This is a genomic window from Aerococcus sp. UMB7834, assembly GCF_030215145.1.
GTDB lineage: Bacteria > Bacillota > Bacilli > Lactobacillales > Aerococcaceae > Aerococcus.
The window spans coordinates 57,672-173,014 of the sequence record NZ_JASOLI010000006.1; the positions used below are offsets into that span (position 1 = coordinate 57,672).

The 115,343-nt window shown below is 44.9% G+C and carries 106 protein-coding genes and 2 tRNA genes (2 of these 108 cut by a window edge); 80 read left to right on the forward strand and 28 right to left on the reverse strand.

All coding sequences use genetic code 11. The annotated features are described in order from the left end of the window. On the reverse strand, positions 1–259 hold the start of the coding sequence (locus tag QP339_RS06015; protein ID WP_284910803.1) for a transglycosylase domain-containing protein. Its footprint begins 2,237 nt before the window's first position; 259 of the gene's 2,496 nt are visible here — the first part of the coding sequence; its start codon is at positions 257–259; its stop codon lies off the left edge, out of view. Between the two features lie 115 nt (positions 260–374). Between QP339_RS06015 and QP339_RS06020 the strand changes: the two genes are divergently transcribed. From QP339_RS06020 to QP339_RS06035, 4 genes are all read left to right on the forward strand, one after another. Further along, positions 375–1,271, forward strand: a complete 897-nt coding sequence (locus tag QP339_RS06020) for a diacylglycerol/lipid kinase family protein (RefSeq protein WP_284910804.1) — start codon at positions 375–377, stop codon at positions 1,269–1,271. A gap of 74 nt (positions 1,272–1,345) precedes the next feature. Next, positions 1,346–2,080 (forward strand): YebC/PmpR family DNA-binding transcriptional regulator, encoded by a 735-nt coding sequence (locus QP339_RS06025; protein ID WP_067975883.1) that lies wholly within the window; start codon positions 1,346–1,348, stop codon positions 2,078–2,080. Between the two features lie 127 nt (positions 2,081–2,207). Then, positions 2,208–3,941, forward strand: a complete 1,734-nt coding sequence (locus tag QP339_RS06030) for an ABC transporter ATP-binding protein (protein WP_284910805.1) — start codon at positions 2,208–2,210, stop codon at positions 3,939–3,941. Beyond that, entirely contained in the window at positions 3,934–5,673 is a 1,740-nt protein-coding gene (locus QP339_RS06035; RefSeq protein WP_284910806.1) for an ABC transporter ATP-binding protein, read from the forward strand. Before QP339_RS06030 ends, QP339_RS06035 begins: the two co-directional genes overlap by 8 nt. A 79-nt stretch (positions 5,674–5,752) precedes the next feature. Here the strand turns inward: QP339_RS06035 and gpmA are convergent, their stop codons facing one another. Further along, on the reverse strand, positions 5,753–6,430 hold the full coding sequence (gpmA, locus tag QP339_RS06040; protein ID WP_067976620.1) for a 2,3-diphosphoglycerate-dependent phosphoglycerate mutase: 678 nt from the start codon (positions 6,428–6,430) through the stop codon (positions 5,753–5,755). A 265-nt stretch (positions 6,431–6,695) separates the two neighbouring features. Here gpmA and pflB point away from each other — a divergent pair, with 265 nt between their 5' ends. The 3 genes from pflB to QP339_RS06055 all read left to right on the forward strand — a co-directional run bounded on the left by pflB (position 6,696) and on the right by QP339_RS06055 (position 11,201). Next, on the forward strand, positions 6,696–8,933 hold the full coding sequence (pflB, locus tag QP339_RS06045) for a formate C-acetyltransferase (protein ID WP_284878559.1): 2,238 nt from the start codon (positions 6,696–6,698) through the stop codon (positions 8,931–8,933). A gap of 32 nt (positions 8,934–8,965) precedes the next feature. Next, on the forward strand, positions 8,966–9,730 hold the full coding sequence (gene pflA / locus QP339_RS06050) for a pyruvate formate-lyase-activating protein (protein ID WP_284910807.1): 765 nt from the start codon (positions 8,966–8,968) through the stop codon (positions 9,728–9,730). Positions 9,731–9,956: 226 nt separating this feature from the next. Continuing rightward, positions 9,957–11,201: an MFS transporter gene (locus QP339_RS06055; RefSeq protein ID WP_284910808.1), complete on the forward strand. Its 1,245-nt coding sequence runs from the start codon at positions 9,957–9,959 to the stop codon at positions 11,199–11,201. A 131-nt stretch (positions 11,202–11,332) separates the two neighbouring features. Here QP339_RS06055 and QP339_RS06060 read toward each other — a convergent pair whose 3' ends face one another. The 16 genes from QP339_RS06060 to comGA all read right to left on the reverse strand — a co-directional run bounded on the left by QP339_RS06060 (position 11,333) and on the right by comGA (position 24,444). Then, positions 11,333–11,965, reverse strand: coding sequence for a V-type ATP synthase subunit D (locus QP339_RS06060; RefSeq protein WP_067975904.1), 633 nt, complete (start codon positions 11,963–11,965; stop codon positions 11,333–11,335). After that, positions 11,965–13,377, reverse strand: coding sequence for a V-type ATP synthase subunit B (locus tag QP339_RS06065; protein WP_070616963.1), 1,413 nt, complete (start codon positions 13,375–13,377; stop codon positions 11,965–11,967). The genes QP339_RS06060 and QP339_RS06065 overlap by 1 nt, the downstream gene beginning before the upstream one ends. Positions 13,378–13,389: 12 nt before the next feature. Further along, positions 13,390–15,150: a V-type ATP synthase subunit A gene (locus QP339_RS06070; protein WP_070616964.1), complete on the reverse strand. Its 1,761-nt coding sequence runs from the start codon at positions 15,148–15,150 to the stop codon at positions 13,390–13,392. Then, complete coding sequence (locus tag QP339_RS06075) at positions 15,150–15,731, reverse strand: hypothetical protein (RefSeq protein ID WP_070616965.1); 582 nt, start codon at positions 15,729–15,731, stop codon at positions 15,150–15,152. Before QP339_RS06075 ends, QP339_RS06070 begins: the two co-directional genes overlap by 1 nt. 15 nt (positions 15,732–15,746) lie before the next feature. Then, positions 15,747–16,055, reverse strand: a complete 309-nt coding sequence (locus QP339_RS06080) for a V-type ATP synthase subunit F (protein ID WP_070616966.1) — start codon at positions 16,053–16,055, stop codon at positions 15,747–15,749. A gap of 16 nt (positions 16,056–16,071) precedes the next feature. Continuing rightward, on the reverse strand, positions 16,072–16,512 hold the full coding sequence (locus QP339_RS06085) for an ATP synthase subunit C (RefSeq protein WP_083272349.1): 441 nt from the start codon (positions 16,510–16,512) through the stop codon (positions 16,072–16,074). A 17-nt stretch (positions 16,513–16,529) separates the two neighbouring features. Continuing rightward, on the reverse strand, positions 16,530–18,485 hold the full coding sequence (locus QP339_RS06090; RefSeq protein ID WP_284910809.1) for a V-type ATP synthase subunit I: 1,956 nt from the start codon (positions 18,483–18,485) through the stop codon (positions 16,530–16,532). Between the two features lie 17 nt (positions 18,486–18,502). Further along, positions 18,503–19,516 carry a V-type ATPase subunit gene (locus QP339_RS06095; protein ID WP_284910810.1) on the reverse strand — a complete coding sequence of 338 codons (1,014 nt, stop codon included), beginning with the start codon at positions 19,514–19,516 and terminating at the stop codon, positions 18,503–18,505. Then, complete coding sequence (locus tag QP339_RS06100; protein ID WP_070616969.1) at positions 19,516–19,839, reverse strand: hypothetical protein; 324 nt, start codon at positions 19,837–19,839, stop codon at positions 19,516–19,518. Before QP339_RS06100 ends, QP339_RS06095 begins: the two co-directional genes overlap by 1 nt. Before the next feature lie 323 nt (positions 19,840–20,162). Continuing rightward, positions 20,163–20,957, reverse strand: a complete 795-nt coding sequence (locus QP339_RS06105; protein WP_284910811.1) for a hypothetical protein — start codon at positions 20,955–20,957, stop codon at positions 20,163–20,165. Further along, entirely contained in the window at positions 20,938–21,441 is a 504-nt protein-coding gene (locus QP339_RS06110; RefSeq protein WP_284910812.1) for a ComGF family competence protein, read from the reverse strand. Before QP339_RS06110 ends, QP339_RS06105 begins: the two co-directional genes overlap by 20 nt. Further along, a complete protein-coding gene (locus QP339_RS06115) occupies positions 21,395–21,694 on the reverse strand; it encodes a hypothetical protein (protein ID WP_284910813.1) in 300 nt (99 codons plus the stop codon). The genes QP339_RS06110 and QP339_RS06115 overlap by 47 nt, the downstream gene beginning before the upstream one ends. After that, on the reverse strand, positions 21,672–22,106 hold the full coding sequence (locus tag QP339_RS06120) for a pilus assembly FimT family protein (RefSeq protein ID WP_284910814.1): 435 nt from the start codon (positions 22,104–22,106) through the stop codon (positions 21,672–21,674). Before QP339_RS06120 ends, QP339_RS06115 begins: the two co-directional genes overlap by 23 nt. Further along, positions 22,090–22,398, reverse strand: a complete 309-nt coding sequence (gene comGC, locus QP339_RS06125; protein ID WP_070616975.1) for a competence type IV pilus major pilin ComGC — start codon at positions 22,396–22,398, stop codon at positions 22,090–22,092. Before comGC ends, QP339_RS06120 begins: the two co-directional genes overlap by 17 nt. Further along, the gene (comGB, locus tag QP339_RS06130; protein WP_284910815.1) at positions 22,395–23,477 is read right to left on the reverse strand and encodes a competence type IV pilus assembly protein ComGB; all 1,083 of its coding nucleotides are present in this window, start codon (positions 23,475–23,477) and stop codon (positions 22,395–22,397) included. The genes comGC and comGB overlap by 4 nt, the downstream gene beginning before the upstream one ends. Next, the gene (gene comGA / locus QP339_RS06135) at positions 23,383–24,444 is read right to left on the reverse strand and encodes a competence type IV pilus ATPase ComGA (protein WP_284910816.1); all 1,062 of its coding nucleotides are present in this window, start codon (positions 24,442–24,444) and stop codon (positions 23,383–23,385) included. The genes comGB and comGA overlap by 95 nt, the downstream gene beginning before the upstream one ends. A gap of 162 nt (positions 24,445–24,606) precedes the next feature. On the opposite strand from comGA, the gene QP339_RS06140 reads away from it, so the two are divergent. From QP339_RS06140 to QP339_RS06245, 23 genes are all read left to right on the forward strand, one after another. Next, the gene (locus QP339_RS06140; protein WP_284910817.1) at positions 24,607–25,686 is read left to right on the forward strand and encodes a M24 family metallopeptidase; all 1,080 of its coding nucleotides are present in this window, start codon (positions 24,607–24,609) and stop codon (positions 25,684–25,686) included. Positions 25,687–25,771: 85 nt separating this feature from the next. After that, positions 25,772–26,329, forward strand: a complete 558-nt coding sequence (efp, locus tag QP339_RS06145) for an elongation factor P (protein WP_067975967.1) — start codon at positions 25,772–25,774, stop codon at positions 26,327–26,329. Positions 26,330–26,361: 32 nt separating this feature from the next. Continuing rightward, the gene (locus QP339_RS06150) at positions 26,362–26,721 is read left to right on the forward strand and encodes an Asp23/Gls24 family envelope stress response protein (RefSeq protein WP_067975972.1); all 360 of its coding nucleotides are present in this window, start codon (positions 26,362–26,364) and stop codon (positions 26,719–26,721) included. 22 nt (positions 26,722–26,743) lie between these two features. Then, entirely contained in the window at positions 26,744–27,304 is a 561-nt protein-coding gene (gene nusB, locus QP339_RS06155; protein ID WP_284910818.1) for a transcription antitermination factor NusB, read from the forward strand. A gap of 76 nt (positions 27,305–27,380) precedes the next feature. Beyond that, positions 27,381–28,226, forward strand: coding sequence for a bifunctional 5,10-methylenetetrahydrofolate dehydrogenase/5,10-methenyltetrahydrofolate cyclohydrolase (locus tag QP339_RS06160; protein WP_284910819.1), 846 nt, complete (start codon positions 27,381–27,383; stop codon positions 28,224–28,226). Further along, positions 28,226–29,602 (forward strand): exodeoxyribonuclease VII large subunit, encoded by a 1,377-nt coding sequence (xseA, locus tag QP339_RS06165; RefSeq protein ID WP_284910820.1) that lies wholly within the window; start codon positions 28,226–28,228, stop codon positions 29,600–29,602. The genes QP339_RS06160 and xseA overlap by 1 nt, the downstream gene beginning before the upstream one ends. A gap of 1 nt (position 29,603) precedes the next feature. After that, positions 29,604–29,834, forward strand: a complete 231-nt coding sequence (locus QP339_RS06170; protein WP_067975983.1) for an exodeoxyribonuclease VII small subunit — start codon at positions 29,604–29,606, stop codon at positions 29,832–29,834. Positions 29,835–29,841: 7 nt separating this feature from the next. After that, positions 29,842–30,714: a polyprenyl synthetase family protein gene (locus QP339_RS06175; protein WP_284910821.1), complete on the forward strand. Its 873-nt coding sequence runs from the start codon at positions 29,842–29,844 to the stop codon at positions 30,712–30,714. A gap of 21 nt (positions 30,715–30,735) precedes the next feature. Continuing rightward, the gene (locus tag QP339_RS06180; RefSeq protein WP_284910822.1) at positions 30,736–31,554 is read left to right on the forward strand and encodes a TlyA family RNA methyltransferase; all 819 of its coding nucleotides are present in this window, start codon (positions 30,736–30,738) and stop codon (positions 31,552–31,554) included. A gap of 32 nt (positions 31,555–31,586) precedes the next feature. Then, positions 31,587–33,302 carry a DNA repair protein RecN gene (gene recN / locus QP339_RS06185; RefSeq protein WP_070616984.1) on the forward strand — a complete coding sequence of 572 codons (1,716 nt, stop codon included), beginning with the start codon at positions 31,587–31,589 and terminating at the stop codon, positions 33,300–33,302. Then, on the forward strand, positions 33,299–34,243 hold the full coding sequence (miaA, locus tag QP339_RS06190; RefSeq protein WP_284910823.1) for a tRNA (adenosine(37)-N6)-dimethylallyltransferase MiaA: 945 nt from the start codon (positions 33,299–33,301) through the stop codon (positions 34,241–34,243). Before recN ends, miaA begins: the two co-directional genes overlap by 4 nt. A 24-nt stretch (positions 34,244–34,267) precedes the next feature. Then, positions 34,268–35,488 (forward strand): GTPase HflX, encoded by a 1,221-nt coding sequence (gene hflX / locus QP339_RS06195; RefSeq protein ID WP_284910824.1) that lies wholly within the window; start codon positions 34,268–34,270, stop codon positions 35,486–35,488. 140 nt (positions 35,489–35,628) lie between these two features. Then, positions 35,629–36,297, forward strand: coding sequence for a uroporphyrinogen decarboxylase/cobalamine-independent methonine synthase family protein (locus tag QP339_RS09685; RefSeq protein WP_070616986.1), 669 nt, complete (start codon positions 35,629–35,631; stop codon positions 36,295–36,297). 102 nt (positions 36,298–36,399) lie between these two features. Next, positions 36,400–36,816, forward strand: coding sequence for a hypothetical protein (locus tag QP339_RS09690; protein ID WP_502869657.1), 417 nt, complete (start codon positions 36,400–36,402; stop codon positions 36,814–36,816). 98 nt (positions 36,817–36,914) lie between these two features. Further along, entirely contained in the window at positions 36,915–38,060 is a 1,146-nt protein-coding gene (locus QP339_RS06205; RefSeq protein WP_284910826.1) for an aminotransferase class V-fold PLP-dependent enzyme, read from the forward strand. 12 nt (positions 38,061–38,072) lie between these two features. Next, entirely contained in the window at positions 38,073–38,693 is a 621-nt protein-coding gene (locus QP339_RS06210; RefSeq protein WP_070616989.1) for a DUF3841 domain-containing protein, read from the forward strand. Between the two features lie 8 nt (positions 38,694–38,701). Further along, positions 38,702–39,316, forward strand: coding sequence for a DUF3841 domain-containing protein (locus tag QP339_RS06215; RefSeq protein WP_070616990.1), 615 nt, complete (start codon positions 38,702–38,704; stop codon positions 39,314–39,316). 207 nt (positions 39,317–39,523) lie between these two features. Continuing rightward, positions 39,524–40,267: an isochorismatase family protein gene (locus tag QP339_RS06220; protein ID WP_070431744.1), complete on the forward strand. Its 744-nt coding sequence runs from the start codon at positions 39,524–39,526 to the stop codon at positions 40,265–40,267. Positions 40,268–40,385: 118 nt separating this feature from the next. Then, positions 40,386–41,786, forward strand: coding sequence for a dihydropyrimidinase (gene hydA / locus QP339_RS06225; RefSeq protein WP_284910827.1), 1,401 nt, complete (start codon positions 40,386–40,388; stop codon positions 41,784–41,786). A gap of 20 nt (positions 41,787–41,806) precedes the next feature. After that, positions 41,807–42,154, forward strand: coding sequence for a GrdX family protein (locus QP339_RS06230; protein ID WP_284910828.1), 348 nt, complete (start codon positions 41,807–41,809; stop codon positions 42,152–42,154). 28 nt (positions 42,155–42,182) lie between these two features. Further along, positions 42,183–43,466: a glycine/sarcosine/betaine reductase component B subunit gene (locus QP339_RS06235; protein ID WP_070616993.1), complete on the forward strand. Its 1,284-nt coding sequence runs from the start codon at positions 42,183–42,185 to the stop codon at positions 43,464–43,466. A 14-nt stretch (positions 43,467–43,480) separates the two neighbouring features. Beyond that, on the forward strand, positions 43,481–44,770 hold the full coding sequence (locus tag QP339_RS06240) for a glycine/betaine/sarcosine/D-proline family reductase selenoprotein B (protein WP_284910829.1): 1,290 nt from the start codon (positions 43,481–43,483) through the stop codon (positions 44,768–44,770). A gap of 144 nt (positions 44,771–44,914) precedes the next feature. Next, positions 44,915–45,583, forward strand: a complete 669-nt coding sequence (locus QP339_RS06245; RefSeq protein WP_284910830.1) for a Crp/Fnr family transcriptional regulator — start codon at positions 44,915–44,917, stop codon at positions 45,581–45,583. 86 nt (positions 45,584–45,669) lie between these two features. Here the strand turns inward: QP339_RS06245 and grdB are convergent, their stop codons facing one another. From grdB to QP339_RS06260, 3 genes are read right to left on the reverse strand one after another with little or no spacing between them, the layout of a single operon-like run. Continuing rightward, complete coding sequence (gene grdB, locus QP339_RS06250; RefSeq protein ID WP_083294292.1) at positions 45,670–46,962, reverse strand: glycine reductase complex selenoprotein B; 1,293 nt, start codon at positions 46,960–46,962, stop codon at positions 45,670–45,672. Positions 46,963–46,991: 29 nt separating this feature from the next. After that, entirely contained in the window at positions 46,992–48,278 is a 1,287-nt protein-coding gene (locus QP339_RS06255) for a glycine/sarcosine/betaine reductase component B subunit (protein ID WP_284910831.1), read from the reverse strand. A 27-nt stretch (positions 48,279–48,305) separates the two neighbouring features. Next, the gene (locus QP339_RS06260; RefSeq protein ID WP_284910832.1) at positions 48,306–48,704 is read right to left on the reverse strand and encodes a GrdX family protein; all 399 of its coding nucleotides are present in this window, start codon (positions 48,702–48,704) and stop codon (positions 48,306–48,308) included. 532 nt (positions 48,705–49,236) lie between these two features. Here QP339_RS06260 and selD point away from each other — a divergent pair. The 8 genes from selD (at position 49,237) to grdD (ending at position 57,702) form a co-directional block, all read left to right on the forward strand. Continuing rightward, positions 49,237–50,211, forward strand: a complete 975-nt coding sequence (gene selD / locus QP339_RS06265) for a selenide, water dikinase SelD (RefSeq protein WP_284910885.1) — start codon at positions 49,237–49,239, stop codon at positions 50,209–50,211. Between the two features lie 31 nt (positions 50,212–50,242). After that, positions 50,243–50,584, forward strand: a complete 342-nt coding sequence (yedF, locus tag QP339_RS06270) for a sulfurtransferase-like selenium metabolism protein YedF (protein WP_284910833.1) — start codon at positions 50,243–50,245, stop codon at positions 50,582–50,584. 8 nt (positions 50,585–50,592) lie between these two features. After that, on the forward strand, positions 50,593–50,856 hold the full coding sequence (locus QP339_RS06275; protein WP_070617001.1) for a putative Se/S carrier protein: 264 nt from the start codon (positions 50,593–50,595) through the stop codon (positions 50,854–50,856). An 11-nt stretch (positions 50,857–50,867) separates the two neighbouring features. Beyond that, a complete protein-coding gene (gene selB / locus QP339_RS06280) occupies positions 50,868–52,742 on the forward strand; it encodes a selenocysteine-specific translation elongation factor (RefSeq protein ID WP_284910834.1) in 1,875 nt (624 codons plus the stop codon). A 12-nt stretch (positions 52,743–52,754) separates the two neighbouring features. After that, complete coding sequence (gene selA / locus QP339_RS06285; RefSeq protein ID WP_284910835.1) at positions 52,755–54,143, forward strand: L-seryl-tRNA(Sec) selenium transferase; 1,389 nt, start codon at positions 52,755–52,757, stop codon at positions 54,141–54,143. Positions 54,144–54,314: 171 nt separating this feature from the next. Then, entirely contained in the window at positions 54,315–54,788 is a 474-nt protein-coding gene (grdA, locus tag QP339_RS06290; RefSeq protein ID WP_083294294.1) for a glycine/sarcosine/betaine reductase complex selenoprotein A, read from the forward strand. A gap of 209 nt (positions 54,789–54,997) precedes the next feature. Continuing rightward, complete coding sequence (gene grdC / locus QP339_RS06295) at positions 54,998–56,533, forward strand: glycine/sarcosine/betaine reductase complex component C subunit beta (protein WP_284910836.1); 1,536 nt, start codon at positions 54,998–55,000, stop codon at positions 56,531–56,533. A gap of 11 nt (positions 56,534–56,544) precedes the next feature. Beyond that, entirely contained in the window at positions 56,545–57,702 is a 1,158-nt protein-coding gene (grdD, locus tag QP339_RS06300) for a glycine/sarcosine/betaine reductase complex component C subunit alpha (RefSeq protein WP_284910837.1), read from the forward strand. Between the two features lie 133 nt (positions 57,703–57,835). Here the strand turns inward: grdD and QP339_RS06305 are convergent, their stop codons facing one another. Both QP339_RS06305 and QP339_RS06310 read right to left on the reverse strand, forming a co-directional pair. Continuing rightward, entirely contained in the window at positions 57,836–58,387 is a 552-nt protein-coding gene (locus QP339_RS06305; RefSeq protein ID WP_284910838.1) for a biotin transporter BioY, read from the reverse strand. Between the two features lie 511 nt (positions 58,388–58,898). Then, positions 58,899–58,971 (reverse strand) — tRNA-Thr (locus QP339_RS06310). A 226-nt stretch (positions 58,972–59,197) separates the two neighbouring features. On the opposite strand from QP339_RS06310, the gene QP339_RS06315 reads away from it, so the two are divergent. The 29 genes from QP339_RS06315 (at position 59,198) to rbfA (ending at position 94,788) form a co-directional block, all read left to right on the forward strand. Beyond that, positions 59,198–59,920, forward strand: a complete 723-nt coding sequence (locus QP339_RS06315) for a tRNA (adenine(22)-N(1))-methyltransferase (RefSeq protein WP_284910839.1) — start codon at positions 59,198–59,200, stop codon at positions 59,918–59,920. After that, positions 59,913–61,037: a Nif3-like dinuclear metal center hexameric protein gene (locus QP339_RS06320; protein ID WP_284910840.1), complete on the forward strand. Its 1,125-nt coding sequence runs from the start codon at positions 59,913–59,915 to the stop codon at positions 61,035–61,037. Before QP339_RS06315 ends, QP339_RS06320 begins: the two co-directional genes overlap by 8 nt. Positions 61,038–61,061: 24 nt before the next feature. Further along, positions 61,062–62,318, forward strand: a complete 1,257-nt coding sequence (gene pepT, locus QP339_RS06325; protein ID WP_284910886.1) for a peptidase T — start codon at positions 61,062–61,064, stop codon at positions 62,316–62,318. A 1-nt stretch (position 62,319) separates the two neighbouring features. After that, on the forward strand, positions 62,320–65,940 hold the full coding sequence (locus QP339_RS06330; RefSeq protein WP_284910841.1) for a PD-(D/E)XK nuclease family protein: 3,621 nt from the start codon (positions 62,320–62,322) through the stop codon (positions 65,938–65,940). Beyond that, complete coding sequence (addA, locus tag QP339_RS06335; protein WP_284910842.1) at positions 65,924–69,664, forward strand: helicase-exonuclease AddAB subunit AddA; 3,741 nt, start codon at positions 65,924–65,926, stop codon at positions 69,662–69,664. Before QP339_RS06330 ends, addA begins: the two co-directional genes overlap by 17 nt. Positions 69,665–69,721: 57 nt before the next feature. Next, positions 69,722–69,792, forward strand: a tRNA-Gly gene (locus QP339_RS06340). Between the two features lie 61 nt (positions 69,793–69,853). Continuing rightward, positions 69,854–70,447 (forward strand): ribonuclease H1 domain-containing protein, encoded by a 594-nt coding sequence (locus QP339_RS06345; protein ID WP_284910843.1) that lies wholly within the window; start codon positions 69,854–69,856, stop codon positions 70,445–70,447. A gap of 13 nt (positions 70,448–70,460) precedes the next feature. Continuing rightward, positions 70,461–70,925 carry a signal peptidase II gene (gene lspA, locus QP339_RS06350; RefSeq protein WP_284910844.1) on the forward strand — a complete coding sequence of 155 codons (465 nt, stop codon included), beginning with the start codon at positions 70,461–70,463 and terminating at the stop codon, positions 70,923–70,925. Further along, positions 70,909–71,820 (forward strand): RluA family pseudouridine synthase, encoded by a 912-nt coding sequence (locus QP339_RS06355; RefSeq protein WP_350225029.1) that lies wholly within the window; start codon positions 70,909–70,911, stop codon positions 71,818–71,820. The genes lspA and QP339_RS06355 overlap by 17 nt, the downstream gene beginning before the upstream one ends. 79 nt (positions 71,821–71,899) lie before the next feature. Next, positions 71,900–72,121, forward strand: a complete 222-nt coding sequence (locus QP339_RS06360; protein ID WP_067976039.1) for a YneF family protein — start codon at positions 71,900–71,902, stop codon at positions 72,119–72,121. A gap of 93 nt (positions 72,122–72,214) precedes the next feature. After that, positions 72,215–72,868 carry a lysophospholipid acyltransferase family protein gene (locus QP339_RS06365; RefSeq protein WP_284910846.1) on the forward strand — a complete coding sequence of 218 codons (654 nt, stop codon included), beginning with the start codon at positions 72,215–72,217 and terminating at the stop codon, positions 72,866–72,868. A gap of 123 nt (positions 72,869–72,991) precedes the next feature. Further along, a complete protein-coding gene (locus QP339_RS06370; protein WP_284910847.1) occupies positions 72,992–76,168 on the forward strand; it encodes a DEAD/DEAH box helicase in 3,177 nt (1,058 codons plus the stop codon). 157 nt (positions 76,169–76,325) lie between these two features. Next, positions 76,326–77,108, forward strand: coding sequence for a 30S ribosomal protein S2 (gene rpsB, locus QP339_RS06375; RefSeq protein WP_070617016.1), 783 nt, complete (start codon positions 76,326–76,328; stop codon positions 77,106–77,108). A 165-nt stretch (positions 77,109–77,273) separates the two neighbouring features. Next, a complete protein-coding gene (gene tsf / locus QP339_RS06380) occupies positions 77,274–78,152 on the forward strand; it encodes a translation elongation factor Ts (RefSeq protein WP_284910848.1) in 879 nt (292 codons plus the stop codon). Between the two features lie 84 nt (positions 78,153–78,236). Beyond that, positions 78,237–78,956 carry a UMP kinase gene (gene pyrH, locus QP339_RS06385; protein ID WP_284910849.1) on the forward strand — a complete coding sequence of 240 codons (720 nt, stop codon included), beginning with the start codon at positions 78,237–78,239 and terminating at the stop codon, positions 78,954–78,956. 5 nt (positions 78,957–78,961) lie between these two features. After that, positions 78,962–79,522, forward strand: coding sequence for a ribosome recycling factor (gene frr, locus QP339_RS06390; RefSeq protein WP_284910850.1), 561 nt, complete (start codon positions 78,962–78,964; stop codon positions 79,520–79,522). A gap of 170 nt (positions 79,523–79,692) precedes the next feature. After that, positions 79,693–80,430, forward strand: coding sequence for an undecaprenyl pyrophosphate synthase (uppS, locus tag QP339_RS06395; RefSeq protein ID WP_284910851.1), 738 nt, complete (start codon positions 79,693–79,695; stop codon positions 80,428–80,430). 17 nt (positions 80,431–80,447) lie between these two features. Continuing rightward, the gene (locus tag QP339_RS06400; protein ID WP_284910852.1) at positions 80,448–81,239 is read left to right on the forward strand and encodes a phosphatidate cytidylyltransferase; all 792 of its coding nucleotides are present in this window, start codon (positions 80,448–80,450) and stop codon (positions 81,237–81,239) included. A 25-nt stretch (positions 81,240–81,264) separates the two neighbouring features. Next, positions 81,265–82,524, forward strand: coding sequence for an RIP metalloprotease RseP (gene rseP, locus QP339_RS06405; protein WP_284910853.1), 1,260 nt, complete (start codon positions 81,265–81,267; stop codon positions 82,522–82,524). 149 nt (positions 82,525–82,673) lie between these two features. Next, a complete protein-coding gene (locus tag QP339_RS06410; RefSeq protein ID WP_284910854.1) occupies positions 82,674–86,972 on the forward strand; it encodes a PolC-type DNA polymerase III in 4,299 nt (1,432 codons plus the stop codon). Positions 86,973–87,101: 129 nt separating this feature from the next. Further along, a complete protein-coding gene (locus tag QP339_RS06415; RefSeq protein WP_083294297.1) occupies positions 87,102–87,416 on the forward strand; it encodes a P-II family nitrogen regulator in 315 nt (104 codons plus the stop codon). 37 nt (positions 87,417–87,453) lie between these two features. After that, a complete protein-coding gene (locus QP339_RS06420; protein ID WP_070617022.1) occupies positions 87,454–88,923 on the forward strand; it encodes a DUF1538 domain-containing protein in 1,470 nt (489 codons plus the stop codon). A gap of 22 nt (positions 88,924–88,945) precedes the next feature. Beyond that, complete coding sequence (locus QP339_RS06425; protein WP_284910855.1) at positions 88,946–89,614, forward strand: P-II family nitrogen regulator; 669 nt, start codon at positions 88,946–88,948, stop codon at positions 89,612–89,614. A gap of 123 nt (positions 89,615–89,737) precedes the next feature. Further along, positions 89,738–90,211: a ribosome maturation factor RimP gene (gene rimP / locus QP339_RS06430; protein WP_067976083.1), complete on the forward strand. Its 474-nt coding sequence runs from the start codon at positions 89,738–89,740 to the stop codon at positions 90,209–90,211. Between the two features lie 20 nt (positions 90,212–90,231). Next, the gene (gene nusA, locus QP339_RS06435; protein WP_284910856.1) at positions 90,232–91,569 is read left to right on the forward strand and encodes a transcription termination factor NusA; all 1,338 of its coding nucleotides are present in this window, start codon (positions 90,232–90,234) and stop codon (positions 91,567–91,569) included. A gap of 31 nt (positions 91,570–91,600) precedes the next feature. Beyond that, positions 91,601–91,903, forward strand: a complete 303-nt coding sequence (gene rnpM / locus QP339_RS06440) for an RNase P modulator RnpM (RefSeq protein ID WP_070617025.1) — start codon at positions 91,601–91,603, stop codon at positions 91,901–91,903. Further along, positions 91,890–92,177 (forward strand): L7Ae/L30e/S12e/Gadd45 family ribosomal protein, encoded by a 288-nt coding sequence (locus QP339_RS06445; RefSeq protein WP_070617026.1) that lies wholly within the window; start codon positions 91,890–91,892, stop codon positions 92,175–92,177. Before rnpM ends, QP339_RS06445 begins: the two co-directional genes overlap by 14 nt. 63 nt (positions 92,178–92,240) lie before the next feature. Then, a complete protein-coding gene (infB, locus tag QP339_RS06450; RefSeq protein ID WP_284910857.1) occupies positions 92,241–94,421 on the forward strand; it encodes a translation initiation factor IF-2 in 2,181 nt (726 codons plus the stop codon). Between the two features lie 13 nt (positions 94,422–94,434). Then, a complete protein-coding gene (gene rbfA / locus QP339_RS06455; protein ID WP_067976099.1) occupies positions 94,435–94,788 on the forward strand; it encodes a 30S ribosome-binding factor RbfA in 354 nt (117 codons plus the stop codon). An 85-nt stretch (positions 94,789–94,873) separates the two neighbouring features. Here the strand turns inward: rbfA and QP339_RS06460 are convergent, their stop codons facing one another. Next, positions 94,874–95,881 (reverse strand): MsnO8 family LLM class oxidoreductase, encoded by a 1,008-nt coding sequence (locus QP339_RS06460; RefSeq protein WP_284910858.1) that lies wholly within the window; start codon positions 95,879–95,881, stop codon positions 94,874–94,876. A gap of 139 nt (positions 95,882–96,020) precedes the next feature. Between QP339_RS06460 and truB the strand changes: the two genes are divergently transcribed. Genes truB through hemW form a run of 3 tightly spaced genes read left to right on the forward strand, consistent with a single transcriptional unit; the run spans position 96,021 to position 99,057 of the window. Then, positions 96,021–96,929: a tRNA pseudouridine(55) synthase TruB gene (gene truB, locus QP339_RS06465; RefSeq protein ID WP_284910859.1), complete on the forward strand. Its 909-nt coding sequence runs from the start codon at positions 96,021–96,023 to the stop codon at positions 96,927–96,929. Between the two features lie 11 nt (positions 96,930–96,940). After that, entirely contained in the window at positions 96,941–97,906 is a 966-nt protein-coding gene (gene ribF, locus QP339_RS06470; protein ID WP_070617030.1) for a riboflavin biosynthesis protein RibF, read from the forward strand. Further along, entirely contained in the window at positions 97,903–99,057 is a 1,155-nt protein-coding gene (hemW, locus tag QP339_RS06475; protein ID WP_284910887.1) for a radical SAM family heme chaperone HemW, read from the forward strand. The genes ribF and hemW overlap by 4 nt, the downstream gene beginning before the upstream one ends. Positions 99,058–99,122: 65 nt before the next feature. On the opposite strand, the gene QP339_RS06480 is transcribed toward hemW, so the two are convergent. The 3 genes from QP339_RS06480 to QP339_RS06490 form a co-directional block, all read right to left on the reverse strand. Continuing rightward, positions 99,123–100,610: a carbon starvation CstA family protein gene (locus tag QP339_RS06480; RefSeq protein ID WP_070617032.1), complete on the reverse strand. Its 1,488-nt coding sequence runs from the start codon at positions 100,608–100,610 to the stop codon at positions 99,123–99,125. A 157-nt stretch (positions 100,611–100,767) separates the two neighbouring features. Next, entirely contained in the window at positions 100,768–101,478 is a 711-nt protein-coding gene (locus tag QP339_RS06485; protein ID WP_284910860.1) for a LytR/AlgR family response regulator transcription factor, read from the reverse strand. After that, entirely contained in the window at positions 101,478–103,187 is a 1,710-nt protein-coding gene (locus QP339_RS06490; protein ID WP_284910861.1) for a LytS/YhcK type 5TM receptor domain-containing protein, read from the reverse strand. Before QP339_RS06490 ends, QP339_RS06485 begins: the two co-directional genes overlap by 1 nt. A gap of 191 nt (positions 103,188–103,378) precedes the next feature. Between QP339_RS06490 and QP339_RS06495 the strand changes: the two genes are divergently transcribed. The 10 genes from QP339_RS06495 to QP339_RS06540 all read left to right on the forward strand — a co-directional run bounded on the left by QP339_RS06495 (position 103,379) and on the right by QP339_RS06540 (position 114,196). Beyond that, positions 103,379–104,230 (forward strand): MetQ/NlpA family ABC transporter substrate-binding protein, encoded by an 852-nt coding sequence (locus QP339_RS06495; protein WP_284910862.1) that lies wholly within the window; start codon positions 103,379–103,381, stop codon positions 104,228–104,230. Between the two features lie 247 nt (positions 104,231–104,477). Further along, the gene (gene hrcA, locus QP339_RS06500; RefSeq protein WP_284910863.1) at positions 104,478–105,539 is read left to right on the forward strand and encodes a heat-inducible transcriptional repressor HrcA; all 1,062 of its coding nucleotides are present in this window, start codon (positions 104,478–104,480) and stop codon (positions 105,537–105,539) included. Between the two features lie 18 nt (positions 105,540–105,557). Then, positions 105,558–106,127: a nucleotide exchange factor GrpE gene (gene grpE, locus QP339_RS06505; protein WP_070617037.1), complete on the forward strand. Its 570-nt coding sequence runs from the start codon at positions 105,558–105,560 to the stop codon at positions 106,125–106,127. A 58-nt stretch (positions 106,128–106,185) separates the two neighbouring features. Next, on the forward strand, positions 106,186–108,009 hold the full coding sequence (gene dnaK / locus QP339_RS06510; protein WP_284910864.1) for a molecular chaperone DnaK: 1,824 nt from the start codon (positions 106,186–106,188) through the stop codon (positions 108,007–108,009). A 92-nt stretch (positions 108,010–108,101) separates the two neighbouring features. After that, positions 108,102–109,271 (forward strand): molecular chaperone DnaJ, encoded by a 1,170-nt coding sequence (gene dnaJ / locus QP339_RS06515; protein ID WP_284910865.1) that lies wholly within the window; start codon positions 108,102–108,104, stop codon positions 109,269–109,271. 149 nt (positions 109,272–109,420) lie between these two features. Further along, the gene (gene lepA / locus QP339_RS06520) at positions 109,421–111,259 is read left to right on the forward strand and encodes a translation elongation factor 4 (RefSeq protein WP_070617040.1); all 1,839 of its coding nucleotides are present in this window, start codon (positions 109,421–109,423) and stop codon (positions 111,257–111,259) included. A gap of 105 nt (positions 111,260–111,364) precedes the next feature. Then, positions 111,365–112,003: an MBL fold metallo-hydrolase gene (locus QP339_RS06525; RefSeq protein ID WP_284910866.1), complete on the forward strand. Its 639-nt coding sequence runs from the start codon at positions 111,365–111,367 to the stop codon at positions 112,001–112,003. Positions 112,004–112,092: 89 nt separating this feature from the next. Further along, positions 112,093–112,761, forward strand: coding sequence for a phosphate signaling complex protein PhoU (phoU, locus tag QP339_RS06530; RefSeq protein ID WP_168162691.1), 669 nt, complete (start codon positions 112,093–112,095; stop codon positions 112,759–112,761). Positions 112,762–113,081: 320 nt separating this feature from the next. Further along, positions 113,082–113,450, forward strand: a complete 369-nt coding sequence (locus tag QP339_RS06535; RefSeq protein WP_070617042.1) for a DUF4430 domain-containing protein — start codon at positions 113,082–113,084, stop codon at positions 113,448–113,450. Positions 113,451–113,500: 50 nt separating this feature from the next. Continuing rightward, complete coding sequence (locus tag QP339_RS06540) at positions 113,501–114,196, forward strand: class A sortase (RefSeq protein WP_284910867.1); 696 nt, start codon at positions 113,501–113,503, stop codon at positions 114,194–114,196. 74 nt (positions 114,197–114,270) lie between these two features. On the opposite strand, the gene QP339_RS06545 is transcribed toward QP339_RS06540, so the two are convergent. Next, on the reverse strand, positions 114,271–115,343 hold the 3' portion of the coding sequence (locus tag QP339_RS06545; RefSeq protein WP_284910868.1) for an NADH-dependent flavin oxidoreductase. It continues 151 nt past the right edge of the window; the window shows 1,073 of its 1,224 coding nt (coding positions 152–1,224); its start codon lies beyond the right edge, outside the window; it ends in the stop codon at positions 114,271–114,273.

Genomic DNA, 115,343 nt, shown 5'->3' on the forward strand with positions numbered 1-115,343 from the left:
GGAAAAGGATCTGACCGTCCTGGCTAAGTAATTGTGAGGGTTCTTCTGTATTCACCATGGCCTGGGCCATTTCTTGACGGCTTGGGATAGGGTCATCTTCCGTCAGACCAAGCAGGTAACCTAGTCCCAAGCCTAGGATAAGGACAGCGAGGGCGCAAAATAAGGCCAGGCAGGCTTTAAGAGCTTGACCAGCTAGAGCGAGTAGACGGCTCAGATGGCTAAGAAAAGAGAGATTTTTATTTTGAAAAGAATTTGGCATAAGTCACCTCCGTGGACTGGTTTTCTTTATTATAACAAAAGACGCCAAGTAAGGGGGCTTTAGCTAGGCTATAACTTAAGATTTCTAGTATAATAAGGCTAAAGGAGGACGGCCCATGGAAAACTGTTTACTCATTATTAATCCTGTCGCTGGTAACGGCTTGGGACGTGCAGTCGCTCCCGAATTAGACTGGACCTTGGCCAAAAGTTTTGCGCATACTCATTTAGTTTTTACCCGAGGAGTAGGTGATATAGCACGCATTATTGGCCATTACCACGACCAGGTGGACGCTGTTTTTGTGGCAGGGGGTGACGGCACTCTTAATGAGGCGGTCAATGCACTGGCCCCTTATCACTTTGATCGACCCTTGGGCTATATGCCTCTAGGAACGGTGAATGATATTGGTCGGGTTTTGAAAATTTCCCAACAACCCAAGGAGGCGCTCAGGCAGCTTTCCCGCCTACGAACTTGTTCTGTCGATCTGGGGCGGATTAATAACCAATACTTTATGAATGTTGTTGCTGTGGGACAGATTCCTGAAGCCGTTAAAGAAACAAAGGCAGAAGCTAAGAAGCGCCTAGGCAAGCTGGCCTATGTGGCAGACGGCGTTCAAGCCTTCTTCCAATCCAATGCCCAGACGTATGACATCATCGCGGATGGCGACCACCATATCGTTGAGACTGAACTCATCTTGATCTGCTTGACGAACTCAGTAGGGGGGATCGAACATATGGTTGAGCGCGCTCGGATTGATGATGGTTGGGCCCACCTACTCTTTCTCAAGAACCGTCATAGTCTTGAATTTGTCCCTGAACTCCTTCAGAGTGCTCTTCAAGGGGATATTTCCGCTTCTAAGTTTGTCCAGTACAGACGGGCTAAGGATATCCAATTAAAGGCCCTAGATCAGCCGATGACTTCCAATGTCGACGGCGATGCCGGGCCCAAGCTACCTGTTCATGTTGAAGTCCTAGCAGGCCAGCTTAAGCTGCTCGTGCCTGACTTAAGAACTTAAGTTGCGTAAAACCCTAAAATTTGCTATTATTGATACGTTAATTTGAAAATTACTTTAGGAAAGAAGGGGCTTTTGTGTCAGGACATAATAAATGGAGTAAAATTAAAAACACAAAGGGCGCGGAAGACGCCAAACGTGCCAAGGTTTTCCAAAAATTATCACGGGAAATCTATATGGCAGTTAAACAAGGTGGACCGGAGCCGAACTCCAACCCCGCCTTGCGGATGGTGATGGATAAAGCTAAGTCCGCCAACATGCCAAAATCTAATATTGAGCGTGCTATTGATAAAGGTAGTAATCAAAATAGTGGTGAAGATTACGATGAAGTAACTTATGAAGGCTATGGTCCTAATGGGATTGCCGTTTATGTCGAAACTTTAACAGACAATACTAACCGTACCCTGAGCAATGTGCGGACCATCTTTAACAAGAATGGGGGCAGTTTGGGAGAATCAGGCTCTGTTGCTTTTATGTTTGACCGTAAGGGTTATATTGCCATTGAACGTGAAGGCTTAGATGTTGATGAAGATACCATGCTGATGGAAGCCTTAGAAGCAGGCGCTGAGGACCTCCAAGTTTCGGACGAAGTTTTCGAAATTTATAGTCAAGCGGAAGACTTTGGTGATGTCCGTGATGCGCTGAAAGAAGACGGTTACGAACTTGCCAGTGCCGAATTAACCATGGTCCCTAAGACACTGATTGATTTACCAGCTGACAAGGCAGAAACTTTTGAAAATCTGATCGACAAGCTTGAAGATGATGATGACGTGCAAAACGTTTATTACACGACAGAATTACCTGAAGACTAAGTCAAAAATATGAGAAAAAAACTGGGCCTCGGTCCAGCTTTTTTCTTTAGGACCAAACTTGAGCAGGTCTTGTAAATTTGCTATTCTAGAACTAATCTTTAACGAATGAAGGGAGAGTCACCTGGCTATGCGTGTCATTGATGTGCTCAAAGAAAATAAGTGGCGGGCGCTGACGGGTTTTATTTTTAAGAGCCTTGAAGCCATCTTAGAATTATTGGTGCCGTTTTTAATGGCTCATATTATTAATTACGGGATTCATCCAGGAAATTTGGACTATATTAAGAGCCGGGGGATTTTCTTGTTTATTTTGCCTCTGTGTGGCTATCTCTTGGCCTTAGTCTGCCAATGGTTCGCTTCCTTAGTCTCCCAATCCACGGGAAGCAAGTTGCGGTCTCTTTTGTTTGACCAGCTTAACCGCTTGGACCTGCAGCAGAGTCAAAGTTTAGGGTCAAGTTCGATTGCCAATCGCATGATTAATGACACCCACAATATCCAGGTTTGTATTGCTATGGCCATCCGTCTGGCTTCGCGTTGTCCGGTCCTATTGGTCGGTGCCATGGTCATGTCTTTTATTGTTAGCCCCCAGCTTGCTCCTATCTTTATTCTGGGCGGTCTAGTTTTGGGAACAATTCTTTCTCTTATTACCTTGGCTTCTAACCGCATCTTAGCCGGTATCCAAAAAGCTTTAGACTATTTGGGTCAACTCTTTGCTGAAAACTTATCGGGAATGCGTGACATCCGGTCTTTCGCCAGTCAAAAACGTGAAGTCCAGCGCTTCGAAGAGGCTAACCGAGACTGGAGGAAGCAGCAGGTTGCCTTGGCCCGGGTTCAATCGCTGGCCAATCCTGCTAGCCTCTTTGTGGTTAATTTATTGATCGCTCTTATTCTGTATTTTGGCGGGGGACTAGTGAACCGAGGGGCCTTCCAACAAGGCGAAGTGATTGCTCTTGTCAATTATATGAATACCATCCTTCTAGCCCTTAATGTCTTAGTCCAGGTGCTTGTAATGATTAGTCGGGGGGTAGCTGGAATCCAACGCGTGGATGAATTGCTAGCTCTTGAGCCAAGTATTGTAGATCCTGTGCCCAGTCACCGCTGCCCCGTACACCTAGAAGAACCAGCACTTGCTGTTAAGATCGACCAGCTAAGCTTTGCTTACGGACAAAAAGCTGTACTTAAAAATATTAATCTAAACTTAGCGCCTGGTGGCTTCTATGCGATAGTAGGTCCTACGGCGGCAGGGAAAAGCACTTTGATTCATTTGCTTGAGCGTTTTTATAAGCCGTCAAGCGGTCAGATTTTTTTGAATGGACAGGATACCCAAGAGATGGCCCTTACTGAGCTTAGACAAATGATCAGCCTAGTCCCCCAGCATGCCAGCCTCTTGACCGGGACGATTCGTTCTAACTTGCTTTTGGGCAGGGCAGATGCGACAGATGAAGAGCTCTGGCGGGCCCTGGAAGACGCCCAGGCCGCTCACTTTGTCAGCCAGCTTGATGGGGGCTTGGATGCCCCGGTTAGCCAGGGCGGGAAAAATTTCTCAGGGGGCCAACGCCAGCGCTTGACAATCGCTCGCGCCCTGGTCAAGGAGGCCGGACTTCTTATCTTAGATGACGCGCTGAGCGCTCTTGATTTTGCCACTGAGGCTCGGATTCGTTCGACCCTTGCCCAAAAATCAGCTAGCGTCTTATTGGTTTCCCAACGCTTAGCCTCAGTGCTTGAAGCTGACCAAATTATCGTCTTAAACTATGGCCAAGTCGAAGCGGTTGGAAAGCATGATGAGCTACTTGCTCAGAGTCCTAGCTATTATGCCATGGCCAAGTCACAAAAATTAGTAGAAGGAGGCGAGTCCCTTGCTTAGGTCTTTACGTGCACTTCTATCTTATTTAAGGCAGGAGAGCTTAAGCTTAGTCTTTATTCTTATTTTGGCTAGCCTATCCGTAGCCTGCCAAATTTTGATTCCGATTCAAATCGGTGAAGCGGTCAACCAGGTCCTCGGCAGGGGGCAAGTCTATTTTTCTGGCTTATACCAGCAGCTGGCTTATCTCTTGGTCAGTGCCGGTCTCGCCGCCCTCTTTATGTGGGGGCAAAACCGACTGATTAACCAGCTGAGCTACCGACTTATGGGCCGTTTGCGGATTGATCTTTTTAAAAAGCTGCAAAAATTGCCCTTGCATTTTATCGACCAGCATGCCCATGGTGACCTAGTCAGCCGAGCGATTAATGACGTGGATTTGGTGGGAAATGGTTTGGTCCAAAGTTTTACCAACTTTTTCTCCGGTCTAGCAATGATTATAGGGGTACTAGTAATGATGCTGTCTATCCATGTCCGCACAGCTTTAATTGTCATTGTTCTGACACCTTTGTCGATTGCGGTGTCCAGTTTTATCGCCAACCGCACCTATCGCTTTTTTCAGACCCAGTTAGCTTTGCGCGGCCAGCTCCATGCCTATACAGAGGAGCTCGCAGCTAACCAGCTGCTCGTCAAGAGCTTTCAGTATGAAGGCCAGGCGGAGGAAAACTTTAGTCAGCTCAACCAAGAACTCCACGAATCCGGCATTTGGTCCCAGTTTTACGGTGCCCTAGTCAATCCCTCAGCCCGAGTGGTCAATAGTTTAGTTTATGGGGCAGTCGGGCTCTACGGCGCTTTTGCAGTTGTTTCCGGTCAACTATCGGTGGGAATTTTTTCTAGTTTCCTCGCCTATGCCAACCAATACAGTAAGCCTTTTAATGATATATCCGCGGTGGTGAATGAGATGCAGACAGCCCTCGCTGCTAATGAGCGAATTTTTGACTTGCTGGGAGAAGAAGAGGCCGGTAATTCTTACCAAGTTGATCAGATTCCTACTTTTAAAGGGCAGCTTAGCTTTGACCAAGTCGCTTTTTCTTATCAGAAAGAACACCCGTTGATTGAAGACTTCTCCTTAGAAGTTCAAGCGGGGCAAACAGTTGCGATTGTGGGACCGACCGGAGCAGGCAAGTCGACCCTGATTAATCTCTTGATGCGCTTCTATGAGCTCGATAGTGGGCGTATCCTAATTGATGGGGTGGATAGCCGCCAGCTGGACAAGAATTATCTGAGACAGCTCTTCGGAATGGTCCTCCAAGATTCCTGGCTATTTGAAGGGACCATCTACGACAATATTGCTTACGGCAAGCCTGACGCGACTTATGACGAAGTGATTGCAGCAAGTAAAAAAGCCCGCCTCCACCCCCTTGTCCAACAGATGGACCAGGGCTATGACAGTCCCGTCCAAGTTGCTGGAGCCAACCTATCTTCTGGCCAGCAGCAACTAATCTGTATTGCCCGCATCCTGCTGACGGACTTTAAGATGCTTATACTCGATGAAGCAACGAGTTCCATCGACAGCTTAACGGAAGCCTTGGTCCAAGAAGCTTTCGACCAGATGATGCAAGGGCGGACAAGTTTTGCTGTCGCCCACCGCCTATCCACCATTCAGAATGCCGACGTGATTCTCGTCCTTGACCAGGGGCAAATCGTTGAACAAGGTAAGCATGAGGATTTACTCGCCCGCCAAGGCTTCTATTATCAGCTCTATAATAGTCAGTTTAGCCATTTCAGTAAAGAATAGAACAGACAAAAAGCCAGGTCAATCAGCTTATAGGAAGTGATTGACCTGGCTTTTGTTATAGCTTCTAAAAGCTTACAGATTATTTTTCTAGGATAGTTTTGTTAACAACATTAAGGTCTTCATCTAAATCGTAAACGATAGGTTCACCAGTTGCGATTTCAACTGAAGGAATATCTTCGTCAGAGATGTTTTCTAGGTATTTAGTAATGGAACGGAGGCTATTGCCGTGTGCCACAACTAAAACATTTTTGCCTTGCTTTAATTCAGGAGCAATGTGGTCTTCCCAGTAAGGTAGGGTACGGGCTAGGGTATCTTTTAAGCATTCGCCAGCAAGCAGACGGTTTTGGTCTAAGTCAGCATAGCGTGGATCATCGATGCCTTCTTCAGCTAATGGTGGGCGAACATCGAAGGAACGACGCCAAATGTGGACTTGTTCATCCCCATATTTTTCAGCAGTTTCAGCTTTATTTAAGCCTTGTAAGCCTCCATAATGACGTTCGTTTAAGCGCCAGTTTTTGTTGACGGGTAAGTAGAGACGATCCATTTGGTCTAAGACATTATAAGTCGTTTGGATGGCACGTGATAACATGGAAGTATGAACCGTGTCGAATTCAATACCAGCTTCTTTAAGGTCTTGACCAGCCTTTTGAGCTTCTTTAACCCCTTTTTCTGAGAGGCGAGGGTCTAACCAACCTGTGAAAACATTGGCTAAGTTTAATTCACTTTCGCCGTGACGGATGAAAACTAATTTCATTATAAAATTCCTCCTAAAAATAATTAATGAACAAGCATTATTATTCACCAAAGCAAGTTTTGCTTTGCTATCCTATATTTTACGCTATTTGCAGATGAGGGGCAAATGCTTTTGCAAATATCCATTAATTAAAAGCGCTTCCATAAAATATTATTAAATTTTAATAAATTTCCACGTGAAAAGTGTAGCAATCTGTTTGGTAAGCTGTTATAATTAGAGACAGATCTGTTATATTGTGAAATAAATTACAAAAGGAGATGAATTTATAATGGATACGACTAAAGCATGGAAAGGCTTCACTGGTAAGAAATGGCAGGAAGAAGTTAATGTTCGCGATTTTATCCAAAATAACTATACAGAATATACGGGTGACTCTTCATTCCTAGAAGGGCCAACTGAAAATACTACTGAATTATGGGATCAAGTGATGGACTTAACCAAACAAGAACGAGAAAATGGTGGCGTTCTTGATATGGATACAAAGATTGTATCAACTATCACCTCTCATGATGCAGGGTATCTTGATAAAGATAAAGAAAAAATCGTTGGGGTTCAAACTGATGAACCGTTTAAACGTTCCTTACAGCCATTCGGTGGTATTCGGATGAGTGAACAAGCTGCTAAATCTTATGGCTATGAAGTCGACTCTGAAATTTCTCATATCTTCCGTGATTGGCGTAAGACCCACAACCAAGGGGTATTCGATGCTTACACACCTGAAATGCGTAAAGCTCGTCACAACAAGATCATCACTGGTTTGCCAGATGCTTATGGTCGTGGTCGGATCATCGGTGACTACCGTCGTGTTGCCCTATACGGTATTGACTTCTTAATGGATGAAAAATTACAAGAATTCAACGATGGTGATGGCATGGATATGTCACAAGATGTTATCCAACACCGTGAAGAGTTATCTGACCAATACCGTGCTTTAATTGAATTAAAAGAACTTGGTAAGACATATGGCTTTGACTTAAGCCGTCCTGCAGAAAATGCTCACGAAGCTATCCAATGGTTATACCTAGCTTACCTAGCTGCCGTTAAGCAACAAAATGGGGCTGCAATGTCATTCGGACGTACATCTACCTTCTTGGATATCTATATCCAACGTGACCTTGAAAACGGAACTTTAACTGAAGTTGAAGCGCAAGAACTCATCGACCACTTAATCATGAAATTGCGTATCGTTAAATTTGCACGTACCCCTGAATATAATGAACTCTTCTCTGGGGACCCAACTTGGGTAACTGAATCGATTGCAGGTATGGGCTTAGATGGACGCTCCTTAGTAACTAAGAACAGCTTCCGTTACCTACAAACCTTGAAGAACATGGGTACAGCTCCAGAACCAAACTTAACTGTTCTTTGGTCTAAAGACTTACCAGAAGGCTTCAAGGAATTCTGTGCGGAAATTTCAATTAAGACCAGCTCTATCCAATACGAAAACGACGAAGTTATGCGCCCACAATACGGTGATGACTATGGTATTGCCTGCTGCGTGTCTGCTATGGAAATCGGTAAACAAATGCAGTTCTTCGGTGCCCGTGCTAACTTAGCTAAGACTTTACTTTATGCTATTAACGGTGGTGTAGACGAAATTTCTAAAGTACAAGTTGGCCCTCGTTATCAACCAATTGATAGTGAATATCTCGATTACGATGAAGTTATTGACAAGTTCGATGATATGATGGACTGGATCTGTAAACTTTATGTGAATACTTTAAATGTTATCCACTACATGCATGACAAGTATTCTTATGAAAGTCTTGAAATGGCTCTCCATGACTCCCATGTCAAACGGACCATGGCAACTGGTATTGCTGGTTTCTCCGTAGCGGTTGACTCACTTTCAGCAATTAAATACGCTAAGGTTAAACCAATCCGTGATGAAAATGGGGTTGCTGTTGACTTCGAAATCGAAGGCGACTATCCAAAATATGGTAACAACGATGACCGTGTTGATGAAATTGCGGTTAAACTCTTGAAGAAATTCATGACTAAGATCCGTAAGACACCTACTTACCGTGGTTCTGTCCATACAACTTCTATCTTAACCATCACTTCTAACGTCGTTTATGGTAAGAATACAGGGTCAACTCCTGATGGCCGTGAAGCCGGTGTGGCCTTTGCACCAGGGGCTAACCCAATGCACGGACGTGACTCACACGGCGCCTTAGCAAGTCTTTCATCAGTAGCTAAATTACCATACACCTACTCAATGGACGGTATCTCTAACACCTTCTCAATCGTACCTAAGGCTTTAGGACGTGATGAAGAAACTAAGATTGATAACTTAGTGTCCATGTTAGACGGTTACTCTAAACAAGGTGGCCACCACTTAAACATTAACGTCTTCGACCGTGATACCTTGCTTGACGCGATGGATCACCCAGAAGAATACCCACAATTAACCATCCGTGTATCTGGTTATGCGGTGAACTTCGTTAAATTGACTCGCGAACAACAATTAGAAGTTATTAACCGGACCATGCACGAAGGGATGTAAGCTCGACGACTTAAGTAATGAAATGAGGAATCATGATGACAGAAACAATTGGCTATGTCCACTCTCTTGAAAGTTTTGGTTCTGTAGATGGTCCTGGGATTCGATTTGTTTCCTTCATGCAGGGCTGTCGCTTAAGATGTCAATTCTGTCATAACCCAGATACTTGGAAGATTAATGCGGGAACGCCTTATACGGCCGAAGAGCTCTTCCGAGAAGCTGTCAAATATCAGCCGTATTGGGGGAAAAAGGGTGGCGTAACCGTTTCTGGGGGAGAACCATTATTACAGATTGATTTCTTAATTGAATACTTCAAATTGTGCAAAAAACATGGTGTTCATACAACTCTGGATTCTTGCGGGGGCCCTTTCACCCGCGAGCCAGAGTGGTTGGCTAAGTTTGAGGAACTTTTGGAATACACAGACCTGATCTTGATGGACGTGAAGCAAATCAATCCTGAACGTCACCTCAAGCTAACGACAGCGCCTAATGAGAATATCTTAGACCTCTTCCGCTTCTTGCAGGAAAAAGGTCAGCCTATCTGGATTCGCCATGTCCTCGTACCAACGCGGACGGACTTTGACGAAGACCTGCAGGGGCTCTCTGATTTTATCCAGAGTCTAGGTGATATCGTTAAAAAGGTTGAAATCCTTCCTTACCACACTATGGGAGTTTATAAGTATTATGAACTCGGTATTCCATATAAACTTGAAGGTGTGGAGCCACCAACAGAAGACCGCGTAGCCAACGCTAAACGTATCCTGAAAGTTGATGACTACCAAGGCTACCGGTCCATGTAATAGCTTTGGCCAGCATCCTGGTCAAAGCATCTCAACACCCCCAAACAAGTCTCTCGAGGCTTGTTTGGGGGTGTTTTTATCTTTTGATATGCTCTTTTTTTGCACACTTTTGCTTTAAAATGATAAGAATATTAGTTAAAATCAAAGATTTTCCTGAAAAAATCAAACAAATTGATAAATATCTGCTATAGTTAATAAGTAATGAATTTGAAATGGGAGGAATTTAATGGAAAAAGGTAAATTATTTTATGGTTGGTGGATTGTCCTCGGGGCCATCTTAATCCTAGCTTGTATGGGACCAGCCTCTGTCGCAGTGGCTAATCTTTTCCAACCACATGTGGTTGAGGAGTTTGCTATTGCTAATAGTGCTTTTGCAATTGTGAATTCAATTGTTTTAGGCATGGGGATCTTTGTATCACCCTTTGTCTCTCAAATGTTTGCTAAGCGTGGTAATTTTAAACGTTTTTATTTGATTGGTATTCTAGTTTATGCCATTGCTTATGGTTTGTATGGCTTTGCACCAAATATCTATGTTTTTTATTTCTTATCTATTTTTGTTGGTTTTGGGTACACAGCCACGACTATTATTCCGGTATCAATGCTGGTTAATAATTGGTTCGTCAAATCAAAAGGGACCGCCTTAAGTCTATCCTTCGCTGGCTTAGGTGTTGGTGGTATTATCTTTAGTCAATTACTCACTTTCTTGATCCAAGAAATGGGTTGGCGGATGTCCTACTTGACTTATGCCATTATTATGCTGGTTGTCTGCTTGCCTATTGTTCTCTTCCTCTTTGTTGAGAAACCAGAAGACAAGGGCCTCCATGCTTTAGGAGCTGGGCAAGTTGATCAAAGTTCTGAAGAAACGACCAGCCAAGCTGGGGTTAATTTACCGATGACAGAAGTTGTTAAGAAGCCATTCTTTATCATGCTTCTTATTGGGACAGCCTTCATTGGTATTTCGAATAACGGGGGCCTAGGACAATTCCCACCGGCCGTTCAAAGTTTACACGGTGCTGAAAAGATGGCCCTCATGGTTTCCATCTACTCTGGTGTTGGTATCCTAGGTAAATTGATCCTTGGTATAGTTAACGACAAATTTGGTGTACGGCTAGCGACGATTTATGCTTCTGCTCTTTGCACCTTGGCCTATCTCCTGATGATGTTAGGGGCTAATTACAGCTTTGTTCTCACCATGTCTGTACTATTCGGCTTAGGGAATGCGATCGGTACGGTCTTACCGCCACTGATGGCTTCAGCTATCTTTAGCTCTGAAGACTATCCTAAGGCTTATGGCTACATGCAGAGCGCCTTGATGCTCGGGATGACTTCAGGCTCACTCTTAGCAGCAACAATCGCTGATGTCAGCGGTTCTTACAACTATTCATGGCTTACTTTAGCCATCTTGTCGATCTTGATGGCTGTTCTTTGGGTAGGCGCTTATCAACGGTCACAAAAATTTATGACCAAATAAATTACATACGAACGAAAAAAGCGTAACAGCTTTGTAGTGACCCCAAAAAGTTAGATTCTTAGTCCAACTTTTTGGGGTCAGCATACTTAGCTGGTTACGCTTTTTTTGGCATTTTAGGCTGGGGTCAACGCTTAGGCCTCTTCTGCCTTATTGGCTAGGATCGCTTTGACCACTTTTAAGCGGGTAAATTCTTCCCTTTCTTTTTCTTCCAAAGCTGAGGAGATAGCTACTTGGGCATCTTCTAGCTGTGGAATGGTAATATTTTGCAGGGCATTGACCCGCTTTTGCGTTTTTTGAATGTTATTCGCTAAACGATAGGCTGAATTTTCAATTTCAGCTAGTTTAACTTGGAGCTCTTTGACCTTTTCAAAGGCAATGCGGGCTTGGTCAACAGCAATGCTGGTATCAAAGAGTGAATAATTGGGTTCAAGTTTTTCTTTAGGCAGCCGCGTCTCAGGGATCTCTGTGCCCATAACGCTACGGATCTTGATGTCTAGGGCATCGGAAATAGGAACACCATAAGCGGCTTGTTCGACATTAACCATGCCAATCTCACCGGTAGCAATACTCAATTGTTTGTAGGCTTCGCCATAAGCGGCCTTTAATTTTTCTTGGATTTGACTGGCTTCTTTAGATAAGGTCATGATTTCGTTCATGAGAATCATTCGCTTGCGGTCCATCAGATTATAACCGTTGCGAGAGAGTTTGAGCGATTTTTCAACCTGCATCAAGTTACCCCGAGTAGGGGCAGCATTAATATCCATTAGGCCTCACCATTTTCTTCACTTTCTGGCTCATGATCGCTGGAGTCATAGTAGCGGTCTAGAATCTTAGTATCCATTCGGTTCAATTCTTCACGTGGGAAGGCCCGCAGGAGTTCCCAAGCTAGGTCTAAACTCTCTTGGATCGTCCGGGTCTCATCAGCAGCTTGACCGACAAATTCTTCTTCGAATTTTTCACCAAATTCCAGATATTTCTTGTCAATATCAGATAGTTCTTCTTCCCCAATAACGGAGGCTAGGCTCCTGGCTTCCGCGGCACCTGAATAAGCGGCGAAGAGTTGGTTGGCCACATCTTCATGGTCTTCTCGGGTATAGCCTTCACCAATTCCGTCTTTCATCAAACGCGATAGGGAGGGAAGTACACCGATTGGAGGGAAAATATTCTTACCGTAGAGGTCACGGTCCAGAACGATTTGTCCTTCCGTAATATAGCCGGTTAAGTCAGGGATAGGGTGGGTGATATCGTCATTAGGCATAGTTAGAATAGGAATTTGGGTTACTGACCCCTTGCGACCTTGGACGATACCGGCCCGCTCGTAAATGGTTGCAAGTTCAGAATAGAGATAGCCAGGATAGCCCTTACGTGATGGGATTTCTTGCTTGGCAGAAGAAACCTCACGTAAAGCCTCACAGAAGGAGGTCATGTCGGTTAGGATGACTAGGACTTGTTTGCCTAAGTCGTAAGCTAAGTATTCCGCTGTGGTTAGGGCAACCCGGGGTGTGATCAGACGTTCCATGGCAGGATCATCTGCCGTATTGACAAACATGGTCACATGGTCGAGAGCGCCACTTTCTTCGAAGGATCTTTGGAAGAAATCGGCAATATCATGCTTAACGCCCATGGCTGCAAAGACAATAGCAAATTCTTCATCACTGTTATCCCCTAGTTTGGCTTGTTTTACAATTTGGGCAGCTAACTCATTGTGGGGCATCCCGTCGCCTGAAAAGATAGGTAACTTTTGTCCCCGAATGAGTGTCATCAGGGTATCAATTGCGGAAAAGCCCGTCTCAATATAGTTCCGAGGATAGATCCGTGAGACAGGGTTTAAGGGCGCTCCATTGACTTCACGAGAGAGATTGGAGTGGATAGCTCCAAGGCCATCGATTGCTTCCCCAACCCCATTGAAGACCCGTCCTAGGATTTCTGGTGCAAGTTCAATCTCCATCCCATGTCCGCTAAAACTAGAGTGCGTATTATCTAAGGACATGGAGGTGGTGGCATCAAAAACTTGAACCATAGCGCGCTCGCCTTCAATAGCGATGACTTGACCTTTTTTTAATTCACTGCGGTTGACGCGAAAGTTCACAATGTCACCATAGGCGGCACCACGTACGCCATCGACGACAACAAGAGGACCGTCAATGGACGCTAAACCGAGATATTCTATTGGCATTTATATTCCCCCTTATCCGTTTTGTTCGATAGCTTGGTCATAGAATTGGTCGATGCTTTGATAGTAATGATCAAAGGCATCCAAGTTATCATTAGCTACATTAAATTTCATATTGATGACTTCATTAAAGATGGGTGACTGTTGGAGATAGGACATCGGCATCCCCCATTGGATCAGTTGTTTGGACCGGTGGTGGAGGTAGAGGATGACGTCCAGCATCTTAGCTTGTTTTTGAATAGGTACATCCCCATCAATCTCATGGAAGGAAGACTGTTGGAGAAAAGCTAAGCGAATAACCTTAGCAGTTTGTAGGACCAGTTTTTGGTGGTCTGGTAAGATATCTGACCCAATTAACTTCACGATTTCGTTGAGTTGGTCTTCCTCGTGCAAGAGGGCCATCATTTCAGCCCGGTTTTTGATAAAGTCTTCACTGACATTTTTATTATACCAACCGGACAATTCATCCACATACTGACTGTAGGAATTCATCCAATTAATGGCGGGATAGTGGCGGGAGTGGGCGAGGTTAGAATCGAGCCCCCAGAAACAACGGACAAAGCGCTTGGTGTTCTGGGTCACAGGTTCGGAGAAGTCGCCCCCTTGAGGTGAAACAGCACCGATGATGGAGACGGAACCGTTTTGGTTGTTCAAAGTTTCCATATCGCCAGCTCTTTCATAGAAGGTGGCAATCCGACTGGCTAAATAAGCAGGGAAACCTTCTTCGGCTGGCATTTCTTCCAGACGACCTGAGAGTTCCCGCAAGGCTTCCGCCCAGCGTGAGGTAGAATCGGCCATAATCGCAACATCATAGCCCATATCCCGGTAGTATTCAGCAATGGTTAAGCCCGTATAGATAGAGGCTTCCCGAGCTGCTACCGGCATGTTCGAGGTATTAGCAATCAGAACGGTTCTTTCCATCAAGGGTGCGTTAGTGCGTGGGTCAATTAACTTGCTGAAGTCTTCAAGTACTTCTGTCATTTCATTACCCCGTTCGCCGCAACCAATGTAGACAATCACATCGGCATCCGCAAATTTAGCGATCTGGTGCTGCATAGTGGTTTTACCTGTTCCGAAACCGCCTGGGATAGCAGCCGTCCCACCTTTAGCAATTGGAAAGACACTATCAATAATCCGCTGGCCAGTGAGGAGAGGTTTAGAACTTTTTAGCCGGTTGGCGACAGGCCGAGCTTGGCGGATGGGCCATTCTTGGAAAGCCTTAATTTCTTGGATAGAGCCATCGAAAGTCTGCAGCTTGACCAAGCTATCGCTAACTCGGTAGCTACCACTTGGGACGACTTCAGTTACTTCACCAATCATACCGGAGGGGACCATGACTTTGTGGACTAGTGACCGGCTTTCTGGAATTTCAGCAATGATATCTCCACCGCTAACTTGGTCACCCACTTTAACGAGGGGGTTGACCTCCCATTCTTTGTCTTGGTCTAAGGCATCGACTTGGACCCCGCGTTTAATGTAGAAACCTGTTTGCTTTTCAATTTCTTTAAGTGGACGTTGGATCCCATCATAAATGTTGCCGAGCATACCTGGGCCGAGGGACACTTTGATTGGCATGCCTGTTCCATGGATGACTTCACCTGGCTTCAATCCCTCGGTTTCTTCATAAACTTGGATAGTGGTGTAGGCTTGGTCGATTCGGATCACTTCACCAATTAAGCCTTGTTCACCGACATAAACCATTTCTTGCATGGAAAAATTGGTTTTTCCTTTGACCCGGACAATTGGACCATTGATTGCATAAATCACGCTAGCCATTAATTAATCACCTCTTTAATTGTAAAGTTCTCATCTTCTAAGTTAAGCAAAGTCGAGAAAGAGTAGTCGAGGAGAATATTCCGTTCCCGCATGACCCCTCGAATGCCCCCGGTGAAGTCCCGGTCTGATAGGGTAATGTCATGTTGGACTGCTTCTTTTAGCTCAGCTTGTAGGTTGGCGTCGGATTGGTCGAGATAGATATCGCATTTCTCGCCTTGGGCAAAGTCCAGGATATTCTTGACGACTTCTTTAAGCTGGTCCAGATAGGCTGGACTTTCCTTATAAGTTTGAATGGCTGCTTCAAATTCTTTAAAGAGGGCTTCTTTTACTTTGTTCTCGCTCAAATAGAGTTCTCTTTGTTGCTTGATTTGTAGTTCGGAAATTTCTTTATTATATTCTTTATGGACAGCTTGCTTATTGGCTTGCAATTGTTCATCAAAGTCTTGGTCAGTCTTTTGGATGAATTCATTGAAATCAGCCTCTAAGGTTTGGCGATATTGGTCGACTTGTTCATCCACATGCTCTTTGACCTGGAGCTTAACTTCTTGGTTGAAATAGTCGATTTTTTCATTTAATTCCAAAGGGGACACTCCTTACTAGATTGATATACCAATTGCTTGACGGATGGTCTTGGCAATTTGATTTTCAGCTGTTTGGAAATCTTTGGGACCTTGTAATTCGACAATCAAAGGTGTGGCTTGGTTAAAGCGAACCTCGTCAATGATTTCTTGATTGGCTTCTATTAAGGCAGGGGAAATCATTACAATGCCGTAGTCTTTATCCTTGATGACTGCGTCAAAGTTGGGACGAAAGTCTTTAGTTTCTTGAACAAGCACCCCATCAATTCCCGCCAAACGCATACCCGTTAAGCTATCGAGGTTATCACTAATGACGTACTGTTTCACAGGGTAGATCTCCCTCCTAGAGTTGACCTAAAATCATAAAGGAAATAATCAAACCGTAAAGAGCCACACCTTCGGCCAAGCCGACAAAGATTAGAGAACGACCAAAAATTGAATCGTCTTCACTAATAGCACCAAGAGCTGCACTGGCTGCACTCGCTACGGCAATCCCGCCGCCGACACATGATAATCCAGTTGATAGGGCAGCTGCTAAGTAGCCGAGGCCGGTTGCTAAACCATCGCTAGCTGCAGCTGTTTCTGCCGCTTGGACACTTTCGGGGTGGTAGGCTAAGATCAAAGCAATAGCAACACCAGAGACAAGGGTTAAAATATTGCCTGCCAGCGTCTTCTTGTAACGATTACGGGAGGCTTTACCAGAGAAATAGTAAGCGAAAGGAAGGACAAAAGCTAGTACAAAAGTAGCAGTGAGGGTTACTTTAATCATCATTTCAATCGTCATTTATAAAACTCCTTTTTTTATTCGATATTGTTCCAAATACTTTTAAATTCAATGCCGTTACCTTCATAGAAATGACTAAAGATTTCATAGAATTCTAGCCGGAGCACTTGGATGAAGACAACGAGCCCTTCAAAACCAACCACAAATAGGTTGCCGAGAATGAAGACGAGCCAGTTGACATGGTCTAAACCTGCTTCTGCATTTGCAAACATGAGGACAACTCCCATCATCGCACCGTGGCTTAGTGCAAAAGCACCGACCCGGACGAAGGAAATGGTGTTTGAGAAGTAAGTTAAGAGGGTTTCGAAACTTTCAAAAAAGATTGAAAGTAGGCTAATGACTAGTCCATCTTGGCCTTGGTTTTTTTGCTTCAAGATAAAGTTTTTAATTTGTTCATTGAAGGCAATGGAGATAAAGCTTAGGGCTAAGATAAGTAAGAGCAGGCCTAGGGCTGGGATAGCATGACCGCTCATATACATCACAAGCATGAAAACCAGGATACCGTAGAAGATGAAACCGGCTATCCCATTGCGGTCGAGGATGGCTTCAAGCTTCTCGCCGTTCTTAAGGCGTTTTTGGATGTTTAAGAGCATGGTCATTAAAATCAGGAACATCCCGAAGGCCACTGATACGATGAAGACGGTATTCAATTGCCCAAAGAAAGGAACCTGGGTCATGGCTCCCATGGGACGCAGCCAGATAGCTTCTAAGACATCTTCAAAGCCGAAGATAGTCCCGTAAAGAAAACCGAAGATCATCGATGATAAGCCGATGGGGATAAACATCTTAGCCAAAGCAAGTTTAGGCTGTAAGAAACCGATGAAACCGAGCAACATTAGAAGAATGCCGTGTCCAACATCCCCAAACATTGCCCCAAATAGTAGTGAATAGGTAATTGCGACTAACCCCGTTGGATCCATCTCGTGATAGTTAGGGACACCGTACATGCGCGTGATCAATTCAAAGGGTCTTACGAAAAAATTGTTTTTCATTTTAGTTGGAGGGGTCATGCTGGAAGAGGAGTCTTTCTCGTCTTCAATGTACATGGTGACTTGGTCATCATGCGCTACAGCATCCTCCAAGCTCTTTGTTTGGTCGCTAGGCATCCAACCAATCAACAAGTAGCGGGTTTCTTTTTGGGCAAATTCTTCTCGCGTAATTGCGGCGTATTTTCTGACACCGTAAGCTTGGGAGAAGTCCCGTAACCGGTGCTTGGCTTTGATTAGGCCATTGATATAAGGCTTAGTGAGGTCATGGAGCCGGCGTTTGGATTGGTTAATTTTTTGTTCCAGGATACCGAGCTCTTGGCCAAGGTCATCCACAATCTCTTGGATGGTCCCGCTGCCTTCGGGTAGGCGGATTCGTTCCCAAGCTAGGGAATAGTAGAGGGCATCTACCCGCTGCCGGGCTTCTGTGGTCGTAAAGTATACGCCATAGACATAGTCCGCTAATTCTTTCGATTCAACGAAGATGGAGGGAACCATGGCATCAATATATTTTTTGAATTTGTAGAAATTTTCTTTGGTAAAACGACCAAAGCGGAATTTTAAATGGGTCATAGCCAGGATGTCTTCGAGTGGGTAATCGATACCGGTAAAGGGTTTAAAGGCATCATAGTGGTCCTTTAATTCTTGGTAGGAAGCCTCATAGCTCGCAAGCTCTTGGCGTTCACCTGATAATTGTTCCTCGGTTTGCTCGATGAGGTCCTTGACGCCTTCGAAGGTCAGTTGGTCGTCGCGCATATCGCGGTAGGTTTCTTCCTTGTAGTTGGCATTGGCTAAAAGTTTATCCACCCGGTCTTCCCAAGGTTGGTAAGGATTAGGGGAAGTATAAGACTTTAGGGTTTTAATTTCGGATAATTCTTTTAAGGCATTCACTAAATGGACATCATAGTGACTGAGATACTGGTCAGCCATGCGGTCGATGTCATCGCGTGGGCCAGTGATGTTCACTAGATTCATCTGTGTGATCATCTATTCAGACTCCTTTCTTATGCAGTTAGATGAGCATAGCTGATTTTTTCAAGCTCTTGAATAAGTAGGCGAGCTTCTGTCTCCTTATCTTCTAAATATTCGAAGATAGTGAGCATGGAGTGGGGCAGGGCCCGGACATAACGCCGAAATAATTGGTCCACAAGTTTATGTTGGGCTAGCAGTGGGAAATATGCTTGCGTAAAGTCTAGAGTTTGACCGTAGCCTAAGTCATCAACGATGGTTTGGAAGCTTGATACATCATTAGTTAGAAGCAATTGGTCGAGAACCGGGTCTGTCAAGCGGTGGTAGGTCTTAAAAAGGGCTGGACGGATTTCTGTTTCATCATAGTGAAAAAGAAATTTTAAGCGGTAAACGATACAAATATTCATCAAATCGTAGCTCGTTCCATTCAGTTTTTTAAAGTAAGTTAATTCCTTTGCTTTTAACACCCGTCGTGCCTTACGGTCGACATATAAGGCGATATATTGGTCGAGGGCCGACTCTAATTCATAATGATTGTAGGAATCCACCTGGTTATTGAGCGCAAAATTTTCAAAAAATGGCGCATAGATAGTATCCCTAAAGCTATGGATGACATCATGGATAGAGTGAGCAACCAGCAATTCCGCCGTATGAAAGTAGCGGTTTTTATCCAGGTAGTCCGTAAAGGGATTAAGACTTAATTTTAGCTGGTGCAGGTTATCCATTTGGTGCATGACTTCTTTAATAAAGGCAACTTCATAGCGTACCCCAAAGAGTTGCAGGGCGTGTCTTTGCTTGATACTTGCGAAACGGTAAAGTTTGATGAAATCAAGCTGGACACCATGCATAATAACGGCTTCGAGCTCATCACGAGGGATTTGTCTTGGCAATTGTTCCGGCATCACTTGCCGGTAATTACTTTGGCTAGAAAGAAAGCGATAAAATTCATCAGTACTATTGGCTGTCAAGTCTTCCCGGATAAAGCCAGGACTCAAGAGTTTGGCACGCATGGCACGAATTTTGCTTTCAATAGCAGTGTAATCATTCATTACGGCTTCACCCCTAATTTTTTCACTTTTTCCATGAAATCATTAACATATGTCGATTGCTTTTGTTCAACCAAGTTCTTTATGGTATCGACTTGCTGATTGAAATGCTGGATCAGGTTGGCCTTTTCCTCATCCCGACGTTTTAAGAATTTTTGCCGGTAATGATCGAGTTCTGCCTGGTAAGCTTGGGCTTTTTCTTCCCGGTACTTGGCTTTGCGTTCATCATAAGATTGACGTAATTGGAATTTTTCTTCCTGTACCTTAGCTTCACTGTTCTCAGCCTTTTTTTCAATCGCGACAAGTCGTTCAATGACCTGATTCACTTGCTTTCGCCTCCCTTTCTATTTGAAATTAATATTCTTTTCAGAACATGAGTATATTATAGGTAATTCAAGATATGATAGCTGTGTAAAAAGGCCACAAAGATGCAAAAGGAATCAATAAATCTCCTAGGGTCTGGATTTTTGCACGAACTGATTGTCGGCATAAAAAAGAGGCCGGAACAAAAAAAGCTCCAGCCTTTTCTTAATACCGAACGTTTTCAAGAATCCCTTGCAAAAGTCAGGCCCCATCGACTTTTGTCACATTTTTCATAACTTGGTTCACTAGAATCCTAAGGGCATGTTAGCTGTGATATAAAACGCAGTCAGTAGGTGAATTGATAGCTTTCACCATTGTTATCGAGAATGACTTGGCAATACCAGATGTCTTCCTCTAGCTTGAGCTTTACCTCACCTAAGTTAAACCGATAATATTTAGACGCTTTACTTTGCTCATTTAAGTGATTGAGCTCTTGTCTTTTGTCTGCCTTAGCTGACTGAGTTTCTTTTAGCTCCTTTTTGAGCTGATCAGCTTCTTTATGACCGACCAAGCGTTCCTGGTCCCACTGCTCTTTTAGAGCCTGGACTTCCATTTGCTCATGTTCAATTTGCTGGATTAAGTCTTCATAGTTGGCTAGCCAATCTGATGCTTCTGCATGGGCTAAAGGAGAAGAGCTGTCCTCCTCGTCAACTATGTCTCTATCATAGGCTATCAGGTCGAAATTAGCAAATTTCATCTCCAATTCGTGCAATTCTTCGAGCAAGTCATCTATAGTCGCTTCTTTTTCTCGCTTACTATTCTTAAACTTAGCCTCTTTTTCTTTCTGGTTTTTTTCCAGCTTTTTCAAGTTTTGACTTAATTCTTTCTCTTTGGAAAGCTCTTCTTCTAAACTTTTGCTAGCTGATTGACTTTGCTCACGTTGTTCAGCCCTAGTTTCGTTCTCTAAAGCCAGGGCAAGTAGGGCTAGACTTTCAGCCTTTAAAGCTCCCTCCATGGTAATTACATTCTCTACTTGGGCTTGGTAAAGTTGAAGATTTAATTGGTAAAGCAAGAGGATGGTAAAAAAACAAGAGAGACTGGTCAAAAAGATCGAGGCTCGCTTAGGGGAGGTCTGTTTCATCGCGGTCACCTCCCTTAAAGAACAAGCGACTTTGGTAAGTTTTACCATTTTTAAAGCTCAGCTGAATATGAATACTTTGAGGCCCAATCTGTTGGCAGCTAAAATCTTCGACCTCCATTAGCTGGGGCTGGTGGCCTTGGCGGTCGATCCGCAAGCGAATCATTTGGCTCTCTGCATTTTGGTAATACTCATAGAGGTAATCGCGCCCGTCTGGCAGGCGGAAGACAAAGGCTCTGGGATGACAGGATACGAGCTCTCCTCGATAGCTTTGCCGCTGTAATTTAATGAGGAAGAAAGCCCAGTCGTCTGCATAGCTTGCTTGAAGGGTTTTAAAATAGGTAAATTCATGATTTATAATAGTTGAAAAGCCATGGAGAAGGAGGGAAAAACAAAAGAGACTTAAGCATGCTTCCAAGAGGGTGAAGGCTTGGCGTGACCTAGAAAGTTTCTTCGGCCAATAGTTGGATATAGATGGTTTCTTCATCCCCAAACTCCTCTCCTAACTTGTACCCCTCTGTTTTTAATTGCTTGAGCCAGTTTGGGTCTTGGCTCAAGTTTTGGAGGGACTGGAAATGCAGCTCTGCCCGGTCTAGCCTGACTTGGGCATCGTTAAGCTGGTCGATTTGAAGCTGCGTAGCGGTGACTAAGTAATGGATCAAAAGACTGAGTAGGAAGAGAGAGGCCGCTGCTTCTACCAGCAAATAGCCGCGCTTCCTAGTCATATTCTCGAATAACATACTGACTACCTCCCATCTGAATTGTGACGCGGATATGTCCTTCAGGATGTTTGAAGTAGAGACTGCTTGGAGCAAGTTGTGTCTGGTAACCATCTAGGATGAGGTAGGTTGGCCGGTTTAACTTAAGTCCATCGTCCAGTTGAAAACTTTTAATCGGCTGACTTTGGGTCGAATCCTGATAGAAGTTAATCTGCTGGCTTATAGCAACCATAAAAAAGCGTTCGCCATTTAGATAGGCCCGCTTATAGCAGCGGTAGTAGTAAGCCATCACGCTTTGGATTTGATTTCTGGCATGGAATTCTAAACTAATCAACCTAAAGCCCTTCCAAGCAGCCAGGCTAATGGCGGCGACCACTAGCAGGGTCAGGGCCATTTCTAGTAGGGTGAAGCCTGGCCTAGCGCTGGATTTCATTGAGACGGTCAGCCTGGTCTTGGCTGAGGTAGCCAGTTTCTACTAGTTCTTGGATGCTATTAGCTTCTCGCCCTTCATTGGTAAGAAAGAGGGAGGCTTGGGTTTCATAGGTGGTCAGTAAGGCTTCATCTCCTTGCGAGCGGATATTATCTCTTTGTTGGGCAATATTTGGGATAACCAGTAGTAAAAGAACAGCGATAACGAATAAAACAATGATCATTTCTAGAAGCGTAAAACCACGGCGATCACTACTTTTAAGTCGTTTTAGATACTTTTTAATGGTGTGTCTCATGCATTTAAACCTCCTAGTAAATTGAGCATAGGTAACATTAGACTGAGATAAACGAGCAGGATTAGGAGGGCGACGAAGATAAAGAGGACATTTTTAGCGACTTGGATGGCCTGCTGGCTTTTTGTAAAAAAATCTTTAAGGCAGCGCTGGCTATAGAGGCGCATTTTGACTGCTAATTGATTCAGGTACTCGCCTTGAAGGACGATGGCAGGGAATTCTTGGGTGAAGATGCCTGCTTGGCTTAAAATATCATCGGTCGCCCGGCCTTGTTCTAAGCGCTTGGCCATAAAATAACCAAAACTTTTTAAGAAATTCGATTCATTCTGCTCTTGAAAACTCTGGATAATCTCCTGGATGGGAAAGCCCAGAGCAAATAGCTGGCTAAATTCATAAGCAAAGAAATAGGTGTAGTAGAGACGGAAGTAATGACCGATAAAGGGCAGAGCAACATAAATTTGGGCGCGTTTGAGCGCTGTTAATTTTTTTAAAAAATAATAAGTAACTAAGCCGACGAGGCCGGCGACAAGGCTGCTGTAGACCAGGATGAGAGGTAGGTTCTCTAGGAAATAGCGGAGAAAAATGACTAAGGAAGACTCTTCGCCTGAACCCATCTCCTGGATCTGTGGGAGGAGAAAGGACCGCATGACAAAAAGCATACCCATGATGAGGAATACTAAGAAAAAAGGGTAGGTTAAGGTTTGACGGATTTGCTTGGTATTGGCTTCTCGTAATTTCAGATAGTTTGCGACTTCCATCAACTTATCAGCAAAGGCACCGTGGGCTTCTGCGATCTTAATTTGAAAGCGTTGGTTGCCTTGGAGCTTAAGGTGCTGGCAGGCTTCTGAGAAGCTCTTGCCCAAGAGAATATCATTTTCCATGGCTTGGAAAGTTGAGGCCTGCTTGGGGTAGACAATGCTCAGGAAGGGGAGGGTATCCTGTAAGGAGAAACTTTCCTTTAGCATCTCTGAAATGTAGCTGAGCACACTAGCTTGGAGCTGACTGGTCCAGTTGCTGGTAATTTCGTAATGGATAATTTTCTTCCAGGTAATATTCTTGGAAGGTTCTTTGACTGATGACATCTTGTTCACGGGCCTCCTTTAATTTTTGGTTCAGAGTGGTCATGCTTGGAGGGACTTGTCCGTGAACAACGACTGAAGCAATCGTTTGTCCAGCCATCCATTCGATTAAACAGATGCGGTCATGCTGACTAGGATGGGGATTTTGACAGGGCACCAAGCGCTGGGAAGAGATAATGAGCAGGGTTTGGATGAGTTGCTCATTCGTGATGCCGAGCTCCTTTAGCCGGCCAATAACGCCCACACAGTCCTTAGCATGGATCGTCGCCAGGACCAGGTGGCCAGTCAGAGCTGCGCGGATGGTCATGCGAGCCGTCTGGGCGTCACGAATCTCGCCAATGAGTAAGATATCGGGGTGGTGGCGTAGACTCGCTTTGATGAGCTGGTCATAGTCCACCCCAGCTGCTCGATTGATCTGTGTCTGGAGGAAACGGTCGTCCTTAATCTCAACAGGATCTTCCATAGTGATGACCGACCGCCGTTTCTTTTCATAGTTTTCCCTCAGTAATTCATACATGGTCGTCGTTTTTCCTGAACTGACTGGACCAGAGAAGATGATTAGGCCGCTTTGTTTTTGCATAGCCCTCGAGAGGGCGCGGTAGCTGGAGGGATCCAAGTCTTCGAGGAAGGGCTTGTGGTCTTTTTGGGAGTAGAGCAAGCGGATAACCAAGGACTCTTCCAGGCGGTAATTGGCAATACTAGAGAGCCTTAATTCGATCGGGGCTTCACCCTCCTGATAAACGAAGCTGCCGTCTTGGGGTATGCGACGCTCGCCGGTATCCATATTGCTGCGGTACTTTAAGAAACGGATGAGTCGGAGCCCTATTTCATCCGTTAAAGTCATAATTTCTTCAATGCCCGTAGCGGTTCGCAAGAGCACCTGATAGTGATCGCTCTGAGGGAAGATTTGAATATCTTCTGACTGAAGCTCTCGGGCGCGTGCAATCACCTCTCCAAATAAATTTTCCATAAGAAACTCCTTTCATTTTTATCGGTCATAGATATATAAACGTCTTAGGTCAAAAATTCACTAAGTCATATTAAAAAAAGTAAAAGAACGATTCATTTTTTGAAGTGGATTTATCTATGTTATAATAAATTTATAGATGTTTTAGAAGAAGAAGGTGTCTTAATGGAGAGACGGATAAAAAAATTACAGGACTTACTTAAAGAAGAAGGTATCAAGGCCTTCTATGTCAGCAATCCTTATAATATTCGCTATCTCAGTGGTTTCACGGGGACCTCAGCTAAAGTCCTTGTGACCCAGGAGAAAGCTTATCTTATTACTGATTTTCGCTACCGTGAGCAAGCGGAAAGCCAGTGCCCTGATCTTGAAGTCGTGATTGCTGGTGGTTCAGCGAGTCAGGATTCGCCCCTGGCCTTTATCAAACGCACACTCAATGCTATTTCTTGTGACCACTTGGCCTTTGAAGATGAGGACGTTTCAGTTGCTAGCTATATGGCCCTCGATGAAGCTTTAGAAATTGACCTAGTGCCATTTTCAGGTGCGATTGAAGTGCTCAGACAATTCAAGGACGAAGAAGAAATCGCACTAATTGAAAAAGCTTGTGAGATTGCCGTTCAGACTTACGACTTTATGCTCAATGAAGTGAAGGTCGGGATGACAGAAATTGAACTTGCTAATGCCATCGACTTCCACATGCGAAGTTTAGGTGCTTCTGGCGTTTCCTTCGATACCATTGTGGCGTCAGGTTTACGGTCAGCTATGCCGCACGGTGTAGCGAGTCAGAAAAAAATCGAGCAAGGTGACCTGATTACAGTAGACTATGGCTGCTACTACCAAGGTTACTGTTCCGATATGACGCGGACCTTTGCTTTAGGGGACCCAGGCGCCAAATTAAAGGAAATCTATGCTATCGTCCAAGAAGCCAATCGTCGGGTCAGCCAAGCTGCCCGTCCAGGAATCAGCGGTCAGGCTTTGGATGCTGTCGCAAGAGAATATATCAGTCAAGCTGGCTACGGTGACGCTTTTGGTCATTCGCTAGGCCACAGCATCGGCCTAGAGATCCATGAAGCACCCAATGCCAGCCCATCTTATGATGAGGCCCTTCAAGTGGGCCAATTGATTACCAATGAACCGGGGATTTACCTAGAGGGTATTGGTGGAGTCCGCATTGAAGATGACCTAGTCATTACAGAAGAAGGCAACCGCATCTTAACCCCAGCTAGCCGCGAATTAATTATTCTCTAATTAAAATAAAATAAGGATAATTGTTCGCTAGTTGGCTTTTATATGATAAGATTAATAATAAAGTATTTGAATTGGAGGACGAGTAATGATTACAACAAATGATTTCAAGAATGGCTTAACCATTAAAGATGGCGATACACTTTATCGTATCGTGGATTTCCAACACGTTAAACCGGGTAAGGGGAGCGCTTTCGTTCGCTCAAAATTAAAAAACCTTCGGACTGGGGCTCTTTTAGATAAGACCTGGCGTGCTGGAGAAAAAGTAGAGACCGCTCATATTGATAATGATGCCATGCAGTATCTTTATGCTTCTGGGGATATGCATGTTTTCATGGATAACCAAACATTTGAGCAAATTGAAATTCCAAGCGAACAGATTGAAGAAGAACTGAAGTACTTATTAGAAAATATGGAAGTTCAAGTGACCTCTTATGAAGGTGAAATCTTAGGGGTTAGCCTGCCAACAACTGTAGAATTAGAAGTTAAACAAACAGAACCCGGTATCAAGGGTGATACAGCCTCAGGTGGTAGCAAGCCAGCTACTATGGAAACAGGTTTGGTGGTTAATGTCCCATTCTTCGTTAACGAGGGAGACCATCTGATTATCAACACCAATGACGGAGAATATGTATCACGCGCTTAAGCTTGTAAAATAGAGAGTGGGGGAATGTGAACATGGCAGAACGAACGGGAATGCTAACTGCTGAAGACCAGGCTTGTCTCGGTTCTTTCAACATTGCACCAAAAGTTATCGAAGATATCGCAAGCCAGGCTTGTAGAGATTTTGAAGAAGTAAACTTGCTTTCTTCTTGGCGTGCCAATTTTAATGACTGGATGAACCGTGACCAAGCGGTAATCCTCTATCAGAATGAGGACCATGAGATCTTTTTGGAAATTGCACTTTCCTTAAAGTATGGTGTCAATGTGCCAGAAACCATGACCCGCTTGCAACAACACGTGTTCGAAGAAGTTTATTTTATGACAGATGTACAACTTGACGCTATCAATATTAAAGTGACTGAGCTTAATATTTAGGATAGGGTCGGAAGCTTAAAGGATGAATAAAGGAATGAAATTAGGCACTTCACAAATTAGAGAAATTGCTCTCCTAGTTCTCTACCAGCAAGCATTAAATCCGGATCTGGCTCCAGAAGCATGTATGACTTATGTTCTAGAAAACTTAGACCAGTTGAAGCAGGTCGTTAACTATGAGGAAGTCGATGAAGAAGGATTAGAAGCGCTCAAAGATAAAGAACAATTTTTCGAAAAACAGCAACAAAGCCCTAGCAAAGGCAAAGATTTTACGTCAATTGATTTTGAAGAGGGGGATGAACTCCCTCCTTATCTCTTACAATTAGTTTCTGGTGTTTTGGCCAACCAAGAAGCCATTGATGCGAAGTTGGACCAGTCTATCTCAGGTAAATGGTCAGTTAAACGTCTGGAAAAGATTAATTTAGCTATTTTACGCCTAGCACTCTATGAAATGTTCTATGTCGCAGAAGATCGAGTGCCTAAAGTGGTCGCGGTTAATGAAGCAATTGAACTCGCTAAACGCTATTCAGATGACCGGTCCCGGCGCTTTATTAATGGGGTTTTATCTAATACTATGGAAAAATAAAAATGACCTTGAGGATTAATTCAATCACTGGGAAGTCCCCCAGACTGCTTAAAATAAAAGAAATGAGGAACGGAAAATGATTGAAATTTATTCTAAAGATTATGTAACAGAGCAAAAGGAAAAAATGGCTGAACGCGTTGAGGCTTTAAAAGCAAAAGGCATTCATCCGTCGATGACTACTTTCTTAGTTAAAGGGCGCAGCGCTAATGCCCAATACGCAAAGGTAAAAGGGCGTTTTGCTGAAACAATTGGTGTTGACTATCACTTAGTGGAATTGGATGCTGAAACCACTACAGAGGACCTCATTAAGGCAATTGAAGAGAAAAACCAGGATCCTAATACCCATGGCATCATGGTTGAGATGCCTCTACCTGAACATATCGATGAACGCCAAATCCGTATTGCTCTCGATCCTGATAAGGATGTGGATGCCCTCCATCCTATTCATTTAGGTAACTTACTCCACCAACGTCCTTCAACCATCCCGAATACGCCCTTGGCTGCGATGAAAATGCTAGAATTAGCAGGTACCGAATTCAAGGGGAAAGATTGTGTTGTCATCGGGAATAGTACGGTTGTTGGTCGGCCATTAGCTGAGCTTTTAGAACAAAAAGAAGCTACAGTGACCCTCTGCCATATCTACACAAATGATACAGCCAAATTTACCCGTGAAGCAGATATTGTTTGCTCTGCAACTGGTGTTCCTCACCTGGTAACTGAAGATATGATCAAAGAGGGAGCTACTATCGTTGACATTGGGACGACCTATACAGAAGAGGGCAAACTCTTAGGGGATGTGGATTATGAAAATGTCGCCCCTAAGACACGGGCGATAACTCCTGTTCCAGGTGGTGTAGGCCCTGTTACCCAAGTGATGCTTTTTGATCAAATGATCACGCGATTAGAAAAAGAGGCAAATTAATGACGCAAAGTAAATACTTGACAGTGAGCCAGCTCACCCAGTATATCAAAGCTAAATTTACCCGTGATCCTTATTTAGATACTGTCTATCTCACGGGTGAAATTTCTGGTTACCGGTCGCGGGGCAAGGCAAACAATCAGTATTTCAGCATAAAAGATGATAATGCGCTGATCTCGGCTGTGATTTTTCGCGGCCGATTTCAGCGTATTCCTTTTGACCTTGAAGAAGGAATGAAGGTCTTAGTTAAAGGGCGGGTAGGGCTCTATGAGAAGCAGGGTTCCTACCAACTTTATGTTGAAGACATCCAGCCTGATGGGATTGGGTCTTTTTACATTGCCTACCAACAGCTGAAAGAAAAATTAAGTAAGGAAGGCCTTTTTAATTTTGAACGCAAGGCGCTTCCTCCTTATCCTAAAAAAATTGCTGTCGTAACTTCACCAACGGGATCTGTGGTTCGCGATATTATAACGACTGTCCGTCGACGCTATCCCATTGTTGAAATTGTGATCTATCCTACAGTGGTTCAAGGCGACCGAGCTAAGGACAGTATCGTTAGCAATCTCAAACGTGCGGACCAAACTGGTAGCTATGACGTGATTATTGTCGGACGGGGCGGCGGCTCGATTGAAGACTTGTGGTGTTTCAATGAAGAAGAAGTTGCACGGACGATTGCTGCCTGTCAGACCCCCGTTATCTCTTCGGTCGGCCACGAAACGGACTACAGTTTAGCTGATGAAGTGGCCGACCGAAGAGCACCGACACCGACGGCTGCTGCCGAACTAGCAACGCCGGTTCTCTTAGCAGATTTGGTCTTTCGGATTCAAGAGCTTAGAAAACGTCTCTATACTGTCCAGGGCCAGCGTTTGAAGTATTACAGGCAGCGGCTAGCTAGTAGCCAGCAGTCCTATATTTTTACTCAGCCACAGAAACTTTACGATGGCTATCGGATGAAACTGATCGGCTTGGAAGGCGACTTGCAAGCTAACTTGCAGAAAAAATTAAAGAGCCAGCAGGACCAGGTGAGCCGGTTAAAAGACCTGTTAGCTAAGTATAACCCCCGCTATCAGCTCTTACAGTCCAAGCACCTCTATCAACAGATGAGCCAGAAGCTGGCCCAGTCCTTTGCTGACCAAGTGAAAAAAAAGGACCAAGATTTGCACCGACTTGTTACCCAATTGGACTTGTTGTCCCCTCTCAAACGTCTGTCAGGAGGCTATGCCTACCTGAGTAAGGATGGCCAGCATGTTAACAGCGTGCAGGACCTCCAAGCTGGCGATCATTTAGAAGTTCAACTACTCGATGGTCAGGTTTTCGCTCAGGTTGAGCGGATTGAAGAGGCTTGCTTATGGGATAAAGAAGATAAAAAGGAGAATTAGAATGGCAATTGACTTAGAGAATTTGACATTTGAACAAGCCATGGCAAAATTAGAAGAAATTGTTGCTAAATTACAGAACGGGGATATTCCCCTAGCTGACTCCATGACTTATTTCCAGGACGGAATGGCCCTAAGTAAGTACTGCAATGACAGCTTGCAAGAGGCTGAGGAGACCATGGTTAAATTGATGAACGAGAATGATGAACTCGAAGACTTTGATAAGCAAGGGTAGGGATAAGATGAATTTACAAGACTTTAGGCGGTCTTATGCAGCTGCCTTTGAAGAGGCCCTGCTGGAAGAATTTTCTGAACAAGACGCCACTAGCATCCACCCCAGTATCCGTTATAGTTTGACAAATGGCGGTAAGAGACTCCGCCCCTTCTTTATTTTAGCAATTGTCCAGGCTTTCGGTGGAGACCCTAAGTCAGCCTTTAGCCTGGCCAAGGCTATCGAATATATCCATTGCTATTCACTGATCCACGATGATTTACCCGCTATGGATGATGATGATTATCGCCGGGGAAAACCCAGTAACCACAAAGCTTTCGATGAAGCGACGGCTATTCTAGCTGGCGATGCCTTGCAGGCTAAGGCATTTGAAGTGATCAGTCAGGATAATAATCTAGCAGCTGAAAGTCGGGTCAGCTTACTCGCCCAATTAGCCCAAGCTGCTGGGGACCAGGGAATGGTAGCTGGCCAGATGAAGGATATTATTTATGAAGGACAAAAAGTTAGCTTGTCCCAATTGAAAGCCTTATACGACCAAAAAACCGGGGCCTTGATTCGTTTTAGTCTCCAAGCCCCCCTTGAACTGGTTCAAGTCAGTGACCAAACTAAATTTGAAATGGCGAGTTTTGCTCAAGCCTATGCCCTTGCCTTCCAGATCCAAAATGACCTCCAAGAAGTCTTGTGGACAGATGAAGAACGAGGAAAGCACGCCCATTCTGACCAGGAGCTGGCAAAGAACACCTATCCAGCACTCTTGGGTTTAGAAGCTGCCCAAGAGGCCTTGGCGGGTGAAATCAAAGGGTGTGAAGAAATACTAAGTCGCTTAGAAGAAGTCATGGATACTACTTTGATCCGCGATTTTCTCGATTATTTGAAAGTTTAAGCATGAGGAGATAGGAGAAAGATGGGCAAAGAACGCGTAGATGTCCTTGTCGTCCGCCAAGGCCTCGCCAATTCTAGAGAGAAGGCCAAGCGCTACATCATGGCAGGACAAATCTATAATGAAAAGCATGAACGCCTGGATAAAGCCGGGGAGAAGATTCCAGATACTTCTATATTGGAATTAAAGGGGGAGGATATGCCCTATGTTTCCCGGGGCGGATTGAAATTAGTTAAGGCTCGGGATAGTTTTGATATCGACTTTAAGGATTTGATCCTTTTAGATATTGGGTCATCGACGGGTGGTTTTACTGATGTTGCCTTGCAATCGGGAGCTAAGCAGTCTTATGCTCTAGATGTAGGCACTAATCAGTTAGATTGGAAGCTACGCTCGGACGACCGGGTGATTGTCATGGAGCAGACGAATTTTAGACATGCCAAAGTGGAAGATTTCCAAGCTGGCCAGCCAGATATTGCTAGCATTGATGTCTCCTTTATTTCCCTAAGCTTGATTCTCCCTCCCCTTGTTCCAATTCTCAAAGCAGGAGGACAAGTTGTTGCCTTAATTAAGCCACAGTTTGAAGCAGGTCGCGACCAGGTGGGCAAGAAGGGGATTGTCAGAGATCCTAAAGTTCACTTGGAAGTTTTGGACCGGACCTTTGGGATGGCACAGGACCTGGGTTACGATATCCTCAACTTAACCTATTCCCCAATCACGGGCGGATCAGGTAATATTGAATTTTTGGCCTTATTGAAGAATCAGCGGCGTGACCAGGGGCAGAATTTACTGACTATTTCTCCAGAAGAAGTAGTTAAAGCTGCCCATGACCAATTTCATGCTTAGTGATGACTTGAAGAGAAGAAGGGATTGACACCATGTTACAGCATCTCACCATTCGTAACTTCGCTATTATTGAAGAACTAGAAATTGATTTTGAAGATGGGATGACCGTCCTAACGGGAGAGACCGGGGCCGGTAAGTCAATTATCATTGATGCGGTTGGGCTTTTGATTGGAGGTCGGGGGGCTTCTGATTTTATCCGTTACCATTGTGACTCTTTCTTCTTGTCGGGGATTTTCTTTATGCCAGAGCTCGCAGAGGATGGACATCGCTTGCTTGAAGACTTGAAGATTCCCTTTGAGGATTCTCAACTGTTGATCAGCCGAGAGATGCACCGGTCAGGGAAGAATGTGATCCGCGTCAATGGGGTGACCTTAACTGTGGCCTTGTTGAAGAAAATTGGCAGCTACTTGGTAGATATCCACGGCCAAAATGAACACCAAAGTTTAATGGATGCCAGTCGCCATATTGAATTTTTGGATCATTTTGCTGGGAAAAAAATCCAAGGTAATCTAGAAGACTTCCAGAAAGAATACGACCACTATCAAAGTTTAAAAGATGAACTGGATCAACTTTCCTTAAATGAACAGGAACTGGCCCAACGCCTGGATTTGCTCCGCTTTCAAATTTCGGAAATCGATGCCAGTCAATTGGAAGTTGATGAAGACCAAGTCCTTGAAGAAGAACGCGAAGAACTACAGAACTACCAAAAGATTGCGGAAGTCCTACAATTCGTTACAGCTGGTCTCTCCTATGAAGAAGTGAATGTCATCGACCGGTTGGGGCAAATGTCTGGTGAATTAGCTCGTTTGGCGGGAATGAACCAGCAATTTGACCAGTTTATTGAACAAATGGATGCAGCCTATTATGGCCTCCAAGACCTATCTTCGGATATCCACCATTACATGGAGGACATGGTCTATGACCAGGATCGACTCAACCAGATTGAAGAGCGCCTTAATGCCATTCAAAAATTAAAACGAAAGTACGGACAGACTATTGAAGAGATCTTAGCCTATGCTGACCAAGCACGGGAAGAGTTGGAGCGGCTCGACCACCAAGAGAGCCACCAGGAAGATCTTGAAAGCAAGCTCCAAACGTCCAAAGATCGCCTGCTTGACTTGGGCCACCAGCTGCATGAAGATAGGAGCCAAGCGGCCAAAGATTTGGAACAAGTCATCATGGACCAGATGAAGGAGCTCTATATGGCCAAGGCTAAGTTCAAAGTGCAAATTGACCTATCTAACCGTTTCTACAAAAATGGGATGGACCGGGTGGAATTCTATATTGCCACTAACCCAGGTGAACCTTTTAAAGCTTTAACTAAGGTGGCTTCTGGTGGGGAACTTTCACGCTTGATGCTGGCGATGAAAGCTGTTTTCCAAGAGGCTAAAGGGGTGACTTCCATCGTCTTTGATGAGGTCGATACAGGTGTTAGCGGCCGTGTTGCCCAAGCTATAGCAGAGAAAATGTATCAAATTTCATTAGGTGCTCAAGTGCTTTGCATCAGTCATTTAGCCCAGGTTGCTGCTATGGCAGACCAACAGCTCTACATTCACAAGTCGGAAAAGGATGGGCGGACTATGACCCAAGTTAAAGACCTGAATCGAGAAGAGCGAGTCGAAGAATTAGCCCGTATTTTAGCCGGCGAACAGATTACAGAAAGTTCACGTCTAGCCGCAGAAGACCAGTTGGACCAAGCAGCTCAGGATCGCCAAGCCATGCACCAAGCCTATGAGGAGGTTCTATGACTAAAGAGAAACTTATTGTCATCTGTGGCCCCACTGGTGTCGGAAAAACCGCATTAAGTCTAGATCTTGCGCAAAAATTTTCTGGCGAGGTGGTTAACGGCGATTCCATGCAGGTTTATCGCCAGCTAGATATCGGTACCGCTAAAATCAGTCCAGAAGAATGTGGGACTATTCCCCACCATCTCTTTGATTTACGGGAAGTTCACGAAAGCTATAGTGTGGCCGACTTTAAGCGGGATGCCACAGAAGTCATCACGAATATCCATGAAAGGGGGCACTTGCCTCTCTTAGTGGGAGGAACGGGTCTCTACCTTGAGGCCTTGCTCTATGATTTTGACTTAGGGGCGGAAGTTGCTGAGCACCCGGCCTTTCGTGAGGCTATGGCGGACTATGCCGACCAGTATGGACCCTTAGCCCTCCACCAAAAATTGCAAGCCGTTGACCCCGAAGCAGCGGAAGCCATCCATCCCAATAACCAACGCCGGGTGATTCGAGCGCTTGAAGTGTGCCAGTTTTCGTCAGGTAAATTTTCTGACCAGAAGCAGTCCCGACACCAGGACAGTCCTTATGATTTATTAATTATTGCCTTGGTTCGGGACCGGCAGAAGCTCTACGCTCAGATCAACCAGCGAGTGCTTGAAATGGTGGACCAAGGTCTCCTTGAAGAGGCTAGGTGGCTTTACCAGCAAGACTTACCGTCTGATGCCCAGTCGATGAAGGCCATTGCCTACAAGGAACTCTTTCCCTACCTGAGCGGTCAAGAGAGACTCGAGACAGGCATCCAGCGCCTGCAAAAAAATACCCGCCACTATGCCAAAAGACAATTAACTTGGATCCGCCACCGCTTGCCTGCTGCTCAGACCTATGACCTGGTGGATGATCCCCAAGCAACCGACTACCGGCGCCTAGTCGAAGAAGTTAAGCGCTTCCTTAAAACTTAGTTACTAGTTGAGAAAGGAGTCTCTATGCAAGAAGTTATTGCTGTATTATTAGAAGATAAGTCAGAAACTGACCAGGATTTCCAGATGCGTCTAGAAGAGTGCCAAGAATTAATTAAGACGGCTGGAGGTAAGCTCGTTTGGACTCTAACCCAGAGCCGGGAACATCCTGATCCCAGAACGTATATTGGCCAAGGAAAGTTAGCTGAATTAAAATCCTTAGCAGAAACCCTGTCTGCTGATCTGATTATTTTTTATGATGCATTGAGCCCTTCACAAGTTCGTAATATTGAGGCAGCCCTGGATTGGCCAGTGATTGACCGCGTCCAACTCATTTTAGATATCTTTACCTTGCGCGCCCATTCCAAGGAGGCTAAGCTCCAAGTCGCTCTTGTTCAGAATGAATACCTCCTTCCCCGACTAGCCGGACAGGGTCTGGCCCTTTCGCGTTTGGCCGGGGGTATCGGAACTAGGGGGCCGGGGGAGAGCCAGTTAGAGCGTGATCGCCGAACCCTCCGCGATGCAATTAGTCGGATTAAGAAGCAGTTGAAGGAAGCGGAGAAGCACCGGGAAGTTAGCCGGGAGAGGCGAACGCGTAGCAGCCAATTTAAGATTGGTCTTGTTGGCTATACCAATGCTGGCAAGTCCACCATCTTGAATGGCTTGACTGAAGCTGAAACTTACGAAGAAGACCAACTTTTCGCTACCTTGAGTCCTCTGACTCGGAACTTTACTTTAGAAAATGGCTTTCAGATGACCATAACAGATACGGTGGGCTTTATTCAAGACTTGCCCCCTATGGTGATTGATGCCTTTCATTCGACTTTGGAAGAGAGTGGAGATGTTGACCTTCTATTGATTGTAATTGATGCGTCTTCACCTCATGCTCAAGCACAAGAGAAGACTGTTTACCAGCTTTTGGAGGACTTGGATATGCTCCAAATTCCGCATCTATTCGTTTATAATAAGATGGATCGGCTCGAAAGACCAGAGCTGCTTAATCCTTCTTCGCCTTATGTGGCGATATCTGCTCGGTCTTCCCAGGGCATGGTTAAGTTAGAAGAAGGCATAATCGACCGTCTGCACTCAATGTATGATTATTTTGAACTTAAGGTTTCTAGCCAGAATGCCTCTTACTATCTTGGACATGCCGATCGAATATATATTGAATCTTTTGAATTTGACGAACTGTCTAATGACTATATGATCAAGGGCTATAAGCGACCACATACGCCTTTGAACGGCTAAGGATGAACTGGGCAAATATTTGTCTAGCTATGATAAACAACCAAGAAATGAGATTCAGGCCTATCATATTGCGCTTTTTACTAGCTAATGCTATCCTGAATATAGTATAACGAATACTTTGAAAAGAGGAGTTATTAAGCATGAAAGGAAAATTTAAGCCTTTTTCCACTTCACTGATGGGCTCCTGGCCGCGTAGTGAAGAGTTGTTGGAGGCAAGCCAAACTTATCGTCAGAAAAATTTATCTGATGAAGATTATTCTGCTTTAGTCAACCAAGAAACAGAAAAGTTAGTTAGAGCCCAAGAGGCTGCTGGGATTGATGTGATTACTAATGGGGAATTAGCACGGGATAATTATATCTCTTTTGTCGCAGATAAGGTCCCTGGCATTGAGTTGATGTCTGTTGAGGAAGTTATGGCCTTAACGAATGAAGATGATAAGGACCAATTACAAAGCAGCTTAGAAGAAAGAGATGTTCATAATACAGGAATGAACAACCCAATCTGTACAGGCAAAATAGACACAGATGTTAAGTTAGATACGGATGAAATGCTAGCCTTAAGACAAATGACTAATCATCCCTTGAAAGCCACCCTACCTAGTCCCTATTTGTTAACTCGGTCATTGTGGTTAGAAGGGGTTTCAGACAAGGCTTATGCCAGTCGTGAAGACTTAGGTCAGGATGTTTTAACCCTTATTCTTAATGAGACCAAGCGTTTGCTTGCTATGGGTATTGAAGTTATTCAAATAGATGACCCGATTCTTGCAGAAGTTGTTTTATCTGAGGACATGAAGCGGGGCTTTTACTGAGGGGTCTTATCAGAGAAAGTCAAGTTTGACGAAGAATTAAAATTTGCCCAGTCCTTAATCAAACCCGTTTTAGACCTTATTCGACCTAGCCAAAGCTTAAGCATGTTGCATGTCTGCCGGGGGAATTATACACGCGATGAAGCGGGTTTATTAGAAGGCTCTTATGCTCCCTTATCTGACTTTTTTGAAGCAGTGGCTCCTGACATGTTGACTTTAGAATTTTCAACGCCAAGAGCTGGGGAATTAAAAGACCTTTTCCGGAACGAACACTTAGCTGACCATGTCATGTTAGGGCTTGGTGTGGTCAATCCAAGAACGGATGAGATTGAAAGTATCGATAGTATTGTGGCACGTGTTGAAGAAGCCTTAGCTTATTTACCTGCTGATCGTATTTGGCTAAACCCTGATTGTGGTTTTGCTACCTTCTCCAATCGCCCAATGAATCAGGACCGGGTGATCGCCAAGAAGATGCGAGCTCTTTCTCAAGCGAGTCAGCTATTAAGGGACAAATACGCTTAGTTAGAAGAAGTAAAGATAAAATTGAATCCAATGGCTAAAGGCTTTCTAATAGGAATTAGGGAAGGACTTTAGCCATTTTTTAGAAATGAGGGAAAGCTATGATTTATTTAGATAATGCGGCTACCAGTATCCAAAAACCTGTTTGTGTCATTGAAGCGGTAGTGGATGCCATGCATCACTTAGGAAATGCTGGTCGTGGAGCGAACGAAGAGTCGCTTCAAGGTTCACGTACTTTATTTAATTGTCGGAGTCAGTTAAACCAATTGATGCATGGGGAGTCGCCTCAGCAGATTGCTTTTGCTTTAAATTCGACTGAAGCATTGAATACGGCCATTCGCGGGCTTTTTCGGCCGGGTGACCATGTGATTAGTTCAGTGATGGAACATAATTCGGTGCTTCGTCCTCTCTATACTTTAAAAGACCAGGACTTGGAACTGAGCTTGCTACCGTGTGATGACAAAGGACGCCTGGTTATCGAGGACTTGCCCTCTTACATACGTTCGAATACCAAAGGCCTTGTTCTTACCCATGCCTCTAATCTCACTGGAAACTTGAATCCTATTGAGGATTTAGGGCAGATTGCTCATGAACATGGCTTGTATTTTGTCGTAGATGCTTCCCAAAGCCTGGGGGCCATCCCTATAGATGTCCAGGCAGCCCAAGTGGATGTGCTTTGTTTTACTGGGCACAAGAGTTTGCTTGGGCCCCAGGGAACAGGAGGTCTCTATGTGCGTCCAGGTCTCAATATTCGTCCACTCAAGGCAGGGGGAACAGGGATCGATACCTACAACCATTATCAACCTCAACGTATGCCTGAAGCCCTTGAAGCTGGGACGCAAAATGGTCACGGTCTAGCGGGTCTGAGTGCAGCAGTTGAGTATATTCTTGATCAAGGGGTAACAAATATTCATGAGAGAGAAGTATCTTTAATCCAGTATTTTTATCAAAATTTACAAGATATAGAAGGCCTCCATATTTACGGCGACTTTACAGCTGATCGGGCACCGGTTCTTGCGCTTAATATCTGGGATATCGATTCTTCAGAAATTGCTGAAGACTTAGAAGAAGACTTTGATATTGCCGTACGTTCAGGAGGGCACTGTGCTCCGCTTATGCACCAAGCGTTGGGGACAGCTAACCAAGGGGCTGTGCGCTTTAGCTTTGGCTACTTTACAAGCAAAGAAGAAGTAGACCAAGCCATCACAGCACTTAAAATTTTAGTTGATCGTTATCGTCCTGAATAGGAGGTTTTCAACATGGAATATATCCGCTTATATACCCGACAACATGAAAATTCGCTCTATGAATTAGAGCGCACAGGATCTATTCGAAACAAAAGCATCTACGTTCGTTTGCACATGGGGCCAGATGCTGATTATTTTGCTGAAAGATATCGCAGCTTTGTTGCGATGGCAGAAGAGCGAATCCCTAGACCAGAAGGGGTGGAATACCCGATTTGGTGTGCTATAAGTAAGGATACCGCCCGGCTGCCGATTAAAGGGGAATTGCTCTATTGCCTAAGGGTGCCCAAGGATCAAGTTATTTTTTTTGATGGGCAAAAATGGGACTATGTTTTGAACTATTTGTATATTCCAAGTGATGAGCTAGATAAGTCTGCTTTTAAGCAAGAGCTACAAGCCCGAGGCCTGCCATCCGCCTATAATATTATAAAGGGTAAGTATGCCGGCTTTTATCCTGATCTTGAAGAGAAAATTCGCGCCTCTTGGCCAAGAATATTTGACATTGAGGAGCCGTCTCGCTTTAGGGTCCAGGCTAATCTTTGGGAGATTCGACAAGAGTGGATTGAAGACATTATCTATCCAGGGGAAGACTTCGTTCAAAAGACCCAGGGTAAATTAGATGCTTTTGGACAGTGAGGTGCTTTATGCAAACAATTGCTCTTTATACCCGACAGAATGAAAAATCTTTGCAGGAACTAAAACGGACAGGGGCTGTGCGCAATAAAGAGATTTATGTCAGACTTCATATGGGTGTGGATGCCGATCATTTTTCTGAACGTTATCGCTGCTTTGTTGAGATGGCGGAAAAATTTGTATCCCGTCCTCAGGGTGTTGATTACCCAATCTGGTGTACAGCTAATAAGCATTATTGTAAGCGTCCTGTTCAGGGTGAACTTGTTTACTGCCTCCAAGTCCCCCGAGAAGAAATTATATTCTTTGATAGTCTAAAATGGGACTATGTTCTAAATTATCAGTATTGTCCTAAAAATGAAGCAGATGCCCGAACTTTCAACCAAAAATTAGAAGCTTTAGGCATCCAAAACATTGTCAACTTATTCCAGAGAAAATATGATGGCATGTATGAAGAGATCAAACATGAGATTAAGAACAGCTGGTCGAGAATATTTGATTTAGAAACGAAAGATCCAGCGATTATCGAAGGAAATATTTGGCAAATTAAAGAGGAGTGGATTCAGCATATTGTGTATCCAGGAGACTCATTTTTTGAAATCGTTAAGGATATAGAAGATAGCTATTAAATGAGTAAATATTTAAAATAAAACAGTAAAATGTTAGACTACTAACATTTTATTAAGCAAAGGTATGGTTAAATATAAGTGTAGAGGAAAACATTAGGAAAAATGTAAGCGCTATATTTGATTTTAGCCTTGCCCAAGTGTTTACTTCTCGGAGGCGCTTTCGTAATGCTGTGATATCAGCTTTTGATTTTATTAGGAGGAAAACTAATGACTGAGAAACAAAATCCAGATTACAAATATGTTGATGAGTATGGCTTCGATGAAGCAGGTTTAAAAGAAGCCTTTGAAGAAGCACGTAAGATTTATAAAGAACGTGGTTTCATGCGTGAAATGGGTGTCGGTAAGGCACCAGCCATCACAACAGTTGACATGGCTAGAGCTTGGATGACAGAAGGCCACCCCTTCACTTGTGATCACTCTGAAGAAGTCTGTGCTGAAGCACTAAAAGTATTAAATGCTGGGCGTAAAGCAGGCATTCCAATCTTTCATACAACGACTGGCTATTGGGGTGAACAGCAATGGGACCTACCACGTTGGGATGAAAAGATTCCTATGCACACCTTAGATATTCATGATGATTACTGGATGGCTATTGATCCTAAATTAGATCCTCAGCCAGAAGAACCAGTTATTCATAAGAAATATGCTTCTAATTTCTTCGGCACCCATTTAAATCAAACCTTGAATTTCTTAGGAGTAGACACTTTGATCGTAATGGGAGCAACAGCATGTGCCTGTGTACGTCACACCGTAATGGATTCAACAGGTTATGGCTATAAAACATTAATTCCTCGTGGCACAGTTGGCGACCGTGTACCTGGAGTTATTGAATGGAACCTCTTTGACATGGAGGCTAAATTTGCTGATGTTTGGGAAGTTGATGAAGTCGTTAAATATTTAGAAGGCATTGATCCTAGCGTTTATACTAAGCATGAACGTGCTAATGATTAAATTAAGACAAATTGCATAGCACTTAGGGCTGTGCCTAAACATATGAACCCGTAAGGCCCTTAAGGCATGCTTGCGGGTTTTCTTATCTAAAATATATGGCAAGAAAGGAAGGCAGAACATGGCTTTACTAATCAAGAACGGAACAATTGTTTCTTCAACTGCTGAATACCAAGCAGATATCCTCATTGAAGATGAAAAAATTAAAGCGATTGCAGAAAATATTGACCCAGCAGATCACGAATTGGTTGATGCCAGTGGGAAATATATTTTTCCTGGTGGGGTTGATGAGCATGTCCATATGGGGCCTTTTGATACTTACGGTTTTGAAACTTCTCACGCAGCTTTGGTAGGGGGGACAACAACTATTGTTGACTTCGCACCTCAGGACGAGGGGGATACGGTGATTAATTCTTTCCACCGCCATAAGGATGAAAAAGCTCAAGGCACTGCTTCTCCCGATTTCTCCTTCCATGGGATGGTTATGGATACTAGCGAAGCTCTATTAGATGAAATTCCTAAGATGGTTGAAAATGGTATCGTTAATCTCAAATTCTTTATGGCTTATAATGGTACCCCCTTCCATGTGGAAGATGATTTAATTTTTAAGGCGATGCAAATCTGTAAAGATTATGGCATTACGCCTTGGGTTCATTGCGAAAATGGAGATATGATTGAGGTTCTGAAAGATGAATTAGTGGAAGAAGGTGTGACTAAGCCGATTGGTCACTATCTCTCTTCACCTCCAACAGTAGAGGATGAAGCGGTTCAGCGTTTAATTTATCTAGCTAAGTTAGCTGACTGCCCCATTTTTATTGTTCACAATACCACAGCAGGTGCATGCGCTAATATCAAACGCGCCCAAAATGAAGGGCAGCCTGTTTACGGCGAAACTTGCACACACTATCTAGCTATTGATACTTCTTACTTGGAAAAAGATAACTTTGAAGGGGCTAAGTGGGTATGCGGTCCTGCTATTCGTCCAAAAGAACATATTAAAGCGGTCTGGAAGGCCATAGAAGATGGCACTCTGATGAGTATTGGATCCGACCATGCAGCTGTTGTAGGGGGCTTTGAAAAAGCTAAAAAACGTGGAATAGATGACTTTACGAAAATTCCTAATGGTGTCCCTGGTATGCAGGACCGACTTTACATGGTATGGACACAAGGCGTCGAAAAAGGACGAATTTCAAAACAAGATTTTGTACGTCTTTGTATGGAAAATCCGGCCAAACTATGTGGAATATACCCTCAGAAGGGGGCTTTACTTCCTGGCTCTGATGCTGATATTCTCATTTGGGACCCAAGCTATGAAGGCAAAATTTTAGTAGAAAATAGCTACGAAGGTACTGACTATAACACCTTTGAAGGTTTTGAACAAAAAGGAATTGCCGACAAAGTTTATCTTAGAGGTCAATTAATGGCTGAAAGAGGGGAGCTAGTTGGTGAGAAAGGGCAAGGTAGGTATATCCGCCCTAAAGCTTATACTGTCTGCTATGATAAATACCATAAAGGAGAATAGCAAGTTAGGAGTTGCAATCCGTGAAATATATCATTGTATCCAATAATGAAAGCTTATTAAAGCGTGTTGATTATTTGCATTTTGTAGAAGGTGGCTTTTGGGATGTATTAATTGAAGTACGCAATCTGATTCATATTGGTTGGCGTCCTCTGACACATCCCTTGCCGGCTTCTCTACGGATGATGCTATCTCCTGTACGATCCGTTATCTTAGCTGATGTGAGTCACGATAAGAGCTATGAGATCATTGAACAGTCAATGGATCTTTATCAAAGGACTCTGGGAGAAAGACAAGCTGACTTTAAAAATTTAACCGACTACCAGCGACTTGACCAGGAACTTTTGATGGTAGCCTTAGCTGACCTTTAGGCCGGACATCCTGTAAAGAGGTGTGAAGATGAAACTTGAATTACAAAATGTTGTTATTAAAAAAATTGATTTTGGCAAAAAAACAGAGATCAAAGACGACCAGCTCTATATTAATCGAGATGAAATGATAGCTGAATTAATGGCGATTGACCAGGTCAAAGCGATTCAAATTGTCTTGGCTCGGCCCGGTGAAAAGAAGCGTTTAATTCCTGTCAAGGATGTGATTGAACCTCGTTTGAGAATTGGACGGGGGAATCAATTTCCTGGGGTAACTGGAGAAATTGAACAATTAGGTCAGGGAAGCACCAAAAAAATGCAGAATGTAGCAGTCGTTACTGTGGGGGATATTGTTGGCTTCCAAGAGGGAATTATTGATATGTGGGGCGAGGGAGCTAAGTGGACACCATTCTCACAAACATTGAATGTCGTTGTTAACATTGAGCCGGAAGAAGGCCTTGAACCACACGAACATGAAAAAGCTTGCCGGTTAGTTGGGCTTAAGGCGAGTGAATATTTGGGAGCTGCTTTAGAAGGCATTAGTCCAAACTCAAGTGAGTCTTTTGAGATTGAAGATGTGAAAACTAGTTTGGAAAAATATCCTAATTTACCACGGGTTGCCTATGTGGAGATGTTAATTGCTCAGGGTCTCCTTCATGATGGTTATATTTATGGAGTGGATGCTAAGCAAATTCTACCCACTCTGCTGAACCCACTGGAAGAGTTGGATGGAGCGGTTATATCGGGGAACTGTGTGGCAGCTTGCGATAAGATAACGACCTACCAACACCAAAATAATTCCGTTATCTTAGAATTACTTAAACGCCATGGCAAAGATTTAGTTTTTGTTAGTTCAATTCTTGTGCCAGAATTAACCATTCTGGACGGCAAGTTTAGAACAGCTGACTATACCGTGAAGTTATGCCAGTTGCTTGGTCTGGATGGCGTCATTGTCTCTGAGGAAGGCTATGGAAATCCTGATTCGGATTTAGTAATGATTGCCGAAGGATTAGAGAATTCAGGAATTAAAACAGTTTTGATTACGGATGAGTGCTCAGGTTGGGATGGTGATTCTCAGCCTCTAGCAGATGCTAAAGAAGAAGCTAAGGCAGTGATTTCAACCGGAAACGTTTCTCACCTTATCCATTTGGAAGCTGCTGAAGAGGTTTTAGGAGATGCTAAAGCAATTGCTAATCTCTCAGGAGGTTGGGAAGGTAGCTTAGATGAGGCAGGAAATATTAGTTGTGAGCTAAATGCGGTAATTGGAGCTACATCTGAAATCGGTTACCATAATCTTACTGTCGAATTACATTAGGGAGGAGGCTAATAATGAAAAAAGTACTCTATTATTTAAACCAGTTCTTTGGTCAAATTGGGGGCGAAGATCAAGCTGATATAGAACCGCGTTTAGTTGAAGGTGCCATTGGACCAGCTATGGCTTTTTCCCAGCAATTAGAAGAAGGAGAAGTGACCCATACTATTATTTGTGGGGATAATTACTTCAATGAAAATTTAGAACTTGCCCAACAATTTATTATGGAGAGCTATAATGAGCTCCAGCCAGATTTAGTGGTCGCTGGTCCTGCTTTTAATGCAGGGCGTTATGGGATGGCTTGTGCAGGTGTTGCGAATACCCTAAAAGATAAAACGACGGTTCTTACTGGGATGTACCATGAAAATCCAGCCGTAGCACAATGCCGTAGCCATGCCTATATCGTTCCCACTGGTGATTCAGCGGCATCGATGCGTAAGGCTTTACCTGCTATGGTTGAGCTAGCAACTAAAATCTTGGCTGGTAAAGAAATTTTAGCAGAAGAAGATGGCTTTATGATGCAGGGGCGTCGTTTGACGGTCTTTTCTAATCAAACAGGAGCTGAGCGAGCTAGCGAAATGCTCTTAAAACGTCTGCATAATGAAAGCTATGAAACTGAGCTTCCCATGCCAGAATTCGATTATGTCCAAGCAGCAAGTCCAATTACAGATATGCCGCATGCGACAATTGCTCTGGTCACAACAGGGGGAATTGTTCCTGAGGGTAACCCTGACCACTTGCAATCCGCTTCTGCTCAGAAATGGGTAAAATATGATGTCTCAAATTTAACTCAGCTTGCAGGTAAATTTATTACTGTTCATGGGGGCTTTGACCCAGTTTATGCGAATGATAAGGCCGACCGTATTGCACCTTTAGATGAACTGTACCGCCTAAAAGAGAAGGGGACTATCGGAGATATCTACAAGTATTTTTACTCAACAACAGGGACAGGGACTTCTGTCGGAAATTCTGAGAAATTTGGTCGAGAGATCGGTCAAGAACTTTCAGATGCAAAAGTAGACGGCGTCATCCTAACTTCTACCTGAGGGACCTGTACGCGTTGCGGTGCAACGATTGTTAAAGAAATTGAACGTTTTGGAATTCCTATAGTGCATATGGCAACGATTACTACTATTTCGGAGTCTGTTGGTGCTAATAGAATTGTACCAACTATAGCCATTCCTTATCCTGTGGGCAATCCTGAATTAGATGACAGAGAAGCGAACCTTAGAGATGAATTAGTAGATCGGGCGATTCGTGCGCTATCAACTGATGTCGCCTCACCGACTGTTTTTAAGAAAGAATAACTTAGAGGGGGGAGAGTCTGACTCTTCCCTTATTTAAATTTATTTTTAAAAAATCTATTTATAATAATAATTCAGCTTTTAAATGATAAAATAAACTTATCATTTATAAAACATTACTTTTAAAATGGGTTTAGAGGTGTGAGGATGTACTATAAGGAATTAGCAAATTTTTCACTATTTCAAAATGTTAGTAAGGAAAGTGTTGACCTAATTAATGCAATGAATATAAGAGTAAAAAATTTTAAAGTAGGTGAGCGAGTTAATTTTTTGGGTGATCCGATTCAATATATCTATGTCATTGCATCGGGATGTCTTAAAACAAATGAATATTTAATGAATGGTAAGGAAATTGTATCGTCATATTACTTCGGCTATGACGCTTTTCCCTTATATTTGATCTATGGGGGAGCAACAACTTACCCTTATAATATTTATTGCCATAAACAGGCTCAAGTATATTGTTTACCTGTTGAGGAGCTAAAGGCCTGTATTGATGCTGATCCAAAACTTATGTCAAATGTATTGGTATTTGTTTCTAAATATTGTTTAAAAAACAAGAAAGTCATTCAAACAGTTAGCTATCCTAAAGTATCCCAACGCTTGGCTTTCTGGCTCCTAACTTCGAGTGACCAGAGAGATAATTTTAGGATACCAGGAACTCAGGAACTCTTTTCAGATATACTTTTGGTGAATCGGTCTTCTTTAAATCAAGAGTTAAAACGTTTGACCAATAATGGAATAATTTCAATCTATGGTCGTCGTATTCACATAAATGACCGGTCGGCTTTAAATAGGATTTTAGAAAACACTTAAAAATAGGCCATTAAAAAACGACTCGAAACCGAGTCGTTTTTGTGCGTATGATCAGGCTTGATTTAAGCTAGTCTTATTAAGAACATTTATTCAAAAATTGTTTGTTCGCTGATGTCAGTTTGTAGAGCATCTAGAGCTTTGTTAACTAAGTTTAAGCGAAGTTTATGTTCGTCTTCTGGACTTAATTCTGGGTTACCGAGTGGGTGAGGAATAGCGATTGTAGGTACAATCCGGTTCGCCCCAACGGTTTGAGAAATAGGTGTAACAGTACACATATGAACGATTGGAATACCAGCGCGTTCAATTTCTTTATACATCGTTGCTCCGCAACGCGTGCAGGTACCTCAGGTGGAGGTGAGGATAACGGCATCAACGCCATCCTCTTTCAATTGGTTAGCGATTTCTTCACCGTATTGGCGAGCGCTAGCTACTGCAGTACCGTTCCCAACTGTCGTGAAGAAGGTATTGTAGACTTTACCAATTTCGCCCGCTTCTTCTTTTTCACGCAAGATATCGAGCGGTAACACACGGTCAGCGTCTTCATCTGCGTAAGTTGTATCATAACCACCGTGGGCAGATTCGTAACCGTCTTTAAAGTTTTTAACGCCTTCGATATTGTAAGCGCCAAATTTAGATGCGGAAGATGATTCGATGTGGTCAGGGTTGCCTTCTGGTACAACACCACCGGATGTTACGAGGGCGATGGTTGCATTCTTAAGGTCCTTGAGGGCAGGAGCTGGATCCACATTATCAAATTCTGGCATTGGATATTCGGTAGTAAATTCTTCGCCATTTAATTTCTTAATCAGCATATTGACAGCACGTAAAGAGCCGCGTTCTTCTGCTTGATAGTTTTGACGGTGGCGAGGGAAGTAACCGTCTTTATCTGGTGTCACATCTTCCCCAGCTAATATTTTATTAACCAGTCCAGAAATGGCAGGAATTGCTTTACGCATTGAGGCAGCTGAATTACCTGTTGGCACAATATAAGCTGTCTTGCTGTACATTTCTTTCCCTGGGTTTTCTTCGTACATACCAGTTACTGCAGGAATGCCTAGCTCAGTAATGACTTCACTAGCGACTGCACCAGCGGCCATCCCATAACGTCCAGCATTGAAGGCAGGACCTGCAATCACGAGATCTGGTTCATAAGATTTAATCATCTCTAGAACTTCTGGTAAAGCGGTATCGATATTTTCATTAAAGTAAGAGTCACCACAGACAACAGTGCCGACGATTTCGGCATCTTCTAAAGGACCATTTAGACCAAGACCGGGACCTTTAGGACCATCTTCTTTAAAGGGTTTAGTGTCTGCTTTCTCTTCACCACCAATCCCAGCATAGAACTGGTTGATGTAGTGAACAACACGTTTAGTCATTTATAAACCTCCTTTGATTCCTTATTAAATTATACAAAACGAGCAGATTGTTTATTAAAGCCTAACTCATTGGTTGCCCCAGTGATCGCTTGAATTTCAACAGTGATTTCACCGTTTTCTTTCAAGCTACCTTCTGCACCACCAGCGATAATGTCAACATATTCTGTCGTTCCAATGATGCGATCCATTGCAGGTAGGGTAATGACTTCGTTGGCATTCCCACCTGTAACAGCAGCGTTTGCTAGTGGATCCGCATCTGCTAAGGATTGAGAAGATCCATCGCGTCCGGCATACTCATCGGTTACGATAACAGTCTTAACACCAGCTTTTTCAAGCTTCGTACAGTTCATAATCAAGTCTGTATCAGGGTTACCGAAACCTTCTTGAGATACGATAGCGCCATCTAAGCCCAAGAACTTCGCTAATTTAGCTGTGAAATCGCTAGAACGTTGCTTGTCAGCAAGGTAAACCGCTTCGTTGGTGATGATAACACCCATGAAGTTGATATCTTTACCGTGGCGAGCATACAAGTCTTTGATAATTGGATTATTTAAGTGGTGGTAAGTTGTATTCTTGTCACATGCAGACACACAGTTACCTGAAATAATCGCGCCGTCCATGATTTCAGTAGGGTAGAGAATGGTTGGGACAATATGCTTAGCATCGGTACCATAAACGTAGGTATCATGGAGTAAGCCTTGGGTTTGTAGCATATAAACGTAGCCAACTTTTGGCAGGTCAGGATATTCATTGGCCTGTTCAAAGATGGGTTTAGTTTCATAGACTTCAACATTGTCAGGTTCAAGTTCCGTCCCTAATTGGCCTAAATAGTTCGCTACTTTTAAACCAGCTAAACGTAGAGCTTCTTCATGGGCATGGGTTTCAATGCCTTCAACAGGTTGAGCCACTAAAACAATATTAATATTTTTAGAGAATGGTGTTAATTCTGCGCCAGGACCACTCATATCAACGATACCTTCTTGGAAACGAACCAGTTTCCCAGCTGTCATAACTTCACAGCCTTTAAGAGCAACTGTTTTACCTTCCCCGACAGTATCTATTCGGTTAATAACACCTGGGAAAACACCGGCTTTAGAATCAACTTTCGCACGGGGTTCGATAACGTCCTTAACTGGAGTAATACGAACAGATTCACCTGGTTTGGCGATTTCAATTTCAACCGATTCGAAGCGGTCGTCTTCAAGCACTAAGTCTTTGACTTCTTGCTCATTAATAGATAGAACAGAATCTTCAATTTTGGATTCGTTAGTTAATACGACATCCTTAATTTGAATTTCTCCAAATTCTAATTTCATAAACTCACCTCTCAATTATGTTAAAAGTTACATAAAATGTGGCGGGATTTGCATCCGCTCAAGTGCATGTTGAATCAGATCAAGGTCAATTAAGCTAAAGTCTCTGAGTGTTGCTTCATTCCAGTCAGGTCTTTTTTCTTGTGCAGAAAATTTATCATATACTGAAATGGCATTTTCCATCATTTCAAGACTTTCTAGATCGATAGCTGCTTTCGCTTTATCAGTTAGGGCGATTGACTTATAAAAGGTTTCATTGGGTTTCAAACTGCTGCTTAGGGGATGAGTTAGTAAGGAAACCTTATCGTCAACGACTACCTCCCTAGCTTTCTCCAAAACATCACGATATTCGCCATCGACAAACCGTACTCTTAATGAAGGAGCAGAGATCTTTTCTTTGACTTGTGGATTGTTTGTAATAATTTGCATATATACCTCTCAAAATTTAAATTTAGCCCTTCAAGAATTGAAAGGTAGAAAAAACGCTAACAAACTTGTTCACAAATCTGGTCAACGTGCACGACTTCTTAGGTAATTGTTTTTATTCATGATTAAACCTCCATGAAAATTTTATAGGTGAGTTATAAAATTTCTTTAATAAATCGCGATTATGCGCAAACATAATCATTCACATAGTTATTGTAACACGAAATAAATATTATTCAATCGCTTTATCTTATAAAAGCATTTAAATTGAAGACGAGACAATAAAGAAACCCCTTACTGAAAAAGGTCTTTGCCAGTCAAAAAAATCTCAAAAATTTATTAAAAGAATCACAAAAAGCAAAGTGATTCGTTTGAGTCTAGGGCAAAAAAGTGGTAAATTATACATGAGACAGGCTATTCACTCATAAATAGACTGTTAGCCTTAAGAAGAATTAATCAAGGAGTTGATGCAATGGTCGATCAAAAGAAATACGAAGAAGATAAATTAGAAACTTGTGGGGGCTGAGGCGCTAAGATAGGTGCGGGACACCTTTCAGAGATGCTAAGCCAGCTACCTAAAAACCATGATGACCAGCTTTTGGTAGGCTACGATTCTGCGGATGATGCAGCAGTTTATCGGATTAGCGATGATGTCGCTGCTATTCAGACCTTGGACTTCTTCCCACCTGTTGTTGATGACCCTTATTTATTCGGTCAAATTGCAGCTACAAATGCCTTGAGTGACGTTTATGCGATGGGTGGTCGCGTTGCCACAGCAATGAATATTGTCGGTTATCCACGCAACAAATCCTTCGCTGATTTAGAAAAGATTATGCAAGGTGGCGCTGAAAAAGTTCAAGAAGCTGGCGGGGTTCTCGCTGGGGGCCATTCGATCCATAATGATTCTGTTTTATATGGTTTATCCGTAATGGGTTTGGTTAGTCCTGAACGCATTTTACAAAATAACCAACCACAGGCGGGGGATGTTCTCTTCCTCACTAAAAAATTAGGGGTCGGTATTATTACCTCAGCCCACAATAAAGGGGAGTGTAGCCAAGCTGCCTTTGATGAGGCAGTGGAATCTATGCGCACTCTAAATAGATACGCAGCAGAAGTGATGGAGGATTTCCCAATCTCGTCTTGTACCGATGTGACGGGCTTTGGTTTCCTAGGCCACCTTATGGAAATGGTGGAGGCTAACCTGACAGCCAAAATCGATGCTTCAGCCGTCCCTTATATTGAAGAAGCCCTTGAATGTGCTAAAAAAGGCATCCGGACGGGTGGTGCTGGACGCAATTTAAACCACTTCGGTAAGGATATTTTGATTAAAGCAGAGGATGCTTTATTGGCAGATATCTTGTATGATCCACAAACATCGGGCGGCCTATTAATTAGTTTGTCTCAGAATAAGGCTAAGGAATTTATGGCTAGCCTAGAAGCTGCTGGTGTTTCTGCTTGGCAAGTGGGGCATTTTGTGGAAAGAGATAGTCATGCCATCATTGTTGAGTAAGTACTTTATGAATAGGAAAGGAAGACTGTAAATGAGTGAAAAGTATATTGTCGTTGTATCAAGTAATGAAATGGGCCACGGCGATCCAGAACTGGGCAAAACTTTAATGAAAGCTTTTATCCATAACTTAACGGAACAAGAAAGCTTACCCGAAAAGATTTTATTCTATAACACTGGGGCTTTACTGGTTGAAAAAGGCGCTGATACGGTAGAAGATTTAGAACTTTTAGCTGACAAAGGCGTTTGGATTGGTACTTGTGGGACTTGTGTCAACTATTTTGAACTAGAAGACAAGGTAGCAATTGGTGAAATTTCCAATATGACCGAAATAGTTAAAAATATGTACTCTTATGACCGTGTCGTTCAACCTTAAGTCAGCTTATGACGATTTTTTTACTAACTTTTAAGGGCGCTCAAGCTGCTATGCAAGGTGAAAAGGAATTTAAAGAAGCGGGCTTTTCGGCCCGCTTAGTTCCTACTCCTGAATCGATTTCTGCAGCTTGTGGCTTAGCCCTACGCATTAAAAATACAAATTTCGAAGACATAAACCAGTTTTTCTCCCAGGAAAGAAGGAAAGGAACTGGTTTATATCTTATTGAAGGTGAAGGACGGTCCAAACAATACACAGCGCTAGATTGGAATTAGGGGGGGACGCTTTGGAAAAATTTGTCATGGGAACTGCTGGTCATATTGACCACGGGAAGACGACTTTAATTAAAGCCTTAACTGGTATCGAAACCGACACAACAGATGAAGAGAAAAAAAGGGGCCTATCGATTAACTTGGGCTTTGCCTATATGGACTTAGCCAATGGAGAACGTCTAGGGATTGTCGATGTACCCGGCCATGAACGCTTTATTAAGAACATGGTAGCTGGAGTATCTGGGATTGACTTTGCTCTCTTGGTCATTGATGTTAACGAAGGGATTATGCAACAGACCCGAGAACACATTGATATATTAACTTTGCTCGGTTTAGAAGATTTTATTATTGCCTTATCGAAGGTGGATGGTGTTGATCCCGACTTGCTTGAAATCGTTAAAGAAGATATCCATGAACAGTTTAAGGGCACGGTACTTGAAGATGCACCAATTGTTGAAACCGATGCGGTGACAGGTTATGGGGTTGAGGAATTGCGTACGCTGATTACTGAGAAGTGTGAACATCTGGAAAGCAACAACCTTGACCTGCCTGCCCGGATGAATGTGGACCGGGCCTTCTCTGTTAAAGGTTTTGGGACAGTGGTCACGGGGACTTTGATTGAGGGAAAAATCCATGTTGGGGACGAGCTGACGGTTTATCCTGGTGGACAAAAAACTAAGGTTCGTACTATTCAAATCCATGAAGAAGACCAAGAGGTGGCTCACGCGGGCAATCGGACGGCCTTAAATCTAACTAAATTAAGTTTAGACGAGATTTCAAGAGGCGATGTGCTTTCAGCTGGGCCACTGGAACTGTCATGGATGCTCGATGTGAAATTGAAGTGCTTAGAAGATTCGGACCAAATGATTGAACTCTGGGACCGTGTCCATTTGAATATCGGAACTCGAGAAGTGCTGGCGCGTATTGTGCCCCTAGGTGTGGGCGCTATCATGCCTGGTGAAGAAGCCTTTGTCCAATTGCGCTTAGAAGAGCAATTGGCCGTTAAAAAAGATGATCGCTTTATTATTCGTTCCTATTCACCCGTTTATACCATAGGGGGTGGCTTTGTCTTAGATCCAAGTCCTAAGAAGCACAAACGCTTTAACGATGAAGTCATTGAAAGCCTTAAGATTAAAGAAGAGGGCGATACAGCAGATATTCTAATGGATTTCATGAAACACCGAGCTCATGGCTTAAGCAGTGTTAAGGAAATGAGTGACTATCTCAATCTACCGATGACTTCCTGCCAAGAAATTGTCGATGACTTGTTAGAAGAGGGACAACTGCTAGGTTTTGGTCATTTCTATATGGCTGTTGATCGTTACCAGGACTTGGCTGATGAGATGTGTGAAAAATTGGCTCACTACCACGATAAAGAAAGTTTACGTCGAGGGATGCCGATTGAAGAATTTCGTTCGCAGTTTAAAAAGTTGCCGGCTAAAGAATTGGATACCATTACTAAGCAATTAGAATCTGATGGGAAGATTAAGCTCGAAGATGATATTATCCGCTTAGCTGATTTTGAAATTAAATTAACGGGTGAAGAAGAGAAGATCAAAGAAGAAATTCTTAAGGTGCTCAAGGAAAGCGCAATGGCGCCACCAGAAGTAGAAGAATTGACCCATGAAGATCCAGCTTATTATGATCTTTTAAATATGCTAGTCGGTGACCAGGTTTTCCAATTAGACCGCTATACTTACCTAGATATGGAGATCTACCAGCAAGCCGTCCAAAAAATCAAAGATCATATTAGCGCTAATGGAAGTATTTCCTTAGCAGAATGCCGGGACTTATTCCAAACCAGCCGGAAATATGCGTTAAAACTTCTAGAACATTTAGATAAAGAAGGTATTACCAAACGTCAAGGCGATGTCCGTATCTTGAAATAAAAAGGAGGCTATATGAAATCTAAATTATCCGATCTACCTGCAATGAATCACTTGCTCAGTCTCGATCAAGTTGATGACTGGCAAGAAAGCTATCCCCACTATCTGATAAAGAGATGTTTGGAAGAAAGTTTGGATGACATTCGCACAAAAATCCTAGCCGGAGAAGATTTAGTCATTAGTGAAGCTGATATCCTCAAGCGCGGGGAAAAACGTTTAGAAGCTATTTATGAATCTAGCTTGAAGCGTACGGTTAATGCAACTGGTACCGTAATCCATACTAATCTCGGACGCTCTCTCTTGGCTGATGAAGCAGTGGATGAAGTGGTTAAGGCAGCACAAAGCTATAGCAACCTTGAATATGATCTAGAAGAGGGCCACCGAGGCAGCCGTTACCAACATATCCGTCAAATTATTGTCGAATTGACAGGGGCAGAAGATGCCCTTTTAGTCAACAATAACGCAGCAGCCGTCCTATTAATGCTAACCGCTTTAACGCAAGGCAAAGAAGTCCTGATTTCACGGGGCGAGCTCGTAGAGATTGGAGGTGCCTTCCGTATCCCGGATGTCATCCGCAGCTGTGGGGCCTACTTAGCTGAAGTTGGTGCGACCAATAAGACCCACATTGCAGACTATGCGGAGGGAATTACAGAGGATACGGGGGCTATTTTGAGAGTCCATACCTCTAATTATCGTTTGATCGGTTTCACGGAAGCCGTCTCAGATGAGGACCTAGTTGCTTTAGCCAAGAAAAATGACCTGCCTATCTTTAATGATTTAGGGAGTGGTTTATTAGTCGATATGCAAGAATTTGGCTTACCCTATGAACCTACCGTTTCGGAGATGATTGAAGCGGGCTATGACTTGGTGAGCTTTAGCGGGGACAAATTATTGGGCGGAGCCCAGGCAGGGATTATTGCCGGCAAAAAGACTTATATTGATCGATTAAAGAAACACCCCCTCTTGAGAGCCTTACGAACAGACAAAATGTCTATTGCTGCGCTTGAAGCAAGTTTGCGCCTTTATTTAGACAAAGATCGCGCCTTAACGGAAATTCCAACCCTAGCTATGATTAGAGCTTCACAAGAAGAGCTGTGGTCCAAGGCAGAGCAGTTAAAGAATGAGATTGATCAGTTGGAAGTCGGCTTTGATGTCAAAGTGATTGCTGGAAAATCCCAGGTTGGGGGTGGGGCTTTCCCTGGTGTCTATCTTGACACAGCTTTGGTTAGTCTCCAACATGCTGATTATTCCGGTACGGAACTTGAAAGACAACTGCGGCTCAGCCCTGACCATATTATTGCGCGTTTGAATGATGGCTTGCTTTCTTTTGATGTCAGAACTCTTCAAGAAGGAGAAAACGCTTTGATTACAACTTGTTTAAAAGATCTCTTCTCTAAAAGTTAAGCCCTTTCTTTCAAGTCAATAAAACAATTTGCCCAAGTTTTATGGATGAAAAAGTTGACATTTTCAAATAGGACGTTATAATAAGATTGTAAGATAATTTAATGGTTCACATAGTTAATGACTATTTGGAGTGATTAATTATTGGAACCAAGTTTTAAAGGAGGAATTGATATGGCTATTGATTGGAACGGCAAAAAAGTTCTTATCATTGGTGACCGTGACGGTATTCCTGGCGAAGCTATGGAAGAATGTTTAGCGGATACACCAGCAGAAGTTATTTTTTCATCTACGGAGTGCTTTGTCTGAACGGCTGCGGGAGCAATGGATTTGGAAAATCAACGCAGAGTTAAAGAAGCAGCTGAAAAACATGGCCCTGAAAACCTTATCGTGTTAATTGGTGGTGCGGAAGCAGAATCTGCTGGTCTAGCAGCTGAAACCGTAACCAACGGTGACCCGACTTATGCAGGCCCATTGACAGGAGTACAATTAGGTCTGGCATTCTGCCATGCAGTAGAACCAGAGTTCAAAGAATCCGTAAATGAAGATGTTTACGATGATCAAATTGGAATGATGGAAATGGTATTGGATGTCGACGCTATTTGTGAAGAGATGACATCAATTCGCGATCAGTTCTCTAAATACTAAGATTATCACTACAATTTTAAAGTATTTTTTTAAAATGGGTGACCGGCGTGAATCTGTCACACCGGTGCCCATTTTTTATTTCTTAGCTAACCCATAAGAGAGCATATCATTTCTTCAATTGTGAAAAATGTAACATAAAGCGCAAGGAAAAATTTAGCGCATTTTGAATGCGCTTACTAGAAATCGACTTAAAAGATAGGAGAATGACAATGAATTATGCAAGTTTAAAAGCAGCGGGTTATGTGTTAGTGCACACTCCAGATATGATTATGGCAAATGGTTCCACACAAACAACTGAACGTTTGGTTAATCCTGATAGCGAATACTTGAAGAAAGCTCCAGAACATATCCGCTCATATGAAGAAGTGGTTAACTATGCTCCCAACCAGGTTTATATCGGGAACATGACCCCAGATGAGTTATCTGAACTTGAATTCCCTTGGTATGACAAGCCCGTAGAAGGTAAGCGCCACGGCCGCTTTGGGGAAATTTTACCTGAAAAGGAATTCTACGGCTTATTAGAAATTGCCGATGTTTTTGAATTAGTCTTCTTAGAAGAATCTTTTGCTGAAGAAGTAAAAGCAGCGCTTAAGGACAATGAATTGTTCAAAGAAGATGCTGACAGCATTAAACAAGTAGATACAATTGAGAATATTGAAAAACATATTGACGAATTTGAAGCTGAGCCTCTTTACTATGAAGATAAACTAGTTGGCTGTGTTCACCGAGCACATGAATACGATGTGAACTTAAATGCTCATACCATGCTTGAAAACCTAGTCGTTAAGGCGTCAGGTATCTTATCATTGCGCCACTTACTTGCTGATTCAGATATTAATCCAGAAGATGTTGACTATGTTATTGAGTGCTCTGAAGAAGCCTGCGGTGATATTAACCAACGCGGTGGGGGGAACTTTGCCAAGTCAATCGCTGAAAAATGTGGCTGTGCTAATGCTTCTGGTTCAGACGTCCGCGGCTTCTGTGCAGCGCCAACCCACGCCTTAGTTTCAGCGGCATCAATGGTAGCAGCAGGTACCCATAAAAACGTGGTTGTTGTGGCTGGGGGATCTACTGCGAAATTAGGGATGAATGGTAAGTCTCACGTCGAAAAAGACATGCCGATCCTAGAAGATGTAGTTGGTGGATTCGCAGTTCTTGTAGGGGAAAATGATGGCAAGTCACCAATTCTACATACTGACTTAATCGGTAAACACACGGTTTCAAGCGGTTCGAGTCCTCAAAAAGTAATGACAGCTTTAGTAGGGGATGCCTTAGACCATGCAGGCCTTTCTGTTAATGATATCGATGTTTATTCTTCTGAAATGCAAAATCCTGATATCACTGTTCCAGCAGGGGCAGGTAATGTGCCAGAAGCTAACGTGAAAATGATCGGTGCTTTAGGGGTTATGCGTAAAGAACTCGAACGCTCTGAACTTCCAAACTTCTTAAAAGAAAAAGGAATTCCGGGTTGGGCACCAACTCAGGGTCACATTCCTTCAGGTGTGCCATACTTAGGCTTTGCTATTGAAGATTTAACTAGCGGTGACAAGAACCGTGCTATGATCATCGGTAAAGGCTCCCTTTTCTTAGGCCGTATGACCAACCTCTTCGACGGTCTATCTGTTATTGTTGAGCGGAATAGTGGAGAAGTCGAAGAAGCTAAGAATACGGACTTCAAAGAAGCTGTGAAATCCGAACTTGCTAATGCTTTACGTGACTTTGCAGCAAACCTTTCGGAAGAGTAGGAGGTGTGACAATGTCAGAACAAGTAAAATCAACGATTAAAGAAGTCTTTGAAGAATTAGCTGATGCTCTAGAAAGCGGTCAAATGGGGCCAAAATTTAAAATTGGTTTGACCATTAATGGTTCAGAACATGGCGACCAAGTCATGAAAGAAGCGGCTGAGGCTGCTAAAAAAGACAACTTATTCGACCTCGTTTTGATTGGTTCAGCTTACGACTGGACCGACCAATATGAACTCTATCAAGCGGATGACGAGCAGAGTGTTTCAGATAAGGTAGAAGAACTCTTAGCTGATGGGACCATCCAAGGCTGTGTGACCTTGCACCATGCTTTTCCTATTGGGGTATCCACAGTAGGACGTGTTCAAGCGCCTGCTAATGGCAAGGATGTTTTCATTGCGACGACAACGGGTACAACAGCTACAAATCGTGAAGAGGCCATGGTTCTGAATGCTATTAATGGGGTTACAGTAGCTAAAGCTTGTGGCTATGACAAGCCAACACTTGGTATTCTGAACGTTGATGGAGCTAATAAGGTTGAACGTTCCTTGAAAGAGCTCCAATCTAAGGGCTATGAATTCACATTCGGTGAATCTAAACGTGCTGATGGGGGCGCTATCCTGCGAGGAAACGACCTCCTACAAGCAGCGGTTGATGTTGTTGTCACCGATACCTTAACGGGGAACCTGTTAATGAAAGTATTCTCAGCCTTTAACACTGGTGGGAGTTATGAAGCAACTGGTTATGGCTATGGTCCTAGTATTGGAGAGGGCTATGAATTCAATATTTGTATCGTTTCTCGCGCATCCGGAGCTAATGTCATTAAGAACGCTCTGACCTATGCTTATGAAGTGGCTAAAGGTGATCTGATTGCGATTAGCGAACAGGAATATGCAGCAGCTAAAAAAGCAGGTCTTGATCAAATCCGTGATGACCTACAAGTTAAGTCTAGTCCAGCAGCTGAAGAAGAAGTTTCAGCTCCAGAAAAAGAAATTGTTTCAGTATCCATTGCTGGGATCGATGTCTTAGATCTTGAAGAAGCCGTACAAGCTTGCTGGAAAGCTGGAATCTATGCTGAAAGTGGTATGGGCTGTACAGGTCCAGTAGTTATGGTTAACGAAGCCAAAGAAGATCAAGCAAAAGAAGCAATTAAAGAAGCTGGCTTTATTTAACCGGGAAGTACACCTTGAATAAATATAAGTAATTGATAAGAGCCTCAGTAGTGGGGCTCTTTTCAGTTTTAAAATTAATTAAAAAAGCGATTCCATAATAGAATCGCTAGTTGATTTTTCGCAAAGGTCGGGCCTATTTAAAAATTGCAAGCTTATCGAGCCTTTTGACTAAGATGAGAACTAGGAAAGCTTTGATCGAGTCGCCAAGATAGAAAACGACTGTACTGGCAGCGGCAGTTAGATAGGGCATATTGCCGAAGTGACTCATTCCAATCGCACCAATGAGATTAGTGAGCAAGACGCCAGGAATCCAAATAGTCAAGTATTGGACAAAGAGGGGAGGATCCTGGCTAAGTAATTGATGGTTTCGGGCAAGGCCTATGAGGAAAGCTGTAATGAGATAAGCGAGGAGATAGGTAGAAGATGGTCCATAGAAAGCTTGAAGCCCCCCATTGCCACCAGTTAAAACTGGAAAACCAATGGCTGCTAGGATCAGAAAACCTGCCACCGCTGCACTGCCTTTTTTCGCCCCGAGTAGGGCTCCGGAGAGCATGATTCCTAAGTTCTGCAGGACAATCGGTACTGGTAAAAAACCAAGAGGGATAGGGGGGAAGAGCCCTAAAACAATGATAATAGCAATCATAATGGCAATGCTTGTCAGGTCTTTACTTCTTTTGTTATTCATTCATTGACACCTCATGTTTATTGATGTTTAAAGTATAATTAAAAGAACAACAAATGTCAACTTAAAATATATACAGGGTGACATTTGTTTTAGTATATTTTATTTCAATAAGAATGTATCGAGTTGTGATATCATGCTTGCGAGTTATCAACTAAATATGTTACACTTAGTTTGCACGTAACCATAGCATGTGAAGAAATTAAAGCGCAAACTTTCTTAAGGCCTCAGTCTATGGTTGCGTGTATTTTATTAATGTATACAAAAAAGAGGAGACTGTATTAGCCTCCTCTTTTTACATTTAATATAAATATGATATACAAAGCCTATTGTTTACAAAGTTATAGCAAATTAATCTTGAAAGCCTTGCGCTACGTGAGTTTGTGATAAAAAAGTTATAGCAAATGTATAGTTTTTGGGGTGATTTACTAGCGGTTAATAGGGTCTACTAGGGAAATGTAAGTCCTATAAACCTTGATTTAAAGCCTATTAGGGTTTATTAGATTGTGAAAAATGCTGGATGCAGGATTCGAACCTGTGACCCCCGCATTACGAATGCGATGCTCTACCAACTGAGCTAATCCAGCGAAACGATATTCCTATTATAGACCTTTTACAGGACTTTGTAAAATATTTTTTTAATTTAGAGTAAAGACAGTTGAATAAGGCCTTGTTGACTCAAAAATACAAAGAGCTGCAAATAAATTTTTATTAGATTCTTTTATTTGAGCAGATGACAGATTCCTAAAGATTTATGGCAAGTAAATTAATGGTATAATGAAAGTAAATCTTTTTGCGATAGGGAGAGACTATATGACAAGTGAACATTTATCGAAACGTCTAGCTAAGGTTGCGGACTATGTTCCTCAGGGAGCACGATTGGCTGATATTGGTTCAGACCATGCCTACCTTGCTAGCTATTTAGTGGCAGCTGGCCGTGTAGAGGCTGCAGTTTGTGGGGAGGTTGCCGAGGGGCCTTACCAGTCGAGCTTGGCTACCGTTCAGGCGCGTGGCTTAGCCGATTGTATCCAAGTTCGCCTAGCCGATGGTTTAGCTGCTATTCAAGCAAGCGATCGGATAAGCTGCATTGTCATTGCAGGGATGGGCGGTTCATTGATTGTGGACATACTGGCAGCTGGCCTGGCCCAAGGGAAATTAGACCAAGGTCCGCGTTTGGTTCTCCAGCCCAATGTGGGAGAGGCGGAATTGCGGCGCTGGTTGGAAGCCAACCACTATCAGATTACGGCAGAGTATATTTTAGAAGAAAATCAAAAAATTTATGAAATTATTGTGGCTGATTATAGCGAAAGTGTTCCTTCTTTAAGTGAAGAGGCCCTCGTTTTTGGTCCCTTTACCAAGGCTTCTAATCCAGAAGTTTTCCATAAAAAACTCTACCGCCGACTGAAGCATGCGAAAGGTATTAACCAATCCTTAAGGCAATCGACAAACCAGGAGAAGCAGGCGAGTTTTAAACACTACCAAGAATTAATTGAAGAGCAGATCCGCATAATGGAGGAGGAGATTAAAGATGACTAAAGTAACTGTTAGAGATATCGTTCAAAAGTTTCAAAGTTTTGCCCCTGAGTCCCTAGCTTTGGGGAAAGATCCAGTGGGCTTGCATTTTGGTTTTTTGGACCAGGCAATTCACAAAGTACTTTTGACACTGGATGTGCGTCCAGAAGTGGTTGAGGAGGCAATTGCAAAGGATTGCGATATGATTCTCGCCCACCATCCGCCCATCTTTAAGGCGCCTAAACGGCTAACTGAAGATGATCCCCAGCAAGCCATGTATGCTGAGTTGGTTCGGCACGGTATTGCGGTTTATGCAGCCCATACCAACCTCGATGCGGCCTGGGGAGGTATGAACGACTGGCTGGCAGAGGCTTACGATATTGTAGATACCGAGGTCTTATACGGCTACCAGGAAGATAAAAATTACCGTATCAAGGTTTACCTGCCCCAAGAAAACTTAGCGGACTACCAGGCAGCTATCTTTGCGGCTGGCTACGGCCAGGTTGGCAACTATGACCAGGTTTCCTTTACTTCTAAGGGACAGGGGCATTTCCGGCCCTTGGACCAGGCTCAACCTTATATTGGTTCAGCTCAGGAAGAAACCTCTGTTGATGAAGTTGTCTTCTCTTTCCTGGTTAGCCAATCTGAGCTGTCAGCTGCTTTAGACCTAGCTCGCCAACTCCATCCTTATGAAGAAGCAGTGATTGATCTGCTTCCCTTAGCTAATAAGGGACAGACTCTAGGCATCGGCCGGGTTGGTCGATTGAAGACTCCTATGCCCTTTAGAGATTATGTAGACTTAGTGAAGGAGCGGACAGGAGTCGATGCCTTGCGGGCTGTGGTCTGGAATTGGGACCAAGAAGTGGAACGGGTGGCGGTGCTTGGTGGCTCTGGGGCTGATGAGTATCCCTATGCCATAGCCAAGGGTGCGGATGTTTATATTACCGCAGATGTTTCCTACCATACGGGGCATGATATGATAGCCAACCGCTTGAATGTGATTGACCCTGGCCACCATATGGAGTCTATCTGCAAGGATAAGTTGGCTCAAGTCCTAGCGGCTTGGATCGAAGAAGAAGATTGGTCCCTAGCTTATGCTAGCAGCCAATTAAATACGGATCCTTTTACTTTTGTTTACTAAGGAGGAAGTCAAATGACTGAAGAAATCTCTTACCAAAATATTATCGATCGTTTTGTTCGTTATGCCAAGATTAATACCCGTTCAGATGAAAGTTGTGCGGATCAAATCCCTTCTACGGAAAGACAGGTCGTTTTTCTCAAAGACTTAGCGGAAGAGTTGAAGGAGCTCGGCCTATCAGATGTGGCATATCATAGCGATGATAGCTATGTGACGGCCTTGCTGCCAAGCAATGATCCTGACCATACTTACCCTGTGATTGCCTTCTTTGCCCATGTGGATACAGCTGACTTCAACGCCGAGAACATCCAACCACAAGTGGTGAAAGATTATGATGGGGGCGTCATTCCCCTAGGCAACAGCTCTTATAGCCTGGACCCAGAAGTTTTTCCTAGCTTAAAGAACTACCTTGGTGAGACCTTGATCACTACCGATGGGACCACTCTTTTGGGAGCTGATGACAAGGCAGGACTTGTGGAAATTATTGAAGCAGCCCTCTATTTGATGGCGCATCCAGAAATTAAGCACGGCGATATTAAATTAGCCTTTGGACCCGACGAAGAAATCGGCATGGGAGCTACACGCTTCAATGTGGAACGTTTGGCTGCCGACTTCGCCTATACCATGGATGGGGGACCGCTTGGCGAATTACAATATGAAACCTTTAATGGGGCTAGCGCTCAATTGCACTTCTCTGGTAAAAATGTCCATCCTGGAACAGCCAAGGACCAGATGATTAATGCCCTACAAGTTGCGATGGACTTCCACGCGGCCCTACCTGAAGAGGCTCGCCCAGAAAAAACAGAAGGTCGGGAAGGCTTTTACCACCTCTTATCCTTGTCGGGAACGGTCGAAGAAGCTGAGGCCGCCTATATTATCCGCGACCATGACCCTGAGGCTTTTGAAGCTAAGAAAGATAAAATCTTGGCCCTAGAAAAAGATTTCAACAATCGTTTTGATCAAGAAGTCGTTAAGGTTGATCTGGCGGACCAATATTATAATATGGGCAGCATCCTGGCTGAAGATATGCGGCCTGTCCATCTCGCAGAGAAGGCCTTTGAGGCTGTGGGAATCGAAGCGGATATTGAAGCGGTTCGTGGGGGAACAGATGGCTCTATCCTGACTTATCGCGGCCTGCCTACGCCAAATATTTTTGCTGGCGGAGAGAATATGCATGGGCGCTATGAATATGTGTCGGTGCAAACCATGGAGAAAGCCATTCAAGTGATCTTAGCCATTGTTTCTTTAGCTAAAGACTATGACCAATTAAGTAAGGAGGTTTAGCATGACCTTGCATTTCCTGCGTATGACCGATACTTATTCTGATAAGTCGGCGGTCTATGCGGATATTGTGGCTGACTTAAGGAACCATCCCGACCGTCAAATCTTCTACCTGGTGCCTGACCATATGAAGTTCGATATGGAAGTCCAGGTCCTGGAAGCTATCCAAGGTCTGGCTAAGGGGGAAGAAGTAAGCGATGGGGCGAGTGGGATGATGCGGCTCCAGGTGATGAGCTTCGAACGTCTAGCCTGGCTTTTGCTCAAGGCAGACTGGCCCCATGACAAGCAAGCCCTGTCCTCTGTGGGGACCATGATGCTCTTGCGGAAGGTTCTCCATGATTTATTCGATGAGCTCAAACTTTACCGGGGCGAATTCAATAAAATTGGTTTTCTATCCGAACTGGCTGATCTTTTCCATGAATTGGAAATGGGGAATATCGATCCCGATTCTTTAGATGAAATCTTAGCCCAGGAAGATCCCCAGGTCTCCTCATTAAAAGCTCGCCAAGTGGATAAGCTAAAGGAATTAGCTATGATTTACCGCGCCTATGAGGCTGAGCAGGGGCGCTTTACTTTGGCTAGCCATGCCGTTTACCAAGCTCTCGATGAATATATCCGGTCAGAAGACATGAGCCAGGTGAGGGTGGTTATTGATGGCTTTTACCGCTTTACAGCGCGGCAGTTGCAGGTTATTGAGGCCTTCCTCCTTAAGGTCCCCAAGCTCGAAGTCATTCTGACAGCGGACCGGGCCTACCGCCAGTCGGGGCCAGCTTGGGATGATCTTTTTACCATTACAGGAGAGGCTTACCATCAAGTTTACGCTTTAGCCAAGAGCCATGATATTCCCGTGGCAGATGACCAGTTTGCGGGCCCCAATACAGCTTATGCGCCAGCTTTTGCTGGGCTGGATGAATACCTGCGTCAACGTAACCGTCAGGGGCAGCCCAATGAGCCTAAGGGAACAGCTGACTTAGCGAATCATCTAGAGATCTGGAAGTGTGAGTCGCCTTATGTAGAGAGCGAGCAGGTGGCCAATAAGATTTATCAATTGGTGGCTAGTGGCCATTACCGCTACAAAGATATCCAAATTCTGACGCGCGATGTGGACAAGTATCGCTATCAAATCCTGCCCTATTTAGAACAGAATGAAATCCTTTATTTTATTGACAATGCCGAAAGTATGCAGCGGCATCCCTTGTCACGTTTCTTGGATAGCTTATACCGGATTTGGCGCTATAATTGGCGCTACCAGGATGTCTTTAACCTCTTGCGAAGTGAGCTCTTAATGCCGCTTGCTTACTTGGAGGCAGAGGACCGACAAAACGGTCAGAAGGCTTTTCGCCGGGTGGTAGACCAGACTGAGAATGTGGTTCTCAAGAATGGCTATGAGGGCCGGAGATTTTGGCAGTCCGACTATGAGTGGTCCTACTTAGAGCTGGATGACCAGGGGCAAAAGATTGCCCGAGAGGCTGATCAAGTGATTGAAGAAGAGGCTAATCGCTTGAAAAATTTCCTCTTTAACAGTCTGGATCCGCTTTTTAAGACTTGGGAATCTTCCTTACCAACAAAGGAGGCTCTAACGACTTTCTACCGCACTTTGGAAAGATTGGGAATCCCTCAACAAATTCTAAATTGGCGTGATGATCTGATTGATGCGGGGGATTTGGAACTGGCCCGCCATCATGAGCAAGCCTGGCAAGAGTTTGTCCAGATTTTGGATGAATATGTCTTACTTTTTGCTGAGGAAGACTTTTCGGTGGAGCTCTTCTTTGACCTCATCCAGGTAGCTTTCCGCGAGGCGAAGTACAGTATTGTGCCGCCTAGCCTAGATAGTGTGAGCATCTCAGGCTTGGATAGCCAGCGTTCAAGTGCTAAGCCGGTAACTTTTGTCCTGGGGCTAACCCGGCAAAGTCTGCCCCGTCAATATGAGAACCACAGCCTCTTCAGTGATGAAGACCGCGATTTGATTAGCCAGGGCTTGACGGACCTGCAATCGCTAGCTGCCTCGACCCGACAAAAGACGGTGAATGAAGCTTTCATTGCTTACAAGACTTTTTTAGCGGCCTACAATAAACTCTATATCAGTTATCCCTATAATGAGTTAGGGGAGAAGACTTCGAATATTTCGCCTTTCTTAGACCAAGTGCGCCAAGCTTATGGCTTGGAAGAGAAGCTCCATAGTTCGCAAAACTTAGTGCTCCAGGCCCATGAAGAGGTTCACCTGGGCAATTGGCGCAGCCAAGTTCACCACCTGGCCAGCAAGCTCTCCCTGGCTAAGATGCGCCGTGAGCAACTGCCGGCTAGCTACGCCTCCCTCTACCAACAAGTTAAGGCCCTCCGCCAGACCCATCCAGAGATTAAGAAGGTCTTAGCGGGTCTTGATTATAGTAACCAGGTCAAAAACTTGCCTGCTGAGTTGGCCCAAGCCCTCTATGGTCAACCCTTGTTTACTTCTGTTTCGCAGTTGGAACTTTTTAATAAGGATCCCTTCTCTTATTACCTGGTCTACGGTTTACGACTAAGGGAAAGGGAGCGGATGCAGCTCGATCCCATTCAGACCGGGAACTACTATCATGGCCTCCTCCAGGCTTTCTTTGACCGTGTGCTAAAGGACCAGATCGCGATAGAAGATTTAAGTGTCGACCGAGTTTATAGCTTGTTGAAAGATTTGGTGTACCAAGCCCTCGAAGATGAGGCCAATACCATTTTTACAACCAGTGCGCGTTTTAGCTGGATGAACCACTCGCTCAACCGGACGCTCTACCAAGTGATCCAACAAATCATTCGCCAACAGCGGGTAACTAAGCCGCGGATTCGGGCGAATGAATTATCTTTTGGTTTAGCGGGTAATTCCCAGAACAACCTGCCGGCTTATGAGCTTAGCCTAACTGAGGGACAGTCAGTCTTCTTGCGGGGCCGAATCGACCGCTTAGATACTTGGCAGTATGAAGGGATCGACTACCTGCAAGTGGTGGACTATAAATCGTCTAAGCAGTCTTACCAATTCCGGCATATCTATGAAGGCCTCTCCCTTCAACTCTTTGCCTATGCCCAAGTAGCTTTAAGGGCTGACCAAGGAGGAGAGGGGGCAGAAGTTTTTGGCACCTTCCACCAGCTTGTGTCTGACCAAGTCCGTCCCATCAATAAAGAAGCCGATTTTCAAGGGACAGCCTTAGAAACCATGCCTAAAAATTATCAATTAACGGGCTATTATTTGGCTGATCTGGACCTGCTTCAAGCGATCGATCCGACAACCGATGAAAAAGAGAGCTCACTCAGCTATCCTTATAAATGGAATAAAAATTTTGTCCTAAAGAAAGATGCTTACGGCTTAAACCGCCAGGAATGGACCTGGCTCTTAGACTTTGTTGATGACAAGATCCGTCAGACCGCTCAAGCTATCCTAGAAGGCGAGATTGCACTGGCTCCCTTGCGCCAGGATAAGGAAAGTCTCTATATTCCGTCCCTCCAGTACCCACTGAATGCGATTGCCTGTTTTGATCCAGTTGATGGGGGCAACCGCTACCGGGATTGGGGCTTGACAGCTAATGACCGCCAGACTTTTTTCCAAGAAATCCAGCAAGCACTTGAAGAGAAAGGAGCTTTAGATGATGAAAGATCCTAAGCGTCTGACCGAGCTGCCCTTGCAGAGCGAAGGGAACCAGCAGACGCCCGAACAATGGCAGGCTACCTACCAGGAGGGGGATAATCTATTGGTTGCAGCCTCTGCCGGGTCAGGGAAGACCCGGGTTTTAGTGGAACGCATCCTCCAAAAATTAAAACGTGGCTATCAGCTGCTCGACTTCCTCGTGGTAACCTTTACAGAATTAGCAGCCAGCGAAATGAAGGACCGGATTGAAGCAGAACTCAAGATGGCTATTAACCAAGCCACGGATGAAGACCTGCGCCGCCACTTAACCGTACAAATAGGCCAGGTCAGTCAGGCTCATATTTCTACTATCGATGCTTTCTGCCGGCAAGTTATCCAGCGCTTCTATTATTTAATCGAGATGGATCCTAACTACCGCCTGGTGACGGATGTGACGGAGAATTTTTTGATTAAAGATGAAGTTTGGCAGCGGCTGAAGGAGGAGCGCTTAGCGAGCAATGATGAGGCTTATCTCTTAGTTGCCGAGAATTTCAGTGATGGCCGGCGCGATGACGGCATTGACCAGTTGATCTTTGACCTCTATGACAAGGCCCGATCCCACGCTGACCCCAAGGCTTGGCTAGAGTCATTGTTGGCTTATTACCATACGGCTGACTCCTATGACCAATCGCCCCTCTTCCAGGAAGCTGTGAAACCCGAGATCCACCGGCAATTAGCTGACATCAAGGCGCGTTTGATCCGTATTGATAATGACTTGCCCCGCTACTTAGCGCCTGGTTTTGAGAAAATGTCGGAAGCTGGTCTGCAATTACAAATTAAACAGGTGTCTGGCCTAGTCGAGGGCTTAGACCAGATGACCTACCAAGACTTATTTGAAAGCTTCCAATCTCGTCCTTGGCCCAGTCTGCCCCGTCGAAGTAAGAAAGACTTTGAAGATGATGATGAGATCTATGCTTTGAGCGCAAACTACAAGGAACGAATTGACCAGGTTAAAGCGGATTATGAGAAATTGCAGGCCGACTGGTTGGCTTTTTCCGACCAGAGTCAAAAATGGATGCTCGACCAGTCTGGAAACTTGGCCCAAGCTTTAGTTGAAACTGTCATTGCCTTCATCGATGCCATGGCAGCCTACCGTGACCAGGAAAATGTCTTAGACTTTGCGGAAATCGAACTGCGCGCTTATGCGATTTTGACTTCTGATGGCGGTGAGAATGAGGCACGCGCATACTACCAAGAACGCTTTTCTGAAATTATGGTCGATGAGTACCAGGATGTGAACGAACTCCAGGATGCGATCTTGACCACTATGTCCCGCCAAGGCTATGACAATAATATGTTCATGGTGGGTGATGTCAAGCAGAGCATCTACCGCTTCCGTTTCGCTGAACCCGGGCTCTTTGTCGGGAAGTACAAGGCTTATGCGGAGGGGAAAGGGGGTCAGCGGATCGATCTGTTGAAGAATTTCCGTAGCCGCCATGATGTTCTGCACCTAACAAATTATGTCTTTAGGCAGTTGATGGCGGATGATATTGGCCAGGTCCTTTATGATGACCAGGCTCAACTGATTACGGGCTATACAGCTTATCCAGACCAGGCCCAGATGATTCCTGAATTGTTAATTTTTGATAGTCAAGACCTGGACCAGGTCGAAGATGACTTAGAGGATAGTGATGCTGGCCAGGCAGAATTGATCGCCCAACGCATCCAAACCATGATCGAATCGGGCTTTCCCATCTATGACAAGGCCTCAGGGGAAGAGCGTCCCATCCGCTATGATGATATCGTCATCCTCAGCCCAACGCGCAAGCACCACTTACAGGTAGAAGAAGTCTTTAAGCGCTATCAAATTCCTCTGGCCCTGGATAAGTTGACCAATTACTTTAAGCGGACAGAGATTATGATTATGGTCAACCTGCTTAAGATTATTGACAATCCCTACCAAGATATTCCCTTAGTTTCTGTTCTCCGTTCGGCTATTGTGGGCTTGGATGAAGTCGACCTGGCTAAGATCCGCCTCGTTGATAAGTCCGTCCATTACTATGAGGCTCTTTTAGCTTATATGGAGACCGCCGACCGCCGGACAAGCTTGTTTAAGAAGGTCCAGCATTTTATGGCATCCTTGGAGGCTTGGCGGCAATACTCCCGCCAGCAAGCGATCGCTGCTTTGATTTGGCGGATCTACCAGGATACGGCCTTTCTGTCTTATGTGGCTGCCATGCCCAATGGTATCCAGCGGCAGAGTAACCTGCACGGCTTTTACAAGCAAGCCGAACAATTTGAAGCCAAGCAATTTAGGGGGCTCTTCCAATTTATCCGCTTTATCGAGATGATCTATGAGCGGGATAATGACTTGGAAAGTCCTCAATTGGTCGATCCAGACCAGAATGTTGTCCAATTGATGACCGTCCATGCCAGTAAGGGTCTGGAATTCCCAGTCGTCTTCTACTTGAACTTGTCCAAGGGCTTTAACCGCCAGGATTTTCAAGCTAATGTCATTGTCAATGATAAAGTGGGCCTTGGCCTCAAGGTTAATGACCGCCAAGAGCAAATCTCTTACACCAGTGCCTTGCATAAAATGGCTGGCCTAGAAGCTAAAGAAGAGAGCCTGGCAGAAGAAATGCGGAAATTGTATGTGGCCTTTACCCGGGCTGAACAAAAATTAATCTTAGTGGCCAGTGTGGATGATGGGGAGAAGGTCTTGGCGAGCTGGACCCATCCGGCAGTGGGTGAAGAACGCCTGGCCAAGAGCTATCGCTTAGGAGCCAGGAGCCCTTTGGATTGGATCGGTCCGGCTATTGTCCGTCATCCGGATGTACAGAAGGATTTTAGGGGAAGTATAGAGGGTGCCGAGTCATTAGAGCCAAAAGATCCTTTCCATATCAAGTTAGCTTTTGTGAATGGTGAAGATTTAGTGAGAGACCGCGACCACTTTCTCCATGGGGGGCGTGAAAGAGAGAGGAATTCAGATGAACAGGCTAGGGCTGATCAGGTCTTATTAGTTCCTGAGGCAGACTACCACTACCCCTATCATCTGGCCACGCAAACTGCTAGCTACCAATCGGTGAGTGAGCTCAAACGTCTCTTGCAGGAACCACTCGACCATGAATTAGCAGTATGGGAAGATGGCCAAGTCCGTCCTCGAAAGCCTGCCCGCCGTTATGTGAATCCGGACTGGGAGCGGCCTCATTTTATCCAAACGGAAGAGCTGGCTGACCCCCGTGCGATTGGATCAGCGGCCCACTTGCTTATGCAGTGGCTACCCCTCGACCAGTCGCCCAGTGCCCAGGCTTTTGAAGCCCTCTTTGACCACTTGGTAGACCAAGGGGCCCTAGAAGCTTCCCTTAAGGCAGAGCTTGATTTTGACCGCTTGGCTGCTTTCTATGAAACGGATACTGGTCGCTGGCTGCTCAGCAAAAAAGACCAGCTATACCGTGAAAAGAGCTTCTCACTTCTGATGCCGGCTAAGGAGATCTTCTACGACCTGGAAGCTTCGGACAAGCTGCTCATCCACGGGACCATCGATGGCTTCGTCGTTTTAGAAGATTCACTGGTACTCTATGATTTCAAGACGGACCGTTTGTCCTATCTTTCCATGGACCAGCAAGCAGAACGCTTTGCGGAACGCTATCAGGTGCAAATGGATATCTATGCAAGAGCCCTAGAGAATATCTACCAGAAGCCTGTCCAAGACAAGTGGATCATTGCCTTAGAAAATTTAAAGACATTTTCTTTAAAATAGACTTGTCTTCATGAAAGATTATGTGCTATAATAGTCTTGTTGTTATTTATAGCACATGCGGGTGTAGTTTAGTGGTAAAACAGTAGCTTCCCAAGCTATCGTCGCGAGTTCGATTCTCGTCACCCGCTTAATAAGACCCATTCAAGTGAGGAAGTTTTCCTCACTTTTTTTCATAAGAGGAGGCTTTTGATGAAATATTATGCGGTGCGTAAGGGCCGGAAACCTGGTATTTATCGGTCTTGGGCAGAGTGCCAGGACCAAGTTTCTGGCTATCCGAATGCTGAATTCAAATCCTTTAAAGACAAGGCTGAGGCCGAGGCTTTCTTGGGGAAGGCTTCAAGTTATCAGCCCCGTAGAGCTGAGATGGAAGCCTATGTCGATGGCTCTTACCAGCCAAAGATCAAGACTTATGGTTACGGTGGTGTGATCCTCTACCAGGGCCAGGAATTGACCTATAAGGGCGGAGGCAAAAAAGCAGAGCTCCTTAAGATGCGGAATGTCTCAGGGGAAATGATTGCTGCTATGAAGGCAGTCGTCTATGCCCTCGACCAAGGAGTGGGCCACTTAGCTATCTACTATGACTATGCTGGAATTGAGAAATGGGCGACTGGGGACTGGCAAGCTAAGAATGCTTATACCCAAGCCTATCGTGACTTTATGCAAGAGAAGGGCAAGCAGGTCCAGATTCACTTCCATAAAGTTGCTGCCCACACTGGTAACCGCTATAATGAATGGGCAGACCAGCTGGCTAAAGCGGGTAGCCAGAAGGTCCAAGAAGATTGAAAGGAGCCTTAAGATGTGGATTGCTTGCTTAATTATTGTCTTGAGCCTAGTCCTTGACCAAGTCGTTAAGGGGTGGACCGTGAGTCACTTGGCCCTACTCGAGAGCCAGCCTCTCATTCCTCAAGTGTTATCGCTCCAGTACATCCAAAATCGCGGAGCAGCTTGGGGCATGTTGGAAGGGCAGATGGGCTTCTTCTTTGTCATCACCCTTGTGGTCGTGGCTGTCCTAGCCTATACCCTTTATAAAGAGAGAAATCAGGCCTTTTTGTTGCGTCTAGCTCTCAGTCTAATGATCGGTGGGGCGCTAGGTAACTTTATTGACCGCATGAGACTCGGTTATGTGGTGGATATGTTCCGTTTAGACATTATTGATTTTCCTATTTTCAATGTGGCGGATATTTGTTTGACCCTAGGCGTCTTTTTGTGCTTAATTTACTTATTATTTTTTGAGGGGGATGACCATGCTAAGCATTCATGATAAGTGGACGGTGGACCAAGACCAGGGGCGCTTAGACCGCTACCTGGCTGAAATTTACCCCCAACATAGCCGCAGTGAAATTAAGACTTGGATTCAAGAGCCTGCAGTCAAGGTGAACCAAGGAGTCGTTAAGGCTTCCTATAAGGTTGAAGCTGGGGATGTCATTAGTGTGGACCTAGACCAGGAAGACCAGGTACTCCATATAGAAGCAGAAGCCATCGATTTGGACATTATTTATGAAGATGATGCCTTCTTGGTGGTCAATAAGACCCAGGGGCAGGTTGTCCATCCTTCGCCTGGCCATGAAGGGGGCACCCTGGTCAATGCCTTGGTCTACCATTGCGACCACTTATCGGACTGCGGGGAAAGTTTCCGCCCCGGAATTGTCCACCGTATTGATAAGGACACGAGTGGGCTCTTAGTGGTCGCTAAGACCAACCAGGCCCACCAAGCACTGACCCAGCAAATTCAAGATAAGACACTGAAACGGGAGTACCTGGCCCTCGTTTACGGGCAAATCTTTGAACAATCTGGAACAATTGACGCTGGAATCCGCCGCCATCCCGTTCACCGCACCCGCTTTGAAGTTTCAGAAGAGGGGCGGCCGGCCCGGACCCATTTCCAGCTCTTACACCAGTATGGTGGATATAGTCTCCTGGCCTTAGTTTTGGAAACGGGACGCACCCATCAAATCCGCGTTCATTTAGACTTTATTGGTCATCCCGTCGTAGACGACCCCTTATATGCCAAGGGCCACCAGCAAGATTTTTTCGATGATAAAGGCCAGCTCCTCCACGCCCACCGCTTGACTCTCAAGCATCCTGTGACGGGGGAAGAAATGTGCTTTGAAGCGGATTTGCCCGACCACTTCCAAAATATTTTAGGAGCTATTTAAGCACTAAATTCATTTTACAAGAGCCGGGATCTTTAGTAGAATGATTGAGTATAAGCTTTGCAGAGAGGAGAGAAGCCAGATGACAACAGGAATTTGGATTTTAATTGTAATTTTAGCCTTAGTTGCTGGGATTGCTATCGGCATTTATATTGCACGTCGCACGATGGACAGCTATTTTGAGAAGAATTCACCTATCTCAGAAGATATGATCCGTCAAATGATGGCATCCATGGGACAAAAGCCTTCTGAAAAACGAGTGCGCCAAATTATGAATTCAATGAAAACAAGCCATAAAAAATAAACATAGTCCGCTTGCCAGCTTTTGTCTCTGTCCTCTATAAGGGCATCCTAGCTGACAAGTGGGTGTTTTTTAATTAAAGGGGGCCGGTCGCTGATGTACCGTTTTTTTGTGATTTTGATTCGTTGGCTGTTGCGTGTGGTGAACGGTAAGCCGCATTATGAATTCCATCCCGACTATTCGGCCGATGAAACCTATGTTGTGGTGAGCCCACACCGTTCCTTACTGGATCCACCGGTGATTGCGGCCGCCTTGTATCCAGATACGGTTTTCTTTTTAGCAAAAAAGGAACTCTTTGATATTCCGGTCTTTGGTTGGTTGATCCGCAAGGCGGGCATGATTCCGATCGACCGGTCCAAACCAGGTCGGGCTGCGATGAAAGAATGCTTAAAAGAATTGAAGGCAGGCCACAATATTGGGATCTTTCCCACCGGCTCCCGTTATTCTGCAAAAATCAAGCCCGGGGCCTCCATGATGGCTGGCATGAGTAAGAAACGACTCTTGCCGGTCGTTTACCAGGGGCCTTTAGAAGTCAAGGGGCTCTTTAGCCGGAAAGCAGAAAATCGGGTGAAGGTTCGGGTCGGCGCCCCTATCGACTTGCCAGATAAGAAACGTTTAAAGGATGAAGATCTAGAGACCTTAGATAAGGCCATTGCGACAGCTTTTGAAGTTACAGACGCCGCCCTTGATCCGACCTATCACTATGACATCGAGGGGGCCCAGGCCAAGCATAAGCAGAAGAATAAATAAAAGTAAGAGGCTGGGACTTAGTTTTCGGTCTCTTTTACTTTATCCTGCTATTCTCAGGATAGCGCCATGAAATTCTATTTGTGTTATAATGTATTAATAGGAATAGAGTTTGGGGGAATGAGCATGAAGTGGAGTATTCCGACAAAAACCATAGCAGAAGGACGTAAACTCTCTGATGAGGGACGGGTGACTAAGGTCTATCCGGTAGAAGCAGAGAATGTTTGGCGCGCAGAAGTGATTGATGACCAGAAATATTATGTCATCCTCGATGGTTCGGGTAAAGAAGAAGATATTTGCCAGTGTGATGAATGGTTCAAGAAGCATTTTTGTGTCCACACTGTAGCCGTTGAGCTCTTCTTACAAGACCATTCAGTAGTCCGGGCGATGAAATTTAGCCAGCGTCCCTTGTTCTACTATCCAGCAGACCTTTACGACGAGAGCGAGACCTGTGAGCAAGTCTATCAGGAATTTTACCAACATTTTATTGAAGAAGAGACGGCTGATTATTTTGGGCCTCTATTGGTTGAAATCGAACTTTATGATGAACAAAACATACCCTTTAGCCAGGATAATGATAGCCTCTTCTACTTGCGACTGCGGCTAGGGATTGATACGAGCTATTATGTGAACGACCTGGAGGCTTTCTTTCAAGCCTTGGTCAGTGGGGGAAGCTTCAACTTGCAGAACCATAATAATGACCAGGTCTGCTTGCGCCAGGAATGCTTTGATCCAGATATGTACGCCTTCTTGAATAGTCTAGCTGAGGATTTTTTACGGCATAAGCACTGGGAGAATACGATCGCCCATGTTCCTTCGACCAAGAAGAACCAGCAGCGCCTCTATCTCAATGAGGAGGAATTAATCGCCTTACTCAAGACTGATCTGATTAAACATGTCTTTATTGCTAATCAGGAGCTTGAGGATTTTAGCCTGATCGAAAATGACCGGCCCATCCTCTATAATATTGCCTATGATGGTGAAATTTATCGTTTGACCCAGCTTCAAGAGGCTAAGTGGTATCGTTTTTACGGTTTAATTTTTAATGGGGAAGACTTTTACCATATTGGGGGCGATGATAAGTATTTCGATGCTATGTCGATTATCCAGGATAACTTTGTCTTAAATCGTTTTAAATTAGACTTTAAGCCGGAAGAAATGAAAAATTTCTTTTCCCTCTTTGGCCGCCTATTGCTGGAACACAGTCTGGTAAAGAATGTCACTGTGCTGGACTTCGCCCCTCTTCTAGATCTAGACTGCCAGCTTGAAATTAGGGCCAGCCAGGGACGGCTAGAACTGGCCCTGACCTTCCACTATGGCGACTACATGCTCTCCGATGATCCGATTGAAACGGACCTACCTGAAGACAAAACCCTTTTACGCCAGCTAGCAGATGAATTGGACGCTGAAGCCTTCTTACGTGCTTATGGTTTTACTAAAGAAAATTATTATTACTGTAAAGACTACGGGTCGATTGACCAGATGATGAGGGACTTGCAGCGTTTTGAACAATATCTGCCTGAAGATTGGAAGATTAGCTATACCAAGAACTTGGAGAGCTGGCAGTCCAATGATATTGAGGTTGAAGTGGTGACTGAGCAGAATAAGCAACACCGCTTCCTGACCATTGATTTTGAAACGGATGATATCAATGAGCATGAGATTGACCGGATTATTGAACGGCTACAAGCTAATGAACGCTTCATGCAATTAGAGGATGGCCGGATTATTAATGTGAACCAGGTCTTTACGGAAGACCAGAACCGCATGCTCAAACAATTGAAACAGCAGAATAAGCAGTGGAAGAATGGGGACCCGATCCCAATCTATCAGAGCTTGCTCTTTGCGGACCTCTTGAACAGTCAGGCGGACTTTGAAGCCTTCTATGAGGATATCATGCATCCAGACCAGGAGGACTACCGACCCAATCCACGACTGAAGACCGAGCTTTCCGACTACCAACAATATGCGGTTCAGTGGTTCAAGGTTTTAGCCAAGTACCAATTAGGTGGTCTGCTTGCTGATGAAATGGGATTAGGGAAGACCGTTCAAACCATCGCCTTCTTACTGGATTACTTGGAAGAACATCCTTCGGGCCAGGTCCTCATTGTTGCGCCAGCTTCGGTACTCTATAACTGGTACCATGAACTTGACCGCTTTGCTCCGAGCTTGGAAGCTGTAGTGATCGATGGTTCTGCTGAGGAAAGGGAACAAATGCGTGAGGAAGGCCAAGGGAAGATTTGGATCTCATCTTATTCTTCCTACCGCAATGACCAAGTAGCCTACCAGGACTACTTCTTCGATGTTTTAATCTTGGATGAAGCCCAAGCCCTGAAGAACAATCGAACCGTTCTCTACCAATCCTTTATGCAGCAAAAGTCTGGCTTGCGGATTGCCTTGTCTGGGACACCGCTTGAAAATAACCTGCAAGAATTCTGGTCCCTCATGCAAATTATCCTGCCCGGACTCCTGCCTGCTCGACGCGATTACCAGCAATTATCGGTTGACCAGATCCGTAAGCGGGTCCAACCCTTCGTTCTCAGACGGACTAAGGCGGATGTTTCCCTGGAATTACCAGAAAAACGGAGTTCCGACCGCTATGCTGGGATGACAGCCGAACAGAAAAATATTTACCTGGCTTATCTTAAGGACATCCAAGAACAATTGGCAGAAGGCAACTTCGACAGTGGGCGAACACGGATGGAAATGCTGGCGGCGATTACACGCTTGCGGCAAATTTGTTGCCATCCCCGTTTAATTGACCCTGACTCTGAAGCAGGTTCTGGGAAGTTTGACTACTACCGCAACTTATTGGACCGGGTCCTCCAAGATGACAAGCGCGTCTTAGTCTTCTCCCAATTCACCTCCATGCTGGATATCTTGGAAGAAGATTTAAAGGCTGAAGGGGTGACCTATTTCCGCATTGACGGTCAAACCAAGAAGGGGGACCGACAAAGTCAAGTTGACGCCTTCAACCATGGTGAAGGCTCAGTCTTCCTCATTTCCTTACGGGCAGGCGGTGTTGGGATAAACCTGACGGGTGCGGATACAGTCTTCCTCTATGACCTCTGGTGGAATCCTTCGATTGAGGAACAAGCCATTGGTCGGGCCCACCGGATTGGTCAAAAGAAGAATGTTCAAGTCTACCGGATGATCACCGAGGGAACGATTGAACAACGGATTGCTGAGCTGCAAGAAGAAAAACGTAATCTCTTTGAACAGCTCTTCGATGAAGAAGCCAAAGATTCCGACCGCCTTTCTATGGAAGACTTGAAGTATATTTTAGACTATGAAGAGAAATAGAAAAGGGACTTGCCTTCAAATTCGTCATGTGCTATAATCTTCTAGTGCCTTTAGAGCATGAAATGTCACACCCTATGGATTGGAACGCATGGTGCTCATTGAGAGTTGCGTTCAATTGAAGTAGGGGCGGAATAAAACCAAATAGGAGGAATTTTTAATGGCAGTTGTAAGTATGAAACAATTATTAGAAGCAGGGGTTCACTTCGGACACCAAACACGTCGCTGGAACCCAAAAATGGACCGTTACATCTTTACAGAACGTAATGGCATCTACATCATCGATTTACAACAAACAGTTAAATTAATCGATGAAGCCTACAACTATGTACGCGATCTTGCAGCAAATGATGGGGTCGTTCTCTTCGTAGGGACTAAGAAACAAGCCCAACAATCAATTGAAGATGAAGCAACTCGCTGCGGTCAATACTATGTTAACCATCGTTGGTTAGGTGGGACTTTGACTAACTGGGAAACCATCCAAAAACGTGTACGCCGCATGAAAGATATTGACCGTATGGAAGAAGACGGCACTTTCGATGTGCTACCTAAGAAAGAAGTTCTTGAACTCGAAAAAGAACGTGAAAAATTACAAAATAACTTGGGCGGTATCGCTGACATGCCGCGTATTCCAGACGTGATGTTTGTGGTAGACCCTCGTAAAGAACACATTGCAATCAAGGAAGCACACAAGTTAAATATTCCTGTGATCGCTATGGTTGATACCAACTGCGACCCAGATGAAGTAGACTATGTGATTCCTTCAAACGATGACGCTATCCGTGCGGTTAAATTAATTAGCCAAACGATTGCGGAAGCTGTCATTGAAGGACGTCAAGGCCTTGACGAAGAAGAAGCCGCTGAAGAAGCAGCTGTATCAAACGAAGACCTTGAAGCTGTTGCAGCTAAGATGCAAGGTGAAGAAGAAGCTGACCAAGACTAATTCAGTCTCGACTTTGGACTGTAAATCTTGCAGTCTTTAGCAAAATAGAGTAAAATTAGTTTGGAGTATAGAGCTATCTTGTAAGGACGATAAAGCTGTGAGTAGGCTGTACTTATGAGATAGCTCTTTTTAAAAAGATGACAATCAATCGAGGAGGATTTATAGATGGCAATTACTGCAAAACAAGTTAAAGAATTACGTGATCGAACAGGCGTTGGGATGATGGACGCTAAGAAGGCCCTCCAAGAAGTAGATGGCGATATGGACAAGGCTATCGACTACTTGCGTGAAACAGGCCAAGCTAAAGCTGCGAAAAAGGCAGGCCGTATTGCTGCTGAAGGTTTAGCTAAAGTTCTGGTTAAGGGCAATGACGCAGTGATCGTTGAATTAAACGCTGAAACTGACTTCGTTGCTAAGAACGAAAAATTCCAAAACATGTTGAATGCAATTGCTGAAGCCCTATTAGAAGCAAAACCTAGCTCATTAGAAGATGCAATGACTAGCGTACAAGTTGATGGAACCCAACTTGATGAATACATGAGCCAAATGATTTCCGTTATTGGTGAAAACTTAAACCTACGTCGCTTTACTATCTTTTCTAAAACAGATGGCCAATACTTCGGTCAATACTCTCACTTAGGGGGTAAGATTGCTGTTTTAGTTACAGTTGACGGTGGCGATGAAGAAGTTGCAAGCAATGTTGCGATGCACATCGGCGGGATCAACCCACAATACATCGATGAAAATTCTGTCCCTGAAGAAGTGGTTGAACACGAACGTGAAGTTCTTACCGAACAATCACTTAACGAAGGCAAACCAGAAAAAATTGTTCACAAGATGGTTGAAGGACGTCTCCGTAAATTCTTCTCAGAAATCTGCTTAGTGGACCAAGACTACCTATTAGATGGTGACCAAACAGTGGGTCAATACCTCAGCTCTAAGGCTGCTTCAGTTGTTGACTTCCGTCGCTATGAAGTTGGCGAAGGCATTGAAAAACAAGAAGAAGACTTTGCCGCTGAAGTTCAAAGTCAAATGGGTAAATAATTAGATGTAATTCACCGTTTCGACGGTAGCAGATGGGTTGGGATTTCTTTTCCCAACCTTTTTCATAAGGAGATTGAAAATAAAATGGCAGAACCAATGTACAAGCGCGTGGTATTAAAGTTAAGTGGTGAAGCTTTGGCGGGAGATGATGGCTTTGGCATCAATCCTGCCGTGATGAAAAAAATTGCTAGTGAAATTAAAAGCGTCCATGAGCTAGGGGTTGAAATCGCTATTGTTGTCGGCGGTGGCAATATCTGGCGTGGAGTAACCGGTGAACAAATGGGCATGGACCGGGCCCAAGCCGACCATATGGGGATGCTGGCAACGATTATGAATGCCCTAGGACTCCAAGACTGTTTGCAGAATGTGGGCGTTCCTTCGCGGGTTCAAACTTCCATTGAAATGCGGGAAGTTGCTGAACCTTATATTCGGCTTCGTGCGATTCGTCACTTAGAGAAGGGGCGTGTGGTCATCTTTGCAGGGGGGACAGGGAATCCTTTCTTCTCGACAGATACTGCTTCGGCTCTGAGAGCAGCTGAGATTGAAGCCGATGTGATCTTGATGGCTAAAAACGGTGTGGATGGGGTCTATTCTGCTGACCCTCAAGTCGATACCGATGCTATCAAGTACACCGACTTAACCCACCTCGACGTGATAAATAAGAATTTACGGGTGATGGACTCCACTGCTTCAAGTTTGAGTATGGATAATGACATCCCACTTGTCGTCTTTAATTTAAATGAAGCCGGAAATATTCGCCGCGTTGTCATGGGCGAAGCAATTGGTACAACTGTAAAGGGGTAGAAATTATGGCAATCAATACATTAATCAAAGATACTGAAAAGCGTATGAAGAAGTCTGAAGAATCCTTGCGAGGGGAACTGGCTCGGATTCGAGCTGGAGTGGCCAACGCTAGCTTACTCTCAGGCATTGAAGTGGACTACTATGGGGCGCCAACACCGCTCCAATCCATTGCTTCAATTACCATCCCAGAGGCTCGGATGTTAGTGGTAACACCTTACGATAAATCCGCTTTGGAAAACATTGAACACGCTATCAATGCTTCAGATATTGGTATTGCGCCAACAAATGATGGGGATAAGATCCGCCTTGTTATCCCTGCCTTGACCACAGAGCGCCGCCAAGAGCTTTCTAAATTAGTGGGCAAGGACCTGGAAGACGCCAAGGTGGCTGTCCGTCATATCCGCCGTGATGCTATCGACACCATCAAAAAAGCGGAAAAAGACAGCGAAATTACGGAAGATGACCAACGTCGGATGGAAGAGGACGTGCAAAAGGTCACTGACCAAAGTATTGCACGTTTAGAAGATATCGCTAAAGAAAAAGAAGAAGAAATTCTCAATGGCTAGTTAGCTGTTGGAAAGAGTCTGGACCCGTCCAGGCTTTTTCTTTTTGAATTCTTTTAAGTAAATTTCACTTAAAAATCCAAGAATAATTTTTTTTGCTGTGAATCTATGGTAAGATAGACAAGATATAAGCGAGCAGCTTTTAATATTTTTTAGCAAAGGATGGATGATGAATGACACTGGCGAAAGCATTAAACCCAGAACTCCCGCTTCCCCAACACATTGCCATTATTATGGACGGTAATGGACGCTGGGCAGAAGAGCGGGGGCTGAAACGGACAGAGGGTCATAAAGAAGGACTCAATGCGCTCAAGCGGACCATTGTTGCGGCTGCTAAGTTAAAAATTAAAGTGCTGACAGTTTATGCCTTTTCAACAGAAAACTGGGTCCGACCTAAAAGAGAAGTTCAGTATCTGATGTCGCTTCCTCATTTGCTCAATCAGAAGGTGATGCCGGAATTAATCAAGAATAATGTCCGGGTCTGCCTAACGGGAAATCGTGAACATGTCCCCGACAAAACTTGGTCTTATATTGAATCAGCTGTTAAGAAGACAGCGGATAATGATGGCTTGATCTTAAACATTGCCTTTAATTATGGCTCGCGCTTGGAGATTGTTAAAGCTTGTCAGAGCTTAGCGAAAGAGGCGGCAGAAGGCCAGCTTGATCCAGTAGACATTGATGAAGAAAGCTTCAGCCAGCACCTACAAACGGCTTTCTTGGGCGACTTGCAAGATCCTGATCTATTAATCCGCTCGAGCGGGGAAATCCGCTTAAGCAATTACTTACTCTGGCAACTGGCCTATAGTGAATTTGTCTTTACAGATACCAAATGGCCAGACTTTGATGAAGATGTTTTCTATGCTTGCCTAGCTGAATTCCAACACCGTCAGCGTCGTTTCGGCAAAGTTTAAGAGAATAGGAGAGGCTTATGCGATTAAGAACTCTGACAGCTCTGGTGGCGCTGGCTATTTTTATTCCCTTACTGGTTATGGGAGGCAGTGCTTTTGAATTGTTGGTGATAGCCATAGCGGGTATCACCCTCTTTGAATTACTCAGCTTATTGGCTGTCAATTTTTTTACTGTAGAAAGTTTATTTGCTTATGTGTTGATGTATCTGGCCTTGCTTCCCCAGCACTATCTGGATTTCTTACCTGAGCAATTGGACCAGATGACCCTTTTTTATACGGGGGTCGTTATCTTTCTTTCCCTAATGGTCCATCGACCAGAGCGCTTGGATTTTAGTTTGATTGCTAAGATAACTTTGGCTGCTCTCTACGTGGGCCGGGGCTATCATTTTTTAATTTTGGGTCGAGAAATGGGCCTCCTAGCGATTCTTTTTGTCTTGGTGATCATCTGGTCCAATGATACTTTTGCCTATTTAACGGGTCGTGCCATTGGCCGTCGTCCCTTGGCACCCGCCATTTCACCCAATAAAACGATTGAAGGATCAATCGGGGGTATTGTTGGGGCCTTCTTGGTTTCTTTAATCTTTGACTATTTCTTTAATATTTACCAGCTCAGTTTCTTGGGTAATTTAATCTTGGTCATCCTCCTCTGTTTGGCTGGGCAGATGGGAGACTTGGTCGAGTCATCGATCAAAAGACAGTACCATGTCAAAGATTCAGGCAAGCTATTACCGGGGCACGGGGGTTTTTTGGACCGTTTTGATAACATCTTATTTGTCCTACCCATTTTTTACTTTTTGATGGCCTTCTTTTAAGTAGACTTAGCGAAGGGAGTTTTTTATGAAAACGATCATTACTTTCTTACTCATATTTTCAGTTATTGTCATTTTCCACGAATTTGGCCACTTCTTTTTTGCTAAACGGGCGGGGATTCTCGTGCGTGAATTTGCGATAGGGATGGGGCCTAAGCTCTACCAGTACCAGGGCGAGGAAACAACCTATACCCTCCGCCTCTTACCTATTGGGGGCTATGTCCGTATGGCGGGACTGGAGGAGATGGCGGACAGTGTGGAAGCGGGCATGCAGCTCTCTCTGACCTTTAATGAGGGGGGAAAAGTAACGGAACTCTCGCTAGCTGAGGATGACCTTGCTGCTGAAGCCTTGCCGGTTGAAGTGGTCTCTGCTGATTTAGACCGCGACCTAAGCCTTCAAGCTATTCCTTATGGGGAAAGAGAAGCTCAGACTTATTCTATTGACCGCCAAGCGGACTTTGTGGAAGCGGATGGGACCCGGCTAAAGATTGCCCCTTATGACCGGCAATTTCAATCTGCCTCTATTCCCCAACGCTTAATGACAAATTTTGCAGGGCCTATGAATAATTTCATTTTGGGAATCCTTGCTTTTACGGTTTTAGCCTTTGTCCAAGGGGGCGTGCCCTCATCTGAGGCTATTGTAGGTGAAGTTGTCGACGGTTCACCGGCCCAAACGGCTCATTTACAAACCGGCGATCAGATTCAGACCATTAATGGCCAGGAAGTCGCTTCCTTTGCGGACATGCAGGCCAAGGTTTCGAGTTCGGAAGGTAAGCCCTTGGAAGTGACCTATGAACGCCAGGGACAAGAAATGACGACTCAGCTCCAACCCAAAGAAGTGGACTATAACGGACAAAAAATCTACCAAATCGGCGTTGGTCGTTTTAAAGATAGTCGTTTCTTGGCTAAGCTAACTTATGGCTTTAAGGCGAGCTGGGCCATGATTACAGGGATTCTAACTACCCTAGTAGGAATGTTTAAGAATGGCTTTAACATCAACCAATTTGGTGGCCCGGTTTTTATGTACCAAGCGACTGGTGAAGTGGTCAACCAGGGATGGATTGCTATTATGTCTTGGACCGCTATGTTAAGCCTCAATTTAGGGGTGGTGAACCTCTTGCCGGTCCCAGCCTTGGATGGGGGGAAGATCCTCTTTAATATCATTGAAGCAATCCTAGGTCGCCCTGTTGACCAAAAAGTCGAAGGCATTATAAACTTGGCAGGAGCTGCTTTATTATTTATATTAATGATTGCCGTGACTTGGAATGATATTCAACGTCTATTTTAAACGTTTATATAAGATGGAGTGAGCAGCCGATAGAATTGGCTGACTTGCCTTGACTCGATTCGAGGGTAGGAGATGGAAGTAGTTGATGAGTGTAGCTTATCCTAGGACCAGGCACCTACCCTTCTTTATTTCAAGAAAGGAGCGTTCTTTTGGAAGAGAAGAAAGAAGCTTTTAACCGTTTGCTTAAGCAAATTAATTTTTCAGATTCCGATCCAAATTTTCAGGCGGGTTGGATTGACCATGTGACCGTCCATACCAAGTCTCGCCTTTATCAATTTACCCTAGCTTTTCCCAAGCATATAAAGGCTAGTCAATTTAAGGCCCTGGAAGAAGCTTTGCAAGTTGGCTTCCAGTCGATTGCTAAGGTTGACCTAGGTTTGACCTGCTCTAAGGCAGAGGACTGGGAGGCAGAGGAGGTTCTGGCTTATTGGCCCGTGGTAGTTGAACGCAGTCATATCTCTAATGGTCTCGCCCAACAGATTCTAACCCAACAATTGCCGACTTGGGAGGGGGGAAAGTTTATCTTAAGGGTGGACAACCCGCAAATTCAAGCCTTTTTAGAGACTAATTATTTAGAGGTAATCAAACAGAATTACTTTGTCCTTGGTTTTTCTAACCTTCGCTTTCAAGTGATTGTGGATGAAGCCACGGCCAATGACCGCCAAGCCCAGTTTGAAGCTCGCCAGGAACAATTGGAACGCGAACAGCAGGAACTGGCAAAGCAGGCCAGTGTTCGCCAGGCCAAGGAAGCTAAGGACAAACCCCGCCCTAGTAAATTAGCGATCGGGCGATCTGTTCCCGTAGATAAGCTCCAACCCATGCGCTCTTATGTAGAGGAACAATATGGGGCTGCCATGGAAGGGGTTATTTTCGAAAAAGAAGTCCGAGAATTGAAAACGGGCCGGCGGATTTTGAATTTGAAGTTCTCTGACTATACCTCGGCTTACTTGGTCACTATGTTCTCACGCAATGATGAGGATATTGCTGTCTTTGAAGGTCTAGAAGAAGGGATGTGGATTCGTGTCCAAGGGGAAATCCGGATGGACGACCGTTTTGCCCGCGATTATGTGCTGATGGGGCGTGACCTGGAAGTTATCAATAAGGAGGGGCGCAAGGACCAGGCGGAGGAAGGCAAGAAGCGGATTGAACTTCACCTTCATTCCAATATGTCAGCCTTAGACGCAACCAATACCATTTCAGACTTTGCCGCCCAAGCCAAGGCCTGGGGACAGCCCGCCATTGCTGTTACGGACCACGGCAATGTCCAAGCCTTCCCTGAGGCCAGTCAGGCTGCTAAGGCCAACGATATTGCCATGATCTACGGCTTAGAAGCTAATGTTGTGGATGACGGGGTACCGATTGCCTACAACCCTCAAGATGTAGACCTGAGCGAGGCCCATTATGTCGTTTTTGACGTGGAAACGACGGGCTTGTCTGCTGCCTATAATCATATTATTGAATTAGCGGCAGTCAAGATGTACAAGGGCAATGTCGAAGAGACCTTTGAGGAATTTATTAATCCAGGCTACCCCTTGCCTGCCCATATTATTGAACTAACTAAGATTACTGACGCCATGCTACAGGGGGCTAGGTCGGAAGAAGATGTGATGGCAGACTTTCAAAAATTCTGTGAAGGCTGCATCCTAGTCGCCCATAATGCTTCTTTCGATATGGGCTTTATCAACAAGGCCTACATCCGCCATGGCATGTCTGAGGCGGATAATCCTGTCATTGATACCCTGGAACTCTCGCGCTTCCTCCATCCTAATATGAAGTCCCATCGACTCAATACCTTAGCCAAGCATTATAATGTTTCCTTGGAGCAACACCACCGGGCGATCTATGACTCGGAAACAACCGGGGCCTTGGCTTGGATCTTTGTCAAAGAAGCGGCCAAAAACCATGATATCCACTCCCACAAGGATCTTAATCAGGATGTCGGCAAGGGGGATGCCTATAAGCACGGCCGTCCTTTCCATGTGACCATCTTGACTAAGAACCAAGCAGGGCTCAAAGACCTCTTCAAACTCGTCTCTGCTTCTAATGTGGATTATTTCTACCGGGTGCCCCGCCTGCCCCGCTCACTCTTAGCTGACCACCGGGAGAATCTCTTGCTCGGTTCGGCTTGTTCTTCGGGTGAATTCTTCGAAGCCGTGATGCAGAAGGGCAAGGAAGAAGCCAAGCGGGTGGCAGAATTCTATGATTACCTGGAAATTATGCCTAAGGGGGTCTACAAGCCTCTGATTGAAGATAATTTAATCCACGATGAGGCAGAGCTTGAAGAAATTATGAAAACCATTATTGAAATCGGCGAAGAGCTTGATAAACCAGTAGTAGCAACGGGGGATGTCCACTACCTAAATCCTCAAGACAAGCTCTACCGGGAAATTTTAATTAATTCGATTAAATCTAACCGTACCAAGTTTTTCCCCGAAGCTCACTTCCGGACGACAGACGAAATGCTCCACGACTTTGCCTTCTTAGGGGAAGATAAGGCCTATGAAATTGTGGTAGAAAATACCCACAAAATTTTTGACCAGATTGAATTTGTGGAGCCCCTTAAGGATAAACTCTATACCCCAAATATTGATGGGGCAGAAGATGAAATCCGGGAAACTTCCTACCGCGAGGCTCATGCCCTTTACGGAGAGGACTTGCCTGAAATTATCGAGAAGCGTCTAGAAAAAGAACTGACCTCGATTATTGGTAATGGTTTCTCAGTGGTTTACCTGATTTCTGAAAAATTAGTAAAAAAATCCAATTCAGACGGCTACATTGTTGGGAGTCGGGGGTCAGTGGGCTCTTCCTTTGTCGCTACCATGCTGGGAATTACCGAGGTTAACCCCTTGTCCCCCCACTATGTTTGCCCGAATTGTTTTTACAGCCACTTCTTTACGGATGGTAGTGTCGGCTCTGGATTTGACTTGCCAGACAAGGACTGTCCAGAGTGTGGACACGCCCTGAATAAAGATGGCCACGATATTCCATTTGAAACTTTCCTAGGCTTTGCGGGGGACAAGGTACCAGATATCGACTTGAACTTCTCGGGTGAATACCAGCCCCAGGCCCATAACTTCACCAAGGTCATGTTCGGGGAAGACCATGTCTACCGAGCAGGAACCATTTCTACAGTGGCTGATAAAACGGCTTATGGTTATGTCTTAGGCTATGACCAAGACCATAATTTGAACCTTAGAAAAACGGAAAAAGATTTTCTCGCTAAGCACACAACCGGGGTCAAACGGACCACTGGCCAGCACCCAGGGGGGATTATTGTTATTCCGGAATACATGGATGTCTATGACTTTACGCCAGTCCAATACCCTGCCGATGACTTGGATTCAGAATGGAAGACCACCCACTTTGACTTCCACTCCATCCATGATAATGTTTTGAAGCTCGATATTCTGGGCCATGATGATCCGACGGTTATTCGTAAGCTGCAAGACTTATCCAACATTGATCCAAAAGATATTCCCATGGATGATGATGATGTCTACAAGCTCTTCAATGGGACGGAGATCCTAGGTGTTAGTCCAGAAGATATCTTTTCCAAGACGGGGACACTGGGGATTCCTGAATTTGGGACCTCCTTTACCCGGTCGATGCTAGAAGCTACCCATCCCTCGACCTTTGCGGAACTTCTCCAAATCTCTGGACTCTCCCACGGGACAGATGTTTGGTTAGGTAATGCGGAAGTCTTAGTTAGAGAGAAGGGCATGCCACTGTCTGAAGTGATTGGTTGTCGGGACGACATCATGGTCTATCTCATCCACCAGGGGGTTCCTGAACGTGATTCTTTCCAAATTATGGAAAAGGTACGTAAGGGCAAGGGGCTGTCTGATGAACACAAGGCCATTATGAATGAGCACCAAGTTCCCCAGTGGTATATGGCGTCCTGTGAAAAAATTAAGTACATGTTCCCTAAAGCCCACGCAGCAGCTTATGTAATCAATGCTATCCGGGTGGCCTGGTTCAAGGTCCACCATCCCATTTGGTATTACTGTGCTTATCTCAGTGTCCGGGCTAATGACTTTGACCTCGTCGCGATGGCGAATGGCCTCCAGTCAACGAAGACAGCTCTCAAGGCGATCTATAGTAAAGGTAATGATGCGACGGTCAAAGACCATGCCGTCCAAGTCGTCTTAGAAATTGTCAATGAAATGTGGGAACGAGGCTTTAATTTTAAGATGGTTGACCTCTATAAGTCTGATGCCCAAGACTTTGTAATTGAAGGGGAAGATACCTTGATTGCCCCCTTTAGAGCCATTCCGGGCTTAGGGCTCAATGTGGCCAAACAAATTGTTAAGGCTCGCCAGGAGTCCGAATTCTTGTCCAAGGAAGACCTTAAGAAGCGGGGCAAGGTCTCCCAGTCGACGATCGACTTTATGTCTGAGCAGGGTATCTTAAATGGCTTGCCAGAAGAGAACCAACTTTCTCTCTTCTAGGGTTCAAGCAAGCGGATTGTTCGCTTTCTTTCAAATGGTTATGCTATGATAGTAACGTAGGTCTATTAATAAATGAAAAAGCCAATAATTGGCCTAGAATAAGAAACGTTAAGGAAAGGAGTTGTGACAGTGAATACAGGGAAAGAAATGCTTATGGTCATTGTAGACCGTGATACCAGTGATGAAGTGATCGAGGTAGCCCGGCAAGCCGGCGCTCAGGGAGCAACTGTGCTTCATGGCCGCGGCACGGGGCATGAGGACAAGCTATCGGCCTTCCATATCCATGTCGAACCACAAAAAGAATTGGTTATGATGGCAGTCGAAGCTGACCAAGTAGATGGTATCAGCCAAGCGATAGCTGAAGCCTTGGACTTTAACCAACCAGGGACTGGGATCCTTTTTAGTCTACCGATCAATGAAACGACTGGACTATATGAAGGATAAATTTGAAAGAAAAACATGAGAGAAAAAGGAGGACTTTATGGATGTTTTAATCGATAAGTTCAAAGAGGTAGCTTTTTCTGTCATTCCGCTAGTTGTTATTGTTTTATTAATATCAATGTTTGCTGTTAACGTACCTTCTACCATGATGATGAGTTTCGTCATTGGGGCAGTATTGATTTTAGTGGGATTGACCATCTTCCTCTTTGGCATTGAAATCGGGATGACGCCGATCGGCAACCACTTAGGAGCCCATGTGGCAGGAAGCCCCTCACGAATTGCCATTGCTGTTTTGAGTTTTATTATTGGTTTTGCGGTAACGATAGCAGAACCAGACTTACTAATTCTCGGCCAGCAAATTGAAAATGCAACTTCGGGTGTCTTGCCCGGTACAGTGACCGTAGTGGCTGTCTCTGTCGGAGTCGGTGTTATGATTGCCTTTGGGGTCTTCAGATTGTTGAAGAACTTTCCCTTGAAATATTTCTTCGCCATTGTTTATGCTTTGATTCTTATCTTGGCTATTTTTTCCGATAATTCGGCTATTGCTATGGGCTTTGATGCCTCAGGTGCAACGACAGGAGCTTTAACGACGCCCTTTATTTTGGCCTTATCGGGAGCTTTAGCAGCTAAAGCTGGGGGCAAACAAGCAGAAGAAAACTCCTTCGGTCTAGTTGGGGCGATGTCAACTGGTCCTATTCTGGCGGTGCTTTTCTTAATCCTCTTTTCCCAAACGGACTTGCAGGCAGCTGAATCAACGGTGGAATATTCGAACAGTGTAATCGCCCCCATCCTTGCTGCAATCTGGCCGACTTTGAAAGAGTCCTTGATTGCCTTGGTTCCGATTGTTTTATTCTTTATCTTCATGAATTGGCGCTACTTTAAGTTGAAGGGCCAAGAACTCGGCGATATCTTTAAAGGGATTATCTATACAGTTGTTGGTTTGACCATTTTCTTAGTTGGCGTTAACCAAGGTTTTATGGATATGGGCCACTTCTTAGGCCAAGCCATTGCCGAAATGGGTGATTGGTGGCTGATCATTGCTGGCTTTACCCTAGGTATGGTGGTTGTTCTAGCTGAACCAGCTGTACACGTTCTGGGTGAGCAGGTGGAAGACATCACTGGGGGCCATATTCACAACAAAGTCCTGATGGGGGCCTTGTCTATCGGGGTTGCCCTAGCTGTAGGACTTTCTATGGTGAGAATTTTAAATAGTAATTTAGCTATCTGGCACTTCTTATTGCCAGGCTTTGGACTAGCTATCCTCTTATCCTTTATGGTACCGAATCTCTTTACGGGGATTGCCTTTGATGCGGGTGGGGTAGCTTCGGGCCCGATGACTGCTACCTTTATCTTGGCTTTTGCTCAGGGTGCAGCGGACTTCTTACCCAATGCCGATGCCCTGGATGCTTTCGGCGTCATAGCTTTTGTTGCTATGGTACCCGTGGTTATGGTAGAATTACTCGGCTTAGTCTTTAAGATTCAAACTAAGAAGACAGGAATTGAAGAATAGAAAGGGGTTGTCAACTAGCCTAATGGAAACCGTATTATTCTTAGCAGTCGTCAAGGCTGGGACCGCGAGCCAATTGATTAAAGCGGCTAAAGCAGTTGGGGCGCCAGGAGGCACAGTGATTCGTGCGGAAGGTACAATCAGCAGTCGCCTGGCCCATGCCCTCGGCTTTCACGATTCCAAACGCGAAGTCGTTTTGATTGCGGTGGATAAGTCCCTAGAAGGTCGCCTCCACCAAGAATTGAATGACAAATTGAAGCTCAATCGCAAAGGTAAGGGGGTCCTCTTCTCCTTTGATATTTCTAGCTTCCAGGGCAGTAAGCAGATTAACAGCCCATTTGATGAAAGCCAGGTAGAAGCTTCCGATAGCCAGCTGATGACGGTTATTGTTGACCGGCAGATGGGCGACCAAGTGGTAGAAGTTTCCCGTGAAGCCGGTGCCCGAGGTGCAACGATCCTGCACGGGCGTGGAACAGGTGTGCATGAGACGGGCAAGGTCTTTAACTTCCCGATTGAACTCGAAAAAGAGATCGTGGTTATGGTGATCCCAAGCGCTCTCGTTCAAGAAATTTCAGATAAAATTATTACTGAAACAGACTTATGCAAACCAGGGCGTGGGATTTTGTTCACTGTGCCAGTGAATTCCAAACGTGGACTCGTTCCGCCTAAGCCAGCAGACGAGGCGTCAAGTTAGCTTTAGTCTAAAAACATTGCTATTTGGCGCGCACCATGTTAAACTATAAGTGTAATTAAGGGACCAGTGAGGAGTGAGCGGGAACGCTCACTCTTTTTCATGAAATAGAAAGTGGGGGATTGTGTGGCAAGAGTCATTGATGAAGTCAGAACTTTAATCGAGCCGAAGTTAGAGGAACTCGCTTATGACTTGTTCGACATGGAATATACAAAAGAAGGAAAGAATTGGTATCTGCGTATCTATATCGATAAGCTTGGAGGGGTCACCATTGAAGACTGTGTGACCGTTTCAGAAGTTTTATCAGAAATTTTAGACCAAGCAGATCCTGATCCAATCCCTGGCGCTTATTATCTTGAAGTTTCATCACCCGGTGCCGAGCGTCCACTGAAGAATGAGGCGGATATCCAAGCTTCCATTGGCAAATGGGTCCACCTCAAGCTTTATCAAGCCTTTGAAGGTGCTAAGGAATGGGAAGGACGACTCCTCCAAGCGGATGAAGAAGCTTTTACCATAGAAGTTAAAGATAAGACGCGGCGGATTGAAAAGACGATTCCGCGTCAGCTTGTGGCCTTAATTCGTTTGGCCATTGAATTTTAATTGAGTTAAAGGGGATTAGAATGGGAAAAGAATTAATTCAAGCCTTTGAAACATTGGAAAACGAAAAAGGAATTTCAAAGGAAGTCATTATTGAAGCCTTGGAAGCAGCCCTTGTTTCTGCTTACAAGCGCAATTACAAACAAGCACAAAACGTGGAAGTCCACTTCGATGAGAAGAAGGGTGAAATCAAGGTCTATGCGGTTAAAGAAGTCGTCGACCTGGTGATGGACTCAACCCTGGAAGTTTCCTTGGAAGAGGCCCACGAACGGAATACCGCTTATGAGGTGGGGGATAAGATTCGCTTCGAGGTCACTCCTAAAGACTTCGGCCGGATCGCTGCCCAAACTGCCAAACAAGTGGTTACCCAACGGATCCGTGAGGCGGAACGCAATATCATCTATAATGAATTTATCGATTACGAAGATGATCTATTGACAGGGACTGTTGAGCGTCAAGACCGTCGCTATGTTTATATTAATCTAGGGAAGATCGAAGCTGCCTTAACACCAGAAGGTCAAATTCCAGGTGAACACTTTGAATCCCATGACCGCGTCCAAGTTTATGTGGAAAGGGTCGAAAATACGACTAAAGGACCTCAAATTTATGTTAGTCGCAGCCATCCTAATATGTTGAAGCGACTCTTTGAACAAGAAGTACCGGAAATTTATGATGGGACGGTTGAAATCAAGGCTATTGCCCGGGAAGCTGGAGACCGGTCCAAGATGGCTGTTTACTCCCATGACCCTAATGTGGACGCAGTGGGAACCTGCGTTGGCCCACGGGGTTCGCGGGTACAAACTATTGTGGATGAACTTCACGGTGAGAATATGGACATTGTGGAATGGACAGAAGATCCAGCCCAATTGATCAAGAATGCCCTGAATCCAGCAGAGGTTCTAGAAGTTCACTTCGTTCCTAATGAACGCTCTTGCGTGGTTGTTGTTCCTAACCACCACCTTTCTCTAGCGATTGGGAAACGGGGGCAAAATGCCCGCTTGGCGGCTAAACTGACCAACTATAAGATTGATATTAAGTCAGAAGAAGAATTCGATGCCTTCCAAGCTTCAGAAGACTATGAAGCGCTCTTCCATCCCGAGATGGTTGAAGAAGAAGTGCTGGCTGAGGAAGGCACTGCGCCTGCTGAACCAGCAGAAGATGATGAGCTTTTAGCGGTTGCGGATGAAGTAGAAGCTATTGAAGAAGAAGTAGCTGCTGAGGACCTAGATGACCAAGGCCTCCGTGCAGATGACATCGAAGAAGGCAATCTTGGTCCTGACCAAATGGAAGATGCGGTAGCTGATATCGAAAATGATAGCGAGACCTCTTATGACGACTTACAAGAGGACTTTGAAATTTAGGTCGAGCCAGTGACTTGAAGGAGGGACAGCCTTGAAAAAGAAAAAAATCCCCATGCGGAAATGTGTGGTCTCCAATGAACAGGTGCCTAAGAAGGACTTAGTGCGTGTGGTCCGAACACCTGAAAAGGAGGTCGCCATTGACCCCAGCGGTAAGATGAATGGCCGCGGTGCTTATGTGAGCTTAGATCCAGACCTCGTCCAAAAAGCCTGGGACAAACATCTTCTAGACCGCCATCTCAATGTCGATATTTCAGATGAATTCTACGAAGAATTGAAAGCCTACGTTGCTCACCAAAAGGCGCGTAAGGAATTATTCGAAAATGAAGAATTCTAAGTTAAACCGTCTGGGCCTAGCCCAAGTGGCCGGTAAATTGGAGAGTGGCGAAGACCAAGTGCTTAAGGCGATTCGTTCAGGCCAAGCTAAGTTGGTTTTTGTAGCCAGTGATGCTAGTTTACGCACGCAGAAAAAATTTAAAGATAAATGTTCATATTATAAGATACCTATTAACTTAGACCATGATACGCTAGCTATCAGCCAGGCACTGGGCAAGAAACGTTCGACTTGTGCCCTAACTGATTCTGGTTTTGCCAAGGCGTTTTTGGACTAAGCCTAATTAAAGTAAGTATAGGAGAGAAAAATATGAGTGCATAGATAAAGGGAAGGTGATGACATGTCAAAAAAACGTGTCTATGAGTACGCAAAAGAAAAGAACTTATCCAGTAAGGAAGTATTGAAGAAAGCCAAAGAAGCTGGGCTAGAATTCAAGAGCCATATGTCTTCAATGTCTGATGATCAAATTAAACAGCTTGACCAAGCCCTAGCGAAGAAGAAGGACCAGGACAAGCCTGCCCAGAATACGCAGAAGGCCAAGAAAAATAACACGAATAAAGCGAAAGCAAATGACCAAGACAAGAAGGGCAAAACAAAGAAAGATCAGGCAAAAGGAAATATGAGCAAAAACAAAAATAAGAAGAAAAATCAAAATAAACGGCAGCGTAACCAGAATAAAAACAACCACAAGCATCCAAACTACAACAAACGGAAGAAAATCCACCATGACCAACCCAAGAACAACAAGCCTAAGGAACTTCCAGAAAAAGTTGTCTTTACCGATGGGATGACAGTGGCTGAGCTAGCTAAGAAGATTAAACGCTCACCAGCTGACATCATTAAGAAACTCTTCATGATGGGGATCATGGCCACCCAAAACGAATCCCTAGAGCGTGATGCGATTGAACTCATCCTCGATGATTACGGCATTGAAGCAGAAGAAAAAGTAATTGTTGACCGCTCTGACTTTGACCATTACTTCGAAGAAGCTGCCAATGAAGAGGAAGACAAGCTGAAGAGCCGTCCCGCTGTTGTGACGATTATGGGTCACGTTGACCACGGGAAAACCACCTTATTGGATTACTTGCGTCAAGCTAATGTGGTTGAAGGTGAAGCTGGGGGCATTACCCAACATATTGGGGCCTACCAGGTCAAGGCCAATGATGAATTGATTACCTTCCTCGATACCCCAGGACACGCGGCCTTCACTACCATGCGGGCTCGTGGGGCAGACGTTACCGATATTGTTATCATCGTTGTAGCAGCTGATGATGGCGTGATGCCACAGACTGTGGAAGCCATCAACCATGCCAAGGCAGCCGATGTGCCAATCATTGTCGCTGTCAACAAGATCGATAAGCCAACTGCCAATCCTGACCGGGTGAAAAATGAATTAATGGAATATGGACTAGTCCCTGAAGAATGGGGCGGGGATACCATCTTTGTCAATATTTCTGCTAAATTTGGGGAAAATATTGATGAATTATTAGAAATGGTTCTGCTGATCTCTGAAGTAGAGGAATACAAGGCTAATCCAGATACCTATGCCATCGGATCAGTTATTGAAGCCCGATTAGATGCACACCGTGGAGCCATTGCAACGGTTCTGGTTCAAAACGGAACCCTCCATACTGGAGATGCCATTGTGGTTGGGGATACCTATGGCCGGGTTCGGACCATGGTCAATGACCAGGGCCGCCGCATCCATGACGCCAGACCATCTACCCCAGTCGAAATTACAGGTCTACAAAATGCCCCTTCAGCTGGTGACCGTTTCGTCGTCTTTGAAGATGAGAAGACTGCACGGACAGTTGGGGAAGAGCGTGCGTCTCGGGCCCAAGAAGAGCGCCGCCAAGCCCACACCAAGGTCACCTTGGATAATCTCTTTGATACCATTAAGGAAGGTCAAATGAAGACCGTTAATGTGATTATCAAGGCCGACGTCCAAGGCTCAGCTGAAGCTCTAGCAGGAAGCTTGAAGAAGATCGATGTGGAGGATGTGCGCGTTGACATTGTTCACAGTGCCGTGGGTGCAGTAAACGAGAGTGATGTGACACTCGCTTCTGCTTCTAACGCTATCATTATTGGCTTCAATGTGCGTCCAACCCCTCAAGCTAAGACCCAAGCCCAAGCTGAAGATGTTGAAATTCGTCTCCACAATGTCATCTATAACGCCATCCAAGAGATTGAAGACGCCATGACCGGCCTTCTTGATCCTGAATACGAAGAACAAGTAACAGGTGAAGTGGTTATCCGTGAAACCTACAAGGTATCTAAGGTAGGGACTATCGGCGGGGCCTATGTGACCAATGGTGTCATTCGCCGGTCCAGCAAGGTCCGCGTGATCCGCGATAATATTGTGGTTTACGATGGGGAATTAGCTTCCCTGCGCCGCTTTAAAGATGACGTCAAAGAAGTGAGCAAGGGCTTTGAATGCGGCTTAATGATCGAAAACTATAACGATATCAAAGTTGATGATATTATTGAACCTTATGAAATGGTTGAAATTAAACGTAAATAAGAGGTGAAAGATTATGGCTAAGTACCGTGTGGAACGCGTCGCCCAGGAAATCCTCCGGGAAGTCAATGACATCTTACAAAAACGTGTCAAGGACCCCCGGGTTGAAAACGTCACCATCACTGACGTTGATGTAACTGGCGACCTCCAACAAGCCACGGTTTACTATTCGACTCTAGATAAGTCCGAAAGTAAGCGAGAAGAAGTGCAAAAAGGCTTAGACAAGGCATCTGGCCTTATCCGAAGTGAAGTTGGCAAGCGCCTGCAAATTTATAAAACACCTGAATTAAGCTTTAAGCGCGATAGTTCGCTCGAATACGGTGAGCATATCGATGCCTTGTTGAATAAGATTAAAGCTGAAGACAAATAGAGAAAGACTCTATGGCCTAAATGGCAGAATAAAAAAGCAAGCAGGGGACTGGATTCCATCCAGTTCCTTGCTTGCTTTTTAACGTTTAAGCTTGGGCGAGCTGGTCGTAGAGTAATTGATAGGAGCGGCGTCGGGCTTCTTGGTCTGCTAGAGGCGTGTAGATCATGATTTCATCAAATTGATAGCGATCTTTTTCTTCAAGCAGAATGTCGCGTACTTCTTCGGCCGTCCCCTTGACGAAGATACGTTGTTTTTCTTGTTCTTGGATAAAGTGCTCGGCTTGAGGGGATAAGTTGATAGCCGCAGCTTCTTCGGCAGATAAGATGGGATTAAAGCGGTTCTGTGCCTGTTCGAAGCGGGCAATTTCCAAGGACTTGGCTTGGTAGTCCGCTTCTTCACGGCTGTCTGCTGCAACCACCATATAGGTCGACATGGTTTGTGGTTCTTGGTGGAAGGCACTAGGACGGAAGCTTTGCCGGTAGTGGGTGAAGATATCTTCCGGTGCCTTAACACCGAAGAATTTGGCAAAACTATAGCCCATCCCTAAACGTCCACTATGGTCGGCTGAGTTACCGCTTGAGCCTAGCATCCAGGCTTGGGGCAGGCTTTCAAGTCCCTGGGGCGAGGCTTTAATCCCTTGATAGAGAGGATCGGTCCGGTCTTCTTCACTGATGAATTGGAGGATGGTCGCTGTTTTTTGGTAGAGGTCATCCGGCCAGTGGGGATCACCTTGGCCCAGGGCATAGATGGCCTGACGTCCTCCGCCTGGTGCTCGGCCAATACCGAGGTCCACCCGGTCAGGAGCTAAGGTGGCTAATGATTTGAAGACTTCAGCAATCTTCAGAGGGGAATAGTGCATGATCATGGTCCCTCCCGTCCCCACACGGATTTGTTGGCTAGCAGCAGCCACATAGGCAGCAAGGATTTCTGGAGCGGAAGAACCGTGCGTACTAGAGCCATGGTGTTCAGCGTACCAGATCCGCTGGTAGCCGATTTGGTCGAGGTACTGGGCGAGTTGGATACTGTCGGCATAGGCTTGGCTTAAGTTTTTATCCTTGGGCCGGCTAATGAGATCGAGAGCAGATAATTTCATGTAAAGGCCTCCTTACTTTTTATTAGATTCTATCAGCTTATTTGGGGGAAAGCAAAAATTCCAGATTCCTTAGCAGATATCTTCAGCTTTCCAGGGGAATTTGTTATAATGACTGAGATACGGAGAAGGAGGATTGTTTATGGATGGGATTATTGCTTTATGGAAAGAAAAAGGCATGACCAGTCATGACTGCGTCTTTAAACTTAGAAAAATACTAAAGACTAAAAAAGTGGGACACACAGGAACTCTCGACCCCAATGTCGATGGGGTCTTGCCTATCTGCATCGGTAAGGCGACTAAGCTGGTTGATTTCATGATGGATAAAGATAAGGTCTATCGCGGTGAAATTTGTCTCGGTTTCGCTACGGATACCCAGGACTTGGATGGCCAAGTGGTAGCTGAAAGTTTTCTGGATAGGCCACTTACTGACGAGGAATTAGCTGAAGGTTTGAGCTCGCTAGAAGGTTGGATTGACCAGGTGCCACCGATGTACTCAGCGGTCAAGGTAAAGGGACGCCGCCTCTATGACTATGCGCGTGCAGGAGAGACAGTTGAGCGGCCTAAGCGCAAGGCCCGGGTCGATTATTTTGCGCAGACAGGCCCCATGACTTACAATAAAGATAAAGGACGTTTGACTTTTCCATTTGAAGTCAAGTGCGGCAAGGGGACCTATATTCGGACCCTTGCGACGGATCTTGGCACTTATTTCGGTCAAGAAGCGACGATGACCCAACTGACTCGGATAGCTTCGACCCCCTTTAAAGCCAGTGATTGTTACCGTCTTGAAGAGGTTAAAGCGATGGTGGAAGCTGGCGACCAGTCCTTCCTCCATCCCCTTGATGAGCTCTTGGACCAATATCCGATTTGGCAAGTTCCTGACCATTTAAAGAAATTAGTGGCCAATGGGGCAGTTCTGAACCAAGAAAATCTACCTACTGAATTGGCTGACAAGCTACCCGTGCGAGCCTATATCGACGGTCAGCTCAAAGCACTCTATGGCCAGCATCCAGACTTATCGGAACAAATGAAACCATTAAAAATGTTTTAGTGAGGGATTCTATGCAGACAATTAAATTACACCATCCATTCTCTAATGACCAAGTTCTAAAAGGGCCTATTGTGCTAGCACTAGGTTTCTTTGATGGGGTCCACCGGGGCCACCAGCGGGTCTTAGCGGCCGCTCGGCGTGAAGCCAGTAAACGCCGCCTCCCCTTAGTTGCTATGACTTTTGACATGGCGCCGAGCATCATGTATCAAGAACTCAAGCCGACTGAGGTGAAATATTTAACCACGGTTGAGGCTAAAGAGCGGCTAATGGCCCACCATGGCGTGGACTATCTCTACCTTGTCCAGTACACCAGTCAATTTGCCTACCAAACGCCCCAAGAATTCGTTGACCACTACATGGCTGGCTTGAATGCCGCCGTTGTGGTGGCTGGTTTTGACTATACTTATGGCAAGAAGGATATTGCCAATATGCAGACCCTACCGGATTATGCCAAGGGACGCTTTGAGATCCTTGAAGTGCCTGAACTCGCCTTCCAAAACAAAAAGATAGGTAGTAGGCGGATCAAAGCCCTTCTTGAAGAAGGCCAACTTGGAGCGGCCAACCAGGCTCTGGGCCACCCTTACTTCTTCAAGGGCACAGTTATCCATGGCGAGAAGCGGGGCCGGACCCTGGGCTATCCCACGGCGAATTTAAGCTTTAGCGAGGAAGTCTTAGTCCCTGCCGTTGGGGTCTACGCTGTGGAATGTGAGCTCAACCACCATCTCTACCGGGGAATGGCTTCGATTGGTTACAATGTGACTTTCGGTGACAATCGCGAACAGACGGTGGAAATTAACTTGCTAGATTTTGAAGAAGAGATCTATGGAGAAACCATGACCGTCTTTTGGCATGCTTATTTAAGGCCTGAATTAAAGTTTGACTCGGCAGAAGCCTTAGTGGACCAGCTCCACCAGGATGCCCTGGATACACAGGCTTATTTCGACCAAGAGGGCTTAGAAGAAATGAATGAGGGATAAGCTTGGCACAATCGATTTATATCCACATTCCTTTCTGTAATCATATCTGCTATTATTGCGACTTTAACAAGGTCTTTATCGAAAACCAGCCAGTGGATGACTATATCTCTGCCTTGGGACGCGAATACCGGGCCTTTGCTCAAGAATTAGGTCAGGAAAAGATTGAAACCATTTATGTGGGAGGCGGGACGCCTTCCAGCCTCAATGAGGCCCAGATTGCAGATGTCTTTCAGTCTCTCTATCCTTTGATTGACTTGAGTCCAGAAGCCGAGATTTCTTTTGAAATCAATCCCAATGATATTACGGCTGACAAGTTAGCTATGCTTAAAGCACAAGGGGTTAACCGCCTGAGTATCGGGGTTCAGACCTTTAACAATGAACTCTTACGAAAGATTGGCCGCAAACACACGGCTGAAGAAGCTGTTGCCGGTATCCGCTTGGCCCAAGAGATGGGCTTTGATAACCTTTCTATGGATTTGATTTTTGCCTTACCTAAGCAAACTTTGGCTGATTTTGAAGATTCTTTACACCAGGCTCTAAAGCTGGACCTACCCCATTATTCCATTTATTCTCTGATCTTAGAGAAGAAGACGGTCTTCTATAATTTGATGCGCCAGGGCAAACTTCCCTTGCCTAGCCAGGATTTGGAAGCTGAGATGTTCCAAGTGGCTATTGATGCTATGGAGGGTGCAGGCCGCCGCCATTATGAAATTTCTAATTATGGACTTCCCGGCTATGAATCCCGGCACAACTTGGCCTATTGGGACAATGCCGAGTATTTTGGTTTTGGGGCAGGGGCCCATGGCTACTTGAAGGGTTGGCGCTACCAAAATCATGGCCCTATCCAGCACTATCTCGAAGCTGTGGCTGACCGAGGCCATGCTATCCTTAGAAAGCAAGAATTATCCTTAGAACAGCGGATAGAAGAAGAGATGTTCCTGGGCTTAAGAGAAGCAGGAGGGGTTTCTCGGGGCCGCTTTAAGGCGGATTTTGGTATCGACCTCTACGACTTATACCAGGATGCCATCGACCAGCTCTTAGACCAGGGCTTGATAATCTTCGATGAGGACCATATCGCCTTAAGCCACCATGGCCTCTTCCTCGGCAACGAGGTCTTCCAGGCCTTCCTCCTCTCCGATGAGACCGACTAGGGCAATTAAAATGAAAAGCATCCCAGATTCTCTTTGACAGAGGTCTGGGATGCTTTTGCTATTAACTAAATTTCTTGCTTACTGGCTTGGACATTAATCGGCCGCTGGTCGTTTAAGAGGGGATCGTCGGGACTGAGTGCGGCTTTTTGGCGCTTGCCAGAGATCCAGTAGAGGACGAAAATAGCGGCTGTAATAATGAAACCTACAATATAGGTTGTTGTTGATAGGGACATTCTAAAGCCGATTGGTTCGGTCAAGATATAAACCACTACTGCCAGTAACATGAAGAGGCTTGGAATCAGGGTGATTAAGTAATTGCGACTCTTGAGATAGAGGTAGCGGGTAGATACAAGAAGTGAAATTACAGCGGTCACTTGGTTGGCCCAGTTAAAGTAACGCCAGAGCACTTGGAAGTCCACGAAGGTGAGGACAAAGGAAATGGCGTAGAGGGGTAGGGTGATCGCTAGGATCTTTTTCATCGTATCTTGCTTAATGTTCAGGTAGTCAGCTAGGATAGCGCGCAGACTGCGGAAGGCAGAAAGTCCTGAAGAAAGCGGGAGGACGATAACTCCCATGATGGCTAGGGTACCGAAGATACTACCAAGCAGAAGGTAAGAAACCTCATTAACGACAACAGATGGTGTACCTGATGCAATCATTTCACTTAGGGTCTTACCGTCGAATAAGGTGAGGGAAGCCGCTAGCCAAATCATGGCAATGACTCCTTCAGCGATCATCATCCCATAGAAGGTATACCGGCCCTCGCGTTCATTGGTCATCGTCCGAGAAACCATGGGGGCCTGGGTGGCGTGGAAGCCGGATAGGGCCCCACAGGAGATGGTGAAGAACATACCCGGGAAGATGGCTAATTTATCTGGGTGGAAGTTCTGCAAGGTAGCCAGGCTTAATTCAGGCATAGAGGCATGGTCGACCATAAGTAAGCGCAGGCCAATTGCAGCTGTCGAAATGATTAGGATAGCGCCAAACCAGGGATAGACCTTACCCAAGGCCTTATCAATAGGCAGGATGGTCGAAATCAGGTAGTAGATAAAGATAGCAATCACAATACCGATCAATGGGACGCCAGCGGGTAGGATTAATTTAATTAGGCTGGCGGGGGACATGACAAAGACCGTCCCGACCAGGAGAAGTAAGAGCATGGCGAAAATATTAACTACATGCTTGACAATATTTCCGAGATAACGTCCTGTCAATTCGGGTAGGTGAGCCCCATTATTACGCAGGGAAATCATCCCGATCATATAGTCATGGACAGCTCCCGCAAAGATGCAGCCAATGATAATCCAAAGATAGGCTACAGGACCGTAGAGGGCACCCATAATTGGGCCAAAAATTGGACCCGTTCCGGCAATATTGAGCAATTCAATAATGGCATTCTTTTGTTTAGACATGGGAACAAAGTCTAAGTTATCGCGGAGGGCCTCAGCCGGTGTTGTCCGGTTGGGTTCAATCTGGAAGTTCCGCTCGACAAAGCGCCCGTAAACAAAATAGCCAAGGATCAAGAGGGCAATGCCGCCTAAAAATGTAAACATATAAAGTGCTCCTTTCTTATGTAATCGCTTTATATGTTGTTAGGATAGCATATTTTAAAGTTTTTTTAATCTTTTTGCCGCGAAATGACTAGGGAGACGCTTAAATTAACTAAATGCGCCAGTGAAATGCGGGCGCTTGTGATCGATTTTTTAGGACTTAAAAACCCAACTTATCGCGGAAAATTTTTGTATAGGACCGACTGACTGGAACCTTGAGCTGGTCTAGGCTGAGCATATAAGTTTGGTTGAAATAGGGTTCGATCCGTTTGATGGCAGATAAGCGGACGATATAAGAGCGGTGGACTTGGAGGAAATCTTGATCAGCTAGCTTTTCTGCAAAGCTTTTAAGGGTCTCTGAACTATTGTAAGCCTGAGCACTTGTGTAAAGAAGGGTATTGCCTGCTTCTGCTACAATGGCTTGGATGTCCGCTTGGTCGAGCAGGACAATGGCCTCTCCTTCCTGGACCGGAAAACGTTTGGGACTGGCTTCTGAACCAGCTTGCGGCTGCTTGACGAGGTGTTCAATCTTTTGGATGCACTGCTCGACACGGTCTTCTTCGAAGGGTTTCATGATATAATCCACGGCATTCAAGTTGAAGGCATCCAGGGCATATTCCTGGTAGGCCGTCGCAAAGACCACTAGAGGGGGTTTGGGCATCTGCCGGATGACATCGGCAATTTTAAGGCCTGTCTCGCCTACTAACTGTACATCTAAAAAGACCAGGTCGATCTTCTGGCTTAAGAGCACTGTTAGGGCCTCTTCGACGCTAGCCGCTTCTTCAATTTGCCAGTCTTTGCGTTGGTTATGGATGAGGTATTGGAGCTCGTCACGGGCTAGGGGTTCATCATCAACAAGTAAAAGATGCATTAGTCATTCTTCCTTTCAATTGGGATAAGGCAGCTCACTCGGGTGCCTGCCTGGGAGGTCTCGATGTCGAACTGAGCCTGGTCATTGTAGAGAGTTTTTAGACGCTGGCGAATATTGTTGAGGGCCGTCCCGTTCCCCTTACTTGGAATGCTTTCATTATTAAAGATCGCCGCTAATTTATCCTCCCCTATGCCAGAACCATTGTCGCTGACACTTAAGGCCAGCTCTTGGTCTTGGACCTGTACCCTGATGGTCAGAGCCTGGTCGTTCTTGTTTGCCTTATTTTCAAAGGCGTGCTGGATAGCGTTCTCAACCAACATTTGGAGGACAAAAGGAGGAATTAAGAGATCCAGGCTCGCCGGATCGATTACTTTTGAGATTTGATAGCGGTCAGGGAAACGCGCTTGGATAATCGAGAGATAGGCTTGGATGTGTTCCAATTCTTGGCTGATGCTAATTTTTTCATTGCGGGCTCCATTCAGGTTGGCTCGGAAATAGTGGCTCAATTCAATCAGGAGTTGTCGGGCGCGGTTGGGATCTAAGCGCACTAAGGAACTGATGGTGTTCATGGCATTGAAGAAGAAGTGGGGGTTGACCTGGGCTTGGAGCGACTTAATTTCGGCATCCTTCAAAAGCCGGGTGTTTTGGTCAGCAATTTTTAATTCGTATTGCATGGAGAGGATCTGGGAAAGCCCAAGGAGGATTTCTTCGATCAAGGGATTGGGTTCCGCATGGCTATTGAATTCTAGGATAAAAAGGCTGTGCAAGTCTTCCTTGACGAAGATGGGCAGGGAGAGGTAATCGCCGACTCGGATGAGCTGTCCAGCCTTGGCTTGGCCCTGGTAGGCTTGCCAAAAATCGCTGATTTGGTCACGGCTGAGGGCGAGTGACTTGGGATAGGCGTAGAGCTGGCTTTTGGGGCTATAGACGGCGATGGCTTGAAGGTCGAAGCTCTCATAGAGTTTAAGTGAAATGATCTCCGCGCTCTCTTGGGTCATTTGACTGGAGAAGTAGGGCAGGATCTTTTGAGTCACCAGGAAAATATCCTTGGTCTGGGAAATCTTTGCCCACTCTAAATCGCGCAAGCTCTGCTGGATAACGCTCAAAAAAAGCCAGACCCCTAGCCCATCCGTTACTAGCATAGGTAGAGCGATAAGTTGGAGGAGGGATTGGGCTTCCTGGCTAGAAGGAGAGAGGAGGGCAATGAGGGACAATTGGATTAGCTCCAAGCCCATGAGCGAAAGAGCAGCCTGGCGGACTTGGATAGCCTTGAGCGAACTGGGAAAAAACTGACCTAGATAGGCTGCTGCTAAGCCGATACAGAGGGAGGATGTCACATAGATATATGCCGTATCCCCACCTTGGAGCCAGCGGATTAAAGCCGATAGACCAGCAATGGGCAAGCTCAGGGCAAAGCCACCAACCAGACCTGCGATACCGATAATAACGACCCGGAAGTTAGCAATAGCAGAGCCCGCCTGGATGGACCAGGTATGAACGGGAACAATCTCCCTTGAAGCGAGGATTTCAATCCCAGAAATATTGGCAAAGACCGTAAAGGCAGCGAAGACGACCAATAAGACCAGGTAGTCTTTTTTTGATTGACGGTTGACCAGAGCCTCCTTGAAGCGGGGAATATAGAGGAGGGCGTAGGCGAGAAGAACCATCAAGCCGGCCCGCTCCATCAACAGCATAAAAAGTTCAAGCATTTAATGAGCCTCTCTTCATGAAAAATAGTTGGGGTTTAGCAATTATATACACTATTGATCGATTTTATTTAGCTATTGCTAAGTTTAACAGATTCTCCCAAAAGCGACTAGAGGCTGAAGATTGCCTCTTACAATTTTTAATTTTATCACTATAATAAGGATAAAGCGTTTTATTAGAAAGGAATGATTAGATGATAAGAAAAAGATGGCGATTGCTTCTCCTGGTCTCCTTGCTCTTCTTATTAGGAGCCTGCCAGGGACAGAAGGGCCAACAGAAGGTATTAATTGGTTCTAAGGCTTCGGATGCTGAAATCTGGCGCTATATTGCTAAGTCGGATGCAGCTCAGGAGGCTGGTTTTGAAATTGAGGTTAAAGATTTTGTCGAAGGTCCAGTTCTCAATACAGCGACGGCTGAAGGGGAGGTTGATGTCAATGCCTTCCAGAATTTTGCCTACATGAATAGCTTCAACCAAGAACAAGGCGACTCCCTTGTAGCTCTGGGATCGACTTATTTTGAACCCATGGGCCTGTATTCCGCTAACTTGGACAAGTTGGAAGACCTGGACCAAGGGGCTCATATCGGCTTAGCAGACTATCCTTCTGACCAGTCCCGGGCCTTGCTCTTGCTTCAGGCAGCGGGCTTAATTGAGTTAAGTGATGAAGAGAAGAGCCTCTACAGTGTGGATGATATCCAGGCCAACCCCAAACAATTAAATTTTGACGTGATGAATGAGAATACCCTACCACGCAGCTTGACTGACCTAGATGCGGCCTGCATCGGCAACACGATTGCGATGGAAGCAGGCTTGGATCTAGAAGAGGATACGATCTATAAAGAAAGTGTCAATGACGATACTCTGGGCAGCGTCAATATCCTTGCGGTTGCCAAGGACCATCCCAATAAAGAAGCCCTTAAAAAACTTCTCGACCTCTACTATTCGGAGGATGTTCAAAATTTTGTTAAGGAAAAATTTAAAGGGACCAAACAGCCGGTTAAATTAGACCAGGAAGAAATTAAAGCAGCCAGTCAATACGAGAAGTAAGAGGCATTAACCAAAAGTCATGTTCAATTTGTTCATGACTTTTTTATTTAAAATGGACATCCCTAAGCTTATGAAACTAGGGCTTTTTTAGCCTAAGTAGATAGTTTAGATCTTTGGTCCAGTGCACATATATTTTCTCTTGTTAAAAGATCAAAAAAATGTTTGACTATTGTTGACATTAATTTCTGAACATGATATATTATATGTGTTAGCAGTTGAAGTCGCCAAGTGCTAAAGAGGTGAGAACATGTTAACAGAAAGACAAATGCTGATCTTGCAGGCAGTGATCGATGCTCATGCGTCCCTTGCTGAGCCTGTGGGGTCCAAGGCCTTAGCTGATGACCCCCATATTAATGCAAGTTCGGCGACTATCCGTAATGAGATGAGTTATTTGGAGAAGCTTGGCTTGTTAACGAAGATGCATTCCTCTTCAGGACGAGTGCCGACTGAATCAGGCTACCGCTATTATATCAATTATATTTTGCCCCGTTACGGGGGACTAATTGATCGCGGTTTAAGTCGAGACCAGGCTGAGCGGGTTGAAGAGATTTTTGCTTCGCCCTATACCCAGTTGGCAGATATAATTGCTCGGTCAACTGAGGCGATGGCTGAACTGACAAGTTACGTTGCTATCGCCTTGGGTCCTCAAGTAACCCACCATCGCTTAGCTGCCTTTCGGATTGTTGGCATGACACCACACAAGGCAATGGCGATTCTCATTACTGACCAAGAAGCTGTTGAAAATCAAGTCTTCACGATTCCTGAAGGATTGGACGAAGGCGCGCTTGACCAGCTTGTTCATTTGGTGAATGAAGAGCTGGTGGGACTGCCACTCTATGAAGTTGTCCTGCGTTTGCGCCAAGACTATATCCACTATTTGGATCGTTCAGTCCAACATTTACTTGAGAAAGAGTTACTCATTCAAAGCTTGCTGATGAAATTAAATGAAGAGAGGCTCAATATTCAAGGCACGGATAAGTTTTATCAAACATTATCGAAGAAAGACGAGATTGACCAAATCTTAAATCTTAATGCCTTATTGAGCGACCAAGATGTGGTCACCCAGCTAATCGAGGAACCCCAAACCGGTATTCAGATTCGCATCGGCAAGGAATTAGAAGATAAACGGCTCAAGCATATGAGTTTAATGACTTCAACAATTGGTGAAGAAGATCCTGCTAATCAAATTACATTTGCGATTCTCGGTCCAGAAACCATGTCTTACTTGCAGGTTGCCCAGCTTTTTAATGGGATGCGATCTGCCATTCGCAGGTATTTGGATGAGAGCAATGAATTAAGACAAAATTAAAAAGGAGGCTTTACTCAAGTGTCAGATCAGGAAAAAGATTTCGAAAGAGAAGAAGAAAAAGAGAAAGTTTCTAATGAAGAAGTCGACGAACAAACTGAAACAAATGAAGAAAATATAGAAAAAGAAGAAAGTCAAGCAGATCCGGTGGCTGAATTGGAAGATAAGATCGCGCAAAAAGATGATCAAATTTTACGTTTATCTGCTGAAATCAAAAATATCCAGCGCCGGAATGCTAACGAAAGACAAGATGCGGCCAAGTATCGGTCACAAAATTTGGCCCAAGCCATTCTTCCTTCCCTAGATAATTTGGAACGCGCCTTGGCTATTGAAGCTGATGACGAAGCGTCCAATAATCTGAAGAAGGGGGTTGAGATGGTCCACCAAAGCTTGCTTCAAGCCTTGAAGGCAGAAGGAGTTGAGGTGATCGATCCAGTCGGTGAAGCCTTTGACCCGAACTTCCACCAATCCGTTTCTTCTGTGCCTGCTGAAGAAGGTCAAGAAGCAGAAGAAATTGTTGAAGTTTACCAAAAAGGTTATGTCTTAAAGGACCGCGTCTTAAGACCTGCAATGGTTATCATTGCACAATAAAAAAAGACTAATGTTCACGCTATAGAGCGAATAATCGAAGAAAAGGAGATTTTACATTATGGCAAAAATTATTGGTATTGACTTAGGAACTACAAACTCAGCTGTCGCAGTACTTGAAGGTGGCGAACCTAAGATTATTCCAAACCCAGAAGGTAACCGGACGACACCATCTGTTGTATCCTTTAAAGATGGGGAATCATCTGTCGGTGAAGTAGCCAAACGTCAAATGGTTACCAACCCTAATTCGGTTGCATCCATCAAACGTCACATGGGTGAATCGGGTTACAAGGTTCACTTAAATGATAAGGATTATACCCCTGAAGAAATCTCTGCCATGATTCTTCAATACTTGAAGAAATATGCAGAAGACTACCTCGGCGAAACGGTAAGCAATGCCGTGATTACCGTTCCTGCTTACTTTAACGATGCCCAACGTCAAGCAACTAAAGACGCTGGTCAAATCGCAGGTTTGAAGGTTGACCGGATTGTTAACGAACCAACCGCAGCTGCCCTAGCTTATGGCTTAGACAAGACTGATTCTGAAGAACAAGTTCTCGTCTTTGACTTGGGTGGTGGGACTTTCGACGTTTCCATCCTTGAATTAGGCGATGGTGTCTTCGAAGTACTATCCACTGCCGGTGACAATGAACTTGGTGGGGATGACTTCGATAACAAGATCGTTGACTTCTTAGTTGAAGACTTTAAGAAGGAAAATGGGATTGACCTCTCATCTGACAAGATGGCTATGCAACGTCTAAAAGACGCCGCTGAAAAAGCTAAGAAAGACTTGTCAGGGGTTACTTCAACCCAAATCAGCTTACCTTTCATTTCAGCTGGTGAATCCGGTCCTCTACACTTAGAAACTACTTTAAGTCGGGCTAAGTTCAATGAATTAACGGCTGACCTGGTTGAACGGACGAAGAAACCTGTCCAACAAGCCTTAGCTGATGCTGGCCTTAAAGCTTCAGATATCGATGAAGTGATCTTAGTTGGGGGGTCTACCCGTATTCCAGCGGTTGTGGACGCCGTTAAACAACAAACAGGCAAAGATCCTAACCGTTCTGTTAACCCTGACGAAGTGGTTGCCATGGGTGCCGCTATCCAAGGTGGGGTAATTACAGGTGATGTGAAGGACGTTGTACTCTTAGATGTTACCCCATTATCACTGGGTATCGAAACCATGGGTGGTGTCTTCACCAAGTTAATCGACCGAAATACAACTATTCCAACTTCTAAATCTCAAGTCTTCTCAACTGCAGCTGATAACCAACCAGCCGTAGACATTCACGTTCTCCAAGGTGAACGTCCAATGGCAGAAGACAACAAGACTTTAGGACGCTTCCAATTAACTGATATCAACCCAGCCCCACGTGGTGTTCCACAAATCGAAGTTACTTTCGACATCGACAAGAACGGGATTGTTAACGTTAGCGCTAAGGATAAAGGCACAGGTAAGGAACAAGCCATCACTATCCAATCTAATTCCGGCTTAACCGAAGAAGAAATTGATCGGATGATGAAGGATGCTGAAGCTAACGCAGCTGAAGACGAAAAACGTAAAGAAGAAGCTGACTTGAAGAATGAAGTGGAACAATTGATCTTCCAAACTGAAAAAACCACTAAAGACGTGGAAGGCAAGGTTGACCAAGCTGAAATCGATAAGGCCAATAGCCTGAAAGATGAATTGAAGGCTGCCCAAGAAGCCAATAACTTGGATGACATGCGTGCTAAGAAAGATGAATTGAACGAAGTCCTTCAAAATCTAACGGTCCAACTTTACCAACAAGCTCAAGCAGAAGCTGACGCTCAAAATGGTGAAGAAGATGGCAAAAATGATGACGGCTCCGTTGACGCTGACTTTGAAGAAGTCGATAATGACTAATTAAGTTCGAGTTTATCCCCTGTTCTGCGCCAAGGGCAGGGGGTTTTCTTTTGAAAGTTAACAGATAAGAAGATGAGATAGGAGGGAAGCGCGTGGCAACACAACGTGATTATTACGATATTCTAGGCGTTTCTAAGGACGCTAGCCAAGCAGAAATAAAAAAAGCTTACCGCAAGCTATCTAAAAAATACCACCCTGATATCAGCGATGCTCCCGATGCTGAGGAAAAATTTAAAGAAATAACGGAAGCTTATGAAGTCTTGAGTGATGAACAGAAGCGGTCTCAGTATGATCAGTTTGGCCATGCCGGGGCTCAAGGCGGCTTTGGTGGCTTCGGAGGTGGCCAAGGTAGCTACCAATCTTATACGGGGTCCGACTTTGAAGATATCTTTTCACAATTCTTTGGTGGAGGATCGAGCTTCGGCGGCTTCGGTGGTTTCTCATCTGGCCAAGCTCGCAATCCGAATGCTCCTCGCCAAGGGGATGACTTGCAGTACACCATTGACTTAAGCTTTAAGGAAGCCGTCTTTGGGGTTGAAAAGACTATTAAGTATAAGCGCGAGGAAGAGTGCCATGTTTGTAATGGTAAGGGGGCTAAGCCTGGTACGGCAGCCAAACGCTGTCAGCAATGTAATGGGAGCGGGGTTGTCAACCAAACCCGTGACACGCCATTCGGGCGGATGCAAACCCAAACGACTTGCCCTAACTGTGATGGAGAAGGGGAAGTTATAGAACACAAATGTGACCACTGCCATGGATCTGGCCGTGAAACCGTTACCCACACCGTCAAGGTTAATATTCCTGCCGGAGTGGATGATGGCCAAAGCATGCGCCTAGCTGACCAAGGGAACGCTGGTTATAACCGAGGGCCTAAGGGCGACCTTTATGTTGTCTTTAGAGTCCAAGAGAGTGATATCTTTGACCGCCGGGGCGCTGATATTTACTTCGAATACCCCATTAATTTCGCTCAAGCCGCTCTAGGCGATGAGGTAGAAATTCCAACTGTCCACGGCAAGGTGAAGATGAAGATTCCAGCTGGAACCCAGTCCGGGGATAACTTCCGCTTGCGGGGCAAGGGTGTCGCTAAGATTAATTCCAATTCAACCGGTGACCAACATGTCACAGTCAAGGTTGTGACACCGAAAAATCTTAACGACAAACAAAAAGAAGCACTCCGCCAATTTGCTGAGGCATCAGGTGATAATGTGACGGAAGAAGAACAAAATTTCTTTGAAAAATTGAAAAATCGCTTTAAAGATTAAGCCTGACCGAGAAGGGGCCAACACTTAAAAAAGTGCTCGGCCTCTTTTTTATCCAAACGAAAGACAAAGCTTGCCTAATCCTATCTCTTTACATTAAAATAGAGAATAGATCATTAACGAACAATGCTTATAAGGATGTGAATATTTAGGTGTCAAATCAATTAGATATCCAAAAGTTAAAAGAAAGGCAAGAGAGGATTCGAAACTTCTCAATCGTGGCCCATATTGACCACGGCAAGTCGACCTTGGCTGACCGTATTCTCCAACAGACGGGGACTGTTTCCGACCGTGAAATGCACGACCAGCTCCTCGACTCCATGGACCTAGAACAGGAGCGGGGCATTACCATTAAATTAAATGCGGTGGAGTTAGAATACCAGGCTGATGATGGGGAGACTTATATTTTCCACTTAATTGATACGCCAGGACACGTCGATTTCTCCTATGAGGTTTCACGGAGTCTAGCGGCTTGTGAGGGGGCTATCTTGGTGGTGGATGCAGCCCAAGGGATTGAGGCGCAGACCTTGGCTAATGTCTATCTGGCCCTAGAGAATGACTTGGAATTATTGCCTGTAATCAATAAAATTGACCTGCCAGCTGCCGATCCAGAGCGGGTCCGCACGGAAATCGAAGATGTGATCGGACTGGATGCTAGTGAAGCAGTCTTGGCCAGTGCCAAGGCAGGAATTGGGATTCCAGAAATTCTTGAACAGATCGTCCATGATATCCCAGCCCCTCAAGGAGACCTGGAGGGACCTGTCCAAGCTTTAATCTTTGACTCAGTTTATGATGCCTATAAAGGCGTTATTTTAAGTATCCGCGTCCAAAATGGGATTATCCAAAAGGGCGATACCATCCAACTGATGAGCAATGGTAAAGAATTCGATGTGACGGAACTAGGGATTATGTCCCCTCAACCGATTCCAAGAGATTATTTAATGGCCGGCGATGTGGGCTACCTGGCCGCAAGCATCAAGACCATCCAAGATACCCAAGTGGGGGACACAGTTACTTTGGCTGCTAATCCAGCTGCTGAACCCTTACCAGGCTATCGGGAGATGCAACCCATGGTGTATTGTGGACTCTATCCTGTTGATTCTTCGGAATATGTTGACTTGCGGGAAGCGCTAGAGAAACTTCACTTAAACGACGCCTCTCTGGAATTCGAGGCAGAGAGTTCGACCGCGCTCGGTTTTGGTTACCGTTGCGGCTTCCTCGGCCTCCTGCATATGGATGTCACCCAGGAGCGTTTAGAACGCGACTTTGGCCTGGACTTGATTATGACGGCACCCTCCGTTATCTACCAGGCTTATAAGACGGATGGCGAGGTTGTTCAAGTTTCCAACCCATCGGAAATGCCAGATAATACGGAAGTGGACCACGTAGAAGAGCCCTATGTCCGAGCTGAAATTATGGTTCCTCAATCCTTCGTTGGCGCAGTCATGGAACTCTGCCAGCGCAAGCGGGGTGAATTTGTGACCATGAACTATCTTGATGATATCCGGGTTACGGTGATCTATGACATGCCCCTAGCCGAAGTCATCTACGACTTCTTCGATAAATTAAAATCGAATACCAAGGGCTATGCCTCTCTTGACTATGAAATTACAGGCTACCGGCCAAGTCAATTGGTCAAATTAGACGTTCTTTTAAACGGCGAAGTTGTCGATGCCCTTTCGATTATTGTCCACAAAGACTTTGCCTATGAACGAGGTCGCCAGCTCGTCAGCAAATTGAAGGAAGTCATCCCACGCCAACAGTTCGAAATTCCCATCCAAGCCGCTATTGGCAATAAGATTATTTCGCGGACCAATATCAAGGCTCTACGTAAAAATGTTCTCTCCAAATGCTATGGCGGGGACGTTTCTCGGAAGCGTAAATTACTAGAAAAACAAAAGGAAGGGAAGAAGCGGATGAAGGCCATCGGTTCGGTGGAAGTGCCACAAGAAGCCTTCCTTGCCATTCTCAATATGGATGACGATGCCTAAGTCTTGTCGACTGAGCCAGCTGTTTCTCACAGCTGGTTTTTGCTAATTTTATATCAAATTTCTCCTGTGTTAGAATAAGATAAAAGATAGAAATGAGGTTGTCAGATGCAAATCAAAACGTTAACAGTTGGGGCACTCCAGGCAAATTGTTATATCATCAACCAGGAAGATTCGACCAAGGCCCTTTTGTTAGATCCGGGAGCAGAGTCTGATCGGATTATCGCTTATTTAGAAGATCAAGGACTGGAAGTAGAAGCAATCTTACTGACCCATGGCCATTGCGACCATATCGGAGCTTTAGAGGCCATTAGAGACTATAGCCAGGCGCCCGTCTATATCCATCCTGCTGACCAGGACTACTTGCTTTCTCCTGAGAAGAACTTATCAGGTCTTGGTTTTGCTTCCCAAGCCCTGACCTGCCGGCCTGCTGAAGAGGCCTATCAAGAAGGCAAGACCTACCATTTAGCGGGTTTTAGCTTTAAAGTTTTCCATACCCCAGGGCATACGCCGGGCGGGGTCTCCCTTTATTTTGAGGAAGAGGGCGTTCTTTTCTCTGGAGATACGCTCTTTCGTCATTCTATTGGTCGGACAGACTTAATCGGTGGGGATACGGCAACTATTCTTAAAAGCATCATCCAAAAACTCTTCGCCCTCCCCGAAAATACCCGAGTATTTCCAGGTCATATGGGGGAAACAACAATTGCTGAAGAAAGAAATCATAATCCCTTCTTCCAGCTTTCATGATAAGAGATTTTACTTACAATTTAGGCTTAGCTAGGTTATAATTGAATTAGAAAACAATGCTTAATATTACAACCTGGAGGGATTATATAATGTCCATTAGAAAAACATTTGATAACCAATTACATGAACTGAGCGAACTCTTTAAAAGCATGGGAGACCTAACCCTTCAAGCGATCGAACATTCAAGTGATGCCTTACTCGATCACAAGGTTGTCATTTCCCAGCAAGTTATTGAAAATGATGATGAGATCAACGAGTACGAGTTTAAGATTGAGCGGGACTGCTATCGCTTAATTGCCCTGCAACAACCCGTTGCCAATGATTTACGGATGATTGCTTCGATCTTAAAAGCAACCTCAGACTTAGAACGGATGGGCGACCATGCTGTATCAATCGCTAAATCTTCTTTAGTTATTGCTGATTCTCAACGTCTGCCAGCTATTGAAGAAAAAATTCGTGAAATGTCAGTTAAAGTGGAGGCTATGGTTAGAGATGCCATCGCTGCTTTCTTTGCTAAAGATGCTAAAGCTGCTAAGGAAATTGCGGAAAGAGACCATGAAGTCGATGCCCTCTACAAGCAAGTCCACAACGATATCGTTGATGAAATTACAGCAGGGGACAATGCAGACCTTAGTGAAAGTGCAGCTGCCTATCTTTCTGTTGCTTCAAACTATGAACGATTAGGAGACTACACCACCAATATTTGTGAACGCGTCCTTTATATGGAAGATGGCGACATGGTGGACTTGAACGTCTAGTCACTTCTAATAGTGAAGTCAGTCTGGAAACAGGCTGACTTTTTTAGATATTTACTATTCAGATGAAGTCAAAGATTTCATTAATGGGAAATTTGGAGGAAGGATGCAATCCATTCGCTTATCAAGAGAAGAGCTTAATTAAGTCTTAGGGCTCTAAGGATTGCTTAGTCTATCTTGCCACTAGCTATCTAGCTGGTGGTTTTCTTTAACTTTAGTATGACTTTCATTTAGGGATTTTAGACCTTCAAGCTTAACAAGTCATAAAAATTAGTTTAGAATAAACTTAGCTAAGGAAATTTTCACAGAAAAGGTGGAAAGCATTGAAAAAAGGATTATGGAAGTTCTTCTTGGGCTTGCTTATGATCGCTGGCTTAGGGGCTTGCCAACAAAACGTTAAGCCCCAAGAAGACTTGACTATCCAAGTCTATGTGGATGGCAAGCTGCTGGAAGATAAAAGCTTGCCCAAAGAAGAAGTCATTGGGGAAACTTTGCTCGATGTCATGGCTGATCATTATGAGCTTGAAACGGATGGCCACTATATTCAAGCGATCAATGGCTACCGGGAAGATCCCCTAGCCAAGCGTTGGTGGCGCTATGAATTAAACCAAGAATCGAGCGATATCCCCTTAGACCAGGTGCAGATCGAAAGAGGCGACCAAGTCGTCTGGAAACTTGATAAGATAAGCTAGCTGGTCCTCAGTCCAAGGATGATGGGATAGTTTAGAAAGGAAGAAAAAACATGAAGAGAATGACACATTATCTGGCAGTCCTAAGTTTGGCAGCCCTTGTTCTTAGCGCTTGTTCAGCGGAGAAAGCCCCGGTTAAGGAAGCCCACGAGGCAGCAAGCAGTCAAAGCAGTCAGGAACTTGCTTCCTCTAAAGCAGAGGGTAAGGCTAGCACGGAAGATGTCGCCGCTGCTAAAGAGCGGATTAAAGGCTTAAATTCGGTGATTCCAGTGATTGGAGCAGTGGCTTATCCTGATGCCGACATTTATGTGCCTATTTTCGACGGTCTAACTGAAGAAAATATGTTGCATGGGGCTTCGACTTTCTTCCCCGGCGAACAAAAATTAGGCCAGGGGAATTATCCGATTACCAGTCATAATATGAATTACTTTGGAGAAAACCTCCTCCTCACGCCCATCTTAGATAAGACCAAGATAGGGGATTCGATCTATGTGACTGACTTAGATAAAATTTACCGTTTCGAGGTCGATTTTAATGAGGTGGTTCCAGAAACCCGGGTGGACTTGGTTGATCCTAAGACTGACCAGGCCATGTTGACCCTGATGACCTGCACCAAGGCTCTAGGGGACGACCCCAACCGTAAGATTGTCCAGGCCAAGCTAGTCGATACCATTGATTTTGACCAAGCTGATCCAAAGACTTTGGACCTCTTCAAGGGAGAATACCGTGATGTGGAACATATCTACTAAACTAAAAAATTAGCGAAGCAAAATAAGCGGCCCTTCCTCTGCTAGTGAGGAAGGGCCGCTTATTTTTTAGCTTTTTATTTGTATTCTTTGAAGTAAGAAGTTGGTGTTTGGTCAGCAAGTTCGCGCAAACGGTCGCGAGATTCTTGGGGGAGCGAGCCGCCAAAGTCCATAAATTCAACCAGGTCCTTGAATGCCCGGTGAGGGATCTTCAGGTCATCGAGTTCTTCAACTGAGAAGCCCAGGTTAATTTCATCTTCTCGGCCAGCTTCTAGCTTAGTCACGAAATCAGGTTCGGTGACAAAGACGGAAGACAGGCCCACCATATCCGCATATTGGAAGGCTTCAAGGGCCTTGTCAGGGCTATTGATCCCACCGGTTGCAATGACGGGCACACGGCCATTGACATGGTTGTAAACCGCTTCATTAACGAATTGGCCTTCGTATTTGCCGGCGCGGACCTTTTCTTTATAGATATCATGGCCCCAGCTGGCGATGGCATAGTATTGAAGGTCAGCGACATCGAGCAAGCGGTCGAAATACTCGTTAAATTCTTCAACTGTATAGCCAATTTGGCTGCCCCGGGTTTCTTCTGGCGTGCCCCGGAAGCCAAGAATGAAGTCTGTAGCTCCTTCTTCTTCGATCACCTTTTGGCAAGCAGCTGTGACTTCAACCCCGAAGCGGGCCCGGTTTTCGATGGATTGGGGGCCATATTGATCGTCTCTTTGGTTGGAGAAAGGAGAGAAGAATTGTTGGGGGAGGAGACGTTGGGCATTAGAAATTTCCACCCCGGCAAAGCCTGCTTGGATAGCGCGGCGGGTTGCAGCGGCATACTGGGCAATGACATGGTCAATCTTGCGCTGGCTCATGGGGTAGACGGTATGTTCGACTGGGGTCTTCAGCTCCATCCGGCTAGGGCCATAGACCACATGGTAGTCTTGAAGAGCAATCTTGGCGAAGCGGCCAGCATGGGTGAGCTGTAAGATTGCCTTAGCCCCGTCTTTTTGCATACTTTCAGCTAATTTGGACAAGCCATAGATGAAGCGGTCATCACGGACGCTGGGCCCATATTCGAAGAGTTGGGCATAGTCTTCAATATAGGCAGCGGTCGTCACTTGTAGGGGAGCGGACTGGGACCGTCTCTCAGCGT

Bases quoted from the DNA above. Each gene is read 5' to 3' on its own strand.
- QP339_RS06210 (WP_070616989.1), top strand. From the start codon at position 38,073: ATGGAATATATCCGCTTATATACCCGACAACATGAAAATTCGCTCTAT.
- QP339_RS06110 (WP_284910812.1), bottom strand. From the start codon at position 21,441: ATGAAGAAACCATCTATATCCAACTATTGGCCGAAGAAACTTTCTAGG.
- QP339_RS06180 (WP_284910822.1), top strand. From the start codon at position 30,736: ATGGGCAAAGAACGCGTAGATGTCCTTGTCGTCCGCCAAGGCCTCGCC.
- QP339_RS06540 (WP_284910867.1), top strand. From the start codon at position 113,501: ATGAAGAGAATGACACATTATCTGGCAGTCCTAAGTTTGGCAGCCCTT.
- QP339_RS06260 (WP_284910832.1), bottom strand. From the start codon at position 48,704: ATGCAAATTATTACAAACAATCCACAAGTCAAAGAAAAGATCTCTGCT.
- rpsB (WP_070617016.1), top strand. From the start codon at position 76,326: ATGGCAGTTGTAAGTATGAAACAATTATTAGAAGCAGGGGTTCACTTC.
- QP339_RS06095 (WP_284910810.1), bottom strand. From the start codon at position 19,516: ATGAATGATTACACTGCTATTGAAAGCAAAATTCGTGCCATGCGTGCC.
- QP339_RS06055 (WP_284910808.1), top strand. From the start codon at position 9,957: ATGGAAAAAGGTAAATTATTTTATGGTTGGTGGATTGTCCTCGGGGCC.
- QP339_RS06360 (WP_067976039.1), top strand. From the start codon at position 71,900: ATGACAACAGGAATTTGGATTTTAATTGTAATTTTAGCCTTAGTTGCT.
- QP339_RS06170 (WP_067975983.1), top strand. From the start codon at position 29,604: ATGGCAATTGACTTAGAGAATTTGACATTTGAACAAGCCATGGCAAAA.
- QP339_RS06065 (WP_070616963.1), bottom strand. From the start codon at position 13,377: ATGCCAATAGAATATCTCGGTTTAGCGTCCATTGACGGTCCTCTTGTT.
- rseP (WP_284910853.1), top strand. From the start codon at position 81,265: ATGAAAACGATCATTACTTTCTTACTCATATTTTCAGTTATTGTCATT.
- comGA (WP_284910816.1), bottom strand. From the start codon at position 24,444: ATGGAAAATTTATTTGGAGAGGTGATTGCACGCGCCCGAGAGCTTCAG.
- comGC (WP_070616975.1), bottom strand. From the start codon at position 22,398: ATGAGACACACCATTAAAAAGTATCTAAAACGACTTAAAAGTAGTGAT.
- QP339_RS06235 (WP_070616993.1), top strand. From the start codon at position 42,183: ATGAAACTTGAATTACAAAATGTTGTTATTAAAAAAATTGATTTTGGC.
- QP339_RS06215 (WP_070616990.1), top strand. From the start codon at position 38,702: ATGCAAACAATTGCTCTTTATACCCGACAGAATGAAAAATCTTTGCAG.
- QP339_RS06365 (WP_284910846.1), top strand. From the start codon at position 72,215: ATGTACCGTTTTTTTGTGATTTTGATTCGTTGGCTGTTGCGTGTGGTG.
- hydA (WP_284910827.1), top strand. From the start codon at position 40,386: ATGGCTTTACTAATCAAGAACGGAACAATTGTTTCTTCAACTGCTGAA.
- infB (WP_284910857.1), top strand. From the start codon at position 92,241: ATGTCAAAAAAACGTGTCTATGAGTACGCAAAAGAAAAGAACTTATCC.
- xseA (WP_284910820.1), top strand. From the start codon at position 28,226: ATGACGCAAAGTAAATACTTGACAGTGAGCCAGCTCACCCAGTATATC.
- QP339_RS06460 (WP_284910858.1), bottom strand. From the start codon at position 95,881: ATGAAATTATCTGCTCTCGATCTCATTAGCCGGCCCAAGGATAAAAAC.
- QP339_RS06320 (WP_284910840.1), top strand. From the start codon at position 59,913: ATGACTAAAGTAACTGTTAGAGATATCGTTCAAAAGTTTCAAAGTTTT.
- QP339_RS06445 (WP_070617026.1), top strand. From the start codon at position 91,890: ATGAAGAATTCTAAGTTAAACCGTCTGGGCCTAGCCCAAGTGGCCGGT.
- QP339_RS06070 (WP_070616964.1), bottom strand. From the start codon at position 15,150: ATGGCTAGCGTGATTTATGCAATCAATGGTCCAATTGTCCGGGTCAAA.
- pflA (WP_284910807.1), top strand. From the start codon at position 8,966: ATGATGACAGAAACAATTGGCTATGTCCACTCTCTTGAAAGTTTTGGT.
- comGB (WP_284910815.1), bottom strand. From the start codon at position 23,477: ATGTCATCAGTCAAAGAACCTTCCAAGAATATTACCTGGAAGAAAATT.
- QP339_RS06480 (WP_070617032.1), bottom strand. From the start codon at position 100,610: ATGTTTACATTTTTAGGCGGCATTGCCCTCTTGATCCTTGGCTATTTT.
- miaA (WP_284910823.1), top strand. From the start codon at position 33,299: ATGACTAAAGAGAAACTTATTGTCATCTGTGGCCCCACTGGTGTCGGA.
- QP339_RS06175 (WP_284910821.1), top strand. From the start codon at position 29,842: ATGAATTTACAAGACTTTAGGCGGTCTTATGCAGCTGCCTTTGAAGAG.
- QP339_RS06315 (WP_284910839.1), top strand. From the start codon at position 59,198: ATGACAAGTGAACATTTATCGAAACGTCTAGCTAAGGTTGCGGACTAT.
- QP339_RS06370 (WP_284910847.1), top strand. From the start codon at position 72,992: ATGAAGTGGAGTATTCCGACAAAAACCATAGCAGAAGGACGTAAACTC.
- QP339_RS06105 (WP_284910811.1), bottom strand. From the start codon at position 20,957: ATGAAACAGACCTCCCCTAAGCGAGCCTCGATCTTTTTGACCAGTCTC.
- QP339_RS06420 (WP_070617022.1), top strand. From the start codon at position 87,454: ATGGATGTTTTAATCGATAAGTTCAAAGAGGTAGCTTTTTCTGTCATT.
- frr (WP_284910850.1), top strand. From the start codon at position 78,962: ATGGCAATCAATACATTAATCAAAGATACTGAAAAGCGTATGAAGAAG.
- QP339_RS06345 (WP_284910843.1), top strand. From the start codon at position 69,854: ATGAAATATTATGCGGTGCGTAAGGGCCGGAAACCTGGTATTTATCGG.
- QP339_RS06305 (WP_284910838.1), bottom strand. From the start codon at position 58,387: ATGAATAACAAAAGAAGTAAAGACCTGACAAGCATTGCCATTATGATT.
- nusB (WP_284910818.1), top strand. From the start codon at position 26,744: ATGAATAAAGGAATGAAATTAGGCACTTCACAAATTAGAGAAATTGCT.
- pyrH (WP_284910849.1), top strand. From the start codon at position 78,237: ATGGCAGAACCAATGTACAAGCGCGTGGTATTAAAGTTAAGTGGTGAA.
- QP339_RS06275 (WP_070617001.1), top strand. From the start codon at position 50,593: ATGACGATTTTTTTACTAACTTTTAAGGGCGCTCAAGCTGCTATGCAA.
- dnaK (WP_284910864.1), top strand. From the start codon at position 106,186: ATGGCAAAAATTATTGGTATTGACTTAGGAACTACAAACTCAGCTGTC.
- QP339_RS06400 (WP_284910852.1), top strand. From the start codon at position 80,448: ATGCGATTAAGAACTCTGACAGCTCTGGTGGCGCTGGCTATTTTTATT.
- addA (WP_284910842.1), top strand. From the start codon at position 65,924: ATGATGAAAGATCCTAAGCGTCTGACCGAGCTGCCCTTGCAGAGCGAA.
- selA (WP_284910835.1), top strand. From the start codon at position 52,755: ATGAAATCTAAATTATCCGATCTACCTGCAATGAATCACTTGCTCAGT.
- QP339_RS06160 (WP_284910819.1), top strand. From the start codon at position 27,381: ATGATTGAAATTTATTCTAAAGATTATGTAACAGAGCAAAAGGAAAAA.
- recN (WP_070616984.1), top strand. From the start codon at position 31,587: ATGTTACAGCATCTCACCATTCGTAACTTCGCTATTATTGAAGAACTA.
- rbfA (WP_067976099.1), top strand. From the start codon at position 94,435: ATGGCTAAGTACCGTGTGGAACGCGTCGCCCAGGAAATCCTCCGGGAA.
- lspA (WP_284910844.1), top strand. From the start codon at position 70,461: ATGTGGATTGCTTGCTTAATTATTGTCTTGAGCCTAGTCCTTGACCAA.
- grdD (WP_284910837.1), top strand. From the start codon at position 56,545: ATGTCAGAACAAGTAAAATCAACGATTAAAGAAGTCTTTGAAGAATTA.
- nusA (WP_284910856.1), top strand. From the start codon at position 90,232: ATGGGAAAAGAATTAATTCAAGCCTTTGAAACATTGGAAAACGAAAAA.
- QP339_RS06355 (WP_350225029.1), top strand. From the start codon at position 70,909: ATGCTAAGCATTCATGATAAGTGGACGGTGGACCAAGACCAGGGGCGC.
- uppS (WP_284910851.1), top strand. From the start codon at position 79,693: ATGACACTGGCGAAAGCATTAAACCCAGAACTCCCGCTTCCCCAACAC.
- QP339_RS06425 (WP_284910855.1), top strand. From the start codon at position 88,946: ATGGAAACCGTATTATTCTTAGCAGTCGTCAAGGCTGGGACCGCGAGC.
- QP339_RS09690 (WP_502869657.1), top strand. From the start codon at position 36,400: ATGTTGCATGTCTGCCGGGGGAATTATACACGCGATGAAGCGGGTTTA.
- QP339_RS06120 (WP_284910814.1), bottom strand. From the start codon at position 22,106: ATGAAATCCAGCGCTAGGCCAGGCTTCACCCTACTAGAAATGGCCCTG.
- QP339_RS06330 (WP_284910841.1), top strand. From the start codon at position 62,320: ATGACCTTGCATTTCCTGCGTATGACCGATACTTATTCTGATAAGTCG.
- QP339_RS06525 (WP_284910866.1), top strand. From the start codon at position 111,365: ATGCAAATCAAAACGTTAACAGTTGGGGCACTCCAGGCAAATTGTTAT.
- grdC (WP_284910836.1), top strand. From the start codon at position 54,998: ATGAATTATGCAAGTTTAAAAGCAGCGGGTTATGTGTTAGTGCACACT.
- QP339_RS06220 (WP_070431744.1), top strand. From the start codon at position 39,524: ATGACTGAGAAACAAAATCCAGATTACAAATATGTTGATGAGTATGGC.
- QP339_RS06495 (WP_284910862.1), top strand. From the start codon at position 103,379: ATGATAAGAAAAAGATGGCGATTGCTTCTCCTGGTCTCCTTGCTCTTC.
- truB (WP_284910859.1), top strand. From the start codon at position 96,021: ATGGATGGGATTATTGCTTTATGGAAAGAAAAAGGCATGACCAGTCAT.
- efp (WP_067975967.1), top strand. From the start codon at position 25,772: ATGATTACAACAAATGATTTCAAGAATGGCTTAACCATTAAAGATGGC.
- tsf (WP_284910848.1), top strand. From the start codon at position 77,274: ATGGCAATTACTGCAAAACAAGTTAAAGAATTACGTGATCGAACAGGC.
- QP339_RS06490 (WP_284910861.1), bottom strand. From the start codon at position 103,187: ATGCTTGAACTTTTTATGCTGTTGATGGAGCGGGCCGGCTTGATGGTT.
- hrcA (WP_284910863.1), top strand. From the start codon at position 104,478: ATGTTAACAGAAAGACAAATGCTGATCTTGCAGGCAGTGATCGATGCT.
- QP339_RS06150 (WP_067975972.1), top strand. From the start codon at position 26,362: ATGGCAGAACGAACGGGAATGCTAACTGCTGAAGACCAGGCTTGTCTC.
- QP339_RS06115 (WP_284910813.1), bottom strand. From the start codon at position 21,694: ATGTTATTCGAGAATATGACTAGGAAGCGCGGCTATTTGCTGGTAGAA.
- QP339_RS06020 (WP_284910804.1), top strand. From the start codon at position 375: ATGGAAAACTGTTTACTCATTATTAATCCTGTCGCTGGTAACGGCTTG.
- QP339_RS06060 (WP_067975904.1), bottom strand. From the start codon at position 11,965: ATGGATATTAATGCTGCCCCTACTCGGGGTAACTTGATGCAGGTTGAA.
- QP339_RS06140 (WP_284910817.1), top strand. From the start codon at position 24,607: ATGGAGAGACGGATAAAAAAATTACAGGACTTACTTAAAGAAGAAGGT.
- ribF (WP_070617030.1), top strand. From the start codon at position 96,941: ATGCAGACAATTAAATTACACCATCCATTCTCTAATGACCAAGTTCTA.
- QP339_RS06205 (WP_284910826.1), top strand. From the start codon at position 36,915: ATGATTTATTTAGATAATGCGGCTACCAGTATCCAAAAACCTGTTTGT.
- QP339_RS06245 (WP_284910830.1), top strand. From the start codon at position 44,915: ATGTACTATAAGGAATTAGCAAATTTTTCACTATTTCAAAATGTTAGT.
- yedF (WP_284910833.1), top strand. From the start codon at position 50,243: ATGAGTGAAAAGTATATTGTCGTTGTATCAAGTAATGAAATGGGCCAC.
- QP339_RS06085 (WP_083272349.1), bottom strand. From the start codon at position 16,512: ATGACGATTGAAATGATGATTAAAGTAACCCTCACTGCTACTTTTGTA.
- QP339_RS06485 (WP_284910860.1), bottom strand. From the start codon at position 101,478: ATGCATCTTTTACTTGTTGATGATGAACCCCTAGCCCGTGACGAGCTC.
- QP339_RS06090 (WP_284910809.1), bottom strand. From the start codon at position 18,485: ATGATCACACAGATGAATCTAGTGAACATCACTGGCCCACGCGATGAC.
- QP339_RS06030 (WP_284910805.1), top strand. From the start codon at position 2,208: ATGCGTGTCATTGATGTGCTCAAAGAAAATAAGTGGCGGGCGCTGACG.
- phoU (WP_168162691.1), top strand. From the start codon at position 112,093: ATGTCCATTAGAAAAACATTTGATAACCAATTACATGAACTGAGCGAA.
- hflX (WP_284910824.1), top strand. From the start codon at position 34,268: ATGCAAGAAGTTATTGCTGTATTATTAGAAGATAAGTCAGAAACTGAC.
- QP339_RS06255 (WP_284910831.1), bottom strand. From the start codon at position 48,278: ATGAAATTAGAATTTGGAGAAATTCAAATTAAGGATGTCGTATTAACT.
- pflB (WP_284878559.1), top strand. From the start codon at position 6,696: ATGGATACGACTAAAGCATGGAAAGGCTTCACTGGTAAGAAATGGCAG.
- QP339_RS09685 (WP_070616986.1), top strand. From the start codon at position 35,629: ATGAAAGGAAAATTTAAGCCTTTTTCCACTTCACTGATGGGCTCCTGG.